General features: G+C 40.2%; 89 protein-coding genes, 1 other RNA gene, 1 pseudogene and 2 riboswitches. Of the genes and pseudogenes, 69 read left to right on the top strand and 22 right to left on the bottom strand.

Annotation, left to right across the window (positions count from 1 at the left end; translation table 11 throughout):
• Window positions 1-168 precede the first annotated feature (168 nt).
• Window positions 169-1,902 carry an arginine--tRNA ligase gene (gene argS, locus EDC44_RS06115; RefSeq protein ID WP_131976415.1) on the bottom strand — a complete coding sequence of 578 codons (1,734 nt, stop codon included), beginning with the start codon at window positions 1,900-1,902 and terminating at the stop codon, window positions 169-171.
• 92 nt (window positions 1,903-1,994) lie between these two features.
• Between argS and EDC44_RS06110 the strand changes: the two genes are divergently transcribed.
• From EDC44_RS06110 to adk, 8 genes are all read left to right on the top strand, one after another.
• The gene (locus EDC44_RS06110) at window positions 1,995-2,594 is read left to right on the top strand and encodes a VOC family protein (RefSeq protein ID WP_131976413.1); all 600 of its coding nucleotides are present in this window, start codon (window positions 1,995-1,997) and stop codon (window positions 2,592-2,594) included.
• Between the two features lie 5 nt (window positions 2,595-2,599).
• On the top strand, window positions 2,600-3,061 hold the full coding sequence (locus tag EDC44_RS06105) for an outer membrane lipoprotein (RefSeq protein WP_131976412.1): 462 nt from the start codon (window positions 2,600-2,602) through the stop codon (window positions 3,059-3,061).
• Window positions 3,062-3,401: 340 nt separating this feature from the next.
• Window positions 3,402-5,126, top strand: coding sequence for an acetolactate synthase 3 large subunit (locus EDC44_RS06100; RefSeq protein ID WP_131976410.1), 1,725 nt, complete (start codon window positions 3,402-3,404; stop codon window positions 5,124-5,126).
• Window positions 5,119-5,610: an acetolactate synthase small subunit gene (gene ilvN, locus EDC44_RS06095; protein ID WP_131976408.1), complete on the top strand. Its 492-nt coding sequence runs from the start codon at window positions 5,119-5,121 to the stop codon at window positions 5,608-5,610. The genes EDC44_RS06100 and ilvN overlap by 8 nt, the downstream gene beginning before the upstream one ends.
• 150 nt (window positions 5,611-5,760) lie before the next feature.
• Entirely contained in the window at window positions 5,761-6,741 is a 981-nt protein-coding gene (gene cra / locus EDC44_RS06090) for a catabolite repressor/activator (RefSeq protein ID WP_131976406.1), read from the top strand.
• Between the two features lie 76 nt (window positions 6,742-6,817).
• Window positions 6,818-7,834, top strand: coding sequence for a UDP-glucose 4-epimerase GalE (gene galE / locus EDC44_RS06085; protein WP_131976404.1), 1,017 nt, complete (start codon window positions 6,818-6,820; stop codon window positions 7,832-7,834).
• Between the two features lie 83 nt (window positions 7,835-7,917).
• Window positions 7,918-9,198 (top strand): AmpG family muropeptide MFS transporter, encoded by a 1,281-nt coding sequence (locus EDC44_RS06080; protein WP_131976402.1) that lies wholly within the window; start codon window positions 7,918-7,920, stop codon window positions 9,196-9,198.
• Window positions 9,199-9,319: 121 nt separating this feature from the next.
• Entirely contained in the window at window positions 9,320-9,964 is a 645-nt protein-coding gene (gene adk, locus EDC44_RS06075; protein ID WP_131976400.1) for an adenylate kinase, read from the top strand.
• A gap of 72 nt (window positions 9,965-10,036) precedes the next feature.
• Here the strand turns inward: adk and trpA are convergent, their stop codons facing one another.
• The 6 genes from trpA to trpE form a co-directional block, all read right to left on the bottom strand.
• Window positions 10,037-10,843: a tryptophan synthase subunit alpha gene (gene trpA, locus EDC44_RS06070; protein ID WP_131976398.1), complete on the bottom strand. Its 807-nt coding sequence runs from the start codon at window positions 10,841-10,843 to the stop codon at window positions 10,037-10,039.
• Window positions 10,843-12,039, bottom strand: a complete 1,197-nt coding sequence (gene trpB, locus EDC44_RS06065; protein ID WP_131976396.1) for a tryptophan synthase subunit beta — start codon at window positions 12,037-12,039, stop codon at window positions 10,843-10,845. The genes trpA and trpB overlap by 1 nt, the downstream gene beginning before the upstream one ends.
• A 131-nt stretch (window positions 12,040-12,170) precedes the next feature.
• A complete protein-coding gene (gene trpCF / locus EDC44_RS06060; protein ID WP_131976394.1) occupies window positions 12,171-13,583 on the bottom strand; it encodes a bifunctional indole-3-glycerol-phosphate synthase TrpC/phosphoribosylanthranilate isomerase TrpF in 1,413 nt (470 codons plus the stop codon).
• A gap of 7 nt (window positions 13,584-13,590) precedes the next feature.
• Window positions 13,591-14,592 (bottom strand): anthranilate phosphoribosyltransferase, encoded by a 1,002-nt coding sequence (gene trpD / locus EDC44_RS06055; RefSeq protein ID WP_131976392.1) that lies wholly within the window; start codon window positions 14,590-14,592, stop codon window positions 13,591-13,593.
• A 50-nt stretch (window positions 14,593-14,642) separates the two neighbouring features.
• The gene (locus tag EDC44_RS06050; RefSeq protein WP_131976390.1) at window positions 14,643-15,224 is read right to left on the bottom strand and encodes an aminodeoxychorismate/anthranilate synthase component II; all 582 of its coding nucleotides are present in this window, start codon (window positions 15,222-15,224) and stop codon (window positions 14,643-14,645) included.
• A 10-nt stretch (window positions 15,225-15,234) separates the two neighbouring features.
• A complete protein-coding gene (gene trpE / locus EDC44_RS06045) occupies window positions 15,235-16,788 on the bottom strand; it encodes an anthranilate synthase component I (protein WP_131976388.1) in 1,554 nt (517 codons plus the stop codon).
• Between the two features lie 233 nt (window positions 16,789-17,021).
• A riboswitch (molybdenum cofactor riboswitch) is annotated at window positions 17,022-17,185 on the top strand.
• On the opposite strand from trpE, the gene moaA reads away from it, so the two are divergent.
• The 14 genes from moaA (at window position 17,174) to EDC44_RS05975 (ending at window position 35,592) form a co-directional block, all read left to right on the top strand.
• Window positions 17,174-18,184 (top strand): GTP 3',8-cyclase MoaA, encoded by a 1,011-nt coding sequence (gene moaA / locus EDC44_RS06040; protein ID WP_131976386.1) that lies wholly within the window; start codon window positions 17,174-17,176, stop codon window positions 18,182-18,184. Its footprint overlaps the riboswitch before it by 12 nt.
• A gap of 12 nt (window positions 18,185-18,196) precedes the next feature.
• Window positions 18,197-18,670: a cyclic pyranopterin monophosphate synthase MoaC gene (gene moaC, locus EDC44_RS06035; RefSeq protein ID WP_131976384.1), complete on the top strand. Its 474-nt coding sequence runs from the start codon at window positions 18,197-18,199 to the stop codon at window positions 18,668-18,670.
• 3 nt (window positions 18,671-18,673) lie between these two features.
• Window positions 18,674-18,922, top strand: a complete 249-nt coding sequence (gene moaD, locus EDC44_RS06030) for a molybdopterin synthase sulfur carrier subunit (RefSeq protein WP_131976382.1) — start codon at window positions 18,674-18,676, stop codon at window positions 18,920-18,922.
• An 11-nt stretch (window positions 18,923-18,933) separates the two neighbouring features.
• The gene (gene moaE, locus EDC44_RS06025) at window positions 18,934-19,392 is read left to right on the top strand and encodes a molybdopterin synthase catalytic subunit MoaE (protein WP_131976380.1); all 459 of its coding nucleotides are present in this window, start codon (window positions 18,934-18,936) and stop codon (window positions 19,390-19,392) included.
• Window positions 19,393-19,607: 215 nt separating this feature from the next.
• Entirely contained in the window at window positions 19,608-22,076 is a 2,469-nt protein-coding gene (gene glgB / locus EDC44_RS06020; protein WP_131976378.1) for a 1,4-alpha-glucan branching protein GlgB, read from the top strand.
• Window positions 22,077-22,199: 123 nt separating this feature from the next.
• The gene (glgX, locus tag EDC44_RS06015) at window positions 22,200-24,233 is read left to right on the top strand and encodes a glycogen debranching protein GlgX (protein WP_131976376.1); all 2,034 of its coding nucleotides are present in this window, start codon (window positions 22,200-22,202) and stop codon (window positions 24,231-24,233) included.
• A 102-nt stretch (window positions 24,234-24,335) separates the two neighbouring features.
• Window positions 24,336-25,649 (top strand): glucose-1-phosphate adenylyltransferase, encoded by a 1,314-nt coding sequence (gene glgC / locus EDC44_RS06010; protein WP_131976374.1) that lies wholly within the window; start codon window positions 24,336-24,338, stop codon window positions 25,647-25,649.
• A 134-nt stretch (window positions 25,650-25,783) separates the two neighbouring features.
• On the top strand, window positions 25,784-27,220 hold the full coding sequence (gene glgA, locus EDC44_RS06005; protein WP_131976372.1) for a glycogen synthase GlgA: 1,437 nt from the start codon (window positions 25,784-25,786) through the stop codon (window positions 27,218-27,220).
• Window positions 27,221-27,243: 23 nt separating this feature from the next.
• A complete protein-coding gene (locus EDC44_RS06000) occupies window positions 27,244-29,709 on the top strand; it encodes a glycogen/starch/alpha-glucan phosphorylase (RefSeq protein WP_131976370.1) in 2,466 nt (821 codons plus the stop codon).
• A gap of 197 nt (window positions 29,710-29,906) precedes the next feature.
• Window positions 29,907-30,887, top strand: coding sequence for an iron ABC transporter substrate-binding protein (locus tag EDC44_RS05995; protein ID WP_165870232.1), 981 nt, complete (start codon window positions 29,907-29,909; stop codon window positions 30,885-30,887).
• A 1-nt stretch (window position 30,888) separates the two neighbouring features.
• Window positions 30,889-31,878 carry a FecCD family ABC transporter permease gene (locus tag EDC44_RS05990; protein ID WP_131976366.1) on the top strand — a complete coding sequence of 330 codons (990 nt, stop codon included), beginning with the start codon at window positions 30,889-30,891 and terminating at the stop codon, window positions 31,876-31,878.
• Window positions 31,875-32,627 (top strand): ABC transporter ATP-binding protein, encoded by a 753-nt coding sequence (locus EDC44_RS05985; protein ID WP_131976364.1) that lies wholly within the window; start codon window positions 31,875-31,877, stop codon window positions 32,625-32,627. The genes EDC44_RS05990 and EDC44_RS05985 overlap by 4 nt, the downstream gene beginning before the upstream one ends.
• The gene (locus tag EDC44_RS05980) at window positions 32,624-33,427 is read left to right on the top strand and encodes a class I SAM-dependent methyltransferase (protein ID WP_131976362.1); all 804 of its coding nucleotides are present in this window, start codon (window positions 32,624-32,626) and stop codon (window positions 33,425-33,427) included. Before EDC44_RS05985 ends, EDC44_RS05980 begins: the two co-directional genes overlap by 4 nt.
• A 143-nt stretch (window positions 33,428-33,570) precedes the next feature.
• On the top strand, window positions 33,571-35,592 hold the full coding sequence (locus EDC44_RS05975) for a TonB-dependent receptor plug domain-containing protein (RefSeq protein ID WP_131976360.1): 2,022 nt from the start codon (window positions 33,571-33,573) through the stop codon (window positions 35,590-35,592).
• A gap of 63 nt (window positions 35,593-35,655) precedes the next feature.
• Here the strand turns inward: EDC44_RS05975 and ppc are convergent, their stop codons facing one another.
• The 11 genes from ppc to EDC44_RS05920 all read right to left on the bottom strand — a co-directional run bounded on the left by ppc (window position 35,656) and on the right by EDC44_RS05920 (window position 54,498).
• Complete coding sequence (gene ppc / locus EDC44_RS05970; protein ID WP_131976358.1) at window positions 35,656-38,292, bottom strand: phosphoenolpyruvate carboxylase; 2,637 nt, start codon at window positions 38,290-38,292, stop codon at window positions 35,656-35,658.
• Window positions 38,293-38,449: 157 nt separating this feature from the next.
• On the bottom strand, window positions 38,450-39,565 hold the full coding sequence (locus tag EDC44_RS05965) for an ABC transporter permease (RefSeq protein ID WP_131976423.1): 1,116 nt from the start codon (window positions 39,563-39,565) through the stop codon (window positions 38,450-38,452).
• Window positions 39,566-39,569: 4 nt separating this feature from the next.
• Entirely contained in the window at window positions 39,570-40,895 is a 1,326-nt protein-coding gene (locus EDC44_RS05960; RefSeq protein ID WP_131976356.1) for an ABC transporter permease, read from the bottom strand.
• A 10-nt stretch (window positions 40,896-40,905) separates the two neighbouring features.
• Window positions 40,906-42,276, bottom strand: a complete 1,371-nt coding sequence (locus EDC44_RS05955) for a Fe-S-containing protein (RefSeq protein WP_131976354.1) — start codon at window positions 42,274-42,276, stop codon at window positions 40,906-40,908.
• 70 nt (window positions 42,277-42,346) lie between these two features.
• A complete protein-coding gene (locus EDC44_RS05950; protein WP_131976352.1) occupies window positions 42,347-42,868 on the bottom strand; it encodes an iron transporter in 522 nt (173 codons plus the stop codon).
• Window positions 42,869-42,897: 29 nt separating this feature from the next.
• Window positions 42,898-44,802: an FTR1 family iron permease gene (locus EDC44_RS05945; protein WP_131976350.1), complete on the bottom strand. Its 1,905-nt coding sequence runs from the start codon at window positions 44,800-44,802 to the stop codon at window positions 42,898-42,900.
• A gap of 410 nt (window positions 44,803-45,212) precedes the next feature.
• Complete coding sequence (gene pta / locus EDC44_RS05940) at window positions 45,213-47,351, bottom strand: phosphate acetyltransferase (RefSeq protein ID WP_131976348.1); 2,139 nt, start codon at window positions 47,349-47,351, stop codon at window positions 45,213-45,215.
• A gap of 64 nt (window positions 47,352-47,415) precedes the next feature.
• A complete protein-coding gene (locus EDC44_RS05935; RefSeq protein ID WP_131976346.1) occupies window positions 47,416-48,618 on the bottom strand; it encodes an acetate kinase in 1,203 nt (400 codons plus the stop codon).
• Between the two features lie 243 nt (window positions 48,619-48,861).
• Complete coding sequence (torA, locus tag EDC44_RS05930; RefSeq protein ID WP_207896734.1) at window positions 48,862-51,333, bottom strand: trimethylamine-N-oxide reductase TorA; 2,472 nt, start codon at window positions 51,331-51,333, stop codon at window positions 48,862-48,864.
• Between the two features lie 17 nt (window positions 51,334-51,350).
• Window positions 51,351-51,499, bottom strand: a riboswitch (molybdenum cofactor riboswitch).
• A 6-nt stretch (window positions 51,500-51,505) separates the two neighbouring features.
• Window positions 51,506-52,621, bottom strand: a complete 1,116-nt coding sequence (locus EDC44_RS05925; RefSeq protein ID WP_131976342.1) for a NapC/NirT family cytochrome c — start codon at window positions 52,619-52,621, stop codon at window positions 51,506-51,508.
• A gap of 149 nt (window positions 52,622-52,770) precedes the next feature.
• Complete coding sequence (locus EDC44_RS05920; protein WP_131976340.1) at window positions 52,771-54,498, bottom strand: LuxR C-terminal-related transcriptional regulator; 1,728 nt, start codon at window positions 54,496-54,498, stop codon at window positions 52,771-52,773.
• Between the two features lie 126 nt (window positions 54,499-54,624).
• Here EDC44_RS05920 and xthA point away from each other — a divergent pair, with 126 nt between their 5' ends.
• Complete coding sequence (gene xthA / locus EDC44_RS05915) at window positions 54,625-55,425, top strand: exodeoxyribonuclease III (protein ID WP_131976338.1); 801 nt, start codon at window positions 54,625-54,627, stop codon at window positions 55,423-55,425.
• A gap of 199 nt (window positions 55,426-55,624) precedes the next feature.
• Window positions 55,625-55,834 (top strand): cold shock domain-containing protein CspD, encoded by a 210-nt coding sequence (gene cspD, locus EDC44_RS05910; protein WP_131976336.1) that lies wholly within the window; start codon window positions 55,625-55,627, stop codon window positions 55,832-55,834.
• Between the two features lie 59 nt (window positions 55,835-55,893).
• On the opposite strand, the gene EDC44_RS05905 is transcribed toward cspD, so the two are convergent.
• A complete protein-coding gene (locus tag EDC44_RS05905) occupies window positions 55,894-56,754 on the bottom strand; it encodes a fructosamine kinase family protein (RefSeq protein WP_131976334.1) in 861 nt (286 codons plus the stop codon).
• A 349-nt stretch (window positions 56,755-57,103) separates the two neighbouring features.
• Here EDC44_RS05905 and EDC44_RS05900 point away from each other — a divergent pair, with 349 nt between their 5' ends.
• The 8 genes from EDC44_RS05900 to rplT all read left to right on the top strand — a co-directional run bounded on the left by EDC44_RS05900 (window position 57,104) and on the right by rplT (window position 66,831).
• On the top strand, window positions 57,104-61,120 hold the full coding sequence (locus tag EDC44_RS05900; protein WP_131976332.1) for an exo-alpha-sialidase: 4,017 nt from the start codon (window positions 57,104-57,106) through the stop codon (window positions 61,118-61,120).
• Window positions 61,121-61,450: 330 nt separating this feature from the next.
• A complete protein-coding gene (gene thrS, locus EDC44_RS05895; protein WP_131976330.1) occupies window positions 61,451-63,382 on the top strand; it encodes a threonine--tRNA ligase in 1,932 nt (643 codons plus the stop codon).
• A gap of 136 nt (window positions 63,383-63,518) precedes the next feature.
• Window positions 63,519-64,190: a CsgG/HfaB family protein gene (locus EDC44_RS05890; protein ID WP_131976328.1), complete on the top strand. Its 672-nt coding sequence runs from the start codon at window positions 63,519-63,521 to the stop codon at window positions 64,188-64,190.
• A 9-nt stretch (window positions 64,191-64,199) separates the two neighbouring features.
• Window positions 64,200-64,544 (top strand): DUF4810 domain-containing protein, encoded by a 345-nt coding sequence (locus EDC44_RS05885; protein ID WP_243647913.1) that lies wholly within the window; start codon window positions 64,200-64,202, stop codon window positions 64,542-64,544.
• Between the two features lie 11 nt (window positions 64,545-64,555).
• Window positions 64,556-65,215, top strand: a complete 660-nt coding sequence (locus EDC44_RS05880) for a DUF799 domain-containing protein (RefSeq protein WP_131976326.1) — start codon at window positions 64,556-64,558, stop codon at window positions 65,213-65,215.
• A 158-nt stretch (window positions 65,216-65,373) separates the two neighbouring features.
• Entirely contained in the window at window positions 65,374-65,976 is a 603-nt protein-coding gene (gene infC / locus EDC44_RS05875; RefSeq protein ID WP_481219193.1) for a translation initiation factor IF-3, read from the top strand.
• Window positions 65,977-66,222: 246 nt separating this feature from the next.
• Window positions 66,223-66,420: a 50S ribosomal protein L35 gene (rpmI, locus tag EDC44_RS05870; protein WP_005596065.1), complete on the top strand. Its 198-nt coding sequence runs from the start codon at window positions 66,223-66,225 to the stop codon at window positions 66,418-66,420.
• 57 nt (window positions 66,421-66,477) lie between these two features.
• Window positions 66,478-66,831, top strand: a complete 354-nt coding sequence (gene rplT / locus EDC44_RS05865; protein ID WP_005596075.1) for a 50S ribosomal protein L20 — start codon at window positions 66,478-66,480, stop codon at window positions 66,829-66,831.
• Window positions 66,832-66,915: 84 nt separating this feature from the next.
• Here the strand turns inward: rplT and EDC44_RS05860 are convergent, their stop codons facing one another.
• On the bottom strand, window positions 66,916-68,244 hold the full coding sequence (locus EDC44_RS05860; protein ID WP_131976322.1) for an NCS2 family permease: 1,329 nt from the start codon (window positions 68,242-68,244) through the stop codon (window positions 66,916-66,918).
• A 65-nt stretch (window positions 68,245-68,309) separates the two neighbouring features.
• The gene (gene ettA / locus EDC44_RS05855; protein ID WP_131976320.1) at window positions 68,310-69,980 is read right to left on the bottom strand and encodes an energy-dependent translational throttle protein EttA; all 1,671 of its coding nucleotides are present in this window, start codon (window positions 69,978-69,980) and stop codon (window positions 68,310-68,312) included.
• 280 nt (window positions 69,981-70,260) lie between these two features.
• Here ettA and EDC44_RS05850 point away from each other — a divergent pair, with 280 nt between their 5' ends.
• From EDC44_RS05850 to EDC44_RS05705, 31 genes and pseudogenes are all read left to right on the top strand, one after another.
• The gene (locus EDC44_RS05850) at window positions 70,261-70,914 is read left to right on the top strand and encodes a DUF1007 family protein (RefSeq protein ID WP_131976318.1); all 654 of its coding nucleotides are present in this window, start codon (window positions 70,261-70,263) and stop codon (window positions 70,912-70,914) included.
• Window positions 70,905-71,921, top strand: coding sequence for a zinc transporter permease subunit ZevB (zevB, locus tag EDC44_RS05845; RefSeq protein ID WP_131976316.1), 1,017 nt, complete (start codon window positions 70,905-70,907; stop codon window positions 71,919-71,921). The genes EDC44_RS05850 and zevB overlap by 10 nt, the downstream gene beginning before the upstream one ends.
• A 6-nt stretch (window positions 71,922-71,927) precedes the next feature.
• On the top strand, window positions 71,928-72,836 hold the full coding sequence (locus EDC44_RS05840) for a LysO family transporter (protein WP_131976314.1): 909 nt from the start codon (window positions 71,928-71,930) through the stop codon (window positions 72,834-72,836).
• A 109-nt stretch (window positions 72,837-72,945) separates the two neighbouring features.
• Window positions 72,946-73,312: a transfer-messenger RNA gene (gene ssrA, locus EDC44_RS05835) on the top strand.
• Between the two features lie 251 nt (window positions 73,313-73,563).
• On the top strand, window positions 73,564-74,829 hold the full coding sequence (locus EDC44_RS05830) for an integrase arm-type DNA-binding domain-containing protein (protein WP_131976312.1): 1,266 nt from the start codon (window positions 73,564-73,566) through the stop codon (window positions 74,827-74,829).
• A gap of 325 nt (window positions 74,830-75,154) precedes the next feature.
• Window positions 75,155-75,727 carry a Panacea domain-containing protein gene (locus EDC44_RS05825; RefSeq protein WP_131976310.1) on the top strand — a complete coding sequence of 191 codons (573 nt, stop codon included), beginning with the start codon at window positions 75,155-75,157 and terminating at the stop codon, window positions 75,725-75,727.
• A 182-nt stretch (window positions 75,728-75,909) separates the two neighbouring features.
• Complete coding sequence (locus EDC44_RS05820) at window positions 75,910-76,461, top strand: hypothetical protein (RefSeq protein WP_131976308.1); 552 nt, start codon at window positions 75,910-75,912, stop codon at window positions 76,459-76,461.
• A gap of 184 nt (window positions 76,462-76,645) precedes the next feature.
• Window positions 76,646-76,849, top strand: coding sequence for a helix-turn-helix transcriptional regulator (locus EDC44_RS05815; protein WP_131976306.1), 204 nt, complete (start codon window positions 76,646-76,648; stop codon window positions 76,847-76,849).
• A 12-nt stretch (window positions 76,850-76,861) separates the two neighbouring features.
• The gene (locus EDC44_RS05810; RefSeq protein ID WP_131976304.1) at window positions 76,862-77,131 is read left to right on the top strand and encodes a hypothetical protein; all 270 of its coding nucleotides are present in this window, start codon (window positions 76,862-76,864) and stop codon (window positions 77,129-77,131) included.
• Between the two features lie 83 nt (window positions 77,132-77,214).
• Window positions 77,215-77,529 (top strand): hypothetical protein, encoded by a 315-nt coding sequence (locus tag EDC44_RS05805; RefSeq protein WP_131976302.1) that lies wholly within the window; start codon window positions 77,215-77,217, stop codon window positions 77,527-77,529.
• On the top strand, window positions 77,529-77,987 hold the full coding sequence (locus EDC44_RS05800) for a terminase small subunit (protein ID WP_207896732.1): 459 nt from the start codon (window positions 77,529-77,531) through the stop codon (window positions 77,985-77,987). Before EDC44_RS05805 ends, EDC44_RS05800 begins: the two co-directional genes overlap by 1 nt.
• A gap of 15 nt (window positions 77,988-78,002) precedes the next feature.
• On the top strand, window positions 78,003-78,287 hold the full coding sequence (locus tag EDC44_RS05795; RefSeq protein ID WP_131976298.1) for a hypothetical protein: 285 nt from the start codon (window positions 78,003-78,005) through the stop codon (window positions 78,285-78,287).
• Window positions 78,284-79,087, top strand: a complete 804-nt coding sequence (locus tag EDC44_RS05790; protein WP_131976296.1) for an antA/AntB antirepressor family protein — start codon at window positions 78,284-78,286, stop codon at window positions 79,085-79,087. The genes EDC44_RS05795 and EDC44_RS05790 overlap by 4 nt, the downstream gene beginning before the upstream one ends.
• 18 nt (window positions 79,088-79,105) lie before the next feature.
• Complete coding sequence (locus tag EDC44_RS05785; protein WP_131976294.1) at window positions 79,106-79,537, top strand: hypothetical protein; 432 nt, start codon at window positions 79,106-79,108, stop codon at window positions 79,535-79,537.
• Window positions 79,538-79,606: 69 nt separating this feature from the next.
• On the top strand, window positions 79,607-80,308 hold the full coding sequence (locus tag EDC44_RS05780; RefSeq protein WP_131976292.1) for an ash family protein: 702 nt from the start codon (window positions 79,607-79,609) through the stop codon (window positions 80,306-80,308).
• Window positions 80,301-80,714, top strand: coding sequence for a hypothetical protein (locus EDC44_RS05775; RefSeq protein WP_131976290.1), 414 nt, complete (start codon window positions 80,301-80,303; stop codon window positions 80,712-80,714). Before EDC44_RS05780 ends, EDC44_RS05775 begins: the two co-directional genes overlap by 8 nt.
• Window positions 80,707-80,910 (top strand): hypothetical protein, encoded by a 204-nt coding sequence (locus tag EDC44_RS05770; protein ID WP_131976288.1) that lies wholly within the window; start codon window positions 80,707-80,709, stop codon window positions 80,908-80,910. Before EDC44_RS05775 ends, EDC44_RS05770 begins: the two co-directional genes overlap by 8 nt.
• Before the next feature lie 2 nt (window positions 80,911-80,912).
• Window positions 80,913-81,113, top strand: coding sequence for a hypothetical protein (locus EDC44_RS05765; RefSeq protein ID WP_131976286.1), 201 nt, complete (start codon window positions 80,913-80,915; stop codon window positions 81,111-81,113).
• Window positions 81,114-81,197: 84 nt separating this feature from the next.
• A complete protein-coding gene (locus EDC44_RS05760) occupies window positions 81,198-81,629 on the top strand; it encodes a hypothetical protein (protein WP_131976284.1) in 432 nt (143 codons plus the stop codon).
• 65 nt (window positions 81,630-81,694) lie between these two features.
• Window positions 81,695-81,865 (top strand): hypothetical protein, encoded by a 171-nt coding sequence (locus EDC44_RS12965; protein WP_165870231.1) that lies wholly within the window; start codon window positions 81,695-81,697, stop codon window positions 81,863-81,865.
• 26 nt (window positions 81,866-81,891) lie between these two features.
• Complete coding sequence (locus EDC44_RS05755; RefSeq protein WP_131976282.1) at window positions 81,892-83,739, top strand: DNA primase family protein; 1,848 nt, start codon at window positions 81,892-81,894, stop codon at window positions 83,737-83,739.
• A gap of 237 nt (window positions 83,740-83,976) precedes the next feature.
• Window positions 83,977-84,286: pseudogene (locus tag EDC44_RS13210) on the top strand (type II toxin-antitoxin system RelE/ParE family toxin).
• A gap of 41 nt (window positions 84,287-84,327) precedes the next feature.
• Window positions 84,328-84,684, top strand: coding sequence for an addiction module antidote protein (locus tag EDC44_RS05745; protein ID WP_131976278.1), 357 nt, complete (start codon window positions 84,328-84,330; stop codon window positions 84,682-84,684).
• An 860-nt stretch (window positions 84,685-85,544) separates the two neighbouring features.
• The gene (locus EDC44_RS13375) at window positions 85,545-85,724 is read left to right on the top strand and encodes an Arm DNA-binding domain-containing protein (RefSeq protein WP_424276101.1); all 180 of its coding nucleotides are present in this window, start codon (window positions 85,545-85,547) and stop codon (window positions 85,722-85,724) included.
• Window positions 85,725-85,788: 64 nt separating this feature from the next.
• Window positions 85,789-87,117, top strand: coding sequence for a Fic family protein (locus tag EDC44_RS05735; protein ID WP_131976276.1), 1,329 nt, complete (start codon window positions 85,789-85,791; stop codon window positions 87,115-87,117).
• Between the two features lie 269 nt (window positions 87,118-87,386).
• Window positions 87,387-88,355 (top strand): bile acid:sodium symporter family protein, encoded by a 969-nt coding sequence (locus EDC44_RS05730; RefSeq protein WP_243647912.1) that lies wholly within the window; start codon window positions 87,387-87,389, stop codon window positions 88,353-88,355.
• 276 nt (window positions 88,356-88,631) lie between these two features.
• On the top strand, window positions 88,632-90,185 hold the full coding sequence (locus EDC44_RS05725) for an ABC transporter substrate-binding protein (protein ID WP_131976274.1): 1,554 nt from the start codon (window positions 88,632-88,634) through the stop codon (window positions 90,183-90,185).
• A 5-nt stretch (window positions 90,186-90,190) separates the two neighbouring features.
• Window positions 90,191-91,144 (top strand): ABC transporter permease, encoded by a 954-nt coding sequence (locus EDC44_RS05720; RefSeq protein ID WP_424276100.1) that lies wholly within the window; start codon window positions 90,191-90,193, stop codon window positions 91,142-91,144.
• On the top strand, window positions 91,144-91,941 hold the full coding sequence (locus EDC44_RS05715; RefSeq protein WP_131976272.1) for an ABC transporter permease: 798 nt from the start codon (window positions 91,144-91,146) through the stop codon (window positions 91,939-91,941). Before EDC44_RS05720 ends, EDC44_RS05715 begins: the two co-directional genes overlap by 1 nt.
• Window positions 91,941-93,347 (top strand): ABC transporter ATP-binding protein, encoded by a 1,407-nt coding sequence (locus tag EDC44_RS05710; protein ID WP_131976270.1) that lies wholly within the window; start codon window positions 91,941-91,943, stop codon window positions 93,345-93,347. Before EDC44_RS05715 ends, EDC44_RS05710 begins: the two co-directional genes overlap by 1 nt.
• A gap of 228 nt (window positions 93,348-93,575) precedes the next feature.
• A complete protein-coding gene (locus EDC44_RS05705) occupies window positions 93,576-94,436 on the top strand; it encodes a hypothetical protein (protein WP_131976268.1) in 861 nt (286 codons plus the stop codon).
• A gap of 255 nt (window positions 94,437-94,691) precedes the next feature.
• On the opposite strand, the gene can is transcribed toward EDC44_RS05705, so the two are convergent.
• Window positions 94,692-95,384: a carbonate dehydratase gene (gene can / locus EDC44_RS05700; protein WP_131976266.1), complete on the bottom strand. Its 693-nt coding sequence runs from the start codon at window positions 95,382-95,384 to the stop codon at window positions 94,692-94,694.
• 73 nt (window positions 95,385-95,457) lie between these two features.
• On the opposite strand from can, the gene EDC44_RS05695 reads away from it, so the two are divergent.
• The 6 genes from EDC44_RS05695 (at window position 95,458) to EDC44_RS05675 (ending at window position 101,374) form a co-directional block, all read left to right on the top strand.
• Entirely contained in the window at window positions 95,458-96,387 is a 930-nt protein-coding gene (locus tag EDC44_RS05695; RefSeq protein WP_131976264.1) for an ABC transporter ATP-binding protein, read from the top strand.
• An 18-nt stretch (window positions 96,388-96,405) separates the two neighbouring features.
• A complete protein-coding gene (locus EDC44_RS05690; RefSeq protein WP_131976262.1) occupies window positions 96,406-97,173 on the top strand; it encodes an ABC transporter permease in 768 nt (255 codons plus the stop codon).
• Window positions 97,174-97,255: 82 nt separating this feature from the next.
• Complete coding sequence (serS, locus tag EDC44_RS05685) at window positions 97,256-98,545, top strand: serine--tRNA ligase (protein ID WP_131976260.1); 1,290 nt, start codon at window positions 97,256-97,258, stop codon at window positions 98,543-98,545.
• A 52-nt stretch (window positions 98,546-98,597) separates the two neighbouring features.
• Window positions 98,598-98,870, top strand: a complete 273-nt coding sequence (locus EDC44_RS05680; RefSeq protein WP_131976258.1) for a hypothetical protein — start codon at window positions 98,598-98,600, stop codon at window positions 98,868-98,870.
• 168 nt (window positions 98,871-99,038) lie between these two features.
• The gene (locus EDC44_RS12955) at window positions 99,039-99,197 is read left to right on the top strand and encodes a hypothetical protein (protein ID WP_165870230.1); all 159 of its coding nucleotides are present in this window, start codon (window positions 99,039-99,041) and stop codon (window positions 99,195-99,197) included.
• Window positions 99,198-99,325: 128 nt separating this feature from the next.
• A complete protein-coding gene (locus EDC44_RS05675; RefSeq protein ID WP_131976256.1) occupies window positions 99,326-101,374 on the top strand; it encodes a type VI secretion system Vgr family protein in 2,049 nt (682 codons plus the stop codon).
• The last annotated feature ends 74 nt before the right edge of the window (window positions 101,375-101,448 follow it).

Here is a 101,448-nt window from a genome sequence, read left to right as displayed (position 1 = left end):
AAAGACAAGTTTTTTATTCATTTTCAAAAATAGGGGTTAAAGCCTTATACTATAAGGCTTTAACCCACTTTATAGCAACTATTTTGTCTATTACATCTCTTTAAATATATCCTTATTTTGAATCACTAGGACGAAGGGAGATCAATGCTGATCTACCCTTATAATGAATTACATTTTTTCCACGGTTTTAATACCCAATAAATCTAATCCTTGTTTTAAGGTACGTTCCGTGAGTTTGGCTAATTTCAAACGACTTAGTTTTAAGGCTTCATCGTCGTTATTTAAAATCGGGCAGTGTTCATAAAATGATGAGAACACACCGGCCAATTCATATAAATAAGCACAAAGCACGTGTGGTGTACCTTCTTTTGCAACTACTTGCACCGCTTCATCAAATTGCAATAATTTTAACGAAAGTGACCGCTCTTTTTCATCTATCAATTGAATTTTGGCTTGTGACAAAACTTCGTCATTCACATCGCTCTTATTGAAAATAGAGCGGATACGGGTGTAGGCATATTGCATATAAGGAGCGGTATTACCTTCAAAGCTCAGCATGTTATCCCAATCGAATACATAATCGGTGGTGCGGTTTTTGGATAGATCCGCATATTTCACCGAACCGATGCCTACAGCTTCGACTACGGCCGCTTTTTCTGCAGCGGTTAGCGATGGATTTTTCTCACTGATGAGTTTATTCGCACGTTCCACGGCTTCATCTAATAAATCCGCCAATTTCACCGTGCCACCGGTGCGGGTTTTGAACGGTTTGCCATCTTTGCCCAACATCATGCCAAAGTTTTTATGTTCTAAAGAGAAACTGTCCGGCACATAACCGGCTTTACGGGTAATCAGCCACGCCTGTTGCATATGTTGGCTTTGACGGGTATCGGAAAATACCAAGGCACGATCCGCTTTTAGGGTTTCGTAACGGTATTTTGCCGCCGCAATATCCGTAGTGGTGTAAAGGAAGCCGCCGTCTTTTTTCTGCACGATTACGCCCATTGGGTCGCCGTCTTTGTTTTTAAATTCGCTTAAATAAACCACCAACGCACCATTATCTTCCACGGCAAGGCCCTGAGCTTTTAAATCTGTTACAATGCCCGGTAACATTGGGTTGTACAGGCTCTCGCCCATTACATCTTTTTCCGTTAATGTCACATTTAAACGATCATAGTTGTGTTGGTTTTGCTGCATAGTGATTTTCACTAATTTTTGCCACATAGTACGGCAATATTCATCGCCGCTTTGCAATTTCACCACATAACTGCGGGCTTTTTCTGCAAAAACTTCATCTTCGTCGTAGTGTTTTTTAGCGTCGCGATAGAAGGCTTCCAAATCACTGAGTTCCATTTCGGAGGCATGTTCATTTTCCATTTTTTCCAAATAGGCAATAAGCATACCGAATTGGGTTCCCCAGTCGCCGACGTGATTGGCTCGAATTACTTTATTGCCTAAAAATTCTAAAGTACGGGCAACGGCATCACCTATAATGGTAGAACGCAGATGACCCACATGCATTTCTTTTGCTACATTAGGTGATGAATAATCGATTACTACGGTTTGTTTTTCATCAGATTTTACGGCTAAATGCACATCATTTAATGCAGCTTCATTATTTTCCGCCAACCAGTTTTTATTTAAGAAAATATTAATAAAGCCCGGACCGGCAATTTCTAGTTTTTCGGCAATACCGTCTAATTTCACGTTTTCTAATACTTTTTGAGCGAAATCACGGGGCGGCATTGCTAATTTTTTGGCTGCGGCCATAATACCGTTGGCTTGGTAATCACCGAATTGCGGTTTGCCTGATTGGCGTATTAATGCATCGCATTGTGCATCGGCTCCAGCGGCGATCATTGCTTGTTGAATGTGGTTTGATAGAATAGATTGAATATTCACAGACAAATACCTTTTAGATCATAAAAATAATTCGTTATGATACTAGGATCCGGGCATTCAGAAAAGATAATGTAAGCAAAAGAGTAGAAAAAATGACAAATTCTCAGCAAAATCATCAAATTTTTCAAAAATCCACCGCACTTTCAGCTTTATCATGGGCAGATTTTGTCGCATTTGAGCGGAAAATTTTGCAATTAGCCGAACAAATCGGTTTAAATTTAGCGGAATTAACCGTTGATCATTTGGCTTTACGGGCTAATACGCCGGAACAAGCGGAGCAATGGGCCGATTTACTGACAAAGTGCGGTAAGATTTTAAGCCAAAATAGAGTAAATGGGCGACCGATTTATCTCTTTGAATTAAATACGCCGTTATTATTTGCTGAACAAAAAGTAGGCGTGATAGAATTACCTTTCCCGAAAGGGAAAATTTATCCACAGGAAGGTTGGGAACACATTGAAGTGGTGATGCCGTTTTTGATTAAAGAATCAACAAATGAATGGTATAGTCGCCTTAAGAATCAATTTTCTTTGAACCAAAGCACAACATTTAAGGTCAAAGTGAGCGAACCAAAAGTCGAAGGGGAACAATTACCGAATCCTTCCATTGCGGTAAGTTTGGTGAATAATCAACAGAATCATTGTTGTATTAAAATACATCCTTTCCATATTAAGAATATTATTGAGGTTTAGCATTTATGAAAAAAACGACATTAGCATTAGCGATTTTAATGACATTGGGCGTGACAGGTTGTGCCAATACCGATATTTTTAGCGGTAATGTTTATTCGGCAGATCAAGCGAAAGAAGCCCGCTCAATTTCTTATGGTACGATCGTATCATCTCGTCCGGTAACAATTCAGGCTGATAATCAAGGCGTGATAGGCACTGTTGGCGGCGGTGTGTTAGGCGGTATTGCCGGTTCTACCATTGGCGGCGGTTCCGGACGTGCGGTAGCCAGTGCGGTAGGTGCGGTTGCCGGTGCGATTATTGGCAACAAAGTGGAAGAAAAAGCCAGCCAAGTGGATTCGGTTGAATTAACGATTAAAAAAGATAACGGCGAAGAGATCGTTGTAGTACAAAAAGCGGATTCTACTTTAACGAAAGGTCGTCGTGTACGTATTGTCGGTGGTTCTAGACTGAATGTTTCCGCATTATAATCTCTAATATTTCATTTAAAAAAATAATTGGGCTGCTTGGCAGCCCTTTTTGTTGAATTAATATTCAAAATTTTGTGATTAAGATCACATTTTCAAATAAAAAATTTTATTTTGTCATTTTTATAAAATTCCGTTTAAAATCCTTTTTTTATAAAAAAATACTAGTTTTAATTTATTAAAATCTAAATTTTAATTTTATTTGGTATTTAATTTCGTTAAATTGTGATTTCATCTATAAAAATATCAAAATTAATACTAGACAACAAATCTGATTTTCGACAGAATGAAAACCATTGAGAAATTGGTCAAAAATGACCGCACTTTAATGTTGGAGAAAATTATGAAAAAACTATCAGGTGCAGAAATGGTGGTTCAATCATTGCGCGATCAGGGAGTTAAATATGTATTTGGCTATCCGGGCGGTGCGGTATTGGATATTTATGATGCAATTCATACGTTAAGCGGGATTGAGCACGTGTTGGTGCGTCATGAACAAGCTGCGGTTCACATGGCGGACGGCTATGCCCGTTCTACCGGTGAAGTCGGTTGTGCGTTGGTGACTTCCGGCCCGGGGGCGACTAATGCGATTACCGGTATTGCCACTGCGTATATGGATTCTATTCCGCTGGTGGTGATTTCAGGTCAGGTAATGAGCCACTTAATTGGTACGGATGCCTTCCAGGAATGTGATATGGCGGGCATTTCCCGTCCGGTAGTGAAACACAGTTTTATTGTCAAACGTGCCGAAGATATTCCTTCAGTGATCAAAAAAGCATTTTATATCGCGGCAACCGGTCGTCCCGGTCCGGTAGTCATTGATATTACTAAAGATGCGGTCAATCCGGCATATAAAATTCCTTATGAATATCCGAAAGAAATTTCATTGCGTTCATATAACCCAACGGTACAAGGTCATAAAGGTCAAATTAAGAAAGCATTAAAAGCTTTATTAGTCGCTAAAAAACCGGTGTTATATATTGGCGGCGGGGTTATTTCTGCCGAATGTGCCGATGAAGTTAAAGCATTTGCCCATCAATTAAATTTACCGGTGACCAGTTCCTTAATGGGATTGGGCGGTTTCCCCGGCACAGATAAACAGTTCTTGGGAATGTTGGGAATGCACGGGACTTATGAAGCGAACAATGCGATGCATGAAAGCGATTTGATTTTGGGTATCGGCGTGCGTTTTGATGACCGCACAACCAGTAACTTGGCGAAATATTGTCCTAATGCGAAAGTGATCCACGTGGATATCGATCCGGCATCAATTTCTAAAACCGTACCTGCGTATATTCCAATCGTAGGCAGTGCGAAAAATGTATTAAAAGAATTTTTAGCTCTATTAAGTGATGAAAGCTTAACTAAGTCGCAAGCGGATTTGACGAATTGGTGGAAACAAATCGAAGAATGGCGTGCGGTGGATTGTTTGAAATTTGATACCAATGATAAAGTGATCAAACAGCAACAAGTAATCCGTAAAATTTATGAAATTACCCATGGTGAAGCATATATTGCTTCTGATGTGGGTCAACATCAAATGTTTGCCGCATTACATTATCCGTTTGATAAACCGCGTCAATGGATTAATTCCGGCGGCTTGGGTACGATGGGCTTTGGTTTACCGGCCGCAATGGGGGTGAAATTCGCCCATCCGGAAGCGACTGTGGTATGTGTAACCGGAGACGGTAGTATTCAAATGAATATTCAGGAATTATCTACCGCACTTCAATATGATACACCTGTGGTAATCGTGAGCTTAAATAACCGTTTCTTAGGTATGGTGAAACAATGGCAGGATATTTTCTATACCGGTCGTCATTCGCAAACCTATATGGGTTCTTTACCTGATTTCGTCAAATTGGCGGAAGCCTATGGCCATGTGGGAATCAAAATAGATTCGCCGGATGAATTGGACAGCAAATTACGCGAAGCCTTTGCTGTCAAAAATAAATTGGTATTTGTGGATGTGCTTGTTGACCAGCATGAACACGTGTACCCGATGCAAGTACGCGGCGGAGCAATGAATGAAATGATTTTAACTAAACCGGAGAAAGAAAATGCGTAGAATTTTATCAGTATTACTCGAAAATGAAGCGGGTGCATTATCACGTGTTATCGGTCTTTTCTCACAACGGGCGTTTAACATTGAAAGTTTAACTGTGGCACCCACTGATGATCCGACATTGTCAAGAATGACTATTGAAGCCGTGGGTGATGAAAAAGCGTTGGAACAAATCGAAAAACAATTACATAAATTGATTGATGTGTTCAAAGTGGTGAACTTAAGTGATGTTGAGCACGTAGAGCGGGAAGTCATGTTACTTAAGGTACGGGCAACGGGAGCTTCGCGCGATGAAATCAAACGTTTGGCCGATATATTCCGTGGTCAGATCGTGGATGTGACGACTAAGTCTTACACAATTCAATTAACAGGAACCAAAGATAAATTGGATGCTTTCGTAAATTCGGTGAAAGACGAAAGCACGCTTATTGAAATTGTTCGTTCAGGATTAATTAGCCTTTCTCGCGGTGAAGTCAATATTCTGTAAATTTCAGTAAACAAAAATAAATGCCACAAATTAGTCCGATTTGTGGCATTTTTTGTAATCCTTTCCATAAAAAATGCGGATAATAATTTACCTTACAAAGTATGCTGTTATAATCTAAACCCACTTATTTTTATTTCTAAGGACAGCGTTGTGAAGTTAGCGGATTTGGCAAAATTGGCGGGTGTTTCCCGTACGACGGCGAGTTACGTAGTCAATGGTAAAGCAAAGCAGTATCGCGTGAGTGATAAAACTATCGAAAAAGTGACCGCACTTATTCGAGAACATCATTTTAAACCGAATGCGGTTGCCGCCAGTTTGCGGGCAGGAAAAACCAACACGATCGGGTTGATCATCCCTGATTTTGAAAATACCAGTTATGCAAAAATTGCCCATCAATTAGAGGTACGTTTTCGCGAATTGGGTTACCAATTGATTATCACCTGTTCCAATGATGATGCCGATTGTGAAATGGCTTGTGCCCGTCAACTACAACTACGTCAAGTTGATGCCTTGATTATTTCTACCGTCTTAACCGATGATTCTACGTTTTATCAAAACTATCATCTACCGTTAATAGGATTTGATCGTCATTTGCCGGCAGAACATGGCGTGAATTTACAAATGAATGATGAAGCGGATGCTTATGCTTTAGCACAACAATTAAATCAACAGACGGTAAACCGTATTTTATTTATCGGGGCGATGCCCTCATTGCCCACCAGCAAAGCGCGCGAAAAAGGCTTCCTCAATGGGATTGCCGATAAAATGACGGTAGATAAATGCTATACGGAATATTTCCGCAAAGAAGACGCTTCTCAATTATTTGAACAATGGTTGGAACATAACGAATTGCCGGAAGTAATTTTCACTACATCTTTTACTTTGCTGCACGGCGTATTAACTTCCCTGATCAAACGTTTCCGCCATATTCCACCGAATATTGTGTTTGCTACGTTTGGTAATCATGAGATGCTGGATTTATTAACCAACAAAGTTATTGCGGCAGAACAGATTCATGAGCAAATTGCTGATCATTTGTTAAAACTTGTGTTGGCTAAACTGACAAAACAACGCGGCAAAAAAGTTATTGAACAACCGGCAATTTCGCGTGAATTGATTTTACGTAATTAAAATTTCTTTTTTTGCCGAATAATAGGAAAAGTGCGGTATAATATCGGCATATTTTTATTTGATACAGGAATAAATTATGGCAATTTTAGTCACCGGCGGAGCAGGCTATATCGGTTCTCATACCGTAGTGGAATTATTAAATGCGGGCAAAGATGTGGTTGTATTAGATAATCTTTGCAATTCATCGGAAAAATCTCTTGAACGCGTGAAACAAATCACCGGCAAATCTGTCATTTTTTATCAAGGTGATATTTTAGATCGCGATTTATTACAAGAAATCTTTAAAACACATCAAATTCAATCCGTTATTCATTTTGCCGGCTTAAAAGCAGTGGGCGAAAGCGTACAAAAACCGGCGGAATATTATATGAATAACGTAACCGGTTCTATCGTGCTGGTGCAAGAAATGCAAAAAGCCGGCGTATGGAATTTAGTGTTCAGTTCATCGGCGACGGTGTATGGTGATCCGGAAGTGGTTCCTTTAACGGAAACCTGCAAAGTGGGTGGCACAACCAATCCTTACGGCACATCAAAATTTATAGTAGAACGTATTTTGCAAGATATTGCCAAAGCACAACCGAAATTTAGTATGACCATTTTGCGTTATTTCAATCCGGTAGGGGCTCATTCCAGTGGTTTAATCGGTGAAGATCCGAATGGTATTCCGAATAATTTGTTGCCGTTTATCAGCCAAGTGGCTATCGGCAAATTACCGCAACTTTCCGTATTCGGCAGCGATTATGATACGCATGATGGTACAGGGGTGCGGGATTATATTCACGTGGTGGATTTGGCTATCGGTCATTTAAAAGCCTTGGAACGTCACGAAAATGACGCGGGCCTACATATTTATAATTTGGGTACAGGTCAAGGTTATTCAGTGTTGGATATGGTAAAAGCTTTTGAAAAGGTGAATAATATTACCATTCCATATAAATTGGTTGACCGTCGTCCGGGGGATATTGCAACCTGTTATTCCGATCCTGCATTGGCGAAAACCGAATTAGGTTGGACTGCGCAACGCAATCTGGATGATATGATGCGTGATACTTGGAATTGGCAAAAAAATAACCCGCAAGGTTATCGCGATTAATTTGTAGGGCGGACATACTATATCCGCCACTCATTTTCATTAACCAACTTTATGATGTGCAACGGGACATCATCCTATTTATTATGTCAAATAATCCGTCATTATTTTCTCAAATATTTAGCTACAAAATGTTGATTTGTGTGTTTACCGGTTTTACATCCGGTTTGCCGCTGTATATTTTGATTTCTTTAATTCCTATTTGGTTGCGGGCAGAGCAGTTGGAGCTCTCTACAATCGGCTTTATCACGCTAACCGGATTACCTTACATTTGGAAATTTCTATGGGCATCGCTATTGGACAGCATTGTGCCGCCATTAGGACGCCGCCGCGGTTGGATGCTGATTTCTCAACTCTTGTTGATTATTTCTCTCGGATCTTTCGGCTTTTTTGATCCGAAAGATCATATGCAATTAAACATTATCGCAACCATCGCCACGCTGTCGGCTTTCTTTTCATCCACGCAAGATATCGTGCTGGATGCTTATCGTCGCGAGATTTTATCGGATAAGGAATTAGGGCTTGGCAACTCTATCCATGTCAATGCTTATCGTATTGCCGGGCTTGTGCCGGGTTCTTTATCATTAATTCTGTCCGATCATATGAATTGGCAAAATGTGTTTATTATCACCGCACTTTTTATGCTGCCGGGAATTTTTATGACATTATTTTTAGCCAAAGAACCGCAAGTATCACTCCGATCACATACCTTTGAAGAATCGGTAATTGCCCCGTTTCATGAATTTTTCACCCGCAAAGGTGTGCGTTCTGCATTAGGTATTTTGAGCTTTATTTTTCTGTATAAATTCGGCGACAGTATGGCAACGGCATTGATTTCGCCTTTTTATCTCGATATGGGATTCAGTAAAACGGAAATTGGCTTAGTGGTAAAAAACGCATCTTTATGGCCGATGGTGTTGGCAGGCATTGCGGGCGGTATTATTATGCTGAAAATCGGCATTAATCGTGCTTTATGGGTATTTGGATTAGTACAAATCGTCACTATTCTTGGTTTTGCGTGGTTGGCATCTCACGGTAAGTTTGAGCAAGTGGATACCTATGCGTTATTGTCTTTAACCTTGGTGGTTGCCGCAGAATATATCGGTATCGGTTTAGGCACGGCGGCATTTGTGGCATTTATGGCTCGCGAAACCAATCCGCTATACACTGCCACACAATTAGCATTATTTACCAGTTTGGCGGCATTACCGCGTTCTTTATTTAATTCGTTTGCGGGCGTATTAATCAATGAAATGGGATATTACCATTATTTTTGGTTCTGTTTTTTCTTAGCGGTGCCGGGTATGATCTGTCTGATTTGGGTAGCTCCGTGGAAAGAAAAAATCCAAGCGAAAAATTCAATATAGAAATCGGCGTAAAGTGCGGTAGAAAATTTAAAAATTTTTGACCGCACTTGAGTTTATTTAATTAAACAGGTATTTTAATAAACATTTACACTTTATTTATTTTTTTACAAAGAGGTCAATTATGAAAATTATTTTATTAGGTGCACCGGGGGCGGGTAAAGGTACTCAAGCCCAGTTTATTATGAACAAATTCGGTATTCCGCAAATTTCCACCGGCGATATGTTGCGTAGTGCAATTAAAGCAGGTTCAGAATTAGGTAAACAAGCGAAAACATTAATGGAGGCCGGTCAATTAGTGCCGGATGATTTAATTATCGCATTAGTGAAAGATCGCGTATCACAAACAGACTGTGCCAAAGGTTTCTTATTAGACGGCTTTCCACGTACCATTCCGCAAGCTGATGCATTAAAATCAGCAGGAATCAGCATTGATTATGTATTAGAATTTGATGTACCGGATGAAGTGATTGTTGAACGTATGAGCGGTCGCCGCGTACACCAAGCATCAGGTCGTTCTTACCATGTGGTTTATAACCCACCGAAAGTGGAAGGCAAAGATGATGTGACCGGTGAAGATTTAATTATCCGTGCGGATGACAAACCGGAAACCGTGTTAGACCGTTTAAAAGTGTATCACACCACAACCAAACCGTTGGTAGATTACTATCAAGCAGAAGCAAAAGCAGGCAATACGCAATATTTCCGTTTAGACGGCACAAAACAAGTGGATGCGGTAAGTCGGGAATTAGATAAAATCTTAGGTTAATTTCTTGTTTTAAAAAAATAAAAATCCTCTTGGCAACCCAAGAGGATTTTTTATCTTATTGAAATCGAATATTTATAACGTCGCTGCTTTCATCGCCTTCACAAATTCTGCTAATTCAGCCAAACAGTTGGTGTGATTATCCAAATTGCGTTCGATGATTTTCACTGTTGCTGAGCCGGAAATTGCACCGGCAATACCAAGATTTAACGCTTCTTTAACTTGTTGCGGTTGTGCAATACCAAAGCCTTGCAAAATATAAGGGGCATTATAGGTTTTTAATTTTTCCGCCAAGGTATCTAAATTTGCAGAATGGCTTTGATTTTCCGCACTGGTCACGCCTGCACGGGAAACCAAATAAGTATAACCTTCGCTGTGCTGTGCCACGCTTTTTATTGTTTTGTCGTCCGCATTCGGTGGGCAAATAAATACTGGTTGAATACCGTGTTTTTTCGCAGCAGCTACAAATTTTTCACAAGCCAATAGGGGAATATCCGCCACTAACACCGCATCCACGCCCACTTTAGCACAACGGGCATAGAAACTGTCTAAGGTTTGTGCATAAATCAAGTTGGCACAAAGCAATAAACCGATTGGAATTTCCGGATATTTTGACCGCACTTTTTCCAATAACTGAAAGCATTGCTCGGTGCTATTACCGGCTTCTAACGCACGATTGTTCGCCGCTTGAATCACCGGACCGTCTAACAGTGGATCGGAAAACGGAAAGCCCAGTTCTAACGCATCTGCACCGTTGTCAACTAATGTGCAGACAATGTCAAAAGAGCGGTTGAAATCCGGATCGCCGAGTGTGACAAAAGGAACAAACGCACCTTGTTTGTTTGCGGCAAGTTGCGCAAATTTAGTTTCAAAACGGCTCATTATAAGGCTCCCTTTTCTGTCAAAATTTTATCTACGGTAAAGATGTCTTTATCACCACGGCCGGATAAATTCACCACTAATAATTGTTCTTTATCCGGATTTTGTTTAATCATTTTCAAGGCGTGAGCCAAGGCATGCGAGCTTTCCAATGCGGGAATAATTCCTTCGTGTTTGGCAAGCTGTTGGAAGGCATCAAGAGCTTCATCATCGGTAATAGACGGGTATTCCGCACGACCGATACTTTGCAAATAAGCATGTTGCGGGCCAACGGAAGGAAAGTCTAATCCTGCCGAAACAGAATAGGATTCGTGCACTTGACCGTCATCACTTTGCATTAACGGTGAAATCATACCTAAATAAATGCCTGGTTTAGCGTGGCCTAATGGGGCTCCGTGTTCACCGCTTTCAATGCCTTTACCCGCCGGTTCGATACCGATTAAGCGGACATTCGGTTCATCAATGAAATCGGCAAACATACCGATAGCGTTGGATCCACCGCCTACAGCCGCAATAATAGCATCAGGCAAACGACCTTCTTTTTCTAAAATTTGGCGTTTGGTTTCAATTCCGATCATTTTTTGGAATTCACGCACGATTGTCGGAAACGGGTGCGGACCTGCCGCTGTACCAAGTAAATAGTGCGTGGTATCATAATTTGCCGACCAGTCTCGCATCGCTTCGCAGCAAGCATCTTTCAATGAGCAGGAGCCCTTTTCCACCGGTTCCACCACGGCACCCATTAATCGCATACGGAATACGTTCGGCGATTGGCGTTCTACGTCTTTGGATCCCATATAGATTTTGCACGGCATATCGAGCATTGCACAGGCAAGTGCAGTGGCAACGCCATGTTGTCCTGCACCGGTTTCGGCGATAATGCGGGTTTTACCCATGCGTTTGGCAAGCAGAATTTGACCTAAAACCTGATTGGTTTTGTGAGCACCGCCATGCAGCAAATCTTCGCGTTTAAGGTAAAGTTTGGTTTTTGTGCCTTTGGTCAGATTGCGGCAGAGTGTAAGAGCCGTCGGGCGGCCGGCGTAGTTTTTAAGCAGATCGTTAAATTCCGCAAGAAATGTGGGATCATCTTTGGCTTCCACAAAGGCTTTTTCCAGCTGTTTTAATACGGGAACTAAAATCTCAGGAACGAACATTCCGCCGAATTCACCAAAGTAGGGGTTTAAAAGTGTGTCAGACATAATAGTGCTTCCTATTTATTTATCAAGTCGCAATCATACTACTACACTAGTACATAAAAGTATATGGATTTTAAAAAGAAATTAAATAAAAAAGAATTGTCGTATTTTAAACTGTCATAAAATTTTTCTATTTACTTCGTCAGAATCTTTTCAAAAACCGACCGCACTTTATTGTGAGCTTTCACGCCTGCCGAGCTTTCTACACCGGAATTCAGATCAATACCGATACAATGTTGCTGCAAAGCAGATTGAACATTATCAGGATTAATGCCGCCCGCCAAAATGATTTTGTTTTTTAATTCCGTCGGGATTGTTGACCAATCAAATGCTGTTCCCGTGCCGCCTTGCTGATTATCCAGTTTGCTGTCTAACACATAACGGTCAATTATAGAATTTTCTTGAATTTCCACCGCACTTTGTTGGTTGACATCAACGGAAACTGCCTGCCAGATTCGTGTTTGTTTCGGTAGTTCATCGCGTAATTCGGCGATAAATTCATCTGATTCTGAACCGTGTAACTGCACCGCAAACAGATTTAATTGAGCGGCGATTTTCGCAATAAATTCAAGGGATTGATTTTGAAATACCCCTACAAAACGCAATGGAGCCTGTATCACTAACTCCTGTGCTTGGCGTAAGGTAACACAACGGGGGGATTTTTCCGCAAAAATCAAACCGCCGTATAATGCACCGTTGTTATACACCGCCTGTACATCTTGCGGACGGGTTAAACCGCATACTTTGTTTTCACCGAAAATTACCGCTCGGATCGCACTGTTTAAATCATCGCTACTCATTAAACTACTGCCGATTAGAAAACCGTTCACATAAGGTTTAAGCTGTTGCACTTGCTGATGATTGTAAATGCCTGATTCGCTGATAATAATACGGTCTGACGGAATTTGCGAAGCCAGCGTCAGTGTACGGTTGAGATCTACGCTTAAATCGTGCAAGTTGCGGTTATTAATGCCGATAACTTTCGCTCCTAAGGCAATGGCACGGTCTAATTCTACTTGGTTTGATGTCTCCGTCAGCACGCCCATTCCCAATTCGTGAGCCAGTGCGGATAAGGTTTTGTAGGTTTCATCGTCCACCACGGAAAGCATCAGCAAAATAGCATCAGCCTGATGAAAACGTGCTAAATATACCTGATATTCGGAAATCATAAAATCCTTGCATAATATCGGTTGCGGCACAATATCGCGTACCTGTTTTATATAGGCAAAATTTCCTTGAAAATATTTCTCATCCGTCAGCACAGAAACTACGCTGGCATAATGTTTATACACATTAGCAATTTCTGGCAGATTAAATTCTGCACGAATCAAGCCTTTAGACGGCGAGGCTTTTTTACATTCCAAAATAAACGCCGGACGAAGGTGCGTACCTTTCTCCAACGCTTCATAAAAAGAGCGGTCGGATTTGATGATTTTTTCCTTAAATGTTGCCAACGGAAATGCCGCTTTTTGGGCTTTCACCCATTCCGCTTTATCTAATACGATTTTTTGTAAGATTGTAGGCTTATCTTGTAATTCTAATTTCATAATGGTCCTAGTATGTCGTCAATTTTTGCAAGGTTTCAAACGGTTTACCGCTGGCGAGGACTTCTAACACTTGTTGGGCATTCTTTTTTAAATCTTCTTTGCCGAATAATTTCATCAATAATGCAGTGTTCATTGCCACTGCCTGAGCGTGTTCCGCTTTGCCTCTGCCTTGTAAAAGTGCGGTGATAATTCGGGCATTTTCTTGTGGTTCGCCGCCACGCAGGCTTTCCAGCGGTTTCGGTTCAAAACCGAAATCGCTAGGGGATAGGGTATAACGTTCGATTTTGCCATTGATGATTTCCGCCACATCGGTTTTGCCGTGTACCGCTACTTCATCCAATCCGCAACCATGTACCACGATAGTATGTTTATGTTCCAAATTTACTACGGTTTCCGCATAAGGCTTAATCAGATCAGGGGAATACACGCCGAGCAACTGGCGTTTTGGTTTTGCCGGATTGATCAGCGGGCCTAAAATATTGAAAATCGTGCGGGTTTTTAAGGCCTGACGCACAGGCACGGCATGTTTGAAACCGAGATGATATTGCTGAGCGAATAAGAAACATAAATTGATTTCATCCAACGCTTTGCGAGCAGATACCGCCGGCATTGAAATATTTACGCCTAGACTAGTGAGCAAATCACTGGCACCGGTTTTGCTGGATACGCTACGATTGCCGTGTTTCGCCACTTTGATATCCATTGTTGCCGCCACGATTGCAGATGCGGTGGAGATATTAATCGTATTCGCCCCGTCACCGCCTGTACCGACAATATCGGCAAAAGGATAATTGGGAGTATCAAAAGGCCGGGCATCCGCTAAAAGTGCGGTCACCGCACCGCTGATTTCTGCCGATGTTTCACCGCGTAATTTCAATGCAATCAATGCGCCTGCAAGCTGCTCCGAACTGAGTTCACCTTTCATAATCGCCGCAAAAAGCACCGCACTTTCATCTTGATTCAACGAACTTTTATCGAATAATTTAGTTAAAATTTGATCGATTTGCATAGTATGTTCCTTGTTCTATTTGAGGACGTATTGTATACGCCCTTTATAAATTACCGATTTAACAACCAATCTATCGCTTGTTTCAACAGCTGCGATCCCTGAACCGTTAAAATGCTTTCCGGATGGAACTGAAAGCCGCAAATCGGCAAAGACTGATGACGAATTGCCATCACAATCCCATTATAATCCGCATTCACAACCAATTCATCCGGCAAATCGCTACCCATTAACGAATGATAACGTGCCACCGGCATTGGATTTTGCAACCCCGCAAACATATCTTGGTTATCGTGATTGATTTTCGATATTTTGCCGTGCAACACTTCGCCTGCGTGTATCACTTTACCGCCAAAAGCTTCGATTAATGCCTGATGCCCTAAACAAATTCCAATCATCGGTACTTTGTCTGCAAGGGATTTAATCAACGGTAATAAATTGCCCGCCTCTGCGGGATTGCCCGGTCCTGGCGATAATGCCAAAATGGTATTCGGCTCGGCTAATGCTAATTGTTGTAATAATTTTAAACTACAGTCATTGCGGTAAATTTGTACTTCGTGACCGAGTGTGCGGAATTGATCCACCAAGTTATAAGTAAATGAATCAAAGTTATCGATAAATAAAATTTTAGCCATATTGTACCGCCTATACTATTGAATTTGCTTGAGAATTGGTTTGTACAATCGCATTAATCACCGCACGGGCTTTGTGGCGGGTTTCATCCGCTTCCATTTGCGGATCGGAATCCAGCACTTCGCCACAACCTGCTTGCACATAGGCGATACCATTTTGTACAAAAGCAGAACGGATTACGATACAGGTATCGAAATTGCCGTCGGAACTAAGATAACCCACCGCACCGCCATAGCTATGGCGTTTTTGTTTTTCCACTTGATAAATAAGCTGCATCGCTTTGATTTTCGGCGCACCAGTGAGCGTACCCATATTCATACAGGCTTGATAAGCGTGCAGGGCATCCAGTTCAGGGCGTAGCTTGCCCACTACGCGGGAAACCAGGTGCATAATGTGCGAGTAGCGATCCACTTGCATTAAATCTTTCACTTGACGGGTACCGCTTTGGCATACGCGGGCGATGTCGTTACGGGCGAGATCGACCAGCATTAAATGTTCCGCTTGTTCCTTTTGATCCAACCGCATTTCCAGTTCTAAACGGGCATCTAATTCCGGATCGATATTGCCTTTGGTATCAAATCCCCGCGGGCGGGAACCGGCGATTGGGTAGATTTCCAACTGACGGCTGGCTTCCGCATATTTCAAGGCACTTTCCGGTGATGCACCGAATAAAGTAAAATCCGCATCCTGCATAAAGAACATATAAGGGCTTGGATTGTTGATTTTCAGCTGCCGATAAGTTGCCAAGGTATTCGGGCAAGCCAAGGAAAAACGGCGTGACGGCACGATTTGGAATACATCACCAATATTAATATGATGTTTTAATTTGCGGACAATGTTCTTAAACGGTTCGTCTTCGATATTTGTTGTCACCCTAGTGTCTGCTGCTTTAATGGTCAAGTGCGGTTCGATTTTATGTAAATTTTGTGAAATTTGCACCGCACTTTGTAGCAGATTTTGCTGTTCATCAGCATTAAAACAGAAGGTTTGTAACTCAGCCTGTTGAGTTTCGTGATTGAAAGTTAAGAGTTGTTCGGTCAAATAAAAACTGTAATCGGGACAAATCAAACCGTCATCTTGCAGTTCAATGCCGTCCATCGGGATAAAATTTGCTACCAAGTCATAGGCGAATAAACCGCCGACGAAAATCGGCGTGCTGCTGTGGGCATAAATATCCATTAAACAACGCAAACCATCAAAAATTGATGCATCTTTTAATTTGGCATCTTCATCAAGGCTTGGATTAGGCGGATAAAATTCTGCATTCAGTTGGTTTTCGGCGGTTTGCGTGATAATGGATTTACCCTGTAACGTTTTTTTAATTAAAGGTAAAACAGCGCTTCCGTTCGCTGTCAATGCGGTAAATGTGACAATTTGGCCTAGACAGGTGATTTTCAATGCGGCATCAATTAACAATAAACTTTTCAAGCTATTTTTACTGCTGATTTCCGCAGATTCTAACAACAGCGTATTACTGCGATTGTTACATAATGTCGCAAACACTGCCGTCGGATCGGAATGGTATTGCACTTGTTGCGATTGACTTTGGATAAAAACATCGGACATTTTAAATCTCTCTTAAAAATGATTTTGCACTATTAAACTAGTACAATTATAAATAGTCAAGTGATTTTTTGATTTGATAGTATATTTATAAAGTCATTTTTGTTTCATTAAATCGCTATATAATAATTTATATAATTGATTTTAAACAAACTTTTTTACTAAAAATAAGGTATTTTTGTTGTTTTTAACTTGTATATTTATGTCGGAATACTTACAATAAATCCAACTAATTAACTCGCATAAACAACCGAGCTTGTGGATCTAAGTTGTGTGAATCGAAACTGATTGTCGCAATATGATTGCAATGCCAATGCCGATTTGATTATCGGTGTTCAGGGATAATGTTGGAAACGGCTTGTCCTCTCATACTTTAGAAAGGTGTAGAATGCAAATTCCTATCAAAAATGTGGGAACGGAGCGTTTGGTCGATTCGTTCCAACGTGAATATTACTATTTACGGCTATCCATTACGGATGTGTGCAATTTTCGTTGTAACTATTGTTTGCCCAATGGTTATCAACCTGATCCGCAAAAAGAAACTTTTCTTACTCTTAATGAAATCCGTCGCGTGGTGCGTGCTTTTGCCGCAATGGGAACGGAAAAAGTGCGGTTAACCGGTGGTGAGCCGACTTTGCGGAAAGATTTCTTGCCTATTGCCGAAACCATTGCTCAAATGGATGGTATCAAAAACGTGGCATTGACTACTAACGGTTATCGTATGGCTCGTGATGTGGCGGATTGGCGACAGGCGGGAATTACGTCGATTAACGTGAGTGTGGATAGCCTTGATCCGCGATTATTTCATTCCATTACCGGCGAAAATAAATTCCACGATGTAATGCGGGGCATTGAGTGTGCTTTTGCCGTGGGATATCAAAAAATCAAAGTGAATTCCGTATTGATGAAAGGATTGAATTCACAGGAATTTTCACAGTTTTTGGCATGGGTGAAAGATCAGCCTATTCAAATGCGGTTTATCGAATTAATGCAAACTGGTGAGATGGATCTGTTTTTCAATAAATATCATCTTTCGGGCGAAGTGTTAGCCCGTCAGCTATTGGAGCAAGGTTGGACGTTGCAGCAAAAAGCGGTAACAGACGGGCCGGCTAAAGTGTTCAAACATCCGGATTATATGGGCGAAATCGGGTTGATTATGCCTTATGAAAAGAATTTCTGTGCCAGTTGCAACCGCCTGAGAATGTCTGCCAAAGGCAAATTACACTTATGTTTATTTGGTGAAGAAGGCGTTGATGTGCGGGATTTATTGCAATCGGACGATCAACAATTATTATTGCAAGCCCGTTTATTTGCAGCATTGCAAGGCAAGCGGGAACATCATTATCTGCACGTGGGCGATAGCGGCGTGCGGGCAAATTTATCGACTATCGGCGGATAAACAGGATTAACAATGACAACATTTACTCATATTAACAGCAACGGCGAAGCCAAGATGGTGGACGTGTCGGGCAAGAGAGATACCGTGCGGGAAGCCCGAGCAGAAGCCTTTGTAACAATGTCCGCAGAAACTTTGGCGATGATTATGCAGGGCGATCATCATAAAGGCGATGTATTTGCCACTGCCCGAATTGCCGGCATTCAGGCAGCAAAACGCACTTGGGAATTGATTCCGTTATGTCATCCTTTATTACTTTCAAAAGTTGAAGTGAATTTGACCGCACTTCCGGAAACTAATCAGGTGCGAATTGAAAGTCTGTGTAAACTCACGGGTAAAACCGGTGTAGAAATGGAAGCGTTAACGGCAGCGGGCGTGGCGGCGTTGACTATTTACGATATGTGCAAAGCCGTGCAAAAAGATATGGTGATTTCACAAGTGCGATTACTTGAAAAGAGCGGTGGAAAATCGGGGCATTTTAAGGTTTAAGTTATGTTAAAAATATTATTTTTTGCACAAACCCGCGAATTGGTCGGGGTGGATGAAGTGGTTCTGTCTGCTGCTGATTTTACGACGGCGGAAGCGGTGCGTAAGCATTTGGCTCAACAAAATGATAAATGGGCGTTGGCATTGCAATCCGGCAAATTATTGGTGGCAATCAATCAAACCTTGAGCAGTTTGCAAAGTGCGGTGAAATCCGGCGATGAAATTGCATTTTTTCCGCCGGTTACAGGTGGTTGACAGGTGATTAAATGACAGATTCAAATATCAAAATTGCCGTGCAAGAAGCACCGTTCGATCAAAATGCTGAATACCAATGGTTATCAAGTGAACACAGCATAGGGGCAACGGTGGTGTTTGTGGGTAAAGTGCGAGATTTAAATTTAGGTGATGAAGTATCAGGCCTTTATTTGGAGCATTATCCTGCAATGACAGAAAAAGCATTGCGAGAGATAGTCGATGAAGCCAAAGTGCGGTGGGATATTCAAAAAATTTCATTGATTCACCGCGTGGGGCTGTTGCAAACCGGTGATGAAATTGTGTTAGTCGGTGTGAGTTCCGCACATCGCGGCAATGCCTATCACGCCAATGAATTTATTATGGATTACTTAAAAACCAAAGCACCGTTCTGGAAAAAAGAAAAAACCGATAAAGGCGAACGTTGGATTGAAAGCCGTGACAGCGATCAGAAAGCTGCGGATAAGTGGTAATTATTAAAATTCGGTGATTTTGACATATTTTTGAAGCCTTTTGTAGATAGCAAAAGGCTTTTTTGTTGGTAAAAATCTGATCTTGATCACAAAAATAAAAATTTGCTGGTTTTATTAAATGAAATGTATAGCGGAAATGCAAATAAAAAGAGTATTATTGGATAAAATTAAACTTAATTTTATAAGTTAAAAAAATAACGATAAGGAGTTGTGTTATGGCGCTCGTTCTCAGTGAAACGATTAATTTGTTCTTCAACGGTCAACATAATGATCCATTTTCCATATTAGGAATGCATGAAACTTCTAATGGAATTGAAGTTAGAGCATTATTGCCTGAAGCAGATCATGTTTCAGTCGTCGATAAAGAAACTCAAACCGCGGTATGTCAATTAGAACGAATTGATGATCGCGGTTTTTTTGCGGGTGTAATACCGCAAACTCGAGATTTTTTTGTCTATCAGCTACAGGTTTCTTGGGGTAACGATATACAAATTCTTGAAGACCCCTACCGTTTTCATTCAATGATTAATGACATGGAACATTGGTTACTGGCTGAAGGTTCACATCGCCGTCCGTATGAAGTATTGGGTGCTCATTTTGCCGAAGTGGACGGCGTTGCCGGTGTAAATTTCAGATTGTGGGCACCGAATGCAAAACGTGTGTCGGTAGTCGGTGACTTTAACTATTGGGACGGTCGCCGTCATCCAATGCGTTTTCATCCGAAAAATGGCGTATGGGAATTATTTTTACCTCGCGTATCTTTAGGTCAACGCTATAAATTTGAATTATTAGATTGTAATGATCAGCTCCGGTTAAAGGCCGACCCTTATGCGTTATCCGCTCAATTACGCCCGGATACGGCTTCTGAAGTGAGTCCGTTACCTGAAATTGTTCCGATGACGGAATCTCGTGCACTGGCAAACGGTCGTGATAAACCGATTTCTATTTATGAAGTGCATTTGGGATCTTGGCGTCGTAATTTAGAAAATAATTTCTGGTTGAATTATGATGAGTTGGCGGATGAATTAATTCCTTATGTAAAAGAAATGGGCTTTACTCATATCGAATTATTACCGATTTCTGAATATCCGTTTGACGGTTCCTGGGGTTATCAGCCGTTGGGACTTTATGCACCGACCAGCCGTTTTGGTTCACCGGAAGCGTTCAAACGTTTTATTGATAAAGCCCACCGTGCCGGAATTAATGTGATTTTGGACTGGGTGCCGGGACATTTCCCTAGCGATACTCATGGATTAGCCGCTTTTGACGGTACGGCATTATATGAATATGCGGATCCGAAAGAAGGTTATCATCAAGATTGGAATACGCTGATTTATAACTATGGTCGTAATGAAGTGAAAAACTTTCTGGCCGGTAATGCATTATATTGGTTAGAGCGTTTCGGTATCGACGGTTTGCGTGTGGATGCGGTAGCGTCCATGATCTATCGTGATTATAGCCGTTCCGAAGGACAATGGATTCCGAACCAATATGGCGGTAAAGAAAATTTAGAAGCTATTGAATTTTTAAAACACACTAACTGGCTGATCGGCAATGAAATGCCCGGTGCAATAAGCATTGCTGAAGAATCCACAGCGTTTGCCGGTGTGACAATGCCGCCGGAAAATGGCGGTTTGGGCTTTAATTTCAAATGGAATATGGGCTGGATGAACGATACATTGGCGTATATGAAAGAAGATCCGATTAATCGTAAATACCACCACGATAAATTAACCTTCGGGATGTTGTATCAATACAGTGAAAACTTTGTACTGCCGCTTTCTCATGATGAAGTGGTACACGGCAAAGGATCGTTAGTGGATAAAATGCCGGGCGACGCATGGCAAAAATTTGCTAATTTGCGTGCATATTATGGTTATATGTGGGCTTATCCGGGCAAAAAATTATTGTTCATGGGGAACGAATTTGCTCAGGGGCGCGAGTGGAATTATCAGGAAAGCCTGGATTGGTTCCTGTTGGAAGATGAACACGGTGGTGGCTGGCATAAAGGCGTACTGAATTTAGTTCGTGATTTGAATAAAACTTACAAAAATCATACCGCACTTTATCAATTAGACTATGAGCCTGCCGGCTTTGAATGGTTGGTAGTGGATGATAGTCAAAATTCCGTGTTTGCTTTTGAACGTCGTGATAAGGACGATAATGTCATTGTTGTTGTGAGCAACTTTACGCCGGTTCCGCGTGATACTTATCGTATTGGTGTGAATGAGTTGGGGTTATATCAAGAAATTTTAAATACGGATTCAATGTACTACAAAGGCAGTAATTTAGGTAATTATGGCGTGGTTGAAGCCGAGGAAATCGAATCTCACGGTAAAGATTGTTCTATTTCTATTACAGTACCGCCGTTATCAACCGTATATTTAAAATTAACGGAAAAAAAGGCTAAAACGAAAGTAAAAAAAGCTGATGAGGAGGCTGTCGAAGAAGTGAAAGCAAAGCCAAAAGCGAAGCGAGTAACAAAGCCGAAAGTTGAAAAAGCGGAAGAGACAGCGGTAGAAGTTGCTGCTGCAAAAACTGTTAGAGCGGTGAAAAAAGCAACGACCAAAACAAAAGCCACCACTAAATCAACCACAACGAAAACTGCTGCAAAAGCAACGGCTGAAAAAAAAACGAAAGCGGCAGCTTCAAGAGCAAAAGCGAAAAAAGACGTTGTTGAATAAGGCGTAAAAAGGGCGTATTGCATACGCCCGATACATTGAAATATAAATAAAATTAATTGGTTATACAGTGTTAAATTTGATGTTGCACAATAGTCGTTCCAATAGTTTTAAGGTGTAACAGTAATGGGATTGTTTTCTACATTTGAAATAGATACGGGATTTTCTGCTCCGTTGGGTAGCTCTGTTCAGGTATTGAACGGTAAAGAGGGTGTAAATTTTGCTCTGTTCTCTCAGCAGGCAAGTGCGGTGGAATTATGTTTATTTTCCTGTAACGGACGGGAAGTGCGGTTGCCAATGCAACGTTCGTTAGAAAATATTGACGACAGTGAACAAGCAATTTGGCATATCTGGGTGGGTAATATCAGCTATGGTACGCAATATGGTTTTCGGGTGTATGAACGTTACAGACAACATCATCGAATTACCGCGAATCCATTAAAACTTATGTTAGATCCTTATGCGAAGGGAATAGTGGGGAAACCGAGCTTAAATACCCATGAAAAACGTGCCGGTTTCACATTAGTGGATAGCCATGACAATGGTATGCTGGCTCCAAAATCCTTAGTGATTGACGAACACTTTGATTGGGGAACTGATCATCATTTGCGGACACCATGGACTGAAACGATTTTATATGAACTGCATGTAAAAGGCTTTACCAAACTACGTGAAGATTTGCCGGAAGATATACGAGGCACTTATGCCGGATTGGCGCATCCAGAAATAATCCGCTATTTGAAAGAGCTCGGTATTACGGCTGTTGAGTTATTGCCGGTAACTTATCATTTAGATGAAGTACATCTGCAAGAAAAAGAATTATCAAACTATTGGGGATATAACCCGCTGGGGATGTTTGCCGTTGAACCGAAATATTGGTCGGGCAAAGCGAATAGCACGCCGCTTAGTGAATTTAAAACAATGGTGAAAGCCTTGCACGAAGCAGGAATCGAAGTAATTTTGGACATGGTTTTCAATCACAGTGCGGAAGCAGGGCAACAGTCACCGACATTTTGTCAACGCGGCATTGATGACCAATATTACTATTGGCATGATGAACATGGGCGGTATTTAAATTGGACGGGGTGCGGCAATATGCTGAATCTTTCCAAAACTTACACACGTAAATGGGTATTGGATTGTTTGCGTTATTGGGCGGACAGTTGCCATGTGGACGGTTTCCGGTTTGATCTCGCCACCGTATTAGGGCGTGAAGGACCTGCATTTAACGAACAGGCATTATTATTTAATGAAATTGCAAAAGATCCGATTTTAAAAGGCTGTAAATTTATTGCCGAACCGTGGGATATTGGCGAAGGGGGGTATCAACTCGGTAATTTTCCGAATTATTTTGCACAGTGGAATGATCGTTATCGTGATGATATGCGGAAGTTTTGGTTATGGAAGAGTGGCGAACTCGGGGCGTTTGTAGAACGTTTTGCCGGTTCTGGTGATTTGTTTAAATGGGATAATCGCCATCCGTTTAATTCCATTAATTTTATTACCGCTCATGATGGTTTTACGCTGCGTGATTTGGTGAGCTATAACCATAAGCATAATGAAATGAACGGCGAAGATAATCGTGACGGACATAGTGAAAATTATAGCTATAACCACGGTTATGAAGGTATAGATATTACATCAAGTGCGGTGGAAAATAGCCGATTTTCGGCAAGTCGGGCATTATTGCTTAGTTTATTGCTATCCAACGGCACACCGATGCTGTTAGCCGGTGATGAAATTGGGAATACGCAATACGGTAACAATAATGCCTATTGTCAAGATAACGGCGTTACTTGGTTGAAATGGGCAAATAAGAATGATGATTTGTTATATTTAGTGAAACAAATTATTGCATTACGTAAAAAAATAACCAGCTTGAAAAACGGCGATTGGTGGAATGAAGACAATGTGACTTGGTTGAATATCCACAGTGAAGTAATGCATAACAATCACTGGAATGACAAACAAGTAAAAGCCATGCAGATTCTGCTTGATGACGAATGGTTATTTTTAATTAATGCGAAATCATTGCCGCAAACGTTTATTTTACCGACAGGCGAATGGGAAATTTACAGTTCGGCAAGTCATGGAGTACGTAAACATCGAAACATTGAAGTCAGCTCATTGGATTTTTGTTTATTGTGTAAAGTGGGGTAAGTTGTTTTTAGGAGGATAGTCATAACGCAAAGATTTAATTACCGTAGTGCTTTTTTTGTAACGTGTATTTTTTTATAAATATTAATTATTGGAGAATAAGGTATGAGTTCAGTTTTATCTAAATTATCAGGTCAAAGTAGCGTCGCAAGAGATACGTTGGTATTAATTTTAGCAGGTGGCCGGGGTTCACGTTTACACGAATTGACAGACAAACGAGCAAAACCTGCGGTATATTTTGGCGGTAACCGTCGTATTATTGACTTTGCATTATCTAATTGTATTAATTCCGGCTTAAATCGTATCGGCGTGGTGACTCAATACGCAGCACATTCATTGTTACGTCATTTGCAGAAAGCTTGGTCTTTCCTACCGTTAGAGCGTGGTGAGTTTGTGGATATGCTGCCGGCTCGTCAACAAATTGATGATTCTACTTGGTATCGCGGTACAGCGGATGCGGTATATCAAAATATGGCAATTATTCGCAATCATTACCGTCCTAAATATGTTTTGATCTTAGCCGGTGACCATATTTATAAAATGGATTACGGTCAAATGATTACCGATCATATTGAAAGCGGTGCAAAATGTACTGTGGGTTGTATTGAAGTGCCGCGTAAAGAAGCCTCCGAGTTCGGTGTTATGGCGGTAAATGAAAACTTAAAAGTGAAATCCTTCGTTGAAAAACCGAAAGATCCGCCGGCAATGATCGACAAACCAAATTCATCATTGGCTTCAATGGGGATTTATGTGTTTGATGCGGATTATTTATACGGTGCTTTAGAACGTACGGTAAATTCGCCATACACATCTCATGACTTCGGTAAAGATGTGTTACCGATGGCATTGGAAGACGGCGTATTATATGCACATCCGTTCTCCCGTTCTTGTACCGGACGTAACAGTGACGGTGAAATTTACTGGCGTGACGTGGGTACCTTGGAAAGCTACTGGCAGTCTAATATCGACTTAGTGTCTGAAAACCCGCAGTTAGACATTTATGATGAAACCTGGCCGATTCGCGGGAACCCGGTACAAACCGTACCATCTAAGTTTTTCTATAAAAATAGCCAAAACGGACGCCACGTGGACAACTCTTTAATCGGCGGCGGTTGTGTTGTCACCGATGCAGAAATTTCAAATTCCGTTTTATTTAATAAGATCCGTGTGAATGAAGGTTCTCAAATCGAATCTTCAGTGATTTTACCGCAGGTAACCGTCGGTAAAAACTGTATCTTAAAAAATTGTATTGTTGACCGTCACTGTACTATCCCTGACGGCATGCAAATCGGTGTGAATCTTGCATTAGACAGCCAACGTTTTCGTATCAGTAGTACCGGCAACATCGTGTTAGTCACCGGAAAAATGCTGAAAGCGTTACAAGGTGAAGAAGTTGCAAACGAAAAAGAATTGGATTAATTAAGATTCAATATGTTGCAAGGGGTAACCGCTTTCATTGAGAGCGGTTATCGGTCATTTAAAAGTGCGGTGGATTTTAGCAAAATTTTGTAAAAATTGACCGCACTTAATCAGATCAAATAGAGAATAATAGAATGAAAGTATTACATGTTTGCTCGGAGTTGTACCCTCTATTAAAAACCGGCGGATTGGCTGATGTTATGGGGGCATTGCCATTCGCTCAAAAAGAAATCGGATTGGATGCCCGCGTATTATTACCGGCTTATCCGGCCATTATCGCAGGTGTTGAAATTGTCGGCACAGTCGCAGAATTTTATGCATACGGCGGGCAAGTAGCATTGCGTTACGCCGATTACAAAGGCTTAGGCATTTATTTAATTGATGCACCACATTTATATAACCGCATTGGTAATCCGTATCATGACGAATATTATAATGATTATGCCGATAACTACTGCCGTTTTGCATTATTGGGTTGGGTCGGTGCGGAATTATCGACCGGTTTGGATCCCTTCTGGCAGGCGGAAACCGTGCATGCACATGATTGGCACGCGGGCTTAACTTGTGCTTATTTGGCATATAAAGGCCGTCCGGCAAAATCAGTATTTACCATTCATAATTTGGCTTATCAAGGTTATTTCGCCTATCGACATATTTTTGAAATCGGTTTGCCGAGCAGTATGTTTAACGTAAACGGTTTGGAACTGCACGGTCAAATTTCTTACTTAAAAGCCGGCTTATATTATGCCGATGCCGTGACAGCGGTAAGCCCGACATATGCAAAAGAAATTACTACCGACGAATTTGGTTACGGCTTACAGGGGTTATTACGCGGATTAGATGCCGAAGGTAAATTACATGGTATTTTAAACGGTGTGGATGAATCAATTTGGAGTCCGTATAACGATCCTTATATTGAAGAACATTACAAACTTAAAAGCATGACGGGTAAAAAGAAAAACAAAGCCCTATTACAACAAACCTTCAATTTACCGCAAAATCCGGATGCGTTGTTATTTGTGATGGTCACCCGCTTGACAGAACAAAAAGGTGTCGATCTGCTAATTGAAGATGCACACAATATTGTCAAACAAGGCGGACAACTTGTGATTTTAGGCTCTGGAGCACCGCACTTAGAAGGCGCATTACGTTATTTGGCTGAACAAAATCCGCAAAATATCGGTGTGCGTATCGGCTATGACGAAGCCTTATCGCATTTGATTATCGCCGGTGGCGATGTGATTTTAGTGCCGAGCCGCTTTGAGCCTTGTGGATTAACCCAATTATATGGATTAAAATACGGCACCTTGCCATTAGTAAGAAAAACCGGCGGATTGGCAGACACAGTGGTACAGGCGAATGCTGATAATATTAAAGATCGTTCCGCAACCGGCTTCTTATTTGAAGAACCGTCGGCTTGGGCGTTAAATACCGCCATTGATGAAGCCTTTGCTTTATGGCAAAAACAACGCTTATGGTTTAGCGTGCGTACCAATGCGATGGAACAGGATTTTAGCTGGATAATTTCAGCACGCAATTATCAACAATTATATGAACAAATTTCAAGCTAATCTATTTTGGGAGATTTTTTATTATGAGTACTAAACAAGGCGATATTAAATACGAATATCATCGCCCTGAAGTCACCGTTGATGCATTCAAAAAATCAGTGGTTTATAAATTGGTTTTCTTAATCGGCCGTTCGCCGCAAGAAGCGAGCCAACGTGACTGGTTAAACGCAACTTTGCTTGCGGTACGTGATGTGGTTACCGAAAGATGGATGAAAAATGCCGATGTCGCACGTAGCAAAGAAACCCGCCGTGTTTACTATCTTTCTATGGAATTCTTAATTGGCCGTACTTTATCAAATGCCATGTTAGCGGAAGGTTTATATGATGTTGCTAAACAATCTTTAGATGAATTGGGGATTGATTTAGAAGATATAATCGAAAAAGAAGTGGATCCGGGCTTAGGAAACGGTGGCTTAGGCCGTTTAGCCGCATGTTTTATGGATTCCATTGCAACCTTGGATATTCCCGGTATGGGTTACGGTATTCGTTATGAATACGGTATGTTCAGACAATCCATCGAAAACGGTCAGCAAGTAGAAAAACCGGATACTTGGATGGAGAAAGGCACGCCTTGGGAATTTGAACGTCCATCAAAACATTACAGCATTAAATTCGGCGGTCATATTCATTTTGAAGGCAAAAAATGCGTATGGAATCATAGTGAAGAAATCACGGCACAAGCTTATGATCAAATCATTCCCGGTTTTAAAACCAATTCTTCCGCAACGTTGCGTTTGTGGACAGCCCACGCCGGTAATTTATTTAACTTAGCAGACTTCAATAAAGGTGACTATTTCGGTGCCATTGAAGAGCGTTCTGCTAATGAAAACGTATCTCGTGTGTTATACCCGGACGATTCCACTTATAACGGCCGTACATTGCGTTTAAGCCAAGAATATTTCTTAGTTTCAGCATCATTACAAGATATTGTCCGTCGCCATAAATGGACACATGACGGTCGTATTGATAATTTAGCCGATAAAGTGGCAATTCACTTAAATGACACCCACCCGGCGTTGGCAATCCCCGAATTAATGCGTATTTTGGTGGATGAAGAAGGCTTCGCCTGGGGAACCGCTTGGGAAATGTGTACTAAGATTTTCTCATATACCTGCCACACATTAATGAGTGAAGCATTAGAAACCTGGCCGGTAGATATGATCGGTAAATTATTACCTCGTCACTTACAAATGATTTTTGAAATCAACGAGCATTTCTTAGATCATGTGCGTAAATATGTAACGAATGATGATGAGTTTATCCGTCGGGTTTCTTTGGTGGATGAAGGTCATGAACGTCGTGTACGTATGGGCTGGTTGTCTGTGGTAGGTTCACATAAAATTAACGGCGTAGCGGCAATTCACTCTGATTTAATGGTGAAATCAACTTTTGCTGATTTTGCACGAATTTATCCTGAGCGTTTCACTAACGTGACAAACGGAATTACACCGCGTCGTTGGATTGGCGTGGCAAACCCTGAATTATCAGCGTTGTTTGACAGCTATATTGGTGACGAATGGCGTAAAGATCTCAGCCAAATTGCTAAATTGAAAGCTTACGCCAATGATGTAGCGTTCAAAAAATCTGTTGCGGAAATCAAATATGCCAACAAAGTGAAATTGGCAAAATACGTGCGTGAAAACTTAAATATAGAAATCGATCCGAACGCATTATTTGACGTACAGGTTAAACGTATTCACGAATATAAACGTCAAAGTTTGAACGTATTGCATATTGTAACCCGTTATAACCAAATACTGGAAAATCCGGATAAAGATTGGACACCGCGCGTGTTTATCTTGGCAGGTAAAGCGGCCTCTGCTTATGTTGCGGCAAAAGAAACCATTAAATTAATTAATGACATTGCCGATTTAATTAACCATGATGACCGTTTAAAAGGGCGCTTGAAAGTGGTCTTTATTCCTAACTACAGTGTGAGTTTGGCACAGTTAATTATTCCGGCTGCGGATATTTCCGAACAAATTTCTTTAGCAGGTACGGAAGCCTCCGGTACAAGTAATATGAAATTTGCTTTAAACGGTGCATTAACTATCGGTACACTTGATGGTGCAAACGTTGAAATTCTTGAAAACGTCGGTAAAGATAATATCTTCATTTTCGGTAATACGGTTGAGCAAGTAGAAGAGTTACGTCGTAACGGTTACTATCCGATCGATTATTATCAAAAAGATGAAGAGTTACGCAAAGTTATCGATCAGTTAAATTCCGGTTGGTTCTCACCGCGTGAGCCACAGCGTTATAGCGATTTATTACAAGGATGGCAATTCCACGATTATTATCAGGCTTTCGCCGATTATCGCAGTTATGTTGAAACTCAACATTTGGTTGATGAAAAATATAAGGACCAAGCTGCTTGGGTGGAAAGTGCGGTACAAAATATCGTTAATATGGGCTTCTTCTCATCTGACCGTACTATTATGGAATATGCCGATAACATTTGGTATGTTAAACCGACTTCAGTAAAATAATCATTCGTAATCTTAATGCAAAATCCCGTTTGAATCATCTCAAACGGGATTTTTGTTTTATTTGTGATCTGAATCACATTTTATTCCTTTGCCTAAGCTATCAATATAAAATAGAATATATAACGATATCTATTTAAATAAGGAATATAATGAAAAAATATAGAATTTTTTTTGCATCTTTTTTTATAGCAGGAATATTGTTACTTATACCCAATTTTCTTTTTGCCGAAACATCGTTATCTACTTCAGCAGATACCTTACAGAAATCATCAAACGTACAGCGTATACTCAGTGCTGGTCGGGTATCTGATGTATTATTAATGTCTTTAGCACCGGAAAAGCTCGTAGGTATATCTATGGAAAACACGCCGGAGCAAGTAAAAAAATATTTTCCGCTACAAATTCAACATATTGCCAATATCGGACGTTTAGCCGGCCGCGGATCAACCGCACCGCTGGAAAAAATAATGTCCGTTCGACCGGACATCATTATTGATGTAGGCAATGTCAGTAAAGTTTATTTAGATACGGCAGACAAAATAAGCAAACAAACTCATATTTCTTATGTGCTGATTGATGGGAGATTCGATCAAACAACATTTCAAATTGAAGAAACCGCTAAATTAATTGGAGCAACGGAACGTGGCGAGAAATTAGCAAAATTAGCACATCAAATAATGGAGCGAACCCATAAAATCGGACAAAAACAGACCGCACTTCGTGTATATTTCGGACGTAGTGCGGACGGTTTGGAAACGGGTCTTGCGGGTTCTATTCATGCAGAAGTGCTAGATTGGATTGGCGCTATAAATGTGGCTGCAATTGCCGGTGAAAAAATGATGACAAGGGTTTCTATGGAGCAAATTCTACGGTGGGATCCTGATGTAATCATTACTCATGATAAAAATTTTTATGCTGGTTTAATAGCAAAAGCTCCCCTTTGGCAATCGGTAAGTGCGGTTAAAAATCAAAAAATTTATTTAATACCTGCGGAACCTTTCGGTTGGTTAGATCAACCACCGGGCATTAATCGTTTATTAGGAGCCGTATGGTTGGCTCATAAATTATACCCTGAACAACTCAATAAACAGGAAGCCGGAATATTAATTAAAGAATATTTTAATATATTTTATCAATATAACTTATCTGAACAGGAATTAGCATATTTCGGCATTTGATATGAATAAATTTAAATATTGGTTTCCGCCGTTATTTTTATTGGCAAGTATCATCATCGCATTTTTTGCCGGACAATATACGATTTTTCCGACGGAATTGTGGTCTGCCGTGATGCGTATATTTGAACCGGTGCAAAGCAATGCGGAAACGGTGTTGTGGCATATTCGCATACCCCGTATTATCACAGCGGTTTTTGTGGGGGCGGCCTTAGCAGTGGCGGGTGCAACGTATCAGGGAATTTTTAAAAATCCTTTAGTATCACCGGATATTTTAGGTGTGACTGTAGGAGCAGGCTTGGGAGCAGTATTGGCAATTTATTTCGGTTTATCGTTAATGATGGTTCAAGTGGTTGCGTTTATCAGCGGGCTGTGTACGGTATTTTTTGTTTTCAAGATTTCTCAAATAGCCCGTTATCATGATCCGATTTTAGCATTGGTATTGTCTGGTATTGCGGTTGGTGCATTATTGGGAGCAGGAATTTCATTAGTTAAAATTTTATCCGATCCCTACAGCCAGCTTACTACAATTACTTTTTGGTTGTTAGGCAGTTTAAATATGGCAACTTATGAAGATCTGCAAATTGCTGTACCGCTAATTATTATCGGAATAATGCCGTTACTGCTATTACGTTGGAGAATGAATTTACTCAGTCTTAATGATGAAGAAGCAATGGCTTTGGGAATCAATGTACAACGTACAAGATTGGTTTTTATTCTATCCACAACATTAATGACATCCGCTGCCGTATCCATTACCGGAGTGATCGGCTGGATTGGTTTGGTTATCCCCCATATTGCCCGTTTGTGGATTGGTGCTGATTTTCGCCGCTTATTGCCTACCGCACTTACAATGGGGGCGGGATTTTTAGTATTGACAGACACTGTTGCACGAGCCGTTTTTCCTATTGAAGTACCACTTGGTGTGATTACGGCATTTATTGGTGCACCGTTCTTTTTAAGTTTATTAATTAATGGTGGATCAAAAAAATGATCATATTGCAATTAAATCAAGTGGCGGTCGGTTATGGAAAAACACCGGTTGCAGAAAACCTCAACATTAAATTTCAGGCTAATGAAATCGTCTGTTTATTAGGAGCGAATGGTTGTGGTAAAACAACTTTACTCAAAACTATCTTAGGCGTATTAATGCCGTTGAAAGGTAAAATCTTGATTAATCAAATCCCGCAAATACAATGGACAAAACAAGCTCTTGCCCAATTTATCGGTTATGTACCACAGGCCCATCACAGCACTTTCGGTTTTTCCGTAGAAGAAATGGTATTAATGGGACGAAACGCTTATGTGGATTGGTATAGTTCGCCAACAGAAAAGGACAAAGCTATTGTGTTGCAATGTTTGCAACAATTAAATATTGAACATCTTTATCACCGCACTTATTCGCAATTAAGCGGTGGTGAACGCCAGTTGGTATTGATAGCTAGAGCCTTGGCTCAACAGCCGAAATTACTGATTATGGATGAACCTACATCAAATCTTGATTTTGGTAACCAAATCCGGGTATTGGAACAAATTAAGCAACTAAAACAACAAGGGCTATCTATTTTACTTACAACCCACCAACCCAATCATGCTTTGTGTATTGCAGATCGTGCGGTTTTATTGCATCAAGGTAAAATTATGTCGGACGGTATTTGTACTGAAGTTTTAAACTTAGAAAATTTATCTCAAATTTATCAACTGGATAAAAATATATTAGCAAATTGGAGAGTAACTGAATGATCATTAACAACATTGATTTTGGCGAACTGTATCGTAATCATATTCAATTGGCCACTCGCGAGCCAAAACGCCCTGAAGATTGGGATAAAAAAGCGGAACAAATGCTAAACAGTGAATTTGATCTGAACAATGATTATGTACAGGATTTTTTATCCCGGATGATGTTCGGTAATGATGATACGGTGCTTGATGTCGGCTGTGGCGGAGGTGCGATAGGCTTGGCATTAGCGGATAAAGTCAAACAGGTTTATGCCTTGGATTACAGTCCGAAAATGTTAGAAGTAGTCCAACAACGAGCTGAGCGGTTAGGTATTCAAAATATTACGACAATTTTAAACTCTTGGGATGAAAATTGGGAACATATTCCCGAATGTGATATTTGTGTAGCATCTCGTTCTACGATGGTGAATGACATTGAAGATGCTATCTATAAGCTCAATTCTAAAGCCCGAAAAGCGGTATATCTTACAATGACTGTTGATAAGGATTTTATTTCGCAGGATATTCTGCGTTATATCGGACGCGATAGTGTGGGTTTTCCAAGCTATATTTATGCCGTTAATATTTTGCACCAACAAGGTTATCGAGCCACAGTAAATTTTATGGATACTCATAGTTGCATGACTCCCGCACCACAGAAAGTGGATGTGCAGGATTTTATCCGTTCCGTACAGTGGTCAATCGGAGAATTGAATAATAAGGAAATCGCGTTATTGCAACAATATTTTACCAAACATCAAAATAATCTTATCGTTCGCCCGCCACAACGGATTTGGGCATTTGTGAGCTGGCAGAAGTAAGGGTTTTGAGATGATTTATTTTACAGAACAAAAATTCGATGAATTGTTCCCAGAAGATATTAAAGTGAATTAATTTTTTTAATTATCAATATATAAAAAAATATATAATGATATTATTTATAATACATAAGGAAATAACAATCATGAAAAAAACGTTATTGTGTACTGCAATTACTTTAGCTTGTAGCGGAGAAATTTATGCTAGTGATACTTTTCAGCTTGGCGTAATTGAAGTAGCGAGTAAAGCCAGCACGGATGTCAGCACAGCCGTTATTGAACAAGAACAGTTACAGCAAAATCAGATTACCAACGTGGCACAAGTTGCCCGTATTACTCCCGGTGTTTCTTTTGAAAGAAAAGGAGCCAGGAATGAACAAAATATTTTAGTGCGTGGTTTTGGTTCTACTCGTGTGCCGGTATTTATTGATGGTATTCCAGTGTATGTGCCTTATGACGGTAATATGGATTTAGGACGTTTTACGACGTTCGATCTTGCTCAAATCGATATTTCTAAAGGTGTAAGTTCCGTCTTATACGGTTCAAATACACTTGGCGGAGCTATCAATTTAATATCTCATAAACCGACAAAAGAATTAGAAGGTACTATCGGTTATGGTTTCCAAACCGGGCACAATAGTCATACGGCAACAAATCAAACTTATTTTAATCTAGGTACTAAACAAGAATTCTTTTATGCACAAGTCAACGGTAGTTTTTTAGAAAAACAAGGTTTACAGCTTTCTAAGCATTATCGGCAAAATACAGCCGTGAGTGATGAAAATGGCGGCCGTGCCGAAAACTCGGTAAGCCGCGATAAAAAATTTAGTTTAAAAGCTGCTTATACACCCAATGTAACTGATGAATATGCACTATCTTTTACCACACAACGAGGAAAGAAAGAGCAACCGATTTATGCTGGCAACAGTGTAAATGCCCGTGATAGATATTGGCGTTGGCCGGTTTGGGATAAAGACAACGTATATTTCTTATCTCACACAGAATTTACCGGTGGAAAATATTATTTAAATACCAAAGTTTTTTATGATCACTTTAAAAATGATCTAAGTGCTTACGATGATCTAAATTTTACCACACAAGCGGCCAATAGTTCCTTTAACAGTCATTATCGGGATTATTCTTATGGTGGCGGGTTAGAATTTGGAATCAATACATCAGAAAAAAATACACTAAAACTATCCGCACTGTATAAATTTGACGTACACAGAGAAAATAATGACGGTGAACCGGTCGCCCGCAGTGAAGATCGCACATATAGCTTTGGTATAGAAGATACTTATCGTTTTAGCGAACGTACCAATATGATTGTGGGATTGAGTTTTGACCGTCGTGAAGCAATAAAATCACAAAACTATCAGCAAATTACCAGTGGAGTGTATGGTTTATATGATTATGATGTCGGTAATAAAAATGCCTTCAATTATCAAATTAAATTGAATCATAGTTTTGATGAGAATGATGAACTAAGTGTCAGCTACGCTCATAAAACTCGTTTTGCCACAATGAAAGATCGTTATTCTCGCAGTTTGAAGCGTTATAGAACACCAAATCCGTTCTTAAAACCGGAAGTTGCGGATCATTATGAAATTAGCTATTTCCGTACCTTTGATAATTGGTTTAAAGTAGAAAGTGCCGTATTTTATTCGGAAATTCGTGATGCAATCAATGAAGTGCAAACTGGCAATATTACTAAGATAAAAGGAAAACAAGTTTATGAAGTGATGAATAAAAATGTAGGTACGGAAAAATTTGCAGGTGCTGAATTAGGACTTACTGCTTTTGTGAGTGATAAATTAACATTAGGAGCGAATTACACTTATATTCGTGCAAAAAATAAAGAGTCATCCATTATTGTGGCAGATGTACCTAAACATAAATTTTTTGCTTATGCAGATTGGAACATTTTACCGAATTTATCACTCTATATTAGCCAATCTGCTGAAACAGGGCGCTACAGCAGCGATGGCCGTAATTATGTGAAACTATCCGGATTTGGTGTTACTGATGCTAAATTAACTTATAACATCAATAATAATTTCACAATTGATGCCGGGATCTCTAATATTTTCGATAAAAATTATTTTTATACAGAAGGGTATTTGGAAGAAGGGCGTATATATTTCACAAATTTAAAATATACGTTTTAAATAATGATAACAAAAAACGGGCGTTTATATGCCCGTCTATTTTACTTAATTTAATTCCAATAACTACCCCGTATTACGCATACCGGCAGCAATACCGGTGATGGTAATCATCAGGGCTTGTTCTAATTCAGGATTCGGATTTTCCTCTGTACGTAAGCGGCGTAATAATTCCACTTGCAACAAGTTCAGTGGGTCGGTATAAACGTTACGTAACGCAATGGATTCCGCCACCCAAGGCAGGTCAGACATCAATTTATCTTCGTGTGAAAGGGAAAGTACGGTTTTGATGTCTTGTTGTAATTGTGTACGTAGATTTTCACCTAAATACCATAGCTCTTTTTTCACCAAACGTTGATCATAATGTTCGGACAGCCATAAGTCGGTTTTACTGAATAACATTTCCAACATGCCGATACGGGTAGAGAAGAATGGCCAGTCTTTTTGCATTTGATCGATAATTTCCGCTCTACCGTTTTCAATCACTTGGCGGATCGAAGCACCTGCTCCAAGCCACGCCGGTAACATTAAACGGTTTTGCATCCAAGCAAAGATCCAAGGAATAGCACGTAAACTTTCTACACCGCCGTTCGGATTACGTTTTGCCGGGCGGGAACCTAACGGTAATTTACCTAATTCTTGTTCCGGTGTGGCACTACGGAAATATGGCACAAAATCTTTATCGCCACGCACTATGCTGCGGTAAATATCGCAAGAAATATCGGATAATTCATCCATCACTTTACGCCAATCCGCTTTTGGTTCTGGCGGTGGCAATAAGTTGGCTTCTAAGATTGCACTGGCGTATAAATCCAAACTTTGTACCGCAACGGCAGGTAAACCAAATTTGAAACGGATCATTTCGCCTTGTTCGGTTACACGTAAACCGTTTTTCAATGAACGCGGCGGTTGAGAAAGTAATGCAGCATGAGCCGGAGCACCACCACGACCGATTGTACCGCCGCGACCGTGAAATAGGGTTAACTCAATGCTTTGTTTTTCACATAATCTCACTAAGGCTTCTTGTGCACGATATTGTGCCCAAGATGCCGCCATCATACCGGCATCTTTTGCCGAATCGGAATAGCCGATCATAATCATTTGTTTATTGTTGATTACACCGCGATACCAACCTACATTGAATAGCTGGGTCATGACTTCCTCAGACGCGTTTAAATCGTCCAACGTTTCAAATAATGGCACGACAGGCAAGTGATACGGCAGTCCTGCTTCTTTTAATAGTAAATGTACTGCCAACACATCGGAAGCTGTTTGTGCCATTGAAATAATGTAACAAGAAATGACACCTTCGGGTTGTTCTGCGATCACTTTGCAAGTATCCAAAATTTCTTTTGTTTCTGCAGACGGGTGCCAATCACGTGGAATTAACGGACGACGTGAGCTTAACTCACGGATTAAGAAGGCTTGTTTATCATCTTCTGTCCATTGAGCATAATCTCCCAAACCGATATACCGGGTGATTTCTGCAATGGCGTTAGTGTGACGTGTACTTTCCTGACGGATATCCAAACGGGATAATGTTACACCAAAACAACGAATACGGCGTAATACATCAAGCAGCAAACCGTTGGCAATAATACGCATACCGCAGGCTAACAAGGATTGATAGCAATCATAAAGCGGTTCCCATAATTGTTCGTCAAAATAGATCGTATCTTGCAATGAGAAGACCGGCTTGCGATTCGCCAATATATCATTGTAATAGGAGAGTGTGTTTTGTAATTTAGTCCGCAATACTTTGATAACTACACGATACGGTTCAATATCATTACCGTATTTTTCACGAAATTTCGGCGTACATTCCACGATAGATAATTCATCTGAAAGTGCTTTGATATCTTCTAAGAATAATTCTGCCGCTTTCCAACGAGCCATATTTAACACCGTTGCGGTGACACGGGATGTGACAAACGGGTTACCGTCGCGGTCGCCCCCCATCCAAGAAGAAAAACGTGCCGGTGTTAATTCAAGATCTAATTGAATGCCATAATGTTTTTCCAAATGAAAGTTTAATTGACGGCAAAATTCCGGTACGGCATTCCATAAACTGTTTTCTATAAATGCCATTCCCCATTTTGCTTCATCAATCGGAGTAGGGCGTTTAGTGCGAATTTCATTAGTATGCCAGGCAAGTGCAATGTGTTGTAACAAACGACGTTTAATTTTGCGTTCTTCCTGTTCGGTCAAATCACTGTGTTCCAAACGGCTTAAACAACGATTGATTTCCACATGTTTATGTACTAAAGATCGGCGTGTGGTTTCTGTCGGGTGAGCGGTTAGGACAATTTCAACCAATAATTTTTCTACGGTTTTTATCACTTGTTCGGCAGGCACTTTTTGTGCCGCCAAACGTTCAAATAATGCCCCTAAAGAACGTTCGGAAGAAGCCGTATCTTGGTGATGACGGGAAATTGTCTGATATTGTTCGGCAATATTAGCCAGATTTAAAAAATGGCTGAATGCACGGGCCACAGGGATAATATTATTACTGGAAATATTGGCAAGCGTATCAACTAATTGATTTCTTGCTTTTTCGTCGCCGTTACGCGAATTACGTGAAAGTACACGGATATTCTCAATTAAATCAAGAATTTCGCTACCTTGTACATCGCTGATAGTTTCACCTAAAAAACGCCCTAACATATTAATGTTATTACGCATTGTATTATATTCAGAAGTCATAACCACTCCAGTATTGAAAATTAAAAATTACTGGAAATAGGTATATCAAAAAACCGCACTTAAGGCAAACAAGATTTATTTCAAAAAATAAAAATATTCATTTTTATTGATTTATATCTTGTTATTTACCTTAAAAGTGCGGTTTGATTTAAGAAAATTATTCGCCTTTTAATATTTTTGCAGTTTCTATTTGTAATGCACGACGCGTAGGTACAATGACAGCGATAAATGCTACTAATAAAGAAACGATGATAGTCAACGGAATAACGGGGAAACGTATATCAATGGTCGCTTTGAAAACCGTCAGTCCTAATATTTGAGCCAGAATATAGCCTAAAATTAAGCCTGAAACCATCGCACTTATAGCAATAATCAGAATTTCCGTTCCGATTTGTTTGATAATATCTTGGCGTTTAGCACCCAGTGCTTTTTGCAAAGCAAATTCTTTGGCACGTTCACTCACAATGGCAATCAATGTGGTGTTTACACAAAGAGTCGCTAAAATCAAAATAACTACGGAAATAATCCCCATCAATCCTTTGATCTTATCTAAAATCTGTCCCTCGGAAGCAGAAACTTTACGAATAGGTCGAATATCTAGATTGGGGTATTGTTGCTGTAAAGTGTGAGCAAATTGCTCCACTTGTCCTTGATCGTTTTTTACATTAAGTAAGGCATTATTGATGAGACCTTCTTTTTCCAACCAGTTTTGAGCAAATTCTAAATTGACGATCAGCATACTATCGGTCGCATCACCGGATTCTACAATAGCTTTAATATTAAAGGTTTGTTTTTCCACGGCGTTTTTACTTAACGTAATTTTATTCCCGATCTTCAAATTTAACCGTTCCGCCAAGGTTTTGCCAATCATGACATTGCGATCATCAAAATTGACAGTGACTTGCGAACCGTTAATTTGCCAGTAAGGTGTTAGTGTCGGCATGGCATCATAGTGCACACCCATGATAACAATTTTTTCCAAATCACTGCGGGTTACGCCGTATAAATAGGGGCTGGCAGCAGTAATTAAGCCTGTCGGCGCTTGGTTGATAATTTGATTAACCGTGCTTTCCGACACCAATTCACCGCTGGCGGAACCAATATAAAAATTTGCACCGAAAGTCCGTAATTCTTGGCTCATTTTCGTATTAATATCGAAATACACGGCTGACATAGCCGTCACGATGCCGGCTCCCACGGTAAGTGCGGCAAAGATAATAAATACCCGTTGCAAGCGTAAACGTAATGCACGAAAAATAAGCCGCCAGAACATAGATTTAGCGTCCATAAAGCACCTCCACCGGATATAAACGGGCAATGCGGTGAGCAGGGAACCAAGTACCGAGCAGAGCGATTATTACAGAGAGCACTAAAACGCAAGGCACTACAATCCAAGTAAAACTTAATGGTGAACCGAATAGTGCAGCACCGATAAATTTGGCTAATCCCCAACCGGCAATGCAACCGAAGATACCGCCGATTAAGGCGCTAAGTACCGCTTCACAATAAAACAATAAGGTAATTTGCCATTGATATGCCCCTAATGCTTTCATCAAACCGATTTCTTTACTGCGTTCGATGATCGTAGTAGTCATTAAAGAAGCGATTCCCATTGCCGCGGCCACTAAGGCTGCAACGGTCACGACGGCTAACAATAATTGAATTTTCTCAATTACCACCCCTTCGGATGCCGCTACTTGCCAAATCGGGCGAACAATTGCACCCGAAATAGCTTCTTCCAGCTGGTGAGAAATGGACGACACATAAGCGGTGCAATACCAACGATCATATTCTTTGGCATCCAAGGCTTCCACATCTTTACGGGCTTTACGGGACAGTTCATTTTCCGGTACAGTGAGTGCGGACACTTTAATTGCCTGTACTTTACCCGGTAAATCTAATAAATTTTGTACCGCACTTAACGGCATAACTAATTGTTGTTCTTCATCGCCACCGCTAGAAAGCACGCCGGTAATTTGAATTTGAAGCTGATTTTGTACTTCATCATTGTGATAATTCAAGGTAACCGTATCACCGATTTTCCATTGTGTTTGATTTGCCAGCTGCGAACCGATTAATGCCGGCACGATTGTCGGCAGTTCATCTTTAAAATCATCAGGCCATTCGCCGCTGACCTGCCAAAACGGACTGATAATTTTTTGTCCGGTGTGATAGCTGTCATCATCGGCAATGGCAATATTATGATCGAAAAACGTACCTAAAATTTTGACGTTTTTAACCGCACTTTGATCGGCACTATCGCTTAATTGTGCCTGCACTTCAGTTTGTAAGAGTGGTGCAAAACCGACAATATTATTTCCCCAGAAAATATCCTTAACGTTAGGGAGTTCTTTTTCATCTAAGAAATCCTGACTGGAGAGATCGGCACTGCCTGCTATTTCCGGTAACACAGCACTGCTTGCGGGCTCCACTAAAATATTGGCACCGTAAGATTTCAGTTCTTTAGCCATTTTATCGCCGATATCAATGGACACGGCCAATAGAGCAGAAATTAATCCGGAAGCAAGAAAAATGGTGAGCACAGCTAACATTTTTCGTCGCAGATTATGCTTCCAAGATTGTAATATCATTCTAAATAACATTATTTCACCATTATTTTATATATTGTTCCGGATTATCGCGGAATAAATTTAAGTTTTGTTCTGTGGCAAAGAAATAAGTTTTACCGTCATAATTATATTTATGATCTGTTTTGGTATTTTTCATTTTGCTACCGTCAACGGGATCCGTTACTTCAATTTCTACAATGGTAGAGAAGTAATTTAAGCCGTCTTCCAAAATATCTTTGCTTAAAATGACCGCACTTTCCGATTGTTGCCAGCCTTCAATTGGTACAGGGTTACAACCGCCGGACTTGCCGATGGACGGAATAAATAAATACACCCCGCAACCGACACATACCACTTGGTTATCTTGCATCACGTAACCTTGGTCGCCGCACAAAATACAAGCGTCAAATACCACGGCTAAATTTAACCGTTCAGGCTGTTTATTGATAATAAAGAAGCGGACGGCTTTGCCTTCATCGGAAATCCAAACAAAGCGGTGCAATTTACCGTCTTTTACTTGTTCGATTGGAATTTCGATTTTATTTCCGGCATTGAGCGTAACCGGTTTAGCCTCTGATAATCTTGGCGGTTGAGACGCTACTTTATCCCAATATAGTTGGCTGGTGACAATGAGCAATATGCCGCACAATCCCCACAATAATAGATGTTTTGCAGAACGGAAAAGTGCCGTTTTTTTGCGTTTTTCAATTAAATCTGTTTCTGTTGCCATAATGTGATAGCGGGGGAGATAAATTTTTGCTGTGAAAATCAGCATTAACATGACTAACAGAGCCGCACAGATATAATTATTAAATTCAGCCAAATTCGTGGCTTTTGCAACAAAACTTAACCGCACTTTAGTGAGTTCGATGAGCTGCAATTTCATCAGGTTAAGCAGAATATCACTGAAAATAGGAATGGCGATAAGTATCAGTAATAATCCCCACAGATAGACATTTAGCTTGCTGATTTTTTCCGTGCGTAGCATAAAATATAGCCAGGCAGCAAGGAAAATACATAATAATAAGCCGAGAATGATCGCTGCAATATTGAGTATAAAATCGGTATTAATTACATCGGTACTTGTGATTGCCGCAAGATTGGGATCTCGATACCATTGTAATAGGGCGATAACGGCTAATAACCCGCTAAAAGTGCGGTTGATTTTTTCTGAATTTAATCGATAGGCTACGGGGAGTAATAGCAATATAACCAGAATAATCAGATTAAAAATAAGTAGGCTGAGCTGTGATTTTAATGGAATCAGAGTCAGAGAGAATGCGATGATCACGCTGAAAAAAAGCGTGCTTTTGAGTTTTTTGAGATCAACGGTAGGACTATTAGCCCAAATACAGCCGAGTAATAAGGCAAAAGGAAGAACGCTTTGTAAAAAATGAGTAAAGAAGTAGTTCATAGTGAAATTATCGAATTTAAACTCTCTCCCGCAAACGGGAGAGATGTCACGTAATGACAGAAAGGACCTATTAATTCAAACCGGTATATTTGAAATCGAAACTTACATCAAACGGTTTCCACCAACGACCTACGCCGGTTTCGCTGTCGGTATGACGGTGCATACCTGCTTTTGACGGAGGATCGATATGGTAAGTCACTTTATAGTTACCTACGCCCATCATTTTGATGTTTGCACCATAGTGCGGACCGTCACCGGCAACCATCGGCATGAAAGTACCTTCTTGTTTTGCACCGGTATCGGTATTCACTAAAGTATAGTTAATGGTTAAGTACGGCATCCATTCGCCTTCGCCGAATCCGTTTTTGTTTCCTTTCACAGAATGAATATCCGCTTCCAAGTGGATATCGGAATCTTTCGCCGCTAAGCCCATGCCGCGCGGTTCCATATCAATCGGTTGTAAATAAACCGCTGCAATTTCCATTCCATTCATGGTAACCGGTTCACCTGCCGGATATTCTTTAAATGCAAATGCAGAAGGAGCAGCAACAATGCTGGCAAGAAGTGCGGTTGCAAGAAGTGTTTTTTTCATACAATTTTCCTTTTGGTAATGATACAAGTTTATGCTGTTTTTTTACTTTGACGTTTCATAATAATCAATGCAAAAATCGCAGCGACGATTAAAATAAATTGAGGTACTAAGGTTTCTACATAAGGGTAGATACCAAGCAATGGAATTTCAGGTACACCGCTAAGTAACGTCGGTTCAAATAATTTACCTTCGATAAGCTCCAATACGCTCTTACCGGCAAATACGAATGCCATTAGATACATAAAACTACCAGTAAATAAGAAGAACGGTTTGAGCGGTAATTTCACCACAGTGTAACGCATGATAAAGTAGCAGACGGCCAAAATGACCACACCTACCGTAAAGCCGCCTAAAAGATATAAATAACTGACCGCACTTTGGGCATCGCTGACTAAGGCGTAATAAAATAATACGGTTTCGGCACCTTCACGATAGACCGCCAAGAAGCTGGTGAACCATAATCCGATAAGAGAACCTGTGGTCAGCGCAGCAGACATTTTACCTTCCAAATAGCGTTTCCAGTTTTGGGCTTCCACTTTTGACAGCAACCAATAGCTCATGGAGAACAGCATGATTACGGCGATAATCATGGTAAAGCCTTCCAGTAATTCACGGTTAGCACCGGAATTTTCAAATACCAGTTGGAATAAATATGCAGTGACGAAACTGGCACCTAATGCCACATAAACGGAATTGCGAATAACAGGCAGTTTATCTTGGTGGTTGTTTTTCACCATATATGCCACAATCGCGGCAACGATCAATAATGCTTCCAAACCTTCACGCAGAATGATCAACAAACTGTATAAGAACATTCCCCAATCGCTTTGATTTTCACCTTGCAACATGGTGACCGCTTGTGTCAAGCCTTGCTGTAAACCGCTTGCTTGAGCCTGTAACTTATCTACCGATTCATTGGCTTTAATCAAACTCACCAAGCGGGTGAAGAAGCCTTCTAATTGTGTTTTGAAATTAGCATCACGGGAACCGATTTTGTTTTCCATTCCGCTATTTTCAAATACATCGAAATAAGTATCCTGCACCGCCATCATTGCTTTTTTACCATCACCGTTTTGATAGGTTTGAATAGCCTGCTGAATACGATTATTAATTTCTGTTGTAACGGCATTCCAATCTTGCGAATTATCTACCGCACTTTCAGTTGCCGGGCTTGCCGTGTTTGCTTGAACGACTTGATCTTCGCGTGTGGTCGGTAATTGCGGCAGTTGATCTTCAATATCTTGCAGCAATGTCGTAATTTGGTAGCCTAATGCCGTGATTTGATCAGGTTGTTCGCTTAAACGAATTAAATCATAAAATTGTTGATTAATCTCAGCAGAAATTGATGCGGAACGATTTTGACGAATAGAGGTTTCCATTTCGGAATTTTTAAAGCCGTCATATTGTGCTTTTTGCACGGCTTGTTTGGCTTCTGCAAATTTACCGGCTTGATAATCCGCCATTGCTTGGGCTAATTGATCGTCAATAGTTTTGAAACTGTTTTGCCAATGCACGGCAATTTCATTGTTACTATATACACCATGCTGACCTTCCGCATTTAACTGATGGCCGTCCCCTAATGTCGGCAACACTTCTTGTAATTCGGCTTTTAATTCGTTAATTTTTGTTTGTACATCGGCCAACGATTTGCCTTCGGTAATCATTTTGCGTATTTCACCAAAAGCCGCCTCCATTTGGTAGCTTTTTTGTGCGGAAAAGTTAATACGGATAGGACCCTCTAAATTTTCAAACACTTCGAAATAAGCCATTTGTACTGTGGTTTTAGCATCATCAATTTGATTTTGTTGGTAGAGAAGTGCAGTCTGATCCAGGCGAGATTCAATATCCTCAACCCAAGCTTGATAATTTTCTGCTTGCACGGGGTGGATAAATAAAACGGAACATAAAAAAATAAAAAGATAACGGACGAACATACAAACAGACTCTTAATTTAAATGCGAATAAATTTAATTTGCTAATACATTATGCTTATTTGTGACGGAATGCAAGAAAAAGATGATAACTGTTATCAATTTGTAACATAAATCAAGCTTTTGGAAGAGCGTAATTTAGGCAAAAGTTTGAAGTAGCTCACAAAATTGGAAAATAACATTACTTTTTGTGTTGTTTTATTTGCACATGGCAAACAAATTCTTTATCCTATCGCCATAAAAAATAAGTGCTATTTTTAAATAGCCGATATATTTTGCTTTCCGAGTAGCACCCTGAGTCAGGGTGCTTTTTTTTATTCGGTGAAATTAGTATGCTGAGTGTTTAAAACTTTCTAAAAAATAACCGCACTTTAATGGCTTAAAGTGCGGTTAAAAATCACAACGTTTTAGGCTTATTGTGTCGCTTGAATTGCCGTTAATGCAATTGTATAAACAATATCATCAACTAACGCACCGCGCGATAAGTCATTTACCGGTTTACGCATACCTTGTAACATCGGACCGATAGAAACCAAATCTGCAGAACGTTGTACCGCTTTATAGGTCGTGTTACCGGTATTTAAATCCGGGAACACGAAGACGGTCGCTTTACCCGCAACCGGCGAATTTGGTGCTTTGGATTTTGCTACGTCTTCCATTACCGCCGCATCATATTGTAATGGTCCGTCAATCACTAGATCCGGGCGTTTTTCTTTCGCGATACGGGTCGCTTCTTTCACTTTCTCTACATCTGCACCGGAACCAGATGTGCCGGTAGAGTAGGAAATCATCGCTACTTTCGGATCGATACCGAATGCTTTGGCGGAATCCGCAGATTGAATCGCGATTTCTGCTAATTGTTCCGCATTCGGATCTGGGTTCACTGCACAGTCACCATACACTAATACTTGATCCGGCAATAACATAAAGAAGATAGAAGAAACAATCGAGCTGCCCGGTGCGGTTTTGATGATTTGCATCGGCGGACGAATCGTATTTGCTGTGGTATGAACCGCACCGGATACTAAACCGTCAACTTCGTCGGCTTCTAACATCATGGTGCCGAGCACTACGTTATCCAGTAACTGTTCGCGGGCAAGCACTTCAGTCATACCTTTTGCTTTGCGTAATTCCACTAAACGGGCAACATAGCCTTCACGCACATCCGCAGGGTTAATCACGGTAATGCCTTTGCCTAATTGAACACCTTGTGCTTCCGCAACGCGTTGAACTTCATTCGGATCTGCCAATAAGATACATTCTGCGATACCGCGTTCAGCACAAAGTACGGCAGCTTTTATGGTACGTGGTTCATCACCTTCAGGTAATACAATGCGTTTTTTCGCATTACGAGCGGCTTCGGTTAAGTTGAAACGAAATGCAGGCGGAGATAAACGACGAACGCGAGTTGAAGTTGCCACTAAAGAATCGATGAAGTCGGCATCAAACGTGTCGCTCATGTATTGTTTGATATTATCAATACGTTCTTTATCGTCTACCGGCACTTCGAGGTTAAAGCTTTGTAAGTTTAACGCAGTTTGCCATGTATTGCCTTCCACGCGGAAGATCGGTAAACCGCTGCTTTCGAATGCATGTGCACATAATTTTTTAATTTGTGCGTCCACTTTATAACCGCCGGTAAGCAATAATCCGCCTAATTGAACACCATTTGCACAGGCTAATGCTGTTGCTACTATAACATCCGGACGATCCGCAGAAGAAACTAACAATGTGCCGGTACGGAAGTGTTCTACCATGTTCGGTAAATGGCGGGCACAGAAGGTGATGCTTTGAATACGACGAGATTGAATTTCGCCTTCGTTAAGAATAGCCGCCCCTAAATGTTTTGCCAGATCAATGGTTCTGGTGGCAATTAAATCCGCTTTCCATTCCGCACAAGCAAGTAATTTAATCGGGCTGTTTGCGAATAATTTTTTCACTTCTGTAACGTTACTATGTGCATGTTGGAATGAATCAAAGATTTCTGTCATATCCGGACGAGTACGACCTGATTCATCAATCGGTGCGTTAAATTTATTAATGAATACGCCGAGAATATTCGGGTTATTTTTACCGCCGAATGCAGAAGCCGTTGCTTCTACGCGTTCTTTTAATTCAGCCGGAGTTTCTGTTGCCGGCGCGGCAACCAACACGATTTCCGCATCCAATGCTTGAGCGATTTCATAGTTTACGCGGGTTGCATAAGTGTTTTTGCGCGTTGGAATTAATCCTTCCACAACAATTAAATCATTGTTTCTTGTTAAAGTTTGATGCTGTTCCACAATTTTTTCTAACAATACGTCAGATTGGTTTTGACCGATCAATGATTCCGCTACACTTAACATAAACGGTTCGGCCGTTTCAATCGTGGTGCTTGTGCGAACGATAGAGGTGGTACGATCCAGAGTATCTTCACCGGAAATCGGTTGGGAAATAGGCTTCATAAAACCGACTTTTGCCCCTTTTTGCTCCAATGAATGAATCAAACCAAGACTAACACTGGTTAATCCTACACCGGTGCTGACAGGAATAAGAATAATAGTACGAGACATAATAAACCTTATTTTTGTTTTAATGAAAAAAGAAACTGCCGATAAATCGGCAGCTTAACGATTATTATTTAATGCAAAGACGAGCTGTGTCTTGTGCGATTACTAATTCTTCATTAGTTGGGATAACCATTGCAATCGGTGTACCGTCAGCGGTAATCACACCTTCGTTACCGAAACGTGCTGCAAGGTTTTTTTCGTTATCAATTTGATAACCGAATAATTTTAAGTGATTTAGCGTAATTTCACGCACGTGTGCAGAGTTTTCACCGATACCGCCGGTAAATACGATTGCATCTAGACGTTCGCCGATGACAGCCATATAAGAACCGATGTATTTCGCTAAACGATAGCAGTACACATCTAAAGCACGTTTTGCCGGTACTTCTTTTTCATAGTTGTCTTCTGCATAACGGCAGTCGCTGGTAATCTCGGTCAAACCAAGTAAACCTGATTTTTTGGTTAAAGTTTCGTTGATTTCCGCCACGCTCATACCTAATGTATCGTGCATATAGAATACGATAGCCGGGTCGATATCACCACAACGCGTACCCATTACCAAACCTTCTAACGGAGTTAAACCCATAGAGGTATCAATACATTTGCCATGACGAACCGCACTTATAGAACCACCGTTACCCAAGTGGCAGGTGATTACATTAACTTTGTCTTCCGCTACACCTAAACGGTTTGCCACTTCACGACTAACAAAGAAATGGCTGGTACCGTGAGCACCGTAACGACGTACGCCGTGTTCTTTGTATAAAGAGTATGGTAATGCGTATAAATAGGCTTCTTCAGGCATTGTTTGATGGAATGCAGTATCAAATACTACAACATTTTTATCTTTTAAATGTGGGAAGATTTTAAACGCTTCTTTAATACCGATTAAGTGTGCCGGGTTATGAAGCGGTGCAAATTGGATTGCTTCTTCAATACCTTTCACTACTTCGTCGGTTACAATAACAGATGAAGTAAATTTTTCACCGCCGTGAACGATACGGTGGCCAATTGCAACAATACCTTCTTGTAATTCAGGATCTAAAGAGAAGATATTATCTACCATAAATTTCAATGCTTCACTATGTGCCGCACCCGCACCTAAATCGGCTTGTCCTTTCTCGCCATGCAATTTCCACTTAATACGGGCTTCCGGTAAGTAAAACGCTTCGGCTAAACCGGATAATTTTTCTTCACCGGATTGAGGATTAAGGATAGCAAATTTTAGAGATGAACTACCGCAGTTAAGGATAAGTACTAATTTTGACATTGTGTTATAACCTATTGGATTAAATTAAAAAAACAATTCATTCCAAGTAACCCATAGAATGAATCCGCATAAAAGGCTTACTGGTATAGGATACACTTTTATTATCATAAAATAAATTGGTATTGCGCCTAAAAATAGGATCTTTTATAAAAAAATTTGAAATTTTATATAAACAGATTAATTTAATGTTAAATAGATAAAAAAATGACCGCACTTTTTGTGAGTGCGGTCAATGCTGTTAAGTTAAGCTTGTGTATATTTAGGTTCTTTAAATACCGTAACAGCCGGAGCTTCACCCACAAATTTTTCCACTTGGACAATGGCGGTATTTGGTGAGTTACCTTGTGCCAGTTTGGATGTGCCTTCATCGCGGGTTAATACGTTCGGACAGCCATTTTTACATAATGGTTTTTCCGTTGCGCCTAACTCGTGCGGATCATACCAAGCACCTTCGTGTAATGCGACAGTGCCTTTAATAATGCCATCAGTTACCACTGCACCCGCCAGCACTTGTCCGCGAGAGTTGAAAATACGTACCACATCACCATCAGCAATACCTCGAGCTGCCGCATCTTCTTTGTGAATTAAGACGGGTTCACGATCGCTTACCGCATATTTTTCACGTAATGAAGTTTGTGCTAATTGGCTGTGTAAACGATAATACGGATGTGGTGTCACTAACGCCAATGGTGCTTCTGCTGTGACATTGCCTGCGTATTCCTCCGGCACCATCCATGTTGGATGACCTTTGCAATCGTCATAATTCATTTTAGCAACCACATCAGAGAAAATTTCAATTTTACCTGATGGCGTACCTAATGGATTAAGCAATGGATCGTTACGGAATTCTTCATAACGCACCCATTTTTTTGCTTTTTCTGAAGCATTAAAGGTCAAAGGTTTGTTTTCTTCCCAGAATTTTTCAAATTTCGGCATTAATACACGGTTCTTACGAGCCGCATCAAAGGCGGTTTGATAGAAGCCTTTGAGCCAATCCATTTCAGATTTACCTTCGGTAAATTGCTCTTCTACACCGGCACGTTTTGCCAATTCGCGGAAAATATCGTAGTCGTTTTTCGCTTCATATTGCGGTTCAACCACTTGTTTCATCGGATAAATATTCATCATTGAATAGTCGCCACTCATAGTTAAGTCGTTACGTTCGTAAGATGTCGTGGCTGGTAATACGATGTCCGCCATTCGGGCTGTTGGTGTCCAGTAGGGTTCATTGACAATAATCGTATCAGGTTTTTGCCACGCTTTCACTGAGGTATTGGTATCTTGATGGTGTACAAACGGGTTACCGCCCGCCCAATAAATCAATTTAATATCTGGATAAGTGATTTCACCGCCATTATATTGAATTGTTTTGCCCGGGTTTAATAAGGCATCAGAAATACGGGCTAGCGGGAAAGAGACTTTAGATACTTCATCAAGCCAAGTTTTTTCGCCCACTTCGCCAGAAGGATTAGCGGAAATGGAACCTAAAATACCGCCTGTTGCAGTCGGCACACCGCCGTTGGAATAGTGATAACTCAAACCGAATCCACCGCCCGGTAAACCGATTTGTCCGAGCATTGCCGCCAGTGTTACCAGCATCCAGTGGGTTTGTTCACCGTGACGTTGACGTTGCATTCCCCAACCGCCCATTAGCATTGTACGTTTACTGGAGAAGTCCGCTGCTAAGGCTTTGATCACCTCAACCGGCACTCCCGTAATTTGACTTGCCCACGCTGCATCTTTCGGTTGATTATCCTCTTTACCTAACAAGTAGGTTTCAAATTTATCATAACCGGTAGTGTATTTTTTTAAGAAATCTTTGTTGTGTTTGTTGTCCGCCACAAGCGTATGAGCAATACCCAACATGAGCGGTACATCCGTTGCGGTATTCACAGGAATCCACTCAGCACCCAAATATTCACAACTTTCGCTACGAACAGGGTCGATACAAATAATGCGTTTACCGGATTCTTTCAATTTTTTGAAATATTCTAATCCTTTTTGGTCTGTTGACGTCCATGCGATTCGCATTGTGGTAATCGGATTAGCAGACCACAATACCACTAATTCTGACGTTTCAAGAATAGTTTCCCAGCTGGTTTGTTGCTCATAGACTTCAATCGTACCTAGCACATGCGGCATGATCACTTGTGCTGCACCGGTAGAATAGTCGCCCTTTGTGCCGACAAAACCGCCGGTAATATTCATATAGCGTTGTAATAATGTTTTACAGGCGTGTAATGCACCGGAGCTATACCAACCATAAGATCCTGCAAAAATACTTGTAACGCCGTAGGTATCACGCACTCGTTTGATTTCATTATGTACCAAATCAAACGCCTTATCCCAAGACACACGCACCCATTCGTCATGACCACGTAAGCTGGTATCTTTGTTACCTTCCAAATATCCTTTACGTACCATCGGATATTTCACACGGGTTTCACCATGCACTTGATCGGCAACCACGGATTGCAACTCATTGACAATGGCAGGTTCAATGGCAGGACCTGATTTCACTACTTTGCCATTTTCAACGACGACACCGAGCGGTCCCCAGTGCGCTGCGGTGACCACCGTTTTCGTTTCAGCGGCGGCCGCAGTAGGGGAAATTAATGTCCCCAAAGTACCACCACTTAATGATGTGCCTGCCACACCGAGTGAGGTATTTTTTAAGAAAGTTCTACGTTTCACATCGATTTTGTCTTTTTTCATAATAAACTCCGTCTATTAAGTTAAAATGAAAGACCCTTTCTGAATACGAGAGGACAGGCAATTTCTCAGCTATCCTTGGAATAAATCGCTTAAACATCAGCCATTTATTCGGCTTGTAGTCCATATCTTGCGACTTAGGGCTATAAGCTCGGTGTCTTAGTTTTGGTTTATATTAGTGAGATGAACCCACCATATCTTTTGCACTACGTTGTAAGAAAATTGTCACCGTACGCACATCATCAGCGCTCATTGATGTACGATCTTTCATTGAGTTTACAACACCAATCCATTGGTTTGCGGTATAATGATCGGCACCAATCGGGGCGTGACAGCCGCTACAATGAGTTTGGTTCAAGTTATTTCCGAAACTGTTTAATGCGGCGATATTTGATGTAATAGCCTCTTTCGGTGCATTAATTTCTAAGGTGATTTCTTTCCATTCAGAATCCGTCACTGCATCGTGAACGGTTTGAACTACAGTCACTTTATCTTTCATATCATCACCTAATAATGCCACCATAATACGTTTGCCTAAACCCATATATATTACTGATTCGGCACCTACCTGTTGCCAGCCTTTTAAAAGTGCGGTCACTTTGCCGTCAGTTTCTTTCCATTGGGTTAATTCAGCATAAGGCATTAAACGTACTTCGCCGCCAATAGGTGATTTCACTGCGGTCATCGCCAAAGAATAGAGTGTTTTATCGCCGGCGGAAAATTCACCACCGTGTTTCGCGAGTTCACCTGCGGCCGCCGCATTATCCACTTCAATTTCCGGCATAAAATGCACTATACCTTTATGACAATCGATACAGGTTTGATTGGTTTCTTGTGCCAGTGTATGCATTTTCTGTGCGGCTTCGGATTGTTCGCTTAATACCATTGCTTCGGTACTATGGCAAGATTTACAAGTCGCCGAATCATTGGCTTTCATATCTTCCCATACTTGTTGAGCCATTTCTAAACGGTGTGTTTCATAGGCTTCCTGATCAGGGAGTTTGTTTGTGACAAAAGTATGCCATATATCTTTTAGTGCGATAACTTTAGTTTTTAAATAATCAATGCCTTCATGTGGAATATGGCAATCAGCACATTCTGCACGAATTCCTTTACGATTAGAAAAATGGACACTGCCTTCCCATTCGGCTTGTGGATGGCTCATTGAATGACAACTCACACAAAACTCGGTAGTGCTCGTTTCTTTCATTGTATACTGTACTCCAAATAATACACTTGCACCTACTGCCATCAGCCCCAGTGCAATTAAAGTCGTTTTTATTTTTAACATGTTTCTTTCCCCCTAAATACAACATATATAATCCCTATAATTAGGTATGGATTTATTGTATTTGTGAAGTAGGAAAGCTCAATAAGTAAAAATACGTATTTTGAGGTAGATAAAAATAAAAGAGACGAAAACTTGATATATATCAGTTTTTAGGATTTTAAATTAAACCAATGCGGAAGTTTAAAGGTCGTTTCAGCAAATAAATCTGGCATAATGACCGCACTTTTGCCTTGTTGAACCTGATAAATCAAATGAGGGAGACTAATAGATAGATCCGTTGTGTTATCCGGATAAGCCAAACCAATTTGCGAATCAGAGCCAAAGTAATAGGTACCGTTTACACCGTGGTGAAGCATAGCACGCATACCTCTCAATACGTCTTTGAACATCCGCGGCGAAACGCTATTACGCCAGACATTGGCTAAAATATTGATCTGATCGTAGGCAATGCTGGCTTGTGAATAGGTTGGCTGATAACCAAAAAATTGTTGATATTGCCGGACGAATTGCTTACCTGCATAATTGTTACTTAATCCACTGGTCGTTGACCATAACACGCCTTCACATGGCTGATTGTGCGGTAAAAAGGCAGACGGTGCATAAATGCTATAAAGAATCGCATTAATCGGTGCACGCAAAAAGTCTTGATAGAAATTTACAATATCTTCGGCAAAATAAGAGGCTAAAACAATTAATGCCGGATTGAGATTGTGGATTTGCTTCATTGCATATTGAAAAGTTTCCGCGGTTTGATCAAGTTCTAACACATCCACTTTCCAATGTAAGGCTTTTAAATCGCTGATTAACTTATCAATGCCAATATCAATACGTTGCCATTTGACCTGAATAACTAATAAATGCCGATGGGCAATCAACTGTGAATAATGTTGTTGATATGCTTGTAAAAAACGCAATACTCCAGCACCATAATTGGTATCGCTGGCACACACTTGAAAAATATTGTCGATTTTATACGTTGATAAATTATGATTGCGTTTGTCTGAATCGCTATGCGTGGCAATATGCAAATAAGGCATACCGCTGCCAGCGACGAGATCATGAATTTCCGGGGAATAACAGGCATAACTGGTTGAAATCGCATCCACTTCACGCTCAAATAATTGTTGATAAGCAGAACGAATACTTGCTTTATCATCAACACAAAATCCGACGGTTTCTAACCGCACTTCTCGCCCTTGAATACCACCTTGTTGATTAATTTTATTCACCGCAAGCAAAGAACCGTTGAGTAATTCTTGCGTATCAATTTTTCCAATTCCTTTTTCTACATAAGGTACACCGATGATAATCGGACGACTTTTACTACGTCTTATGGCAAAAGTAGAATGAGAGGAGGTTAATAATTGATGTGCAATTTTTTCAATCTCATACACACTCAATACAGAATGCTTTAAAACACACGGCAGAGGTAAACAACATAAATTTTCAACAACGGCAAAGACAGCAAGTGCGGTACGATTTTCCGTATTTGTTTTGGTGAAAATATTTTCAATATGTTTTGCAACGGTACGTTCGCTAATATGAAGTTGTTCGGCAATTTCGCCATTGGATAAGCCGCTACTTAATAAAGTCAGAATATCTAACTCTCGTTTACTGAGTTCAAAAGGAAGTGAAACCTGTTCAGCCTGCACAATACAAAAGCTATCTTGATAGCGTTGTAAATAAATATGCAGCCACTCAGCGTTTTCGGCATGATAATAGAAATGTAGGCTATCTTTAGTTGAGTGAATCAAAGCCTGAGCATAGTGAATAACTTGTGTAAAAACAGTCAAATACTCCATGCCTGCTTTATCCTCCCATTGGGATAGATTTGCATTGTTATCGACTAAGCAAGACCAGTTTGTACGCATATTCATCAAATTATTCACTCTTTTGTTAAGATTATGCAGTATATAAATTTAGCTTAGCTTGCTCTTTGATTTAAATCAAAAATCAATTTATCTGTTATAATGTTTCCCATTTACTTCAGCAAGAGGTTTTTTATGAAAGTTATTTCTTTTAATATTAATGGGTTGAGAGCTCGCCCACACCAATTAAACGCTATTATCGAACAATATAGCCCGGATATATTGGGATTGCAGGAAATTAAAGTGGCAGATGAAGTTTTTCCTTATGAATTAGTTGAAAATCTGGGGTATCACGTGTTTCATTACGGACAGAAAGGGCATTATGGTGTGGCGTTATTATCCAAGCAAAAGCCTAAGGCTGTGCGTAACGGTTTCCCCACCGATGAAACAGATGCGCAAAGACGCATTATTATGGCGGATTTTGATACCCAATTCGGCGAAGTTACTGTGATCAACGGCTATTTTCCGCAAGGGGAAAGCCGTAATCATGAAACTAAATTTCCGGCAAAAGAAAAATTCTATGCGGATTTACAGCAATACTTAGAAAAAGATCTTGTGGGCAAAAATGTGATCGTGATGGGTGATATGAATATTAGCCCGACAGATTTAGATATCGGTATCGGTGAAGAAAACTGTAAGCGTTGGCTGCGTACCGGCAAATGTTCGTTTTTACCAGAAGAAAGAGAGTGGTATCGACGTTTGTATGATTTCGGATTACAGGATACATTCCGTTTACTTAATCCGAATGTTAACGATAAATTCTCATGGTTTGATTATCGCTCTAAAGGCTTTGATGACAATCGTGGATTGCGAATTGATCATATTTTGGCAAATGCAAAATTAGCAGAGAATTGTATTGATGTCGGCATTGCCTTGGATATTCGCTCCATGGAAAAGCCGTCGGATCATGCACCGATTTGGGCGGAATTCCGGTAGTATCATAATTCGGCTGAATTGTATCAGCTTAAAATATTTCGATTTTTTTTGTGATCTCTGTTGGATTTTTAAATATTTGTCATTGAATTTAATGAAGATTTATTTCAGAATTACCGAGAATTGAACCTGAAGGTGTATATCGGTCCGTTCATGGTTAGCAACGTTATCACGGAAAAATTTTAAATAGAGGTTAGATACTATGGAAGTCGGAGTTGTAAAATGGTTTAACAATGCCAAAGGATTTGGTTTTATTTGTGCGGAAAATAGTGATGTGGATATTTTTGCTCATTATTCAATTATTGAAATGGATGGTTATCGCTCATTAAAAGCCGGGCAAAAAGTTCAGTTTGAAGCGATTCATGGAGATAAAGGTTCTCACGCAACAAAGATCATACCAATTCAACCTTGATATTCAAAAATAAAAAATAAGTGCGGTGAAAATTGCACTTATTTTTTATTGATTATCATTTATTGAAGAATTTCCTTAATTCTTGCTTTTGTTAATTCTATGTATTGCCCTTTAAAACGATGGCAGAAATTCAGCAAATAATAGAGCTGATAAATTAACTTACGATCTTCATAGCCATTTTCAATGGCGTAAATTTCCTGATAGCCTTGGTAAAATTCTATCGGGAAAGGTTCAAATAATTCGCTGAATGCCAAATCGCATTCGTGATCGCCCCAGTAACAGGCCGGATCATAGGTGACAATATTACCGTTTACCGTACTGCAATTTTCCGACCATAAGTTACCATGTAACAATGACGGTCGGGGGTTGTGTTTGGTTAATTGTTTGGTAACTGCGTGCACAATTTGTGCAATATCACAAAATTCAATACCTTTCTCTTTGCATAACTGTAACTGCCAGCCGATACGTTTTTCACTAAAGAAAGTTGACCAATTAGATTGCCATTCATTTGGTTGATGCACGCGACCAAGCCAGGTATCGAAATCCAAACCATATTTATCTTGATTCGCCCAACGGTGAAGTTTAGCAATACTGCGGCCGAATTCAGCCATATCACCTTGTTTATAATCTGTCATAGGAAGTGATTCTAGTAAGAGGAAGCTATGGCTTTGAGAAACGCCAACACCGTACACCAGCGGTACTGTGACAGTGTTACTTTTTGCCAATAATTCTAATTGATCCGCTTCTGCACGAAATAAAGAGCGGTAGGATTTTTCATTAATTTTGACAAAAACCGGTTGAATACCATCATCAATAATCCAGGCTTCATGATTTTCACCACTTTGAATTTGAGTTTTACTCTTGATCGAATAGTATGCACCGAACTGATCCGCTAGCACTTGTGAGATAGATTTCCACATAATGACCCCCTTGTTTTAAGACAAATTAAAGGATTGTTTCAATACTAATAATAAATTGAGAAAGATACCGTGATTTAAATCACAAAACAGAAAAATAACAATAAATTTATATCAAATGAAAACCATCTATCATTTGATAATGAATTTATTATTAAGATATTTATTTTGTTAAAAAATAGCACTTATTTTGTAAGAAAAATGTAAAAAAATTAATTTTTTAAATAAAATTTTTTGAATCAGATCACGAAATAAAACTCCATAATTTTACTTCATTTTGAAATTTAAATACATTGAATGCAATTTTGGCTCTGTGTCGTTGAGTCTATTTTTAATATTAAAGGGGAGTACTATGAAAAAATCATCAAAATTTAAACTTAACCTATTGAGTTGTGCTATTTCAGTTGCATTATTTACACCATTAGTGGTATTTGCTGCTGTTTCAGAGTCGGATAAGGCTAGTTTAGGCGCTAATCCGGCAGAGGAAATTAAATTATTTCATCAAGATTTAAAGGACCAAGGCAGTGATGGTGTACCGATTTGGCGTATTCCTTCTCTTATCAATACTAAAGACGGTGTGTTAATTGCCGCAGCGGATAAGCGTTGGCAACATCGTGGTGACTGGGGAGACATTGATTCTGCCATTCGTATTAGTCAGGATAATGGTAAAACTTGGGGGGATATTACCACTATCTTGAATTTAGTTTCTCGTAACGGTGAACGTTCACCAATTGTGCAGGATGCAGCTAACTTTAACCCTTGGGCACATCGTAAGGGAACAGATGCAACATACCGTAATTCCGCATTTACCATGGATTCTCAAATGTTACAAGACCGTAACACCGGTAGAATTTTTATGGCGGTGGATATGTTCCCTGAAAGCACGGGATTGTCGCAACCAACAGATAACGGTGTTACCGAATCTGGCAGCGGTTACGTGAATATTGGCGGTAAACAATATCTCAAATTAAAAAAGGACGGCAAGCAATGGACATTACGTGAAAACGGTGAAGTGTTTGATGAAAATAATCAAAAAACTACTTACCGAGTTGATATGAATGGCGACCCGGCAAGAAACTTCCATAATTTAGGTGATGTTTATGGTTCCAACAATGAAAAACTCGGTAATATTTATCTGAAAAAAGAAGGTAATAATTCCAAGGTTCCTTTCACCATCACACACACCTCTTATTTCTGGCTAATCCATTCTGATGATAACGGTAAAACGTGGTCACAACCGGTGGATTTAACACCACAAGTGAAACAATCTTGGATGCGTTTTTTCGGCACCGGGCCGGGTGTAGGCATTCAAACCAAAAACGGTAATTTGATTTTTCCGGTTTACTATTTTAATACGCACGGCAAACAATCCTCTGCATTAATTATTAGTCAAGATGGTGGAAAAACTTGGAACTTAGGGCAGAGTCCGAATGATACACGTGCGGAATTACAAGGACAAAATTCCCAAACGTTGAATAATAATAGCGGTAATAATAAAGAATTAACCGAATCCCAATTAGTGGAATTGGATAACGGCGATATTAAATTATTTATGCGTAATAATAGTCAACGAGTAATAATGGCAACGTCCAAAGATGGTGGCTATACGTGGTCAAAAACCGAAACTATTGATGCCTTGAAACACGGTTATTCACAAATGTCGGTGATTAAATATTCCAAACGTATTGACGGCAAGGAATATATTATTTTCTCCGGTCAATCACAACCCGGGACAAGCGGAGATCAATATCGTCGAGATGGTAAATTATTTTTAGGTGAAGTTCAAGAAGACGGCAATATTAAATGGGATACCGTAAAATTAGTGCGTGAAATTAAAAGTTCAGGCGTAGCGGTACAAAATGGAACACGTTATAACAACGGCTATGTTTATAGCTCAATGGCAGAACTAAATAACGGTAATATCGGTCTTGCCTATGAAAATACCACAGAATATACCACCATTATGTATCTTCCAATTGATTTACAGGAGTTTTTCTGGAAAAACAATCAAATCTTTAGTGATCGTCGCCGAGAGGCACCTTTGGTAATCACTTATAATGGCAATGAGTCTCTGGAAAAAATTGGTGATGGCGAAGCGGTTAAAGAAGGTAGTGGCATGAGTAATGCAACTGTTGCCGTGAAAGAAGGCATATTGTCATTAAATTCTGCCACAGCACAAGATCGTGCTTTTGCAAATATATCGGTGCACAAAAACGGCACATTACGCATTAAAAAATGGGATGCCACACCGAAAGAAAATATCAGTTTAAACAGCGGTACATTAGATTTATATGGTAATGATCTGACTCTCAGTGATGATTCTAAAAATACCGGCTTATATACCAAAAAGCTGAATAGCAATATTGTTAACAATAATGCCCAAAAAGCCTCAACCTTGTACTATCAGCTTTCTGATGACCATGAAATTGCCGGGCAAGTGGGAAATGAAAGCGGCAAACTGAACTTGTTTTATAACCCGGCTCAAGACAGAGGCGATCTTTTGCTGAGTGGCAATAGTCATCTTAATCAATTAGGTGTGCAAAAAGGTTCGGTAACATTGGGAACAGCTAGCAAAAATAATATAGCTCAAGCCAGTGTAGCAAACGGGGCAAAATTAGTATTGGAGCACAATGCTACTGCCGCTATGAACAGCTTGGCTATTGAACGCAGCGGTTTGGTTATGACAAAAACCGAAACTGGTAATGCGACCACACTAAATGCGAATACGCAAGGCACCGGCGGTTTGTTGAAACAAGGTGAAGGTACACTGAATTTAGTCGGAACCTTTAATCACAGCGGCGATACCAATTTACAAGGCGGTACCACCAATTTACTTGGGAATATCAACCAAAGTGCGGTCACTTTAGGGGCAAGATCTATGCTAACCGGTGCCGGGTATATTGCCAATGTGACATTAGAAAATACCTCAATGCTGATATTAAATCCAACAGCTACAGCGAATAACTATACACCTGCCACAATGAAATTTGACAAATTAACCGTGAAAGACGGTGCAACTATTGGTTTAATGGTGAATAACACGGCAGAACCGGTAGCGAATTGGCAACACGATAGAATTGTGGCAAAACAAATTGAAAGTACAGAGCGTATTCCGTTAGCAATCCATTATTGGGGAAGAGATTTCAGCAGTAATTCCGATACTAACGGTAACGGCAAATATGATGCGGACGAAGGGATTTCCGTAATTCAAGCCTTAAACGTCAGCCGTTTAGATCAGTTCTGGTTAGTACCGGGAGTATTACGTGCTGCCACTGTACACCCAATGACCTTAGTTAATGTAGAACGGGGTGCAGCGAATGCGGCAGATAATCTGCAAGGCACAGACAGTGCATTTTATGATTACCGTATTCAAACGCGTTTGGTGACGGAATCCGGTGCACCGGTGGATAATAATATCCGTTATGTATCACCGAAACCAACAGATCCGACTCGTTATGCGGTAACGCCTGATATTCCGACCGTGTTATCCACCAATACGGCATTGTTTAACCAAGGCAACGGATTGGTTAATAGCTTTATGGATAACATTGCTCCTTGGTTTGGTGATAAAAAAGGTTTCTATGTGATTCAACAACATAACAACAGCAATTTTGGCAGCGATTTATCTTTCCAAAATTATGGCTATGACTACAAATCCAAACAAAACCGCACCTTATTTGGCGGTTACTTCCCGGTTTCGGCCAATAGCGAATTGCATTTAGGGGCAGGCTTAAGCAGCCAGAAAGTTACCCCGAAAGCCGTAGACGGCTCAAGCAGTGCAAAATATAAAACCACATCCTTAATGGCAGCATTACATAACCAATGGGATAAATTTTCACTTGATTTGGGGCTGGCATACCATTGGCACCGCGGCGATATTTCCACCGGCGAGAAAAAAGACATTGTGGATGTGAAAGGTAAACACCTGCAAATGTTCACTCGTGTGGGTTATGATATTCCGTTTGGCAAATTCACGGTCACACCGGTTTTAGGGTTGAATTATCAATATCTTGACACCGATTTAAGAGACAAAGGCGGACGTAATTGGAATATCCGCAACGATAACCAAAACGTATTGACCACTCAAGCGGGAACGCATTTCACTTGGCAGGGTGATATGTTGCGGTTAAAAGCCGATGTCTTGTATGAAAACAACAGCGGCAACCGTGGCAATGTATTAATCACCGATACCCAAACCCACCAATTCACCACATCACGCTTAGGCAATGCAATGTTGTATAAAGTGGGCGCAGAAGTTGCGGTAACGCCTGCGTTCACCGTCGGCGTGCATTATAATCATCGCCAGGCTTTATCCGGCAAGGGGGCGGAACAGAATAGCATAATGGGTAAATTGGAATATAAATTTTAATTAACAACACTGACAAAGTGCGGTAGAAAATCGAAAAGTTTTTTACCGCACTTTTTTGTAGAACATTGAATTATTACAGGTAATTTTTTATTAATTTAACTTTTAGATGACAAACAAAACAAGATTTTGTTTTTCGTAACAGCATAGATTCAGAGTTATTTTAATTTTTACCTCTGTGTTTTATTGTGTTAAAATACCCGCTCATTTTTAACCGCACTTTTACTGCTACAATGTAGGTAACAGCCGAAGTAAGCTCACAAAAATAAAGCTTTTTAATGTAAATCAACAAGTTGCCTCGCGTATGGGTGACCACTGTAAAGGACAAATGTTATGCCAATTATTACTTTACCTGACGGTTCACAACGTCAATTCGATAATCCAATCTCCATATTAGAAGTTGCACAAAATATCGGTGCCGGTCTTGCTAAAGCCACTATTGCCGGACGAGTAAACGGAGTTCGCAAAGATGCGTGTGATTTAATTACAGAAGACAGTAGTCTTGAAATTATTACCGCAAAAGACGAAGACGGTTTGGAAATTATTCGTCACTCGACGGCTCACTTATTAGGTCATGCAATTAAACAACTTTTCCCGGATGTGAAAATGGCTATCGGGCCGACTATTGATAACGGTTTCTACTATGACGTAGATTTAGATCGTTCTTTAACTCAAGAAGATTTAGATAAACTTGAAAAACGTATGCTCGAATTGGCTAAAACCAATTATGACGTGGTGAAAAAAGTAGTGAGCTGGCAAGAAGCCCGCGATACCTTTGAGCAACGCGGTGAACCGTACAAAATGGCAATTCTTGATGAAAATATTGAGAAAACGGCAGCACCTGCTTTATATCATCACGAAGAATATATTGATATGTGCCGTGGTCCGCATGTGCCGAATATGCGCTTTTGTCATCATTTTAAATTAATGAAAATTGCCGGAGCATACTGGCGTGGTAACAGTGACAATAAAATGTTACAGCGTATTTACGGCACAGCATGGGCAGATAAAAAACAACTTGCTGATTATTTGCATCGCTTAGAAGAAGCGGCAAAACGCGATCACCGTAAAATCGGTAAAGCATTAGATTTATACCATATGCAGGAAGAGGCTCCGGGTATGGTGTTCTGGCATAATGACGGCTGGACAATTTTCCGTGAATTAGAAACTTTTGTACGTACGAAATTGAAAGAGTACGATTATCAGGAAGTAAAAGGTCCGTTTATGATGGACCGCGTATTGTGGGAAAAAACCGGTCACTGGCAAAACTATGCGGATTTAATGTTTACCACACAATCGGAAAACCGGGAATATGCAATCAAACCGATGAACTGTCCGGGACACGTTCAGATCTTTAATCAAGGTTTAAAATCATACCGTGATTTACCAATTCGTATGGCGGAATTCGGTTCTTGTCACCGTAACGAGCCGTCCGGTTCATTGCACGGTTTAATGCGTGTACGTGGTTTTACCCAGGATGATGCGCATATTTTCTGTACTGAAGATCAAATTGAAAGTGAAGTAACCAGCTGTATTAAAATGGTTTACGATATTTACAGTACATTTGGGTTTACGAATATTTTTGTGAAACTTTCGACCCGTCCGGAAAAACGTATCGGTGAAGATTCAATGTGGGATCGTGCTGAACAAGGTTTGGCAAATGCGTTAAAACACAATGGTCTTGAGTATGAAATTCAAGAAGGTGAAGGCGCATTCTATGGTCCGAAAATTGAATTTGCCTTGCGTGACTGTTTAGATCGTGAGTGGCAATGCGGCACGATTCAATTAGACTTTGCATTACCGGGACGTTTAGAAGCAACTTATGTTGCAGAAGATAATAGTCGTCGTACACCGGTCATGATCCACCGTGCAATTTTAGGTTCAATTGAGCGCTTTATCGGTATTATTACTGAAGAATATGCCGGTTTCTTCCCTGCGTGGTTGGCGCCGGTACAAGCAGTAGTGATGAACATCACTGATAGCCAATCTGATTATGTGCAATCAGTAGTGAAAAAATTATCCGATGCGGGTATCCGTGCAAAATCAGACTTACGTAACGAAAAAGTAGGCTTTAAAGTACGTGAACACACCTTACGTCGTGTGCCGTATATGCTGGTTTGCGGCGATAAAGAAATCGAAGCGGGCAAAGTATCGGTGCGTACCCGTAAGGGCATGGATTTAGGCACATTTACAATTGAAGAATTTGTTGAAATCCTGAAAAACCAAGTGAAAGCTCGTGAACTTAAATTATTAGGCGAAGAGTAGTTTCATTATTTGCAAAAAGCGGTCAAATTTGGTCGCTTTTTATATAATTTTCATCTGAGTCAATTTTGTATATTTAAAAGGCTTTTTTGATATGCTAGAATTCCGAACGGTTTTTATCTAACTAAAGGGGATGTAAATGAAAAAATTATTAATGACTACATGTATTGCAGCATTAGGCTTAGCCGGTTGTGCAACTGAGGGTTCTAGAACTATTGCGCCAACAGCAACACAGGCTGCAAGTACTGCTGCAAATTATCACGGTGTAAAAACCGCTATTTCTGTTGGTAAGTTTGATAATAAATCCAGCTTCCAAAATGGCGTGTTTTCAGATGGGCAAGATCAGCTGGGCAATCAATCAAAAACTATTCTGGTTTCCCATTTACAGCAAACTGGGCGTTTTTCTGTTCTTGACCGAACAAATATGAGTGAAACGGCTAATGAGGCTAAGATTAAAGGGCAAAAACGAAAACTCAAGGGCGCTGCCTATGTGATTACGGGAGATGTAACCGAGTTTGGTCGTAAGACGGTTGGTGATCACCAATTATTTGGTATTTTAGGGCGAGGAAAAGAGCAAGTTGCTTATGCAAAAGTTACTCTTAACGTTGTTAATGTAAATACATCTGAAGTTGTTTATTCAGTGCAAGGGGCCGGCGAATATAACTTGTCAAATCGAGAGGTTTTAGGCTTCGGTGGCACAGCGGGTTATGATTCAACCTTAAACGGAAAAGTGCTGGATCTAGCAATTCGAGAAGCAGTAAATAATTTAGTAAACGGTATTGAAGCCGGATATTGGACCCCTGTTAAATAAGGAGTAACAATGAAGAAGCTAAACATAATCATATTTGCTTTAATGGCAATGATTTTATCCGCTTGTTCTTCAAAACCATCAAATACCCAATATTACTGGGGGAATTATTCGGATATCATATATAGTTATTACAATGAACCGGGTGATTTTGTTAAGCAAGAGAACGGTTTTAATGAAATTATTAAAATGGCAAAAGATGCGAATAAACCTGTCGCACCCGGTGTATACGGGCATTTAGGGCTTGTTTTATTAAAACAGGGGAAAACAGCGGAAGCACAGAATGCCTTTATTCAAGAGCAACAATTGTTCCCTGAAAGCAAAACATTCATGCAATATTTACAACGTAAAAAATAAGGATAAGTAGAATGAAAAAATTATTAATTTTACTTTCAGGTATTTTGTTATTATCTGGATGTGCTAAGCAGCAAATGCCTTCTTATGATTACAGTGCATTGAAAGAAAGTAAGCCGAAATCGATTCTTGTTGTATTGCCTGTGAATAATTCTGTAGATGTTAAAGCGGATACAAGTGTGTTAGCGAGAGCAACTTATCCTTTAGCCGAATTAGGCTATTATGTTTATCCTGTATTACTTGTAGATGAGGTATTTAAACAAAATGGTTTAACGGACGGTAATGCAATTCGAAGTGCTAACATTAAGAAAATATATGATATCTTCGGAGCCGATAGCATTTTATATATAAATGTAGATAAATACGGTTCAAGCTATAAGGTTTTCGATAGCGTTACGGAAGTAGAACTGGAAGGAAAATTGATTGACCTTAAAACAGGCAAAACGCTTTGGGAAGGTACAGGTCGTTTTGCTGAAGGATCTACACATAGTAATGATGGCGCTTTAGTTGCATTAGTTAAAGCAGCAATTAGTCAAGTGATAGATACAACAAAAGATAAAGGCTATGAGGTTTCAGCTTCTGCAATGAGTTCTTTGGTTCATTTAGGAAGAAATGGTGGATTATTAATTGGTCCTCGCCATCCTTCATATGGAAAACAAGAAGTTAAAAAATAGTCGATTATATAAGCTCTTAATGTATTAAGAGCTTATATTGACTTAGTCTAATTAAGTTAATGTTTGTTATTTTTTATGTGTACTATTGCATAACATGTCAATATCTTTTAGAATTCTAGCGTTTGTCCTCTAATTAATTTAGATTTTGGGCTTTATAAATTTCAGTCTTCTGCTTAGCAGTCGATTTCAGAGTAAAACTTACAAGAAGGAATAATACTATTAAACCTGTAAAACGTGTTCAGTCAAATCGCACACATCGTCTTAATGATGAAATTCGTGGCGTAAAGGAAGTTCGCCTAACTGATGAAAATGGCGAACAAGTCGGTATCGTATCAATTCAAGATGCTTTGGCGAGAGCGGACGAAGCCGAATTAGATTTAGTTGAAATCAGCCCTAATGCGGAACCGCCGGTTTGTCGTATTATGAACTACGGTAAGTTCATCTATGAAAAAGAAAAAGCTGCAAAAGAGCAGAAGAAAAAGCAAAAAGTCGTACAAGTGAAGGAAATTAAATTCCGTCCGGCTACAGACGATGGTGATTACCAAATTAAATTACGCAGTATTTTACGTTTCTTAGAAGACGGCGATAAAGTTAAAATTACCGTTCGTTTCCGTGGACGGGAAATGGCTCATCAGAATATCGGTTTAGACGTTTTAGAACGCGTTAAAACAGATACAGCTGAAGTTGCAGTAGTTGAATCTGCACCGGGCAAACTCGAAGGTCGTCAAGCGGTAATGGTTATTGCACCGAAGAAAAAATAATTTATACTTGCATAAAACGGACGGATCCTATACAATCCGTCCGTTTTCTCTTTTGTAAAAAAGAGAGACAAAAGCAATCAACAGGCACATTTCGCAGCCTGATTTGCTTTTTAAGCTGAAAAGCTTATGAGCGGTAATGCTCTTTCGAGATAATTAGTGCTTTCCAAGTAAAATACGATTAGCGATAATCGCATTTTTCGCCTGATTATTGTGTATTATGTAAAACAATGCGGAGTTTATAAAACAATGCCTAAAATTAAAACAGTACGTGGTGCTGCTAAGCGTTTCAAAAAAACAGCTTCAGGCGGTTTCAAACGTAAACAATCTCACTTACGTCATATTTTGACTAAAAAGACAACTAAGCGTAAACGTCATTTGCGTCATAAATCAATGGTTGCAAAAGCAGACCAAGTTTTAGTCGTAGCGTGCTTGCCATACGCATAAGCACAAGTCGTACGAATTAGTTCAATTTAGTTATTAATATACATAGGAGATTAAATAATGGCTCGTGTAAAACGTGGTGTTATTGCAAGAGCACGCCATAAGAAAGTTCTTAAGGCTGCTAAAGGTTATTATGGTGCACGTTCACGTGTGTATCGTGTTGCATTCCAAGCGGTGATCAAAGCCGGTCAATATGCTTACCGTGACCGTCGTCAACGTAAACGTCAATTCCGTCAATTATGGATTGCTCGTATCAATGCAGCAGCCCGTCAAAACGGTTTATCATACAGCAAATTTATCAACGGCTTGAAAAAAGCGTCTGTTGAAATCGATCGTAAGATCCTTGCTGACATTGCAGTATTCGATAAAGTTGCATTTGCTGCTTTAGTTGAAAAAGCAAAATCTGCACTTTAATTCAAGGTGTTGAATAAAAATGGGAGCTAATGCTCCCTTTTTTATGCACTCAAAAAGAGTGCGGAATTGACCGCACTTTATCCATTAAATTGCCCAATGCCCCACATAGAACGCGACTAATGCAATTGCGATTAATACCGTGCCGATGTTCAGTTTGTTTATTTCACCGGAAACAATTCGGCCGATAACCAGTGCGGCAAAGCCAAGCATAATGCCGGTAACGATATTGGCAGTGAGTACGATAAATACTGCACAGATTAAACCGCTCATTGCTCCTATGAAGTCATCAAAGTTTAACTTGCTCACGTTGCTTAACATCAATAATCCCACATACATTAACGCCGGAGCGGTAGCGTAACCCGGTACTAAGAAGGCAAGCGGTTGGAAAAATAACATTAATAAGAAGCCGATACCTACGACAATTGCCGTGATGCCGGTTTTACCGCCCGCTGCCGTACCTGCTGCGGATTCAATATATACCGCTGCCGGAGCTGTGCCGAATAAACCGGAGAATAGGCTACTCACGGAATCGGATGTTAAAGCCTTACCGCCGTTGATAATTTGTCCGTCTTTGTCTAATAAATTCGCTTGACCGGCTACCGCGCGGATTGTGCCCGTAGCATCAAATACTGCCGTCATCACTAAGGCGAAAACCACTGGTAAAATAGCCGGTTGTAACGCCCCCATAATATCCAAACCTAAGAATAAAGATTGTTCTCCAAAGGTCGGCATTTTAAATATTTCACCGCCGAATGTAACGTTTGGATCGAAAATCAATCCCACAATAGTGATAGCGATGATTACCCATAAAATCGCTCCTTTTACGCGGAGTTTTTCTAAACCGATAATCGCCGCCAAACCTAATAATGAAGCCATTACAGGGAATGATGTGAATTCGCCGAGTTTTACCGGTAAACCGTTTTGATTGCCTACAACCAGTCCTACGCCGTTGGCGGCAATCAGCAGCAGGAACAAACCGATACCGATACCTGCACCGATAGCGATACTTTCCGGTAAATTACGCAAAATCCACGCACGAATACCCGTGGCAGAAATCAGTGTGAATACCACACCCATTAAGAATACTGCACCCAGTGCCACCGGAATACTCACTTGCTGACCTAATACCAAGCTGAAAGCGGTAAATGCGGTGAGTGAAATAGCACAGCCGATAGCCATTGGGGCATTTGCCCAAAAACCGATAAGAATTGAGCCTAAACCACTTACCAAGCAAGTGGCGATAAAGACCGATTCCGGCGGAAAACCAGCCGCACCAAGCATATTCGGCACAACGATAACGGAGTAGACCATTGCTAGGAAAGTGGTGAGACCCGCAATAATTTCCTGACGAACGCTGGAACCGCGTTTGGTCAGTTCAAAGGTTTTTTCCAAACCTGAAGTTTGTGTTGTCATAAAATTGTCCTTGAATGAGAAATGACGAAAAAAGCTCTCTTAATTAAAAGAGAGCTTGAATTTGATTATTTTGCAATACGTTTATATTTGATACGGTGCGGTTGCACTGCATCTGCACCAAAGGTTTTCTTTTTCCATTCTTCGTAGTCAGAGAAGTTACCTTCGTAGAAGGTGACTTTGCCTTCATCACCGTAGTCTAAAATATGGGTGGCGATACGGTCTAAGAACCAGCGGTCATGAGAAATCACCATCGCACAGCCGGGGAATTCCAAGATTGCATTTTCCAATGCACGCAAGGTTTCAACATCCAAGTCATTGGTCGGTTCATCAAGTAACAACACATTGCCGCCACGTTGTAACAGTTTTGCCAAATGTAAACGTCCACGCTCACCGCCGGATAATTCGCCCACGCGTTTTTGTTGATCCACGCCTTTGAAATTGAAACGACCTACATAAGCACGGCTTGGAATTTCAAAATTGCCGATGGTCAAAATATCTTGACCGTTGGAGACTTCTTCCCACACGGTTTTCTTATCATCCATTGCGTCACGGAATTGATCCACAGAAGCCAGTACCACGGTTTCACCTAAGGTCACAGAACCGTTATCCGGCTGTTCTTGACCTGAAAGTATCCGGAATAGGGTAGATTTACCCGCACCGTTAGGTCCGATAATGCCCACAATCGCCCCTTTCGGAATACTGAAAGAAAGATCGTCGATTAAGGTACGTTCGCCGTAGGATTTGGTAAGATGTTGCACTTCCAACACCTTATCGCCCAAACGTGGACCGGGTGGAATAAACAACTCATTGGTTTCGTTACGTTTTTGATATTCGCCGGAATTAAGTTCGTCAAAGCGGGCCATACGAGCCTTACTTTTCGCTTGACGACCTTTTGGATTTTGACGTACCCATTCCAATTCTTTTTCAATGGATTTTTGACGAGCAGATTCTTGAGCCTGTTCTTGAGCCAAGCGTTTTTCTTTTTGTTCCAGCCAAGAGGAATAATTGCCTTCCCAAGGAATACCTTCACCGCGGTCAAGTTCTAAGATCCAACCGGCTACATTATCTAAGAAGTAACGGTCGTGGGTAATCGCCACTACTGTGCCTTCGTAGTCATGTAAGAAACGCTCTAACCACGCTACGGATTCTGCATCTAAGTGGTTAGTCGGTTCATCTAATAACAGCATATCAGGTTTTTCCAGTAACAAACGGCATAATGCTACACGGCGACGTTCACCACCGGATAAATGTTCGATTTTGGCATCCCAATCCGGCAAACGCAACGCATCTGCGGCACGTTCTAGTTGATTTTGCAGATTATGACCGTCGTGTGCTTGAATAATCGCTTCAAGTTTAGCCTGTTCCGCTGCAAGTTTATCGAAATCCGCATCCGGATCAGCATATAACGCATACACTTCATTCAAGCGGGTTAAGGCGTTTTTTACTTCGCCGACGGCTTCTTCTACCGCTTCACGTACGGTTTGTTGCGGTTCGAGTTTCGGTTCTTGCGGCAAATAGCCGATTTTGATTCCCGGCTGCGGACGGGCTTCCCCTTCGATATCTTTATCGATTCCCGCCATAATGCGGAGCAGAGTGGATTTACCCGCACCGTTTAAACCGAGAACACCGATTTTGGCACCAGGGAAAAAGCTTAAAGAAATATCTTTAAGAATATGACGTTTCGGCGGTACAACCTTACCGACACGCTGCATCGTATAAACAAATTGTGTGGACATAGTAATTTTCCAATTTAGGGATAAAAAGTGCGGTTTATTTTACAAGTTTTTCAATTAAAAAAAAGACCCTCCATGAGGAGGGTAGGAAAGTAGTTTAGCTATTTTATAATATTTTTTATTTAGGAACTTTATGAATACCAAGTTTTTAACTTGTGCGGCAAGTTTACATAAATTTACATTTCTTTACAAGTCTTTTTTGCAAATCTTAATAATTTTTTAAGGTTTATCTGAATTTTTCTTTATGTTAGGATAATTACTCACAATTCAAAGAGTTAAAAGTATGAAAAAATCTTTACAATTTATCGGAATATTATTGTTATTTATTGTCAGTAAAGCGACGGCACATCCGCATGCATTTATTGAAATGAAAGCGGCTCCTTTAGTAAAAAATGAACAATTAGTCGGTTTTTCAATGCAATGGACATTGGACGAGGTAAGTTCATCTGAGATTCTTTATGATTTTATGCTGGTTGAAGATGATCAGAAAGCGAAACAGAAGATGTTTGATGAAATGATAAAAAATGTCGTGAATGAACATTATTTCAGTTATTTTTATGATGATAAAGGCCGTAAAATTAAATATACCTCAACGCCGCAAAATTACGGATTACGGGCGGTGCGGCAGCAAATCCAATATTACTTTGATTTTATGCTGACGAATCCGCAACCGCTTACAAAAGCGAAGTATATCTTGTCCACTTATGATCCTACTTATTATGTGTCGATGTATTATAATTTGCCGCCGGATCATAAGAAGACGCAAAGTGCGGTGGATTTTACCGCACTTCCGAGTCAATGCAAGGGAGAAGTAAGAATGCCGAATGTGGATAAAAAAACGCAAGACTATGCTGCTTCGTTAGATCAAACTCAGCGTGATGATGATCCGACATTGGGTGCTATTTTTGCTCAGGAAGTGATAATTTTATGCGATTAAACAGATGGTTTTCTCTGTTGCTGTTGGGCTTGTTAATTGCAGCAATATTTTATTTATTTCCTTTTTTATTTAAACAGGTCGTTGTATGGCAGCGTGAATTTAATCAGCTGATGTCCGGCTATTTGCACCAAATCAAACAAAATCCTACATCTGCGGGGACTTGGTTGATCGCGATCAGTTTTGCTTACGGTGTATTTCATTCTTTAGGCCCGGGACACGGTAAATTTATTATTGCCAGTTATCTTTCCACTCACCAATCAAAAATAAAAACCAGTATAATTTTGACTGTACTCTCATCATTCATGCAGGGTGTAGTGGCAGTAGCAGCGACATCTATTGTTGTCGTGGCATTAAATTTATCTTCGGCATATTTTAAATTAAGCGAGCTTTGGCTTGAGCGGTTTGCGTTCATTTTATTAATGTTGCTTGGATTTATTTGGGTCTTGCAAAGTGCAAAAAAATTTCTTAAAACTTACCGCACTTCAAAGCAAAAAACATCCCTACGTATCAAATCCATTCAAAGTATGGCGATAAGTCCGCATAATATGATGCTAAGTGCGGTCAGAAATCGGCAAGAAATTCATGATCACAGTGCTGGATGTGCTTGCGGACATCAACATATTCCGAACCAATCTCAATTGAATCAGGCGACGGATATTAAATCTCAACTGTTAGTTATTTTAAGTATTGGTATGCGACCATGTACGGGAGCTATTTTTATCCTATTTTTATCTTATATGTTGGATTTATTCGCCTGGGGAATTGTCGCTACCTTTGCTATGTCATTGGGGACGGGGATAACCTTATCGGCTTTTGCACTATTGGTGCAATATGCCCGCAAACTTGCGGTACGGGTAGGGCAGTGGTATTTATCACCACATCTGACAAAAAATTCTGATGTGATCATCAAATTGACGGTCGGTATTTTATTAATCATGTTTGCCGGCGGATTATTATACGGTAGCACTTTACCAAGTGTCGGCGGAGCAACATTATTTGGACGATAATTTATTATGATCGAAGGATTAGCCATTGTATTGGGCCCGATGTTTTTGGGTTATTTGATTAAAACCCGCAACGAAGGATTTTTATTAAATATTAATCGTATCGTCATGATTTTATTGTATATCATTCTTTTTGTGATGGGCGTATCTTTAGGGCAATTAGATGATTTGGCCACTACATTACCGAAAATTGCCACGACTGCATTCACTTTTAGCGTGATTATTCACGCATGCAATATCACCGGGTTAATGTGTTATGACAAAATGTACCCGCAACCATTAAAAGATCTGGGCACGGAAATGCCGCCTCGTTGGAAACTGATGTTAGATTCCCTCAAACTTTGTTCGATGGTTTTGTTGGGATTTATTGTGGGATTATTAGCAAAATCACATCTGTTATTGCCATTGGGAACCAGCACTTATGTATTGGTGACATTGATCTTTTTTGTCGGTATTCAATTACGTAATAACGGCATTTCATTGCATGAAGTCATGTTTAATAAGCGTGGAATTTATACCGCGGTTATTTTTATTATTACATCGTTAATAGGCGGTATTATTGCCGCATTGGTATTAAGTACACCGATTTCGCAAGGGCTCACCATTGCATCCGGTTTCGGCTGGTATTCTCTTTCCAGCGTGGTCTTGAATGATGCCTGGGGAGCCGTGTGGGGGAGTGTGGGATTTTTTAATGATCTCACCCGTGAAATTTTCAGCCTGTTTACCGTCCCGCTTTTTATGCATTACAATCGCTCGACAGCGGTCGGAATCACCGGTGCTACCGCATTAGATTGTACTTTGCCGATTATCCAGCGTGCGGGCGGAATGGAAGTTGTACCGCTGGCGATCAGTTTCGGTTTTATCATTAATATTGCCGCCCCGATTTTGTTGGTATTTTTCTCATCAATACCGTTGTAAATTCATTCAAAATCCACCGCACTTTCGATTAAAAAATATGAATAAAAGTGCGGTTGGTTTTATAACACTTTTATTTCATACCAAATTTTGTTACACTAGCGACAATTTTGGGGCTGATTCTGGATTCGACGGGATTAGCGAAGCCCAAGGTGCACGTCGAGGTGCGGTAGGCCTCGTAAATAAACCGCAAAAAAATAGTCGCAAACGACGAACAATACGCTTTAGCAGCTTAATAACCTGCTCTTAGCCTTCTCTCCCCAGCTTTCGCTCGTAAGACGGGGATCAAGAGGAGTCAAATTCAAACGAGATCGCGTGGATGCCTCCGCTTGAGGATCGAAACGTTAAATTGAATCAAGCTAGTTTACCTATCGCGTGTCTGTCCGCAGTGGGTAAATGAAATTAAAGACCAGACTAAACGTGTAGTGCTAAAGGTAGAGTAGTTTCGGACGCGGGTTCAACTCCCGCCAGCTCCACCAAATTGATAAATCAAACTAAATCAAATTAACCCACAAAGCCTTGTAGCATAACGCTTCAAGGCTTTTTTAATGCCTCAAATTGCCTCATACTAAATCATTCTAATACAAGATTTTAGTGATCTCGTTTGTGATCTCGTATAGAATAACCAAAATTTGAGATCACTAAAAACGCAATAAAGCCAATAATGGTAAGGATTGGCGTAATTTGTCACACCTAAAAACGAGATCACAAAAAACATTAGGGAGATAGTATGGCGAGAAAATCAAAGACTTTAAAAAATACGCAAGTAGATAATGCTAAAGCACAGAATAAAACCTATAGACTTTCTGACGGTGACGGACTTTATTTAACTGTACGCTCTACAGGGGCTAAAAACTGGACATTTAACTATAAAAAACCTTTTTCAGAGAAAGACAAGGACAGCCGAACAAATATCACTATCGGCAATTATCCCGATTTAAAACTAGCACAGGCAAGGGAAATAGCAAGGGAATATAACGCCTTGCTTGCTCAAGATATTGACCCGAAACAGCACAGAGAACAACAAGAACAGGACAAAATCACCGCTTTGAATTCTACTTTTGGCAAGATTGCCGGATTATGGTTTAACGACCGTAAACAAAGGGCAAATTTCAGCGAAAGCACCGCTAAAGATGTATGGCGGTTATTTGAGCGGTATTTATTCCCTGCCTTTGAAAATATGCCTATCAGCGAGATGACGGCAAGCCAAGCGATTAAAGCATTAAAGCCGATTGAAGCAAGGGGTAATTTAGAAACCCTTAAACGTACTATTCAAAAGCTCAATGAAGTGATGATATTTGCCCAACATCACGATTTTATTATTGATAACCGCATGAGTGCATTAAGAATGGCATTTGATAAACCACAAGCCAAGCATTTTAAAACAATCAGACCCGAAGAATTAGGGGAATTTTTAACCGTACTTTCTCATGCTCAAATTCACCCACAAACACGGCTTTTAATTCAATGGCAATTACTCACGATGACACGCCCAAACGAAGCGGCAACTGCTAAATTTTGTGATATAGACGAACAAGCAAGAACATGGACAATCTACATTAAGAAAGGTATTAAAGAGAACGACACCGGCAGGAAGCATATAATCACCTTATCACGCCAAGCGTTAGCCGTATTACAGGATATTAAGAAAATAAATTACGGTAGAGAGTATTTATTTCCGAGTATCAAAAACCCTAGTACGCATTGCAACACACAAACTGCTAACGCAGCTATTAAAAGGATGGGCTACCATGGAAAATTAGTAGCTCATGGATTACGGGCCATTGCAAGCACCGCATTAAATGAACAGGGCTTTAATAAAGACTGGATCGAAGTGGCTTTATCTCACATGGATACGGATAAAATTAGAGAAAGTTATAATCACGCACTGTATTTAGAACAACGCTTTAAAATGCTTCAATGGTGGGGTGATTATGTAGAGCAATCCGCAGAAAATACTTTACCACACTTTCATTTAAAAATTGTAAACGGCTAACATATTCCACCAACAAGCCTTGTATTTTGTTTAGGTACGCTCAAATTTGAGCATACCGCCGGTACAAATACAGGGCTTTTTTTCGCCTAAAATTTACTTTTTAAAAAATAAAAAAATTTCATTTCACTTTTTCACTTTTTCACTTTTTTGAGCTGCTACCACTATTTTTTTCTTTAAGGATGACAGAAAAATATAAAGTAGTAATAAATAATATAAAGGGGTTTTGGTGTACTGGTTAAATAGACAGTTAAAAAGGCTTTTAAAGTATTATTGATTGCGTTAAACTAACGCACAGTAAAGCAGATTAAATCATTCAGGGGACTATATGTTTAATGAATTAAAGACCGCACAGGCTACAGCCTATTTGCTACATAAAGCCGGTGGCACAATGCATTATTTAAAAATGATGAAGCTATTATATTTCGCTGATCGGCTATCGTGGCAAAAACGTGATTATTCAATCACTGGCGATAGTTATTACTCATTGCCTTATGGACCGGTATTAAGCAACACATTAAATTTATTACGTGATGAAACCATGAACCGCTTGCCGACAGTATGGAATGAGTGGATCGCAGATAGAGAGGAACATAGAATCAGCATTAAAAAAACTATTGATTGGTCTGATGAATATGCTTTAGATAACTTGTCTGACAGTGATGAAAAAATACTAGATGAAACTTTTTTAAAGTACGGACATTTAGACCGCTTCCAACTGGTAGAGCTTACGCACGACCCTAAAATAGTTCCGGAGTGGAAAGATCCTAAAGGCGGTGCAATTCCTATCAAGCTATCTTCATTACTTGCCCACCTTGACAGAAGCAAAGAGCAAATAAAATCTATACTGGCAGATATAGAAGAGCAAAAACATATCGACAGGCTTTTTAAAGGGCTTTAATTATGATAAGCGATTTTTACGCAATGCAATTAATCAAAATGCTTGCTTAGATATTTTTAACCTTTAACTAATAACTGAATAAATACGGCTAGGATTGGACTAATTACCCGAACCGAAAGGCAGTAACCCTATTTACTGCTTGCCGTATTTCAACAAATAGGGCAACGTATAGGGGCGTTTTTATGATTCAACTTAGCGGAAAATATATAACTAATTTAGGTCAAATATTTAATAAAAATACAGATGGCTTTTCAGATAAAGAATTTATACATATGTTTATTGATAATTTAGATGATACTATTGACTGGCTAGAAAATGGAGTAACTGAAAGTAAGTGGAATGCATTGTACGAAGCACTAGATATTATTTTAAAAGATTGTAAAGATAAAAGAAGCCCCCCTGAGGTATTTAAAGCTATAGGATATTTACAAAATAGCTTAATGCATATAGGATTTTTATTACATCATGGACAAATGTTAGCAAGAAATTATAAATCTCTAGTAGCTAAACAAAACCGAGATAAGCAAGACAGAACAGACCCAAAACAACAAGAAGCCATAGCCGAAGCAAAAAGAATATGGGATAGAAACCCTAACTTATCACTTGATAAAGTGGCACAGCACATTATTAATGAAGAAATAGCATACAAAGAATTATCAACCGTTAAAAAATGGATAGCACCATACAACCCAAAACGAAAAACCAAAAAAGAAACTCAAGATAACGCACTGTAAAAGGTGCGTTTTTTATTGCCTAGAATATTCCACCAACAGTTAAATAAACGAGCTAACAGTTAAATCAATTACGCAACTGTTAGACTGTATAGATTTACATTTCACACCGTTTTATATTTCCCACTAACAGCAAAACGCAAAAAGCGTTAGCTTGATAAATCACTATTAACTACAAGGGGAAATTATGACAACTACCACCACAGCTGAGACACTGGCACAAAATCAACCTATTGAGAAGTTTTACAGCGTAACCGAGCTAACCGCCCTTGGTATTGGCTCACGTTCTAAAATCGATCGCTTAGTTAAAAATGGCACATTAAAGCGTTATAAAATCGGTAATTCCAGCCGGTTTAAAGCGAGTGACATTCAAGCCTATATCAACGCATAAGGGGGCTTTTCTATGAATATCGATACGGAACAACAACCAATTTACAAACCAACGCTTACAGGCGTTTTAGAGGATCTATTCGAGCTACAGAAATTTATTTATCCCATTCTTGAGGGGCGTTTACCGAAAGTGCGTGGCATTACTCCATCAACAGCACAAAGAGAAATGAACTACATCGAAGTTCTAGACTTTATTAGCGACAGAATAATGCTTTTAGAATTGGACTTAAGCAAAATTCAAGAAAAACTAACCGCACTTTTAACAGAGTCTAACAATGATTAAACAAAAATGTACAGATTTAAACACCGAACAAACATTAAGCGAAGTTTTGCCGGTGGAACAAGTGAAGCATTAAAGGGGGAACTATGAAACAGAATTCAATTAAAGAGCCTATAAAATTTCAAGTATTTATTTCAATGGTAAATCTGAAAGAAAGGAAAGTGAACAAAATTGATTTAGGTATTTTCCGAGATAGAGAAACCGCACGGGAAGCAGCAACGGATTATATTAATAATCTTTCAAAAGGTGACTGGCAATTTCATTCTTTTAAATTTGTTCAAAGGGAAATGAATAAAAAAATGTTCGATATTTTTAACAAAGAACAGGAAAAAAAAGGATTGCCGAAATTAAAAAATCGAAATATCCCACTTGAATTTGAAACGATTATCAAGGGGGAATAATGGAACTCACACCAAAACAAGATAATTTTTGCTTGAAGTATGTAGAAACAGGGAACGCAAGCGAAGCATACCGACAAGCCTATAACGCTGAAAATATGAAGTCGGAAACCGTGAACCGTAAAGCGAGTGAATTGTTAGAAAACGGCAAGATTACGGCACGGATTGACGAACTTCAAGCCGAACATAGAGAACGGCACAAATTAACCGTGGATGACTTGCTTCATGAATTGGAAACGGCACGCAAACAAGCGTTAGAGCTAAATCAATGTAGTGTAGCTGTTTCCGCAACAATGGGGAAAGCTAAATTATTAGGCTTAGATAAACAAAAGGTAGAAGTCGAAGAAATTAATAAGGCGGACTTTCCTACAGAAATAAGGCTCGTAGCCCCTGATTTTGAAGACTGGAGCGAAGCAGCAAAAGAAATGTTCAAGAGGGGGAAGGATAATGCCAAATGTTGACATAAAAGGGGAAAAATGAACAGCAGACACGCAAAAGAAACTTTGCTCAATGAAGCTATAAATCACTATGAAAAATCCGCTCAAATATACGTATTTATGAGCCTATGGAGCGATAACGAACCATATTCAATAGATGATGTAGTTATTCTATTAAAAGAGCGTATCGAGCGATTAGAGCGATATTTCGATGAATATCCAAATAGTGAAATGGCATTGGCTGAATTAAGCATTAGCCGTAGAAAGTTAAAAATAATGAGTAAACGACAACAGATTTTAAACGAATTAGGACAAGTACAATGAACACAAACATCACAGAAACCACTTCAAGCACTGGCGGATTATTTCCGCTTGTTGGCGGAGTAAATAATTTATTGCCGGTACAAGAAAAGCACCTTAACGGGGTGAAGTCCTATCACATCAACGCAAGAGATTTACACCACTTTTTAGAAAGTAAGCGTGATTTTTCAAACTGGATTAAAGACCGCATTGAGAAATACGGCTTTAAAGTGAAAGCAGATTATTACATTGTTCAAACTTTGAGCTCAACAAAATTGGCGACCTCAAATGTCCAACAATCCGCCAAGGCACGCAAGCAAAAACAAATTGATTACATTATTACGCTATCAATGGCTAAAGAATTGGCGATGGTGGAACGCAACGAACAAGGCAAATTAGCACGCCAATATTTTATTAAATGCGAAAATCGACTTGCTGAAATTGCACCGAAAGAGACCGCACTTTTACGCTATGAATGGGCCGAGTTACGGCAATCAAGCAAAACACCGTTCAAAGCAATGAATAACGCACTAGAGCGAATGCGACACCGCCAAGGCAAGCAGACCAAAGCACACCACTACACCAACGAAGCCAATTTAATTAACAGCCTTGTATTGGGTATGAGTGCTAAGCAATGGCGAACTGCCCACCAAATAGCACCGCAAACGGATTTACGCCAAACACTCACCGCTGAACAGTTGGCAATGACGGAATATTTAGAACGAGCCAATGAAATATTACTGGATAGCGATATAAGCGACTATGGCGAACGCAGAGCCAAACTTACGGCAATGTTAAACAATCGCTTTTTAACGGCACATTGAGCGAATTAAGGAGTGAATATGAGCAATATAGAACTAGATTACAGTCACAGCCTAGCCAATATGGAGCGCACACCGGCAACAGCTTACTTATTAGCGGTATTAGGGGAAATTTCAGAACTTACTACATTTAACCAAGTGCGGATTTTTAACGGCAGAAATGCAATTAACGACCTTGAACGCTTGAATAATTTTGAACTGGTGCGAGTACGGAAACCGAAAGCCAATGGGAAAACACATTACACCGCCTATAGAGTGGCGAATAAAAAACAATGTGAAACGCTAATTAAACTTTATCAGCTCAAAGCCAAACAGAAAGGCTATCCGTTGATGACGAAAAGTCAAATTAGCATTGCATTAAGTCGATTTAATGACAAATACGACCCGTTGAAAGTGGCAGACGGTGAATACATTGTACGCAAACCGCCTAGACCGTCCACCATTCAGGCATAAAAAGAGGCTTAGCAGAAACTTAGAAACCGTTAAGCCTACAACAAACACAATTAAAGAGAATTAAATTCTATGAATAAGATTAATATAAATCAATATTTATCATTAAAATTTTTCGCATTAAACCACTTTACAAAGTGCGGTCAATTTTCGTATAGTTTGCCCGTAGTCGCAAAATCGACTACCGAGCCTCGAAACTCGAATAATTTACATACGGCGAACAGTAGCACGCCTTTATTGAATCGTGCTTTTTTTGTTCGTAACGCACACACACCGAAAAACCGCAACCCGTCCAATTTTGGATTGGTTGACGAGTTCAAAGAATTTAACAAGCCCACATTTGAGCCGGTTAAATTTTTCTCAATGGTAGCGTGTAGCGGGAAAGGTTTCGCCCTTTGCTGTTTACCGTATGTGACAGTTTTCGAGCCCGTTACACGTTACCGCCCTAAAGCCTCGAAACTTCAAGCGGTAACTTCCGACAATTTACATACGGAGTTATCAGCCATGATTTACTTATTCCTTTGCTGCAACCGCAACGCAGCGACTTATCAAGAAGATGTATTGCTTATTCAAGGCAATGACAATCAAACCGAAAGCGATGTAATCCGCACCTTAACCGCAGAACACCGCTATTACTTAACCCTTGCCCGTTATTCAAATAACGACCTTACCGCAGCCCGCAACAAATTAGCACGTCTTGCGAACCGTATTAAAAATTATGCTTATCAACTTTCTGAAAATTGTTTATCTGTTAAGGGAGTGTTAAATGTGTAACCTCACCCCTGTTCAAAATCACAGCTTGCGAAATGCCGTTGATGTGGGTAGTATTATCAACACTACAACAAAATATGCGGTAACCGCACCCGATAGACAAGCGGTATTTTTTTATCCAAATTCTACAAATCCAATCACTAAGGCGTGGGGATTTTCCCTATACCTTTCATTAGCCGAATTTGTAGCAAGGGCGATAGGCAGAAATAAGCCGAGCAATCGGACGAATAACGCCAGCCGTTCATATTTTGCGGTAGTTGAACCCTTGCTACACCCTTACGGGCGAGCAAATCTATTTACTAAACAAAATATGAGACTTTTCACTATGAAAACTACCCCAAAACCCACCGCACTAGCGGCATTTTCTATTGTGTTCAATTCAACCAAAGGAGGGAAATGCTATGCGTAATCCAAACCCTTACATTTTAGACGACCAAGCCCAAGCCAATTTGAAAAACGGTATTAATTCAATATGGCAAGCCCACGCCATTATTGAGCTTATTTCTAAATCGGCACAAGTTGATGATAACTGCACGCTGATTTCCGCTTTAAATGGTGTGCTTGAATTAATGAGCAACGGCTTAAATGATTTGGCAGAGGTGTAACAATGGCTAATTCAACTCTGTTTACTCAATTACCTTATCAAGTGGAATTATTAAATCAAGCCGGTGAAATTGTCCGGGTAGAACATTTTCGCACGCATAACAATGTATGCGAATTTTTGAAAGATTTACGAGAAAACCATTCCGGCAAATATTACCGAGCAAATGTAAGCAATCCAAACGGATTAGGGGGAGATGATGATTAATATGACAGAACTGCTAAACCGACAAGGGCAGTTATTACAAACCGAAATCACATATATAGCAGAACAGGAATAAGGGGGCAAGCAATGAAACCGACTAACCCGAAAGAAGCATTAAACCAGTGGAAAGCAAACCACAAAGCAAGCACCGGCAATGTACCTAAAACGGAAGCGAAAATTACTCAAAATACGCAAAAACCACCTTACTTTACGCAATTAGATTATCGATTTTTCAAAGTGCAGTATGAAAATTGGAATGTAAGAGCGGAAAACCTACACCACGTTAAGCAACTGGGCAAAGAATGCGACACCTTAGCCGACACGCTGAAAAAGGGGCTTGTAATGCTCAAAGAGCTGAACCGCTTACAACCTAAGCAAAGTATCAGCCAAGAGCAGAAAGACGACTACAACGCCATAACGCATGCTTTACGCTATCTTTCAGCCAAGTTCGACAAGCTAGGGGAAAACGCAAAGCAAGCCAAGGCGATAAAAACGGAAGCGATAGCGGAAAACCGCTAACGTTAATTAATCTTGTTGGTGGATTAATTGGAGTCCACAAAAACAAACACAGGGGCTTAATTATTATGAATGGACAACAAAAACAGCCGTTACAGTATCGAGTAACTGGTATAGATAGAACACATAGACCGCACATACTGGCAACGGTAACGAATTATAACGAAGCGATAACCAAAGCAAGCAAAGCTGATAAAGCTATTTATCTTGAAATTCGTATTACTAAAATTTCAGATTGAACTTAATTAAAATCGTTGGTGGAACAATGAATAAAAAACTGAAAAACGCACCGCACTTTAAAGCACAAGCGGAAAAAGTGAGCAACTTTTCTGACTGGTTTATTTTTGTAGGTGATGAAGCCTTTCAAGGCTATGACAAGAGCAACGGCACGGACTATTTAAACTTAATGGATCACGTGTTTAAAATTCCAAATAATAAACGCACACCACCGGTTATTTTAGGGAATAAGCAACTGACAGAGCTTCAAGGCTTACAAATAGCACCGACTGAACAACGTTACATTAAGCTATTTCAAATCGGAGCATTAAGCGAGAGCCAAAAAACCGCTATTTGCTTAAACCTTGCTCAATATACCGCAGTCACAAAATGCGAGCTATACGACCGCACAGGGGGATTTATTGAAAGCCTAGGTGATTATATTGAACGAGTGCGAACCGGCGACACCGCAGCGGAAATTGTAGCGGAAACGGTAGGAAATGGGCTACAAGTCACATTAACCGCTGATGAAATGAGAAATGCACCGGTAAATAAAATCACGGCTTACTTTTTGCAGTGGTTAAGCACACAACCAATTAACAATAAATTAGCCTATCACGCTTTACATAATCGTCTTTATTGCTTTAATGGTAAGACATGGGATTATTTACCCGACACACACGCACACAGACTAATAAAAGACTTTTTCAATGCTTACGGCGTAGGGCATTCAATGCAGAAAGTGAAAAATATCTGTGAGTACTTGTCTGTAGAATTGCCGTTTTTCGGTGAAACCGCACCGCACTTTTTAGCATTTAATAATGGCGTATTGAATAAAGATACTTTGGAATTTTTACCGCATAACCCTGATTATTGGCTGATTGGCTTTAATGAATGCGACTATAGCGATAATCCACCACCTACACCGCATTTTGATAAATGGCTAGACTTTATCAGCAGCGGCAACGAGCAACGCAAACTAGGCTTTTTAGCAGGGCTTTATATGATATTGTTTAACCGTAACGATTGGCAATTAACACTTGAATTAATCGGCGAAGCCGGGGGCGGCAAATCGGTATTTCTTGAAGTGGGGAAAATGTTAGCCGGTAGCAACAATAGCGAACCTATATCACTCAAAGCCCTGAATGATGAACGGCAAATTGTCAAAATTCTGAATAAGAGCTTTATTTATTCCAGTGATGAAAGCAAATACATTGGAGATAGCTCAATTTTCAAAAAGCTATCAAGCGGTGAAGCCGTAGACTTTAACCCGAAAAATAAACCGGCTTTTAGCGTCGCGGTGAAAGCAATTTTTGCTCTTGCCAGTAACACCCTACCGATTTATAAAAATGATGGTGGCGGAATGGATAGGCGTAGAGTAATATTCCCCTTTTATAGGGCCGTAACGCCGGAACAGCGTGATCCGCAATTAATCAGCAAACTACAAGGCGAATTAGCCGGAATAGTGCGGAAAATAATAACTACGTTTCCTATTGCAGACGGAGCAAAATTGGCACTTTACGAACAACAGCGAAATGATGAAGTATTGAAATTAAAACGGGATAATGACCACATATTGGATTTTATTCAAGCTTTCGAGCTACTAGACAGAGCAAGCAATAAAGGACTTGTATATGGCGGTTTAAATTCCGTTCCGACAAATCCGCTATTAATGCTTGATAAATTCTATTGGGCGTATTTGTTTTACTGTGAAGCTCACGGCATAGATGACCGCCAACGGCTGAAACCTAAATACCTGGAACAAGAATTAAAGCACGCATTCAAATCAGCCGGATATAGCATTAATTTTCATATAAACACCTTAGGGGGTAGGCAGCGACATACGAACGCTATTTACAAAGACAAGGAGGGCACTTATAAACAATGGACTAATTAATAAAAACACGCCGCCAACGGTTTATTAAATCACCAACAACGCCCAAGCGATAGTGATATTGTAAGGGCGTTTTCTGTTGTACATATTCATCAAATTGAGTTATTTAAATAGACAAAATTTAAAAAAACGTTCTGATACTATAAAACTTTATCATTTAAAATTTGCTATTTGTAATCATATTTGATATAGAGAAAACAGATGAACAACAGCACCAACACACCGAAAGATGAAGAAAAAATGCTAACCTTTCATCAACTGGCAGGCTTTAAAAAATGGTTTAAATCCCTGAAAGATTTAGCCGCCAAAGAAGCGATTTTGAAACGCATAGAACAAGCCGAGAACGGAGCAAATTTCGGCGATCATAAAAGCGTTGGTGGTGGCGTTTATGAAAATACGGATATTTATTGGTAAGGGATATCGAGCCTATTTTAGCCAACAAAACGGCATTACTTACTGGCTGCTTTGTGGTGGTGATAAATCCACACAGCAAGACGATATAAAAAAGGCAAAGGCAACATGGAAATTACTCAAACCAACGCTTAAATAATTACACCGCTTCACCTCAGGGCAATTTATGGAGATGAAAAAATGGGTAAAAAAATCATCGTGGACGGCATTGAGCTAGACGAAGACGATCTACAAGTTAGCCGCTTTGATGTGGCGGAATATCTAGCTGAAGATGAGGAATTGACCGGGCTTTATTTAAAAAACGCCTTAGAAACCGCAGACCAAGCGGAAATTTTACGAGCCTTTAAAACCGTGGCAAGAGCGAAAGGCATAGCACAGACGGCAGAGAAAGCCGGAATGGCGAGGGAAAATCTTTACCGTGCTTTATCCGGCAAAACCGAACCAAAATTCAGCACAATGCAACGAATAGCAACGGCTTTAGGCTATGAACTATCATTTAGTCTTAAACCAATTCTACCACAAACCGCCAACACCTAATCATACCTGATATAACAGCCCCGAACCAGCGGGGCATTTTTTCACTATCATTCAGCCAGTGGCGGACACTCCAAACTAGCCGGTAAAGTAAATTAGTGCTTTAGGCTATGGTCACAATTAAAAAGGTACTCCTGAGGGGGCTTTCCACTGGGTTGCGGGCACGCGGTTTTCGGCAGATTTTTGGGGTTTAGGGTCATCATCATCTTGCTATTTTTTTAAATGATTTAGCAGATATTAAAACATCCTTATAACCATTAATATATAAGAAAATGATTAAAGAATATACTAAAAATCACCTGTTACAGAGCTAAAACCGCCAGAAAGTGAAAAAAAAGTGAAAAACTAAAAATTCATTTCACTTTTTCACTATTATTTATAAATCAAATAGTTATATGCTGTTTTAAGCGGATTTGAGTGAAAAAAAAGTGAAATGAAAAATCATCACTATTTTAAGTAAAATCATATAGTTAAGCACTAAAAAAGTGAAAGAGTGAAAAAGTGAAATAAAATTTTTTCACTTTTTGTTTTTATTTATTGTGTACCTGAAAAATTGATAACTAAAAGGAATATAAAGCCCAGTTTTAAAAAAAAGGTGTAGCCATGACAACAACACCTTTTAAATGGTAGTAGATGATGAACCCACAGAAAAGAACCGGAATAAATAACCGCTATCAAACCGTAAATTAAAGGCTAGAAATTAGCCTTAAAATAGATGACTTTTGATTTTAGTGATCTCGTTTGTGATCTCGTGGCAATATCCAATTTATAAAACCTAGCATTAGCAAGGCTTCAAGATGTACAATTCAACTCCCGCCAGCTAATGCTTCAGATTGCTTCATATTAAGTCATTCTAACTCAAGATTTTAGTAGTAGATGTAGTAGATAAGGCTAAACCACAAGATAAACCCTATAGGCTAGCAGACGGTAACAGGCTTTTCTTATTAGTTAAGCCTACAGGCGTTAAAACATGGCAATTCAACTATAAAAAACCGTTTCAAGATACGAGCAAAGACAATCGAACTTCAAATTACATTATTTAAATAGACAAAATTTAAAAAAAATGCTTAACTAACGCAAATTTTAAAAATTGCGTTGGTGGATTAAATGAAGATAGCAACCCCGAAACCTATATCGGATTTAATGAAATTACTTTCCGACATCCCCCTTGAAAATCTTTCATTATTGGGACAATTTCAAGCTACAGATGAAAAAGGGCGGTATTTACACTGGGATAAATTTAGACGGATTTATAAAAATCCTGAATTAAGTTGGCTTGCTACAAAAATAAGCCGTAAATCATTAATGAATACTATTGTTATTGGTGATATTCATTTTTCTTATTGCGTCCCTAATTCTCTACAATCATTGCTTCACTATGTAGATAAAAACAGCGGTGGTAATGTGGGAACGGATAATTTGAGCGGACTAGGCAAAGTAGAGCAGCAGCGTTTTTTAATAAAATCTCTTATTATGGAAGAAGCAATTACTTCAGCACAATTAGAAGGAGCGGCAACGACAAGGAAAGACGCTAAAGCAATGCTGGAAACTGAACGAAAGCCAAGAACAAAAGACGAGATGATGATTTTAAATAATTATCTTTTAATGAAAGAAGCGATAGCATTAAGAAATACGCCTATTACACCTGAAATCATTCTGAAAATGCACCGTATAGCAACCCACAACGCAATAGAAAATAATGCAGTAAGCGGTGAATTTAGGCAGAGTGACGATGTATTTATAGCAGACTATGACGGCAATATTTTACATAGTCCACCAGCACATAATCAGCTTAATAAATTAATGCAATCATTTTGTGATTTTGCCAATACGGAGCACAATGGCGAACAGGTGTTATTTATTCACCCCGTGATCAAAGCGATTATTTTACATTTCCTTATGGGTTATATTCACCCTTTCGGGGATGGCAACGGGCGAACGGCGAGAGCTTTGTTTTATTGGTTTATGCTAAAAAATGGCTATTGGTTATTTGAGTATATTTCAATTAGTCGACTGTTAAAGAACGCACCCGCAAAATATGCTAAGGCTTACATTTATACAGAAACAGATGAGCTTGATATGACTTATTTTATTTACTATCAAGCAGAGATCATGAAAAGGGCGATTAATGATTTAAATCTTTATGTGAACGACAAGCAAGCGAGATTTAAAGAATTTTTATCTATTATTGCGCAATATGCCGAAACAGTTACACCAAAATTAAACTATAGACAAATTCAAATATTACAGAAAGCAGTTAAAGAAAGCGGCCATATATTCACGGCAAAAGAAATTAGCAACGAGTACGGTATAGCGGAAAATACCGCACGGAAAGATTTAAACGCTTTGCTTGAATTAGGTTTACTGGGGCGATTTAAAACAGGGCAAACAGTAAGCTACATTTCACCAAATGACCTAATAGAACGATTGAAGTAGTAAGTTGAAACAATTAACCTTATAGAACAACTGCCCGCCGTAACAAGTGGGCTTTTTGTTATTCAAAATTAACCATGGTTATGATGACCGTAACTAAAAAAGCTACTCCCGGGACAGGGACTCTATTCCACGGGGTTATCACGCGTGGTTTTCGGCAGATTTTCACATTCCTATTTTTTAAGCTGAAACCATTCAAATCAGTTGTTCTCAAATAAAAGTGTCTGTAAAATAACCATTCTTTTTATATAACTATTATAAGGACACAACATATGATGAGATTTTTAGCGATGATTAGTCGGCAGCTGACTCGATTCACAGCACTGGTTATTATTTTAGCTACAATTATTGCCTTAATTGAACCTACAACCTTTTCTTGGGTGAAAGGTGATGTGCAGGTTGTCGTATTGGGCATTATTATGCTTAGCATGGGGATGACTTTGGGTAAAAAAGATTATCAAATCTTAGCACAACGCCCGTTAGATATTTTTATCGGTTCCATAGCACAATACACAATTATGTCGCTGTTAGCACTGGGTATTGCTCGCATGTTTGATTTGTCTTCAGGCTTAACATTGGGACTTGTGCTGGTGGGATCTTGTCCTGGCGGTGTATCTTCAAATATTATGAGTTATTTAGCCAAAGGCGATGTCGCATTTTCTGTGGGGATGACTACGGTATCCACTATTCTTGCACCGATTATGACACCGTTATGGATTATGCATTTGGTGGGAGAAACTATTGATATGGACGGTTGGGCAATGTTTAAATTTATGTTGCTCGTGACACTTTTACCGGTAGTGATTGGTTCCGTATTAAATATGCTGTTCCATAAAAAACATTGGTTTGAAGAAGTGCGGGCCGTAATGCCTAGCGTTGCCGTATTGGCTTTTGCCTGCATTGTGGGCGGTGTGGCCGCCGTGCATGGGCATCGTTTCCTGGAATCTGCATTAGTAATGATTTTAGCTATTGGTGCACATAATATTTGTGGTTATATTTTGGGCTATTATGCCGGTGCTATGGTTGGAATGAATGTAGGAAAAAAACGCACGATGGCAATTGAAGTCGGCGTGCAAAATGCCGGTCTTGCCACTGGTTTAAGTGCTAAATTCTTCCCGGCAAATGCTGAATCTGCTATTGCTTCGGCGGTAGCTTGTGTATGGCACTCCGTATCCGGAACCGTATTGGGTAATTTGTTTGCTTGGTGGGATAAACGTAAAACGACCAAGAATTTGGCGTAATTCCGTAAATAAAATAGAAAGACCCCGTTTATTTGTGAACGGGGTTTTGTTTTATCCTTTATAACCACAAAGGGATAAAGTGCGGTATAAAATGCGGGAGTTTTTAAATTGAGTATTGGATTTGATTGCCACATTATCGCCGTATAAACTGTCTAAAATTCGTTACATCACGTATTCGATAAACATTTTTCTAAAAAACTTAATGAAATCTATTATCATCTCTGATAGATTTACGTTTTTATTATAAAAAAATATTATTTAAAAAGGAGGTCTTAAATGAAAAAAGCATTTTCCGGTTTTGTCCTTGGTATTTTGGGATTGCTGCTCGCAGCCTGTGATAGCAATGATTCGGTACAAAATATATCGACTAACCCGTCAGCAAATCATCAAACTTTAACCGTGGTGACACCATGGGAAATTACTTCTGCAGATCCGAGTAAATCCGGTTATATTTTTCAACGCTTACAATTAGCGGAAACTTTAGTGGATAGCGATAGCTCGGGAAAAATTATCCCCGCATTGGCGGAAAGCTGGAGTCATAATGCACAGTTGGATACGTGGACGTTTGTGTTACGTAATGTGAAATTCCATGACAATTCATCGTTGACGGCGGAAGATGTGGTAAAAAGTTTGCAAGTTGCTTTGAGTAAACCAACAGTATTAAAGTCTGCATTCATTAAAAATATCACCGCACTTGATGTACAAACCGTGCAATTTCAATTAGAAAAACCGTTAGCCTTTTTTCCTGCTTATTTAACCCATGCCACGGCAATTATTTTGGCGAAATCATCCTTTGATGAACAAAATAATGTCGTGAAACTAGTGGGAACAGGCCCTTATCAAGTGGTTAAACTGGAGCCGCCGCAAAAAATCGAACAGACTGCTTTCAGTGATTATTGGGGAGATAAAGCGAAAATTGCCAATATCACTTATCTTGCCAATAGTCGCAGTGAAACAAGAGCATTATTGGCACAAAGTAATCAAGATCATTTAGTGTTTAATTTAGATGCGGCCAGCCTTGCCCGTTTACAACAAGACAGTAATTTGAATGTGCAATCAAAGTCTATTGCACGCACTATTCAATTTAAAGTGAATGTCGCTAATCCGCTGTTTTCTGATATTAACGTTCGTCAGGCTTTAAGCGATGCCATTGATCGTAAAGGTATTGCGGAATCGGTGTTACGTATTAACAATGGTGCCGCCGAACAACTGTTTCCGGCGATTTTTGCCGATTGGCGTTTGAATGTAACGGTTGCCCAAAAACCGGATTATGCAGAGATCAAAAACAGATTGATCAATTTGGGTTTTACTGCGGATGAAAAAGGTATGTTAAGTAAAGATGGTATGCCGTTTAAATTTACCTTACGTACATTTTCCGATCGCCCTGAATTACCGATTATTGCCACGGCATTACAAAATCAATGGAAACAAATCGGTGTGGATGTGGCGGTGTCCGTAGGCAACTTTTCGGAAATTCCGGCCGGTCATCAAGACGGTACGTTAGAAATGGCATTATATGCACGTAACTACGGGATGATTCCGACACCTATCGGTGTATTAATGACAGATTTTGCATCGGAAGGGAATGACTGGGGTGTGATGAACTGGCATAACGATAAATTAACTGCAGCATTGAATGAGCTACAATCTACCGCAGATAATGAACATCAATTTGCACTGAAGCAAAAAATTTCCGGCATTATTTATACGGAAAAACCGATTACACCGGTTGTGTTTTATCAACAAAATGTTGTTGCTCATAATTCGTTGAAAGGATTGGAATTAGATGCCTTTGAACGTACTTTCAATTTAAATAAATTGTCTTGGTAGTTATCATGAATATTTTCAATATTCTATTAAAACGACTGGGACAAATTGTCTTAGTCGTTTGGTCGGTGGGAACACTGACCTTTATTTTAACTCGCAGTCTGCCCGGTGATATGGCATATCGAATTGCCGCCAGCCGTTATGGCTATGATCAAATGGATTCACAAGCGGCGGCATTAGTACGTGCGGAACTCGGTTTAGATCAACCTTGGTGGCACAGCTATTTTCACTGGTTCACCGATTTACTTCAACTGAATTTGGGAAGATCTTTAGTCAGCGGTGAAAAAGTTTGGGAGCTGATTGGGCACCAATTCGGTCATACGCTCTTATTGGCATTAGTGGCGTTGTTATTTTCTTTATTGATCGGTCCACCGTTGGGGTTATTGGCGGCACAGAAACCAAAAGGATTTTTAGACCGATTCACCTTAATTCTCAGTACGTTATTTCGTTCCGTACCGGCATTTATTATCGGTATCGGATTGATTACCGTATTCGCCGTAAATTTAAAATGGCTACCTGCCGCCGGTTATGGCAGTTGGCAATATTTTATTTTGCCCGCGTTGACTCTGGCATTAGGACTAAGTGCGGTGTCTGTTAGGGTCAGTTTTCGTGCAATGTTGACGGTCAATCAATCGGAATATTATCAATTTTCCCGTTTAAAAGGCTTGTCCGAATGGCGTAGTTTTGTACGCCATGGTTTGCGTAACGTGGCGATTCCGATTCTGGCTTATCATTCCGTACAATTAATTTATTTAATTGAAGGCGTGGTAGTGGTCGAAAGTTTATTTGCCTGGCCTGGTAGCGGACATGCTTTAGTGCATGCGGTGATTGCTCGTGATGTTCCGATGATTCAAGGCACAGCCTTGATTATGGGCGTTATTTTTGTGTTATTAAATATGATCGTGGATCTGTTAATCAGTGTGATTGACCCGCGTGCAAATCAAGCTGGAGAGGTACACTAATGTTAAAATCTCTTTCACAGTTTTCCATTGCTCAAAAGTGCGGTGCATTTTTGCTGATTTTATTGCTGTCCTTTGCTTATTTTCAGCCTTATTTTTATCCTATGGACGAATCATTACAGGATTTAAATGAAATCTTGCAAAAACCTTCCGAATTTTATTGGTTCGGCACGGATCATTTTGGGCGTGATATGTTGGCGCGTTTGGCATCGGCGATTCGTTTATCCTTCTCATTGATTGTCTTATCCGTCGCGTGCTCGTTGTTATTCGGTTTGCTGTTCGGTATTTTAGCCGGCTACATGGGCGGCTGGGTCGATCGTATTTTCGATTTTATTGCCGATATTATTATGGCATTGCCAGGCTTGTTGTTTATTTTATTATTCGCCGCTATTGCTCCCGGTGAATTCTGGGCATTGTATCTGGGAATTTCATTGGTTATGTGGGTGGAGTTTTTCCGCATTGTGCGAGCGATCACCAAAACGATTGCAGGCAGTTCGGAAATTCAATCTTCCCGTTTAATGGGGATGGGCTTTTTCTATTGTTTTAAACGTCATTTTATGCCGAAATTGGCACCGGTTGTGTTTACCTTAAGTGCATTTTCAGCCGGTAATGCCGTATTGGCGTTGGCAACACTAGGGTTTGTCAATGTCGGCTTGAGACCTCCTACACCTGAACTAGGATTGATGATGACGGAATTATTTCCTTATTACTATGAAGCACCTTATATTTTTATGCAGCCGATTTTGGCCGTGTTTTTATTAGTGTTGGCGTTTCAATTGATGTCAGGGAAAGTGAAATAATGGATATGATACAAGTTACTGATTTATCAGTGAAAACAAAATCAGGTTTAACATTGGTTGAACCCATTAACCTGCGTTTACAACAGGGCAGAAATTTAACGATTTTAGGCGAAACCGGTTCGGGAAAAAGTTTATTGGCTCAAGCGATTATGGGCGCGTTGCCGGACGGATTAATCTTTGAAGGCGATGTAAAAATTCACGGTGAAACACCGGAAAAAATGGCTCCTTATTGGGGCAAACAATTGGCAATGTTGCCGCAAGAGCCAGTTCGCTCCCTTGATCCTACTATGACGATTTTAAATCAAGTGTGGGAAAGTTTGTATTTTGTGGCAAAACAACCGGAAAAGGCAGAAGAAAAATCTCAACAAAAACTGGCTGCTCTAGGGTTAGGAAAATTCATCGATTATTACCCGCATCAATTATCCGGTGGTATGGCTCAACGGGTTGCTTTTGCCGTTGCTACCTCAGGCGGTGCGAAAATTGTGATAGCCGATGAACCGACCAAAGGTTTGGATTCTATCAGTAAAGGTGTGGTGATCCGCATGTTACAGTTGGTTGCAGAGCAGTGCGGTACATTATTAACCATTACTCATGACATTGAAGTCGCCGAACAATTGGGCGGCAATATGATGGTAATGAAAAAAGGAAAATTGTTAGAGCAGGGCGATACAGAACAAATTCTGCAAGCACCACGTTCCGATTATGCCAAAGCACTTATTGCCGCCATGCCGAAATATTGGGAAAAGGCAGACAAAAAGCCGTTACAGCAAGATGTGTTGCTCACTGTGACAGATCTCGGTTTAAATCGCGGCAAACGAGTGTTGTTTGAAAAAATGAATTTTGAACTGAAACAAGGCGAAGTTATCGGTATTGTCGGAGACAGCGGTATCGGTAAAAGTTCTCTTGGTGATGCGTTATGCGGTTTATTAAAGCCGAAGTGCGGTAAGATTTCGTGGAAATTTCAGCCTAAACGCCATCAAGTGCTGAAATTATATCAAGATCCGCCGGCAGCATTTGCACCGAATATTAAATTGCAAACATTGCTGGATGATGTGATTAATAAACATAAATTGGATCGTTCCCGTATTCCTTATTTACTCGAACAGCTAAAACTGACACCGGATTTGTTACAACGTAGCGCGGAAAATGTTTCCGGCGGTGAATTACAACGAATTGCGATTTTAAGGGCTTTATTATTTAATCCGGTATTATTATTTGCCGATGAAGTCACTTCGCGTTTAGACCCGATCACACAAAAAGAAACCTTGGATTTGTTGACCGAGCAATGTCATCAACATCATTGCAGTTTAGTGATAGTCAGCCACGATCATGATTTAATCGAACATTATTGCCACCAAGTCATTGATTTAGGTAAGCACGTCATAGCGTGGAACGGCAAAAATTAATTAATTTTTGACCGCACTTTTCAACAAAAACGGACGGGATTACTGTCCGTTTTTATCGACTGAATTAAGCCAATTACTTTTTCTTTTTTTCACAACATTATCAGACGAAGTAAGTATTGATGAAAATAGTTTTATAATTGCTTAATTTATATTTACAAAATATTGACAGGCTATCAATTAAGTGCGATTGTTAGCCCGTTTTTTAATTATACTTTTTAGGAAAATTTTATGTTACCCGAATCCGCATTATGCGAAATGTTTCCTTTGATTGTGACACCAAGTCACGACGGCAAATATTTTCATAATTACACCATTTCATTAATTAGTTTGATTTCCGAAGCGAATCGTTTAGGCATGCCGCTACAAGTATTATTACAACGTGGAGAGAGCTTGATTACTCGTGCCCGTAATAACTGCGTAGCACAATTTTTAGAAAATAAAGCATGGACTCATCTGTTTTGGATTGATTCCGATATCGGTTTTTCACCAATGGCATTTTTCCGTTTATTATTGGCGGATCGTGATATTGCTGCGGGTATTTATCCGCTTAAAAAAGAAGATTGGCCGGCTCAAGGACTACCAAAAGGCATGACGCAGGCTGATTTTGAGGCACATTATACGCATTACACGGTTAATGCACATACTGCGGATGAAAACGGTATTTTGCAATTGAACGTTGATAATGACGGTTTTATGAATGTGGACGAAGCACCTACGGGCTTTATGGTGATTAAACGTCAGGTATTTGAAAAAATGATTGAAGCTTATCCAAATTTAGCTTATGTATCGGATAGTGATTACAGTAAGCCGGGTGAAATTCGTTATCGTTTGTTTGATTGTGCCGTTGATCCGATTAGTAAGCGTTATTTATCGGAAGATTATTTCTTCTGTCGTTTATGGCGTGATATTGGTGGGGAAGTGGCAGTGGACGTTCAATCCAATTTAACCCATCAAGGTGCTAAGTTATACAGTGGTTCTTTTGCGCAATCACTGCAAACTAATATCGCCCTGGCGGTCTATGCTCCCGCAGGAATGAAAATGCAGTTAAATTTAGCGGCGCCGCTAAAAGAAAATGTGAAAGGATTTTAAGGCGTTAAAGTGCGGTTGGTTTTTTAAAAAATTTTTAATCAATCCATATTTACCTGGTTACGCTAACAATGTTAGAATCCGACAGGTATGTTTAACTATAAAATAGGAAGGAGTGAAAAATGAGTGACTTTGGTTATGCAATGTTAACGGTAATTTTCTCATTATCTATGATTGTGGGACTTTCTGTAGCTATTTTTTAATCAGATGTACCATATAAAAAAGCCGGAACATTATTATTTTGTTCCGGTTTTTTTGTTATTCGCTTGGGATTACGGCTTCTTGTTCATGCTCATCTTCTGTTTTACTGGTTGTTAATCTGGCAATCAGATCACGGTAAGAAATTTCTAAACTTTCTCTGCTGGTGGCTGTCACACCTTGATCTACCAAATAACCGTCATTCACATCATATACCCAACCGTGCAAAGAGAGCTTTTTGCCTCGTTGCCAGGCAGACTGAATAATGGATGAACGCCCCAAGTTATAAACTTGTTCTGCCACATTGATTCTGGTTAGCATATCCGCACGATGTTCCGGTGAAAGCTTTCCGAGTAAATGACTATGTTTAAACCAAATATCACGAATATGCAGCAGCCAGTTGTTTATTAACCCGAGATCTTGATTGGCTATCGCTGCTTTTATCCCGCCGCAGTTAGTGTGACCGCAAATAATAATATGCTCAATATTCAATACATCTACGGCATATTGCACTACGGATAAACAGTTGAGATCCGTATGAATCACTTGATTTGCCACATTACGGTGCACAAATAATTCGCCCGGTTCTAAATTCGTAAGCTTTTCGGCAGGTACACGGCTGTCGGAACAACCAATCCACAAGAAACTGGGATTTTGATGTTCGGCTAATTCTTGAAAGTAGGTGGAATTTTCTTCCTTCATTCGGATAGCCCAGCTGTGGTTATTAGCAAAAAGCTGTTCTATTTTTTTCATATAATAAGTTCCATTTATTGTTATAATTACGCAAGCAGTATAACGGATCTACTCTTAAAAATCTCAAATAATAATGAAAGCATTAGAAATCAAACAATTAACCAAAGAATATGGTAATGGAGTAAAAGCTCTGCACGGAATTGATTTAACCGTAGAACAGGGGGATTTTTACGCCTTGCTCGGTCATAACGGAGCGGGCAAATCTACCACTATTGGCATTATCAGTACGTTAGTCAGCAAAACATCCGGCACGGTAAACGTGTTCGGTCAGGATTTAGACCAAAATCCTACCGCACTTAAAACTCATTTAGGTTTGGTGCCACAAGAATTTAACTTTAACCAGTTTGAAAAAGTGTTGGATATTTTAATTAACCAAGCGGGTTATTACGGTATTGAACGTAAAGAAGCAGTGAAACGTGCGGAACATTGGCTTAAAAAATTGGATTTATGGGATAAACGCGACGAAATGTCCCGTCAATTATCGGGCGGCATGAAGCGCCGCCTAATGATTGCCCGTGCTTTGATGCACAATCCGAAATTATTAATTTTAGATGAACCTACCGCTGGTGTAGATATTGATTTACGACGTTCAATGTGGACATTTCTGCAAGAATTGAATTTGCAGGGTACGACTATTATTTTAACCACTCATTATTTAGAAGAAGCCGAAATGCTATGCCGCCACATCGGTATCATTCAGCAAGGTCGATTAGTGGTAGATACTTCAATGAAAGCCTTGCTGGCTAAATTAGAAACCGAAACATTTATTTTAGATTTAGCGGAAAAAAGTGCGGTGCCGGAAATTGAAAATTACAACGTCACAATGCTAGATAGTAACACGATTGAAGTGGAAGTAAAACGGGAACAAGGACTGAATCAGCTGTTCAGCCAACTGACCGCACAAGGCATAAAAGTATTGAGCTTACGTAATAAAGCCAATCGTTTGGAAGAATTATTCGTCAGTATGTCGCTCAATAAACCCGTAGAAAAAACAGAAGAATAAGTTGAAAGGAATAAAAAAATGAAATTAGCCTGGGTGTCATTTAACACCATTTTACACAAAGAAATTACCCGTTTTACCCGTATTTGGGTGCAAACATTGGTTCCGCCGGTCATCACAATGACGTTATATTTTGTGATTTTCGGTCAGCTCATCGGAAGCCGTATCGGTGAAATGGGCGGGTTTACCTATATGCAGTTTATCGTACCGGGTTTGATTATGATGTCATCGCTCACCAATGCCTTTGCAAATGTGGCCTCATCATTTTTCAGCACTAAATTTGCTCGCAATGTTGAAGAATTGCTGATTTCACCGACTTCTTCCCATGTCATTATTCTCGGTTATGTGGCAGGCGGAATGGCACGTGGCTTGTGCGTCGGCGTGTTAGTCACTATCGTATCGCTATTATTCGTGTCTTTTGATATTCATTCTTGGCCAATAATTTTATTCACCTTATTATTAACCACCGCCACCTTTGCCTTAGGCGGATTAATTAATGGTGTTTTTGCCCGCACTTTCGATGATATTTCCATTATTCCCACCTTTGTGCTAACGCCATTAACCTATTTGGGCGGTGTATTTTATTCTATTTCCTTGTTACCGGCGTTTTGGCAAGGTGTTTCAAAATTGAATCCTATTGTGTATATGATCAACGGCTTTCGTTATGGTTTTTTAGGTGTTAGTGATGTATCGATTATGTACAGCTTCTTAGTATTAGGCGGATTTATTATTACGCTCTATATTTTTGCCTATTATTTAATCGAAAAAGGCATTGGGTTGAGAAGTTAAAACAAAGCCTTGTGGCAACTCGTGATACAGGCTAAAATAAGAAAAATATAGATAAATAAACCAGATAAAAAGTAGGTAAACTATGATCGATCCGAATTTACTTCGCACTAATCTTGCAGAAACAGCAGAACAATTAAAATTAAAACGTAACTTTATCTTAGATGTTGCCAAAGTTGCGGATTTAGAAGAAAAACGCAAAAAATTACAAGTTGAAACGGAAACATTACAAGCAGAGCGTAATGCTCGATCAAAGAGTATCGGTGCGGCAAAAGCTCGCGGAGAAGATATTTCCGCTTTGTTAGATGATGTTGAACATTTAGGCGTAGAGCTAACTTTAGCGAAAACGCATTTAGATGAGGTTCAAGCAGAGCTGAATGAAATCGCATTAAGTATTCCGAATTTACCGGCAGCCGAAATACCGCTGGGTAAAGATGATACGGAAAACCTAGAAATTTTACGTTGGGGTGAACCAAGAAAATTTGATTTTGAAGTGAAAGATCACGTTACCTTAGGCGAAGAATTACAAGGCTTAGATTTTGCTGCCGGCGTAAAATTAAGCGGTGCCCGTTTTGTGGTGATGAAAGCACAAATTGCTAAAATGCACCGTGCATTATCGCAATTTATGTTGGATTTACATACCGAACAACACGGCTATATTGAGACCTATGTACCTTATTTAGTAAACCACGAAACCCTATATGGTACAGGTCAATTACCAAAATTCGGCGAAGATTTATTCCATACCAATCCATTGGAAGGCGAACAGCCTTACGCATTGATTCCGACGGCAGAAGTACCTGTAACCAACCTTGTACGCGACAGCATTTTAGATGAAGCGGAATTACCGATTAAAATGACAGCACATACACCGTGTTTCCGTTCTGAAGCAGGTTCTTACGGTCGTGATACCCGTGGATTGATCCGTATGCACCAGTTCGACAAAGTGGAAATGGTGCAAATCGTAGCACCGGAAAAATCCATGGAAGCGCTGGAAGAATTGACCGGTCACGCAGAAAAAGTGTTGCAATTACTCAATCTGCCGTATCGCAAAGTATTGCTTTGCACCGGCGATATGGGTTTCGGTTCTTGCAAAACCTACGATTTAGAAGTGTGGATTCCGGCACAAAACACTTACCGTGAAATTTCATCTTGCTCAAATATGTGGGATTTCCAAGCCCGCCGTATGAAAGCCCGTTGCCGTGCCAAAGGCGATAAGAACACCCGTTTAGTCCACACCCTTAATGGTTCCGGCTTAGCCGTTGGTCGTACTTTAGTGGCGGTGTTGGAAAACTACCAAAACGCCGATGGTTCAATTACCGTGCCTGAAGTATTACGTCCGTATATGGGAGGATTAGAAGTTATCGGAAAATAATTAAATTATTTTAAAATCAACCGCACTTTAGAGCGAACAGGTTAATAAAGCAATGTTGGATTACCGTATTGCGCTCAGCGATGTGGATTTATCTAGTGTAGCACAAGATATGATTTCACAGCCCCGAGTGCCAATACAAAAAGACCTTAGCAACAATCTGCTTGTTGCTCAAATAGTAAGAGAATATGCTTCAAGTGATGCAATAATGGAGCAGGCATTCTTATATGCAGAAATGGCAGGAAGTACAGCCAACCAAATCCAAGCGTTATTGGATAAATTAGAACCGAAATATGGAAAATGGGGTAATTGGCAAAAGCAGGAATAGAGCCTATACAATAGCGGAAAGAGCGGTCAAAATTGACCGCTCTTTTACAGCTTATTCCACAGGCTATATTTAGACGTATGGGGTTTGCCTTATGAACCTTTGTATCGTTTGAATATGACGAAGTTATTTCAATGATTCCTTATTTAATCGAGTTAAATTCGGATATTAATGCCTATAATAGTAAAAGAGTTATTTACTGATATACGTTATGCTTCGGGATTGTTTATTGAAACAGGTACACAGTATAATACTTGGAGCCTGCGTGGTACGCAGAAAGGACTGCCGCGTTATACGCGTCATGTGCCGAGCTTTGATACGGAGTGGTAACCCAACCTTATTGATTCGATTTCCAATCAAGCTTTCTATGCAGGCATAATTTATAATTATAAAATGCAGTATTTTTATACTACACTTAATTAATACAACACATTTAACAAACAAAGAAGGATATTAATATGACCCAACAATCCGACTACCGCTATAGTTTAAAAGTGAACGGCGCTACCGAATTCGATGTCGTCAGTTTTGTGTTAAAAGAAGGGCTTTCTCAACTTTTTCGTCTGGAATTGGAGTTGGCGAGTTTTGATTCGTCGCCTTCTTTTGCTGAGATTTTGGATAACAGCGCCACACTCACTTTCTGGCAAGGCTCTGAGCCGGTGCGTTATGTTAACGGGGTTGTGACGCAGTTGGTACAGGGCGAAAGCGGTTTTTCCCGCACCCGCTATAACATGGTTATCGAGCCGGATTTGGTGCGGGCGTCCTATCAATCGGATAATAAAATCTTCCAACAACAAGACAGCGAAAAAATCCTGCGTCAGCTCCTTTCAAAGAATCATATCAACCAAGTCGAATTTCATTTAAGTGATAGCTATTGGCAACGGGAATACTGCGTCCAATACCGGGAAACAGATTTAGCCTTTATCGAACGACTGGCGGCGGAAGAAGGGACTTATTATTATTTTTCACATACCGAAGACGGTCACACCCTCCATTTCAGCAACCATAGCGCACTGGCCCCGGAAAAAGGCACATTACTGTATAATCCCACCCCTGCCGGTGAACGCCCCGAAGCCGCTTTATGGCACTGGGCATATCAAGCCAAACTCGGCACCAACCGCCAAACCCTACGCGATTACACCTTCACCCACCCGACTTACTCTCAAGAACACCAACATGCCCTGCAGCAAACTAGCGTACTCGGCGAAAGTGCGGTCAATATTTACGAAAAATACGATTACCCGGGGCGTTACAAACGCGATGCACAGGGTGAACCGTTCAGCCGCTACCGATTGGAATACGAACAGCGCGAAGCGGAAGTGGCACTTGCAACGGGGGATGATTTACGCCTGATTCCTGGTTATCGCTTTACCCTCTCGGGGCATCCGCGGGAAAGTTTCAATCAAAGCTGGTTAGCGGTGGAAGTAGAGCATCGCGGCTGGCAGCCCGGCATTCTGGAAGAAGAAGCGGGAGAACAGGGCAACCGCTATGAAAACCATATCAAGTTTATCCCAAGCGCCACGCAATGGCGCCCGACCCCGAACCCGAAACCGCGGGTAGACGGCCCGCAGATTGCGCATGTCGTCGGCCCGGCGGGCGAAGAGATTTACTGCGACGACTGGGGACGGGTGAAAATCCAATTCCCTTGGGACAGAGAGGGCGAAAACAACGAAAATAGCTCCTGTTGGGTACGGGTCAGCCAAGCGTGGGCCGGGGCCCAGTTCGGCAATATCGCCATTCCGCGAATCGGACATGAAGTCATCGTGGACTTCTTAGAAGGCGACCCGGACCAACCCATCATCACCGGCCGCACCTATCACAGCACCACCGAACCGCCGTATAACTTGCCGGAACACAAAACCCGCATGTCGATAAAATCCAAAACGCACAAGGGCAACGGCTTTAACGAACTTCGGTTTGAAGATGAAAAGGATAAAGAAGAAATCTTTATCCACGCTGAAAAAGACCAAAACAATATCGTCAACCACGACGAAACCACCCAAATCGGCAACGACCGCACGGAGCAGGTGGGGCATGATGAAACGATTAATATCGGCAATAATCGCACTGAAAGCGTACAAGCGGATGAAAGCGTCACCATCGGGCAAGACCGACTCCAAGCCATCGGACGCAACCGTATCGCTAAGATAGAAAAAGACGATATCCTCAATATCGGCAACTGCCAAAGCATAGAAGTATATGCCGACCATTTAGTCAAAGTAGGAAACGATTATATTATTGAAGTGGCGAATAACGGCGACTGGACAAGCTGTGAGTTTTTTGAACAACTTTGCGAAACCTTCCATTGCGAAGGCTATGACGAAGTGATATTGGAAAGCGCAGGTGGACGAGTGATATTTAACGGGGAAGGCGTGACTTTTGAAGGGAATGTGCGGATTGAGGGCGAGTTGGTGTTTGAGAGTGGTGAGGCGGAAAGTACAACGCAATTTAATCTGCCGGTACATAACGGTAAACCAATTGACCTACGTCGATTAAAATTTTCTTAATTAAATAAAGGAGCAATATGATGTCGGAAAAAAATAAGGAAAGCCCACAAGCAGAAAAACCGCGTATTCCCGCA

The sequence above is a fragment of the Cricetibacter osteomyelitidis genome (assembly GCF_004340985.1).
Taxonomy (GTDB): Bacteria; Pseudomonadota; Gammaproteobacteria; order Enterobacterales; family Pasteurellaceae; genus Cricetibacter; species Cricetibacter osteomyelitidis.
The sequence above is the reverse complement of the archived record's forward strand: the minus strand, read 5'-3'. Positions and strand labels throughout refer to the sequence as shown.

Bases quoted from the DNA above. Each gene is read 5' to 3' on its own strand.
- EDC44_RS06110 (WP_131976413.1), top strand. From the start codon at position 1,995: ATGACAAATTCTCAGCAAAATCATCAAATTTTTCAAAAATCCACCGCA.
- EDC44_RS06105 (WP_131976412.1), top strand. From the start codon at position 2,600: ATGAAAAAAACGACATTAGCATTAGCGATTTTAATGACATTGGGCGTG.
- EDC44_RS06100 (WP_131976410.1), top strand. From the start codon at position 3,402: ATGAAAAAACTATCAGGTGCAGAAATGGTGGTTCAATCATTGCGCGAT.
- ilvN (WP_131976408.1), top strand. From the start codon at position 5,119: ATGCGTAGAATTTTATCAGTATTACTCGAAAATGAAGCGGGTGCATTA.
- galE (WP_131976404.1), top strand. From the start codon at position 6,818: ATGGCAATTTTAGTCACCGGCGGAGCAGGCTATATCGGTTCTCATACC.
- EDC44_RS06080 (WP_131976402.1), top strand. From the start codon at position 7,918: ATGTCAAATAATCCGTCATTATTTTCTCAAATATTTAGCTACAAAATG.
- adk (WP_131976400.1), top strand. From the start codon at position 9,320: ATGAAAATTATTTTATTAGGTGCACCGGGGGCGGGTAAAGGTACTCAA.
- trpA (WP_131976398.1), bottom strand. From the start codon at position 10,843: ATGAGCCGTTTTGAAACTAAATTTGCGCAACTTGCCGCAAACAAACAA.
- trpB (WP_131976396.1), bottom strand. From the start codon at position 12,039: ATGTCTGACACACTTTTAAACCCCTACTTTGGTGAATTCGGCGGAATG.
- trpCF (WP_131976394.1), bottom strand. From the start codon at position 13,583: ATGAAATTAGAATTACAAGATAAGCCTACAATCTTACAAAAAATCGTA.
- trpD (WP_131976392.1), bottom strand. From the start codon at position 14,592: ATGCAAATCGATCAAATTTTAACTAAATTATTCGATAAAAGTTCGTTG.
- EDC44_RS06050 (WP_131976390.1), bottom strand. From the start codon at position 15,224: ATGGCTAAAATTTTATTTATCGATAACTTTGATTCATTTACTTATAAC.
- trpE (WP_131976388.1), bottom strand. From the start codon at position 16,788: ATGTCCGATGTTTTTATCCAAAGTCAATCGCAACAAGTGCAATACCAT.
- moaA (WP_131976386.1), top strand. From the start codon at position 17,174: ATGCAAATTCCTATCAAAAATGTGGGAACGGAGCGTTTGGTCGATTCG.
- moaC (WP_131976384.1), top strand. From the start codon at position 18,197: ATGACAACATTTACTCATATTAACAGCAACGGCGAAGCCAAGATGGTG.
- moaD (WP_131976382.1), top strand. From the start codon at position 18,674: ATGTTAAAAATATTATTTTTTGCACAAACCCGCGAATTGGTCGGGGTG.
- moaE (WP_131976380.1), top strand. From the start codon at position 18,934: ATGACAGATTCAAATATCAAAATTGCCGTGCAAGAAGCACCGTTCGAT.
- glgB (WP_131976378.1), top strand. From the start codon at position 19,608: ATGGCGCTCGTTCTCAGTGAAACGATTAATTTGTTCTTCAACGGTCAA.
- glgX (WP_131976376.1), top strand. From the start codon at position 22,200: ATGGGATTGTTTTCTACATTTGAAATAGATACGGGATTTTCTGCTCCG.
- glgC (WP_131976374.1), top strand. From the start codon at position 24,336: ATGAGTTCAGTTTTATCTAAATTATCAGGTCAAAGTAGCGTCGCAAGA.
- glgA (WP_131976372.1), top strand. From the start codon at position 25,784: ATGAAAGTATTACATGTTTGCTCGGAGTTGTACCCTCTATTAAAAACC.
- EDC44_RS06000 (WP_131976370.1), top strand. From the start codon at position 27,244: ATGAGTACTAAACAAGGCGATATTAAATACGAATATCATCGCCCTGAA.
- EDC44_RS05990 (WP_131976366.1), top strand. From the start codon at position 30,889: ATGAATAAATTTAAATATTGGTTTCCGCCGTTATTTTTATTGGCAAGT.
- EDC44_RS05985 (WP_131976364.1), top strand. From the start codon at position 31,875: ATGATCATATTGCAATTAAATCAAGTGGCGGTCGGTTATGGAAAAACA.
- EDC44_RS05980 (WP_131976362.1), top strand. From the start codon at position 32,624: ATGATCATTAACAACATTGATTTTGGCGAACTGTATCGTAATCATATT.
- EDC44_RS05975 (WP_131976360.1), top strand. From the start codon at position 33,571: ATGAAAAAAACGTTATTGTGTACTGCAATTACTTTAGCTTGTAGCGGA.
- ppc (WP_131976358.1), bottom strand. From the start codon at position 38,292: ATGACTTCTGAATATAATACAATGCGTAATAACATTAATATGTTAGGG.
- EDC44_RS05965 (WP_131976423.1), bottom strand. From the start codon at position 39,565: ATGTTCTGGCGGCTTATTTTTCGTGCATTACGTTTACGCTTGCAACGG.
- EDC44_RS05960 (WP_131976356.1), bottom strand. From the start codon at position 40,895: ATGTTATTTAGAATGATATTACAATCTTGGAAGCATAATCTGCGACGA.
- EDC44_RS05955 (WP_131976354.1), bottom strand. From the start codon at position 42,276: ATGAACTACTTCTTTACTCATTTTTTACAAAGCGTTCTTCCTTTTGCC.
- EDC44_RS05950 (WP_131976352.1), bottom strand. From the start codon at position 42,868: ATGAAAAAAACACTTCTTGCAACCGCACTTCTTGCCAGCATTGTTGCT.
- EDC44_RS05945 (WP_131976350.1), bottom strand. From the start codon at position 44,802: ATGTTCGTCCGTTATCTTTTTATTTTTTTATGTTCCGTTTTATTTATC.
- pta (WP_131976348.1), bottom strand. From the start codon at position 47,351: ATGTCTCGTACTATTATTCTTATTCCTGTCAGCACCGGTGTAGGATTA.
- EDC44_RS05935 (WP_131976346.1), bottom strand. From the start codon at position 48,618: ATGTCAAAATTAGTACTTATCCTTAACTGCGGTAGTTCATCTCTAAAA.
- torA (WP_207896734.1), bottom strand. From the start codon at position 51,333: ATGAAAAAAGACAAAATCGATGTGAAACGTAGAACTTTCTTAAAAAAT.
- EDC44_RS05925 (WP_131976342.1), bottom strand. From the start codon at position 52,621: ATGTTAAAAATAAAAACGACTTTAATTGCACTGGGGCTGATGGCAGTA.
- EDC44_RS05920 (WP_131976340.1), bottom strand. From the start codon at position 54,498: ATGAATATGCGTACAAACTGGTCTTGCTTAGTCGATAACAATGCAAAT.
- xthA (WP_131976338.1), top strand. From the start codon at position 54,625: ATGAAAGTTATTTCTTTTAATATTAATGGGTTGAGAGCTCGCCCACAC.
- cspD (WP_131976336.1), top strand. From the start codon at position 55,625: ATGGAAGTCGGAGTTGTAAAATGGTTTAACAATGCCAAAGGATTTGGT.
- EDC44_RS05905 (WP_131976334.1), bottom strand. From the start codon at position 56,754: ATGTGGAAATCTATCTCACAAGTGCTAGCGGATCAGTTCGGTGCATAC.
- EDC44_RS05900 (WP_131976332.1), top strand. From the start codon at position 57,104: ATGAAAAAATCATCAAAATTTAAACTTAACCTATTGAGTTGTGCTATT.
- thrS (WP_131976330.1), top strand. From the start codon at position 61,451: ATGCCAATTATTACTTTACCTGACGGTTCACAACGTCAATTCGATAAT.
- EDC44_RS05890 (WP_131976328.1), top strand. From the start codon at position 63,519: ATGAAAAAATTATTAATGACTACATGTATTGCAGCATTAGGCTTAGCC.
- EDC44_RS05885 (WP_243647913.1), top strand. From the start codon at position 64,200: ATGAAGAAGCTAAACATAATCATATTTGCTTTAATGGCAATGATTTTA.
- EDC44_RS05880 (WP_131976326.1), top strand. From the start codon at position 64,556: ATGAAAAAATTATTAATTTTACTTTCAGGTATTTTGTTATTATCTGGA.
- rpmI (WP_005596065.1), top strand. From the start codon at position 66,223: ATGCCTAAAATTAAAACAGTACGTGGTGCTGCTAAGCGTTTCAAAAAA.
- rplT (WP_005596075.1), top strand. From the start codon at position 66,478: ATGGCTCGTGTAAAACGTGGTGTTATTGCAAGAGCACGCCATAAGAAA.
- EDC44_RS05860 (WP_131976322.1), bottom strand. From the start codon at position 68,244: ATGACAACACAAACTTCAGGTTTGGAAAAAACCTTTGAACTGACCAAA.
- ettA (WP_131976320.1), bottom strand. From the start codon at position 69,980: ATGTCCACACAATTTGTTTATACGATGCAGCGTGTCGGTAAGGTTGTA.
- EDC44_RS05850 (WP_131976318.1), top strand. From the start codon at position 70,261: ATGAAAAAATCTTTACAATTTATCGGAATATTATTGTTATTTATTGTC.
- zevB (WP_131976316.1), top strand. From the start codon at position 70,905: ATGCGATTAAACAGATGGTTTTCTCTGTTGCTGTTGGGCTTGTTAATT.
- EDC44_RS05840 (WP_131976314.1), top strand. From the start codon at position 71,928: ATGATCGAAGGATTAGCCATTGTATTGGGCCCGATGTTTTTGGGTTAT.
- EDC44_RS05830 (WP_131976312.1), top strand. From the start codon at position 73,564: ATGGCGAGAAAATCAAAGACTTTAAAAAATACGCAAGTAGATAATGCT.
- EDC44_RS05825 (WP_131976310.1), top strand. From the start codon at position 75,155: ATGTTTAATGAATTAAAGACCGCACAGGCTACAGCCTATTTGCTACAT.
- EDC44_RS05820 (WP_131976308.1), top strand. From the start codon at position 75,910: ATGATTCAACTTAGCGGAAAATATATAACTAATTTAGGTCAAATATTT.
- EDC44_RS05815 (WP_131976306.1), top strand. From the start codon at position 76,646: ATGACAACTACCACCACAGCTGAGACACTGGCACAAAATCAACCTATT.
- EDC44_RS05810 (WP_131976304.1), top strand. From the start codon at position 76,862: ATGAATATCGATACGGAACAACAACCAATTTACAAACCAACGCTTACA.
- EDC44_RS05805 (WP_131976302.1), top strand. From the start codon at position 77,215: ATGAAACAGAATTCAATTAAAGAGCCTATAAAATTTCAAGTATTTATT.
- EDC44_RS05800 (WP_207896732.1), top strand. From the start codon at position 77,529: ATGGAACTCACACCAAAACAAGATAATTTTTGCTTGAAGTATGTAGAA.
- EDC44_RS05795 (WP_131976298.1), top strand. From the start codon at position 78,003: ATGAACAGCAGACACGCAAAAGAAACTTTGCTCAATGAAGCTATAAAT.
- EDC44_RS05790 (WP_131976296.1), top strand. From the start codon at position 78,284: ATGAACACAAACATCACAGAAACCACTTCAAGCACTGGCGGATTATTT.
- EDC44_RS05785 (WP_131976294.1), top strand. From the start codon at position 79,106: ATGAGCAATATAGAACTAGATTACAGTCACAGCCTAGCCAATATGGAG.
- EDC44_RS05780 (WP_131976292.1), top strand. From the start codon at position 79,607: ATGAATAAGATTAATATAAATCAATATTTATCATTAAAATTTTTCGCA.
- EDC44_RS05775 (WP_131976290.1), top strand. From the start codon at position 80,301: ATGTGTAACCTCACCCCTGTTCAAAATCACAGCTTGCGAAATGCCGTT.
- EDC44_RS05770 (WP_131976288.1), top strand. From the start codon at position 80,707: ATGCGTAATCCAAACCCTTACATTTTAGACGACCAAGCCCAAGCCAAT.
- EDC44_RS05765 (WP_131976286.1), top strand. From the start codon at position 80,913: ATGGCTAATTCAACTCTGTTTACTCAATTACCTTATCAAGTGGAATTA.
- EDC44_RS05760 (WP_131976284.1), top strand. From the start codon at position 81,198: ATGAAACCGACTAACCCGAAAGAAGCATTAAACCAGTGGAAAGCAAAC.
- EDC44_RS12965 (WP_165870231.1), top strand. From the start codon at position 81,695: ATGAATGGACAACAAAAACAGCCGTTACAGTATCGAGTAACTGGTATA.
- EDC44_RS05755 (WP_131976282.1), top strand. From the start codon at position 81,892: ATGAATAAAAAACTGAAAAACGCACCGCACTTTAAAGCACAAGCGGAA.
- EDC44_RS05745 (WP_131976278.1), top strand. From the start codon at position 84,328: ATGGGTAAAAAAATCATCGTGGACGGCATTGAGCTAGACGAAGACGAT.
- EDC44_RS05735 (WP_131976276.1), top strand. From the start codon at position 85,789: ATGAAGATAGCAACCCCGAAACCTATATCGGATTTAATGAAATTACTT.
- EDC44_RS05730 (WP_243647912.1), top strand. From the start codon at position 87,387: ATGATGAGATTTTTAGCGATGATTAGTCGGCAGCTGACTCGATTCACA.
- EDC44_RS05725 (WP_131976274.1), top strand. From the start codon at position 88,632: ATGAAAAAAGCATTTTCCGGTTTTGTCCTTGGTATTTTGGGATTGCTG.
- EDC44_RS05720 (WP_424276100.1), top strand. From the start codon at position 90,191: ATGAATATTTTCAATATTCTATTAAAACGACTGGGACAAATTGTCTTA.
- EDC44_RS05715 (WP_131976272.1), top strand. From the start codon at position 91,144: ATGTTAAAATCTCTTTCACAGTTTTCCATTGCTCAAAAGTGCGGTGCA.
- EDC44_RS05710 (WP_131976270.1), top strand. From the start codon at position 91,941: ATGGATATGATACAAGTTACTGATTTATCAGTGAAAACAAAATCAGGT.
- EDC44_RS05705 (WP_131976268.1), top strand. From the start codon at position 93,576: ATGTTACCCGAATCCGCATTATGCGAAATGTTTCCTTTGATTGTGACA.
- can (WP_131976266.1), bottom strand. From the start codon at position 95,384: ATGAAAAAAATAGAACAGCTTTTTGCTAATAACCACAGCTGGGCTATC.
- EDC44_RS05695 (WP_131976264.1), top strand. From the start codon at position 95,458: ATGAAAGCATTAGAAATCAAACAATTAACCAAAGAATATGGTAATGGA.
- EDC44_RS05690 (WP_131976262.1), top strand. From the start codon at position 96,406: ATGAAATTAGCCTGGGTGTCATTTAACACCATTTTACACAAAGAAATT.
- serS (WP_131976260.1), top strand. From the start codon at position 97,256: ATGATCGATCCGAATTTACTTCGCACTAATCTTGCAGAAACAGCAGAA.
- EDC44_RS05680 (WP_131976258.1), top strand. From the start codon at position 98,598: ATGTTGGATTACCGTATTGCGCTCAGCGATGTGGATTTATCTAGTGTA.
- EDC44_RS12955 (WP_165870230.1), top strand. From the start codon at position 99,039: ATGCCTATAATAGTAAAAGAGTTATTTACTGATATACGTTATGCTTCG.
- EDC44_RS05675 (WP_131976256.1), top strand. From the start codon at position 99,326: ATGACCCAACAATCCGACTACCGCTATAGTTTAAAAGTGAACGGCGCT.